The sequence below is a fragment of the Pantoea sp. Ft-CA_14 genome (assembly GCF_024520875.1).
Lineage (GTDB): Bacteria > Pseudomonadota > Gammaproteobacteria > Enterobacterales > Enterobacteriaceae > Pantoea > Pantoea agglomerans.
In genome coordinates, this window is sequence record NZ_JALNPM010000017.1 from 1 (window position 1) to 114,512 (window position 114,512).

A 114,512-nucleotide genomic window follows, 5' to 3' on the forward strand; every position below is an offset into this window, starting at 1 on the left:
TCAGAAGTGAAACGCCGTAGCGCCGATGGTAGTGTGGGGTCTCCCCATGCGAGAGTAGGGAACTGCCAGGCATCAAACAAGTGAAGAAGCCCCGCACGAAAGTGCGGGGCTTTTTTACGTCTGCAGATCGTGAAAAACTGCATCACAACATCCATTTCAGCGTTTCTCAAGCCAGTCAGCAATGAAGTCTGCAACGCTGTCCGGACGATTTATATCCAGAACTGGCACGTTCAGCGTTAATTTCTGGTCGCTGGCGACAGCGATTACCTGCTCATCAAGCAGTTCCTCGATCCCACCCTTGATCCCGGCCCGCCATAAAACAATTTTAGGTACGGGTTCATCTTTGAAGCCTTCGACCAGCACGACCTCAAGCGTAGCGTGATCCATGCGGCTGAGCAGATAAGGCAGATTAATCGACTGCTTTTCCGGCGTCTCACACATCAATGCCCATCGCTCTGAACTGGCCACTATCACCTGACTGGCACCCGCTTTTCTGAGCAGATAGCTATCTTTGCCTGGCGTATCCACATCCATCTGATGATGGGTATGTTTAATCAATCCTGCGCGGATACCTTTAGCGCCGAGAGTCGGTATCACCTGCTGCAATAGCGTCGTTTTACCGGTTCCACTCCAGCCCACAATAGCAAGTATAGGTAATGACATATCAGCCTCTGTCGTTCAGGTCATCAGGCGTATTGATATTGCGGAAGGCAGCCTCATCATCATCCATCCGGACAGCATGACCACCGTGGTCGCGCAGAAAATGCATAAGACGTCGTTCTCCAGCCTGAAGATAGTCATAAAGAGGTGCAGCCATCTCCCGATGAATCAGCGCCAGCGTCGGGTGATCGCGCGACTGTGAACGTACCCAGACTGCCGGCGCCTCTTCGCGTTGATGGAGCAGTTTTTCGACGAAGTTGAGAGGTATTGCAGGCGTATCGCAGGAGCAAAAAGCGGCCCATTCACCGTCGATGGCGAGCAACCCACTGTAGATACCGGCCAGCGGACCGGGATAATCATCAAAAACATCCTGAATAACCCGACATCCGCTTAACTGATAGCGATCAATATTACGATTCGCATTAATCATGACAATGTCGACTTGTGGCCTGAGCCGTTCAAGGACATGCTGATAAAGCGGCCTGCCATCCAGCTGTACTAACCCTTTGTCCTGACCACCCATACGGCGGCCCTGACCACCGGCCAGAATGATGCCGGTTAATATTGTCATGACTGTGCCCTCGCTGATGACGCACTGTGAAAGGAGAAATCTGAATGAAATGCCATCGTTTAAACGAGTTAATCGCGTTGCTGCAACCCGCCTGGCAAAAAGAGCCTGATCTTAATCTGGTCACATTTTTGCAGAAACTGGCTCAGGAATCTGGTTTCCGTGGCCCGTTAAGTGAATTAACCGATGATGTATTAATTTACCATCTCAAGATGCGTGACTCAGCCAGCGATGATGAGATACCAGGCCTGAAAAAAGATTATGAAGTTGATTTCAAAACAGCACTGCTCCGCGCACGGGGTGTCATTAAACAGGACGAGTAGTGTTATCCTTGGCTGCTATTTGCAAGGGCAACTACAGGTAACATGATGAGCGACGCTGCTTTTAACTTCCAGACATTGAATCCCGACGTGTTGCTTGATGCGCTCTGGGAAACAGGAATTCGCGTCGAATCGGGTCTGACAGCCCTGAACAGCTACGAGAACAGGGTTTATCAATTCAGCGACGACGAAAAACGCCGCTATGTTGCGAAGTTTTATCGCCCACAGCGCTGGCGTGCCGAACAGATTGCTGAAGAACATCAGTACGCACTTGATCTGCTGGCTGACGAAGTGCCCATCGCGGCGCCACTGCGGTTAAAGGGTGAGACACTGCATAGTCACGCTGGCTTCTTCTTTGCCGTATTCCCCAGCCTGGGCGGACGACAATATGAGACAGACAACGAAGATCAGATGGAGTGGGTAGGCCGCTTCCTGGGCCGCATTCATCAGACCGGGCGTAAAGCGCTGTTCAGGCATCGGCCTGCCATCGGTCTGGATGAATATCTGCATGAACCCCGGCAGGTGCTGGAGCACTCTCTGTTAGTGCCTGCATCGCTTAAAGTCGCACTGCTACAGGCTATCGATAAGCTGGGAAACACGCTGCAACAACAGTGGCACACCACGTGGCAGCCGCTACGATTACATGGCGACTGCCATCCGGGTAATATCCTGTGGCGTGACGGACCGCTGTTTGTCGATCTGGATGATGCCCGTAATGGCCCGGCCGTGCAGGATCTCTGGATGCTGATCAGCGGCGATCGTCAGGAACAGCGTATTCAATGGGATATACTGCTGGAGGCGTACAGTGAGTTCAGTGATTTTGATATTAATGAATTGTCACTGATTGAACCTTTACGCGCCATGCGCATGGTTTATTATCTGGCCTGGGTTGTCCGACGCTGGCAGGATCCCGCTTTTCCGCGCGCTTTCCCCTGGATGACAGATGAAGATTTCTGGCGCAGGCAAATTTCACTCTTTACCGAGCAGGAGAAGCTGTTGCAGGAACCTCCTCTGCAGCTGACACCGCAATATTAATGACGTAGTCAGGAGAATTTTTCACGATGAAAAAAATTTGGTTTGCACTGATGGGTTTAGTGCTGGCATTCAGCGCATCTGCTGCCCAGTTCACTGAAGGTAAACAATATGTGAGTCTGCCTAAACCTGTGGCCGGCGAACCTCAGGTGATGGAGTTCTTCTCCTTCTTCTGCCCGCACTGCTATCAGTTTGAACGTATTTATCACGTCAATGACGCGGTGAAAAAGAATCTGCCTGCTGACACTAAGATGGTGAAATACCACGTCGATTTTCTCGGTGGAGAGCTGGGGCCGGTCGTGACCCATGCCTGGGCTGTCGCGATGGCGCTGGGCGTTGAAGATAAAGTGACAGCACCGATCTTCGATGGCATTCAGAAAACGCAGACCATCACCGATCCTGCCAGTCTGAAAGAGACCTTTGTCAAAGCGGCCGGTATCTCTGCGGCGGACTATGATGCAGCCTGGAACAGCTTCGCCGTAAAAGCGCTGGTTGCGCAGCAGCAAAAAGCCGCTGCTGATGTTGATCTGCGTGGTGTGCCTGCTATTTTCGTGAATGGCAAATACATGGTTAACAACGGCGGTCTTGATACCAGCTCTATGGATAATTTCGTCGCAGACTATGCGAACGTGGTTAAATTCCTGGTAAGCCAGAAGTAATCAGCCTCACACCCCCGTTGAACGCCAGCTCTGCTGGCGTTTTTTTTATGCCTTTGAACAACGGGCCAATTTTTGTCCATCTCCAGGGCATAAATTTAATATCCACACAAGGGATCGCGCTATTAAAAATAGCGATCGGGTCACGGAAATTAAATAAGCCAATGAAATTTATGGTTTTTATTCAAGTGTCGATTATTTATTTTCCTGAAAAACAGCGCGTTATAATTTTTACGCACAAAGTTATCCACAGAACGATCGTTGCGATCCTGTCCCCAAAAGCGTGAAAAACTCCAGACGTGGCACGCCTTAGTTCACCATTTCTGCCTGGTTGTGGCATCCTTATAGCCCAACTCATAGCAACGAAGACTACACAGACTTATGGCGCAAATAGCAGAAAATCCCCTGATTCTGGTCGATGGCTCATCCTATCTTTATCGCGCGTATCACGCGTTTCCGCCGCTGACCAACAGTGCAGGTGAACCCACTGGCGCCATGTACGGCGTGCTCAACATGCTGAAAAGCCTGCTGGCGCAATACAATCCGAGTCACGTTGCTGTGGTGTTCGATGCCAAAGGCAAAACCTTCAGGGACGAGCTGTTTGAGCATTACAAATCTCACCGTCCCCCGATGCCTGACGAGCTCCGTGCACAAATTGAGCCACTGCATGAGATGGTGCGGGCGATGGGGCTGCCGTTGCTGGCTGTGAGCGGCGTCGAGGCTGATGATGTCATCGGTACGCTGGCGCTGGAAGCGGAGAAAAAGGGTCTCTCAGTGCTGATCAGCACTGGCGACAAAGATATGGCGCAGCTGGTCACGCCCGCCATCACGCTGATTAACACCATGAGCAACACCATTCTGGGACCAGAAGAGGTTGAGCAGAAATATGGTGTTCCACCCGCATTGATCATCGACTTCCTTGCCATGATGGGTGATAGCTCCGACAACATTCCTGGCGTGCCAGGCGTCGGTGAGAAAACGGCACAGGCGTTGCTGCAGGGGCTGGGCAGCATGCAGACGATCTATGACAATCTGGACAAAGTGGCCGATCTCGGCTTTCGTGGTGCCAAAACCATGGCGACCAAACTTGAGCAGAATCGTGATGTGGCGTTTCTCTCTTATCAGCTGGCGACCATTAAGACAGACGTTGAGCTGGCGCTGCCCTGTGAAGAGCTCACAGTCACTGAACCCGATACAGAGGCATTGCAGGCCCTGTTCAGTCGTTACGAGTTCAAACGCTGGCTGAGTGACCTGCAGGACGGTAAATGGCTGCAGGGTAAAAAGAGCACTACGCAGGCGCAAAAAGCGCAGGCCGATGAACCGGCCCTGGTGGCTGAAACCAGCAGCGTGTTACCGACCGAGGGTTATGTCACCATTCTGGATCAGGATCTCTTTGATAGCTGGCTGGAGAAGCTGAAAAACAGCGAAGTCTTTGCGTTTGATCTGGAGACCGACGCGCTGGATACCCTGAGCGCTAATATCGTCGGCATCAGCTTCGCGGTGGCGCCCGGTGAAGCCGCCTATCTGCCGGTTGCCCATGACTATCTTGATGCGCCTGATCAACTGGATCGCGCCACCGTTCTGGCACAGCTCAAGCCCTTGCTGGAAGATGAGAGCGCCTGGAAAGTTGGCCAGAACTTGAAATACGATCGCGGCGTGCTGAAAAACTACGACATTGAACTGGCCGGTATCAAATTCGACACCATGCTTGAGTCCTATATCCTCAACAGCGTGGTGGGCAAACATGACATGGATAGCCTGGCCGCTCGCTGGCTTAACCATAAAACCGTGACCTTCCAGGAGATCGCCGGTAAAGGCAAAAATCAGCTGACGTTCAATCAAATCGCATTAGAGCAGGCATCCCATTACGCTGCAGAAGATGCAGATGTGACCCTGCAGCTGCATCTGAAGATGTGGCCAGAGCTGGAGAAAGAAGCGGGTCCGAAAAAAGTCTTCGAACAGATTGAGATGCCGTTACTGACGGTGATTTCGCGCATAGAGCGCAACGGTGTGCTGATCGATCAGTCTATTCTGGCGCAGCATTCGAAAGAGCTGACGGCCCGACTGGCTGAGCTTGAGTTGAAAGCGCATGAGCTGGCGGGGGAACCCTTCAACCTCTCATCCACCAAGCAGCTTCAGGTGATCCTGTTTGAAAAACAGGGCATCAAGCCCACAAAGAAAACACCAGGCGGCGCGCCGTCAACCAGCGAAGAGGTGTTAGCCGAGCTGGCACTTGATTATCCGTTACCCAAAGTGATTCTGGAGCATCGCGGCTTATCCAAACTTAAGTCTACTTACACGGATAAATTACCGCTGATGATTAATCCGATCAGTGGCAGGGTACATACCTCTTATCATCAGGCCGTCACCGCAACCGGACGTTTATCCTCTGCCGATCCGAATCTGCAAAACATTCCGGTGCGTAATGATGAAGGACGCCGAATCCGTCAGGCATTTGTAGCGGCCAAAGGCCATCGCATTGTGGCGGCAGACTATTCACAAATCGAACTGCGTATCATGGCGCATCTCTCTCAGGACAAAGGATTACTGGACGCTTTTGCCCAGGGCGAAGATATCCACCGCGCGACGGCATCCGAAGTGTTTGGCGTGGCGCTGGATAAGGTCAGCGGCGAACAGCGTCGCAGCGCCAAAGCGATCAACTTTGGTCTGATTTATGGCATGAGCGCCTTTGGCCTGTCGCGTCAGCTGAATATCGGTGCGGGTGAAGCGAAAAAGTATATGGATCTCTACTTTGAACGCTATCCGGGCGTCCTGCGCTATATGGAGAACACACGCCAGCTGGCGGCGAGTAAAGGCTATGTCGAAACGCTGGAAGGCCGTCGGCTGTGGCTGCCCGATATTAAATCCGGTAACGCCATTCGCCGGAAAGCCGCTGAACGTGCCGCGATCAATGCGCCGATGCAGGGAACGGCAGCGGATATCATTAAGCGGGCAATGATTGCCGTGGATAACTGGCTGGAACAGCAAAACGACAATGCCGTCAGAATGATCATGCAGGTTCACGATGAACTGGTGTTCGAAGTCAAAGCCGAGGCGGTTGAAGAGGCGAGCCAGAAAATCCGTGCGCTGATGGAAGGTAGCGTGCAGCTCGACGTACCTTTACTGGTTGAGGTCGGTGTGGGTGACAACTGGGATGAAGCCCACTGATTCGATGCGTGTGGTCGGTTCTGAAGAACAGAATCGGCCCTGAATCAGGTATAAGAAAATCGTTTAGTTGACCGGTTTAGCGTGGTCAACGCTGGCACTGAGAGAAAGCGCTTTTCTAACTGCTTATCGCCTAAACACTTTTTTCGTCATTAAACTACATCGCAACGCTATTTTTGTGACGTGCATGGTAAAAAAAGTCCTGTTTCATGTAAGTAAGCAACAAAAAAGCCTTTGTCACCCACAGAAAATCAGGTAAAGTTCGTCGCGTAGGGTACAGAGGTAAGATGTTCTATCTTTCAGACCTTTTACTTCACGTAATCGGATTTGGCTGAATTTAGCCGCCCCAGTCATTCTGTGACTGGGGCGTTTTTTATTGGGCTTTTTGTACCGTCAACATCACCGGCACAAGGTTGCCACTCACTCTTCCGTGTCCTGATCTTCAACCGCAGGTTCAAGCGTATTAAACCAGCTGTCCAGCTTCTGACGAACCTTATCCACGCCGATTTTCTTCAGCGATGAGAAGAGCTCTACCTGCACATCACCAACAAATTCGAGTGCGGCTTCACGCACGACATTGAGCTGCGCTTTACGGGCACCTGAGGCCAGTTTGTCTGCTTTAGTGAGAAGCAACAGCACCGGAATGCCACTTTCCACTGACCACTGAATCATCTGCCGGTCGAGATCTTTCAGCGGATGACGGATATCCATCAGGATAACCAGTCCTTTCAGCGCCTGACGTTTTTGCAGGTATTCACCTAACGCGCGCTGCCACTTCAGCTTCATCTCTTCCGGAACTTCGGCATAACCGTAACCGGGCAGGTCGACCAGACGCTTACCTTCTTTCACTTCAAACAGGTTAATCAGCTGCGTACGTCCCGGCGTTTTACTGGTACGCGCCAGACCCTTCTGATTGGTTAACGTATTCAGCGCACTCGATTTTCCCGCGTTCGAGCGGCCAGCGAAAGCCACCTCAATTCCGGTATCGGCAGGCAGATGGCGGATATCCGGCGCGCTCATGACAAAGTGGGTAACGTGGTAATTCAATTCAGACAAGGTGACACTCCAGAAAACGCATTAAGGCAATGCGGGCGATTATACGCGTTATGACGCGAAAGTGCTCAATCGCATCTCGGTAACAAACTTTGTAAGAGATTTGCCATTCACGGTGCGGGTTATTTCGCTTTTTACTTTAATTACTAAAAATAAAAAAATATGTAATTCAAACTCTTATCTTAAAACGTTCTTTTTTTGAACTAACTATTTTTGACACTGACTTGAGGCTTTTACCAGTTGGTCTACATTAGTGTGCAGTGCACGGCAGCACACATCAGGATGATGCGCTCAGGGATACCAGGAGGGTTATGAGCGATGGAATGGAACAGGGTCAGGGATGCGGCCAGACAGGGATAAGGAATAGCTCAGGAGTTGAGCAGGCGCGGGATTAACCGGGATGTTACGAGCCGAAAAGGATTTAAAACATGATTCCTTCTTATGAAGGTATGAAATAAGGCGACAGCTTGAGCTGTCGCCTTTTTTCTTTGTCTACTTTCTGCTAGATTTCGCCGCAATTCTATACTGAATAAAAAAAGCCGGGACCGAATACTATGAAGCAACCTGCACGAGCTGCTAACGGCAAACCTGCCGTCAAAGCCAAACGCAAATCGCGTGACGATATCAACCATGAAGCACGCGATCGCAAACGTGATAAAAAGCATCGCGGACATGCATCTGGCAGCCGTGCTAATCCGGCGGCGTCCGAAAACAATGGCGGACGTCAGGCGGACAGCGTCAAAGATCCGCGCATCGGGAGTAAAAAACCGGTGGCCCTGATCGCTGAAGGAAAAACCGCCGCCGTTAAACCAAAGAAAAGCGCAGAAAAACCGGCAGCAGAGAAGAAAGTGCGTCTGACACCAGAAGAAGAGCTGGCGAAGCTGGAAAATGACGAACGTCTGGATGCGCTGCTGGATCGGCTGGAAAATGGCGAAACGCTGTCGGCTGAAGATCAGGGCTGGCTGGATGCCTCGCTGGATCGTATCGATGAACTGATGGAGCAGTTAGGCATTGTGATGGATGATGCCGAAGATGAGCAGGCTGAAGAAGATATGTACCGTCTGCTGAAAGGCAACTAAGCAAATTTGATCGGCATGCGTTACCCGCATGCCGCGCTTAACAGGTAAACGACAATGTTTTGGCCTGGATCAATTTTCGCGCTGCTGGCGACATGTTATCTGCTGTGGTTATTGTTTAAACTACGACGCCTGTCGCGTCTGAAGCAACGTTTACGTCGGGTCTCATCCCGCTCACCTTTTATCTCCTCTTCTTCGCGACCTTCTCTCAGACGACGTCACCGGAAGGAGTGAGCATGCCATCGCAGCAGATTGAGTGGGATCAGGCGTTAATTGAAAAGTACAATTATGCCGGCCCGCGTTACACCTCCTATCCCACTGCGCTGGAGTTCAGCGAGCAGTACGCGGAAAACGACTTCCAGCGTGCCGTGGCGCGTTACCCCGATCGTCCGCTGTCGCTCTATGTCCATATTCCCTTCTGCCATCGTCTCTGCTACTTCTGCGGCTGCAATAAGATAGTGACGCGTCAGCGTCACAAAGCGGACCGCTATCTGGATGTGCTTGAGCAGGAGATTATTCAGCGTGCGCCGCTGTTTCGTCAGCGTCAGGTCACGCAGCTTCACTGGGGCGGCGGCACGCCAACCTTCCTCGACAATGCGCAGATTTCCCGGCTGGTGGGTTTACTGAAGCAGCATTTCAGTGTGGCCGATGATGCCGAAATGTCGATCGAAGTGGATCCCCGGGAAATTGAGCAGGATGTGATTGATCACCTGCGATCGCTGGGATTCAACCGGCTGAGCATGGGGGTGCAGGACTTCAACAAATCGGTGCAGGAGCGGGTTAACCGGGTACAGGATGAAGAGATGATTTTCGGGCTGATGGCGCGTGCCCGTGAACAGGGGTTCAGCTCGACCAGCATTGACCTGATCTATGGTTTACCCCTGCAGACGCCCGCCAGCTTCGCCTGGACGCTGGAGCGGGTACTGGCGCTGAGCCCGGATCGTCTTAGCGTCTTTAACTATGCGCATTTGCCGGCGATGTTCGCGGCACAGCGTAAAATCAAAGAGGGTGAACTGCCATCGGCTCAGCAAAAGCTGGATATTTTACAGCAGACCATCGCAACCCTGACTCAGCAGGGCTACCAGTTCATTGGAATGGATCACTTTGCGAAGCCGCAGGATGAACTGTCTATCGCGCAGCGCAAAGGCCAGCTGCATCGCAATTTCCAGGGATACACGACGCAGGGCGACAGCGATTTGCTGGGGCTTGGCGTCTCTGCCATCAGCATGATTGGCGACAGTTATGCGCAGAACCAGAAAGACCTTAATACCTGGTACAATTGTGTGGAACAGCAGGGAAATGGCCTGTGGCGTGGCATCGCCTTAACCGACGATGATTGCCTGCGTCGGGACGTGATAAAAACGCTGATTTGCAACTTCTCGCTGAATTTTGCCGCGACAGAAGCGCAATGGGGCATTCGCTTCAGCGACTATTTTGCTGAGGACCTGGCGCTGCTGAAACCGTTGATAACCGATGGGCTGGTGGAACAAACCGCTACGGGGCTGGAGGTGACGGGAATTGGCCGGTTACTGATCCGCAATATCTGCATGTGCTTTGATCGCTATCTGCGTCAGAAAGCGCGTCAGCAGCAGTTCTCCCGCGTTATCTGAAGAAACGGGCTGGCAGACTTCACCAGCCCGTACTGAACCGCTTATTCCATGCCCAGCTCTTTGAGCTTGCGCGTCAGCGTGTTTCGTCCCCAGCCCAGCAAACGTGCCGCTTCCTGTTTGTGGCCCTGCGTATGACGCAGCGCAGTAGTGAGCAGCGTGCGCTCCATCTCTGGCTGGGCTTCTGACAGCAGATTCTGATGACCGGAACGCAGAGCGCGATCGGCCCACTGTGCCAGCAGCGTTGCCCAGCTGTCAGGCAGCGACTGTACCGGATTCTCCGGCGTACTGGATTCAAACAGTTCTCCGGGCAGGTCCTGAATCAGGACTTCCTGACCCGCAGCCATCACGGTCAGCCAGCGACAGGTGTTCTCCAGCTGACGCACGTTACCTGACCAGTGCAGTCGGGTTAACGCTGTCTCGGTTTCCGGATGCAGAATCTTCGCTTCCACACCCAGCTCACGCGCCGCCACCTGCAGGAAATAACGCGCCAGACGCGGGATATCCTCACGACGCTCACGCAGCGGTGGCAGATGCACACGAATCACGTTCAGGCGGTGAAACAGATCCTCACGGAACTTGCCTTCCTGTACGCGTAATTCCAGATTCTGGTGGGTCGCCGCGATAATACGCACATCCACTTTGACCGGCGCATAGCCACCAACGCGATAGAACTGGCCATCGGCCAGCACGCGCAGCAGACGGGTCTGCACATCCAGCGGCATATCACCGATCTCATCCAGAAACAGCGTGCCGCCATCCGCCTGCTCAAAACGGCCCTGACGGATCTGGTTCGCCCCGGTAAAGGCGCCTTTTTCGTGACCAAACAGTTCTGATTCAATTAAATCTTTGGGGATCGCCGCCATGTTGAGCGCGATAAAGGGCGCTTTGGTGCGCGGGCTATGGCGATGCAGCGCATGGGCCACCAGCTCTTTACCGGTACCGGACTCGCCGTTGATCAGCACACTGATCGACGAGCGCGATAATCGTCCGATGATGCGGAACACATCCTGCATCGCGGGCGCTTCACCGATGATATCGGTGGTGGGTCCGCTGACCGGCTGATTACGTGGCTGCTGCTGCTCCTGATAGTGGCTGATAGCACGCTCGACCAGCGCAACCGCTTCATCGATATCGAACGGCTTAGGCAGGTAATCAAAGGCACCCTGCTGATAGGCGCTGACGGCAGCGTCCAGATCTGAATGCGCCGTCATTATGATGACCGGAAGCATCGGATGACGCTGTTTAATCTGTTTCAGCAGCGCCAGGCCATCCATACCGGGCATGCGAATGTCTGACAGTAAAACGTCCGGGGTCTTGGTTGAGAGGGCATCCAGCACCTCGCTTGCGCTGTCAAAAGTCGCACAGCTCAAACCGGCTCCAGTGAGCGCGCGTTCAAGCACCCAGCGGATGGAGCTATCGTCATCGACGATCCAGACTATCCCTCGTTGCATAGAAACCTCACTGGCGAATAGGCAGGTAAACCGAGAATTCGGTGTGTCCCGGCCAACTGTTAAATTCTATTTTTCCTGAATGTTGATCAATCAGGCTACGGGCGATGGAGAGGCCTAAACCGGTACCGCCTTCGCGTCCGCTGACCATCGGATAAAACAGCGTATCCTGCAGCTGGGCCGGAATGCCGGGGCCATCATCTTCAATATCAATACGTGCCACCAGGCGATAACGCGTGCCGTGCAGCGTCAGCTGGAAAGCCGTGCGGGTGCGGATAATAATGGTGCCGCCATCGTCGCCCAGCGCCTGAAGCGCATTGCGCACCACGTTAAGCAGCACCTGTTCAATCTGATCGGGATCGTGCGGCAGTTCCGGCAGGCTGGGATCATAATCCCGTACCAGCGAGACATTCTCCGGCAGCTCCATCGACACCAGATTAACCACCCGTTCGGCCACCTGATGAATGCTCTGCGTGATGTGCATGCCCGGCTGCTGCGGCCCCAGCAGACGATCAACCAGATTCCGCAACCGGTCGGCCTGTTCAATAATCACTTTGGTATATTCATTCAGCGAGGGATCGGGCAGGGCGCGGGATAAAAGCTGTGCCGCGCCGCGCAATCCTCCCAGCGGATTTTTAATCTCATGGGCCAGGCCGCGAACCAGATCGCGAGCGGCCACCTGCTGGGCGTGCTGTAACTGCTCCTGACTGAGACGACGCTGATTATCCATCGGCGCCATTTCCATCAGGATTAAGCCATCGGGTAACCGCTGGGCGGTCAGCGACATAATGTGCGCGCGACCATCTACCACCAGCGTGACCTCACTGTCAGTAAATCCCTGGCCAGCCTCAAGACTCTCGCGCATCACCTCGATATTCAGCGAAAAGTAGCCGGTTAATTCCGGTAACGGCGTGCCGAACAATTTGCGTGAGCTTTGCGCCAGTAATTGCTGCGCCGCCGGGTTGGCGTAATGAATAACCAGATCGTTATCCACCAACAAAATACTGTTGATTAACGCGTTGAGAATCTGCCCTGCATCGGGCAGAGAGCCAGTTGCCATACAACGTTCCTCTGCACTAAAGAGGTGCATTTTAGTCTTTAAGCCGAAAAGAGGGCGAATGAACGGTGAATTCGCGGAGAAAAAAGCCCATCCGAAGATGGGCTAAAAGTTTCCACGGCAACAAAAAACGTCTGACCAGTTAAACGCTGTAGTAGAGCTCGAACTCAACCGGGTGTGGCGTCATGCGAACGCGATCCATCTCTGCTTTACGCAGTTCGATGTAAGCATCGATCGATTCGTCAGTGAATACTCCGCCGCGGGTCAGGAACTCGCGGTCTTCGTTCAGTGCATTCAGCGCTTCTTCCAGAGAGCCTGCAACTTTTGGAATCTCAGCTTCTTCTTCCGGTGGCAGGTCATACAGGTTCTTGTCCATCGCATCGCCAGGATGGATTTTGTTGATGATGCCATCCAGGCCAGCCATCAGCAGTGCGGTGAACGCCAGGTATGGGTTAGCCGCTGGATCCGGGAAGCGCGCTTCGATACGACGCGCTTTCGGGCTGGCAACAACCGGGATACGGATTGAGGCTGAACGGTTACGGGCAGAGTAAGCCAGCATAACCGGTGCTTCGTAACCCGGGACCAGACGCTTGTAAGAGTTGGTGGTCGGGTTCGCCAGGGCGTTGATCGCTTTAGCGTGCTTGATGATACCGCCGATGTAGAACAGCGCCATTTCAGACAGGCCGCCGTACTTATCGCCGGCAAACAGGTTCTGGCCACCTTTGGAGAGTGACATATGGCAGTGCATGCCTGAACCGTTGTCGCCAAACATAGGCTTCGGCATAAAGGTCGCGGTTTTGCCGTAAGCGTGCGCAACGTTGTGAACCACATATTTGTAAATCTGAATTTCGTCCGCTTTTTTGGTCATGGTATTGAAGCGGGTTGCCACTTCGTTCTGACCCGCGGTCGCCACTTCGTGGTGATGCGCTTCAACAACCAGGCCCATCTGCTCCATGGTCAGACACATGGCAGAACGGATGTCCTGTGATGAGTCAACCGGTGGAACCGGGAAGTAGCCGCCTTTCAGACCTGGACGGTGACCTTTGTTACCGCCTTCGTACTCTTTACCGGTGTTCCATGCCGCTTCGATATCGTCGATAGCAACGTGTGAACCGGACGTCGATGAGCCGAAACGGATGTCATCGAACAGGAAGAATTCTGGTTCTGGTCCAAACAGTACGGTATCAGCGATGCCGGAAGAGCGCAGGAAATCTTCAGCGCGCTTAGCGATAGAGCGTGGATCGCGGTCGTAGCCCTGCATGGTGCCTGGCTCGAGGATGTCACAACGGATGATCAGCGTAGAATCTTCGAAGAAAGGATCCATGACCGCCGTGGTGGCGTCAGGCATCAGCACCATGTCTGATTCGTTAATGCCTTTCCAGCCGCCGATAGACGAACCATCGAACATTTTGCCTTCTTCGAAGAAGTCAGCGTTAACCTGGTGAGCAGGGATCGTAACGTGCTGTTCTTTACCTTTGGTATCGGTAAAACGCAGGTCAACAAACTTAACTTCATGCTCGTTCATCATCGAGAGAACGTGTTCAGCGGACATACTCAACTCTCCTGGAAATGGTCTTTCATTATCTACATGGCGAGGAAACGTCGTTTCCGGAATACGTTGCGGGAAAACAACTCCCTGACCAACCTCTTCCGGCACGCTCTTCAACCGACATCTGTCTGGCGTTTACGCTTGATTTAGATAAAGCGAATTCTGTGCCAACTTTTTTGATGATGCTTAAATCGCCTTGTGGTGCACCTTTTTGTCATAAAGCGGCTGCACCACGATCGTTTTATTGCACCACTGTGGTGCTTAATGGTTATCTGGTGGCACTATTTTGGTGCATCAGACCAACTTAGTGCATTTTCTGCACCGGTAACAGGGCAAATTGGCCTCCATGCAATAAACTTTCAGTGAAAAGTGTGATCGTGTTCAGTCTTCCGCTTAATCAGTGTACAATAACGCGCTATTTCTAATGCCTGAGGCAAAGCTGTGATCGAAAATTTGCGTAACATCGCCATCATCGCGCACGTTGACCATGGAAAGACCACCCTGGTTGACAAACTGCTGCAACAATCCGGTACTTTTGATGCCCGTACCGAAGCAACAGAGCGCGTGATGGACTCCAATGATTTGGAGAAAGAGCGTGGGATTACCATCCTCGCAAAAAACACCGCCATTAAGTGGAATGACTACCGTATCAACATCGTTGATACCCCGGGACACGCCGACTTCGGTGGTGAAGTTGAGCGCGTCATGTCCATGGTGGACTCGGTGCTGCTGGTTGTAGATGCGATGGATGGCCCTATGCCGCAAACCCGCTTCGTGACCAAAAAAGCGTTCGCGCATGGTCTGAAGCCGATTGTGGTTATCAACAAAGTAGACCGCCCTGGTGCGCGTCCGGATTGGGTTGTTGATCAGGTCTTTGACCTGTTCGTTAACCTGGATGCTACTGATGAGCAGCTCGACTTCCCTATCATTTTCGCCTCTGCGCTGAATGGTATTGCTGGTCTTGAGCACACCGACATGGCTGACGATATGACCCCGCTGTATCAGGCGATCGTCGACCACGTTGCGCCTCCGCAGGTTGAGGCTGACGCCCCACTGCAGATGCAAATCTCTCAGCTGGACTACAACAACTACCTGGGCGTGATCGGCATCGGCCGTATCAAGCGCGGTAAAGTTAAGCCTAACCAGCAAGTCACTATCATCGATAGCGAAGGCAAAACCCGTAACGGTAAAGTCGGTAAAGTCCTGACTCACCTGGGTCTTGAGCGTATCGACAGCGACCTGGCAGAAGCGGGCGATATCATTGCTATCACCGGTCTGGGCGAGCTGAACATCTCTGACACCATCTGTGATCCACAGAACGTGCAGGCGCTGCCAGCACTGAGCGTTGATGAGCCAACAGTTACCATGTTCTTTAACGTCAACACCTCACCGTTCTGCGGTAAAGAAGGTAAGTACGTGACTTCACGTCAGATCCTTGAGCGTCTGAACAAAGAACTGGTTCACAACGTGGCACTGCGCGTTGAAGAAACTGAAGATGCTGACGCGTTCCGCGTATCAGGTCGTGGTGAGCTTCACCTGTCAGTTCTGATCGAAAACATGCGTCGTGAAGGTTTCGAACTGGCGGTATCCCGTCCGAAAGTTATCTTCCGCGAAATCGATGGCCGTAAACAGGAGCCATTCGAGAACGTTACGCTGGATATCGAAGAGAACAACCAGGGTTCAGTCATGCAAGCCATGGGTGAGCGTAAGGGCGATCTGAAAAACATGGATCCGGATGGCAAAGGCCGCGTACGTCTCGACTACGTGATCCCAAGCCGTGGCCTGATCGGCTTCCGTAACGAATTCATGACCATGACTTCCGGTACCGGTCTGCTCTACTCTACCTTCAGCCACTACGATGACATTCGTGCGGGCGAAGTGGGCCAGCGTCAGAACGGCGTACTGATCTCCAACGGTCAGGGTAAAGCAGTTGCGTTTGCACTGTTCAGCCTGCAGGACCGCGGTAAGCTGTTCCTGGGTCACGGTGCAGAAGTCTATGAAGGCCAGATCATCGGTATTCACAGCCGTTCTAACGACCTGACAGTTAACTGCCTGACCGGTAAGAAACTGACCAACATGCGTGCTTCAGGTACTGATGAAGCCACGACGCTGGTTCCGCCAATCAAGATGACCCTTGAGCAGGCGATCGAGTTCATCGATGATGACGAACTGGTAGAAGTTACACCACAGTCAGTGCGTATCCGTAAACGTCACCTGACTGAAAACGACCGTAAACGTGCATCACGTGGTCCTAAAGACGCATAATTGCGCTTTTAGCTGATAAAGAGCCCCGCCTGCGGGGCTTTTTTTTTGCCTGAAATTCCTGCCTCTTCAGCCGGGCCAGCGATTATTTGTGGGATATGTCGCGCTTTTTAGCTGCCCGCTGCCGTTTACGCTTTTCTCTCCGCGAGTGCCTGTTCAGCCTGCCCTTTTGCCGCTAGAGTGAATACTCCAGGGAACAGAAGGAGACACACCATGCTGTATATCTTTGATTTGGGCAATGTGATTATCGATATCGACTTTAACCGCGTGCTGGGTGTCTGGAGTGACCTTAGTCGTGTGCCGCTGGCCTCGCTGCAAAGCCATTTCCAGATGGATGAGGCGTTTGAACAACACGAACGTGGCGAGATCAGCGATGAAGATTTCGCGCTGGCGCTGTGTGAAAAGCTGGAAATCGCGCTGAGCTATGAACAGTTTGCCGCTGGCTGGCAGGCGGTATTCGTTGACGTGCGTCCGGAAATCCTGGCGCTGATGAACCGGCTGCGGCTGGAGGGCCATCGGGTGGTGATCCTCTCTAACACCAACAAACTGCATTGCGAATTCTGGCCAACACAGTATCCGGACGTGCAGCAGGCAGCCGACAAGCTCTATCTCTCCCAGGAGCTGGGCATGCGTAAACCGGAAGCCCGGATTTATCAGCATGTGCTGGACGCAGAAGGTGTGGCTGCCGATCAGGCGGTATTTTTTGACGATAATCCACAAAACATTGAGGCGGCCCGCGCCCTGGGTATTGAAAGTGTACTGGTTACTGACAGTAAAACGGTACCCAACTGGTTTGCAGGTCAACAGTAATTCATGATGTCACGTAAATTTCGTCCCGGGCTGCATGCATTCTGGTTGTGGCTCAAACTGTTGTGGAAACGCATTGATGAGGATGGCATGACGACCCAGGCCGGTAATCTGGCTTATGTCTCATTGCTGGCGCTGGTGCCGCTGATTGCGGTGGTGTTTGCCCTGTTTGCGGCGTTTCCGGTCTTTTCAGATATCAGCGTGCAGTTGAAGCACTTTGTCTTTACCAATCTGATGCCCGCTGCAGGCAACACGCTGCAACGCTATCTTGAGCAGTTTGTGGCTAACGTAAACCGGATGACGGCGGTCGGAGCGGTCGGCCTGATCGTTACCGCCTTACTGCTAATGCATTCCGTCGATACCGCGTTAAACACCATCTGGCGCAGCAACAAGAAGCGGCCGATGGTCTATTCCTTTGCGGTCTACTGGATGATCCTGACACTTGGCCCGTTACTGGCCGGTGCCAGTCTGGCGATCAGCTCCTATCTGCTGTCGCTGCGCTGGATTAACGCGACAGGCGTCACCAGCCTGGTCGATCAGATGCTGCGTATTTTCCCGCTCCTGCTGTCGTGGCTCGCCTTCTGGTTGCTCTACAGCATCGTTCCTACCCAGCGAGTGCCGCCGCGCGATGCGCTGATTGGCGCGCTGGTTGCCGGTGCGCTGTTTGAGCTGGGCAAAAAGGGCTTTGCGCTCTATGTTACTATGTTCCCCTCTTATCAGCTGATCTACGGCGTACTGGCCGTGATCCCCATTCTGTTTCTCTGGGTCTACTGGACCTGGTGTATTGTGTTGTTAGGCGCTGAAATCACCGTTGCGTTAGCCGACTATCGGCAGTTAAAGCAGCAACACAAAGAGGAGCAACGCGAGGAAACATGATTGCATTGATTCAACGCGTACAGCGCGCCAGCGTCAGCGTCAATCAGGAAGTGGTCGGTGAAATCGGTGCCGGTTTACTGGTTTTGCTGGGCGTGGAAAAGGGCGATGACAACGCGCGTGCGGAACGTCTCGCAGAACGCGTATTGGGCTATCGCATCTTTAGTGATGAGCAGGGCAAAATGAACCTGAGTGTTCGCCAGGCGGGCGGAAGCGTGCTGGTGGTGTCACAGTTTACGCTGGCCGCAGATACCCAAAAAGGGATGCGTCCCTCCTTTTCGGGTGGCGCCGAGCCCGCTGAAGCCGAGCGGCTGTATGAATATTTCAGCGACTGCTGTCGCAAGCAGGGCATCACCACGGCTAATGGCCGTTTTGCTGCGGATATGCAGGTCTCGCTGGTGAATGATGGTCCTGTGACGTTCTGGTTACAGGTGTGAGAGCGTCAGCTGAGCGGCAGGGAACTGGCCACACATCCGAGCGGGAGAAACATTACATGTATCACCTTCGCGTGCCACAGACGGCGGAAGAGCTGGATATCTATTATCAGTTCCGCTGGGAGATGTTGCGTAAACCTCTGCGTCAGCCGCAGGGGTCGGAACGTGACGCCTGGGATGCGCTGGCGCATCATCAGATGGTGGTTGATGAGCAGGGAAATCCGGTCGCCATCGGCCGTCTCTATATTAATGCCGACAATGAGGCCGCTATCCGCTTCATGGCCGTTCATCCTTCGGTTCAGGGCAAGGGACTGGGTACTCTGGTGGCGATGACGCTGGAATCCGTGGCGCGTCAGGAAGGGGCTAAGCGGGTAACCTGCAGCGCCCGCGAAGATGCTGTCGCTTTCTTCGCTAAACTCGGCTACATCAATCAGGGCGAGATTACCGCGCCGCAGACGACGCCGGTGCGTCACTTTTTGATGATCAAACCGGTCGTCACGCTTGACGATATCCTGCATCGCGCCGACTGGTGCGGTCAGCTGCAACAGGCCTGGTATGATCATATCCCGCTCAGCGAAAAGATGGGCGTCCGTATTCTGCAGTTTACCGGGCAAAAATTTATCACCACCATGCCGGAAGCGGGCAACCAGAATCCACACCAGACGCTGTTCGCTGGCAGCCTGTTTTCGCTGGCAACGCTGACCGGCTGGGGGTTGATCTGGTTGCTGCTGCGCGAGCGTCATCTGGGTGGCACCATTATTCTGGCGGATGCGCACATTCGCTATAGCCACCCCATCAGCGGACGGCCTGGCGCGATTGCCGATCTGGGCTCATTAAGCGGCGATCTCGACCGCCTGGCGCGCGGACGTAAAGCGCGTGTGCAGCTCGAAGTTGAGCTGTTTGGCAATGATGAGTGTGGCGCTGTGTTTGAAGGGGTCTATATCGTCCTGCCCGCCGATCCTGATGGGCCACTGGAAGAGGGGGGGTCCGGCGCGCGTATCAACTAATCATCAGGGCCGCTTCAGCGGCCCTGATCTGTTGTTAACGTACCTCGCCAGCCTGCATGGTCTGCTGCAGTTGCTGACTGTCGGTTGTCACCGACAAACTGCCATTAACCGTCGGGCGCAGCGGCTGATTTGCGGTTAATGCACCGTTCAGCTGCAGCTGCATATTACTGTCACCGGTTAACGGCAACGCGGGCCATCCCCAGTTCTGCAACACATTCACCGGTACAGCACGACCTGTCAGTTGCAGCGTCAGCGGACGGGCTGGCTGCTGGCCTACGGTGGCCGTCCCTTCGAGCAGACCCTTATTACTGAACGCACTCAGCTCCGTAACCTGAATCTGCTGCTGGTCAGCGCTCAGCGCAATCGACGGATGACGCAGGTCGGTGCGATTAAAGGTTGATTCTGCCGCGTTCAGGCTGAGCTTACCCGACCAGATCCCCCACTGGTGCTGCTGCGCCAGCAGCAGGTTTTCACCGGATCCATCCAGTGAGGTCAGCTGGAAGGGAAAAGCCGGATTGATGTCGATAATCAGGTTTCGGTTAGAGGTGAAGCGCGTCACCTCTACGCTATCCAGCCACGCGGGCAGTGTCGCCTGCCAGCGATCGCGCCAGTCCTGCGGCAGAGTGTATTCCAGTCCCGCCACCGCCAGGTTTTTCAGTGTCAGGCGTTTATCGCTACGCGACCAGTCACCGTCAGCCCGAATTACCCCATTTGCCCAGCGTGAACTGAACTGCGTCAGCGCCACGCCCTGCGGTGAGAAGTCCAGGTTAACGATGGGGTCATTTAGTTCGAATCCACCGTTGATAAAATTGCTGGCATTCAGCGCCAGCGAACCATCGTTACTCTGCCAGTCATCACCCTGCCAGTTAACGTTTCTCAGCGTCAGATCCAGATCCGTTACCGCCCAGTCAGGCCCCTGCAGGCGGGCATCGGTCATGTCGAGCCGCGTAATGGCGATCGAGGGGACAACCTGCAGGCTATGCAGGAAATCTTTCAGGCTACTGGTGGTCTGCAGACGGATGTCGTTCAGTCGCAGCTGATTAATTTTCCAGTTGCCCTGGGCATCGCGCTCACCGTTGCCGGTCATAGAGCCACGCGCCAGGTCGGCACCAATATTGTCAAAGCGCATCCGACCCTGGGCAACACTGCCCTGGATCAGTACGTTTTCACCCGGCACATTATTCAGCTTCATGCTGCCTGCGCTCATCTGGAAGCGGGCATCGCGACCCAGCATATCAAGGGCAGTGGGTTTCCACGGCAAAATGCCGCCATTAACCTGCTGAGCAAACAGCGGTAACGCGCTGTTGGGGCTGTCGATACGCATATTGTTGAGTTGCAGGCGATCGGCCTGAATCGGTAGCGCGCTGCCTGGCGCCAGATTGGCCAGATTCACTTCTCCGTCGCGCAGCTCAAGGCTGCTGAAATGCAGCGGATCGCTGAACTGAATCAGTGCCAGACCGAGATCGACCCGTTTCGCCACCAGAACTGCAGGCTGTCCATCGTGACCAAAGCTGAAGTCATCCAGAATGATGTGAGAGGGAGAGGAGAAATTGTGTTCAATTTTACTCAGGGAGAGATGCCATTCGGTTTTGTCACTCACCCAACGGCTAAACCAGCCTGCACCCCACTGTGTCTGCAACAGAACATAGATCACGACCAGGGTGAAAAGCAGCAGCAAAAGTAAGGTGAGGAAAAACTTTCCAATAAATTTCATAGCATCCTTCCCGAGTTAAATCCGGTGAGAGGTTGTTATGCCTGAATTACCGTTACAGCTCAACAGCCTGGATGTAAATCCGAATAATTAGCAGGCAGGCCGAAGCCTGCCCCTGGCCTTACTTCTCTGGCGGAAAAATCAGGTTGAGTACGATAGCGGTAATGCCGCCCGCCGCAATACCGGAAGAGAGCAGGGTTTTGAGCCAGTCAGGCGCAAACTGCAGGATCAGCGGCTGCTGGGAAACGCCCAGGCCCACCGCCAGCGACAGCGCAATAATCATGATGGCGCGGCGGTTAAGCGGCTCGCGTGACACAATGCGGACACCCGAAGCGGCGATAGTGCCGAACATCACAATGGTGGCGCCGCCGAGTACCGGTTCAGGGATCATCTGCACCAGTCCGCTGACCGCCGGGAACAGCCCCAGCACAATCAGCATCAGCGCGACAACAAAGCCGACGTAGCGGCTGGCAACACCGGTTAACTGGATGACGCCATTGTTCTGACCGAAGCAGGAGTTCGGGAAAGTATTAAACAGCGCGGAGACAAAGGAGTTGAGGCCATTCGCCAGCACGCCGCCTTTCAGGCGTTTCATATAGAGGGGACCGCTGACCGGCTGCTCTGACACATCCGAGGTGGCGGTGATATCGCCGATAGTCTCCAGAGAGGTCACCATAAACACCAGCATCAGCGGGATGAGCAGATTCCAGTCGAAGCCCAGCCCGTAATAGAGCGGGGTCGGCACCACGATTAGCGGCTGATCGGTGGGGATGCCGGCGGCAGGCAGCATGCCCATCGCCCAGGCCAGCAGATAGCCTACCGCCATGGCAATGACCAGGGAGGCAACGCGCAGGTAGGGGTTCTTCTGCCGGTTAAGTAGCACGATCACCAGCAGCACAGCCCCTGCCAGCATCAGATTTTTCGGCGCACCAAAAGTATGATCGTTAATCGCGCTGAAACCGCCGCCAATGGAGGTCAGCCCCACCTGAATCAGCGACAGGCCGATAATCATCACCACGATACCGGACACCAGCGGCGTAATGATCCGGCGCGCCAGGTGCAATACGCGTGACAGCACCATTTCGGTACAGGAGGCGATCATCAGCGTACCAAACAGCGCCGCCATCATGGTGGGCACGTCAGCGCCGCCATTTTTTAGCGCCATGCCGCCCATAATCAAGGGCGTAACGAAGTTGAAGCTGGTGCCCTGAATCGACAGCAGGCCCGAACCCACCGGCCCCCATGTTTTGATTTGCAGCAGTGATGCCACACCCGATGCAAACAGCGACATGCTGATCACGTGCCGGGTATCCTCTGCGGGCAGCCCTAACGCCTGACAAATCAGAATCGCGGGGGTAATGACCGCGACAAACATCGCCAGCAGATGCTGACCGGCGGCAAACAGCGTTTGCGGCAGAGGAGGACGATCTTCAAGACGATAAATCAGTTCGCTTTGCGTGGCGGAAGGCTGTTCTGGCTGCGGATTAGTGGACATCTTCTGTTCTTCCCAAAAAATAATGTGGCGATTGTAATCATCCGCAGGCTAAAAGCAATCGTTTGCCCGGCAGGGATAAAAAAGCCGAATCAGATGGGGATCATTCAGACGTTGGTATAACGGGTGTTCTCTGGCAGCCAGCGTTCAATCAATGCGCTGGCCTGCTCGGGATAGTGCTGGTGGATGTGGCGCGCCACACGCTGAACTTCGGGCACCATCGCCGCATCGCGCAGCAGGTCGGCCACTTTAAATTCGGCATTGCCGGTCTGACGCGTGCCCAGCAGTTCACCCGGCCCGCGAATCTCCAGATCGAACTGGGCAATGACGAAGCCGTCATTGCTGTCGCGTAGCACCTGTAAACGCTTCTGCGCCGTCTTGCTCAGCGGCGCTTTGTAGAGCAGTACACAGTGTGATGCCACGGCACCACGGCCCACACGGCCCCGCAGCTGATGCAGCTGTGCCAGCCCTAACCGCTCCGGGTTTTCGATGATCATCAGGCTGGCATTCGGCACGTCCACGCCAACCTCAATCACGGTCGTCGCCACCAGCAACTGCAGTTCATTCGCTTTAAACGCCTGCATCACCGCCTGTTTTTCCGCAGGCTTCATACGGCCATGCACCAGCCCGATGTTTAAGTCGGGCAGCGCCGTTTTCAGGGATTCCCAGCTGGCTTCTGCCGCCTGTGCTTCCAGCAATTCTGACTCTTCAATCAGGGTGCAGACCCAGTAGGCCTGACGCCCTTCGCGGCAGGCATGCTCAACCCGCGCCACAATCTCATCACGTCGGGTATCGGGGATAGCCACGGTGGTCACCGGTGTACGTCCCGGCGGCAGCTCATCAATGGTTGAGGTATCGAGATCGGCATAAGCGGTCATCGCCAGGGTGCGCGGAATTGGTGTGGCGGTCATGATCAGCTGATGCGGATGGAAGCCCTGCTCCTCACCTTTCTCCCACAGCGCCAGTCGCTGGTGGACGCCGAACCGGTGCTGCTCATCAATAATGACCAGTGCCAGACCGTTGAACTGCACCTGCTCCTGAAACAGGGCATGTGTGCCCACCACCATCGCCACCTGACCGCTGGCTATCGCTTCCTGCTGTGCCTGGCGGGCTTTGCCTTTCTGTTTTCCTGCCAGCCAGCCCACTTCAATGCCCAGCGGCGCAAACCACTGGCGGAAGTTACTGGCGTGCTGTTCAGCCAACAGTTCGGTCGGCGCCATCAGGGCAACCTGCTTACCATGTGCGATAACGTTCAGCGCAGAGAGGGCGGCGACCAGTGTCTTACCCGAGCCGACGTCACCCTGCACCAGCCGCATCATCGGAAAGTCATTTGCCAGATCTTTCTCTATCTCCGCCACCACGCGTTTCTGAGCATTGGTCGGTGAAAAGGGCAGCGCTGCCAGCAGCTGGTCGCTAAGGTTGTGCCGGGGAAGCATAGGTAAAGCGTAATAGCGCTGAGCACCGGCGCGTACCGCCAGCATGCTGAGGTTGTGTGCCAGCAGCTCTTCCAGAATCAATCTGCGTTGTGCCGGATGACGACCACTCTCCAGCTCGCTGAGTTTTAGATCGGGTGGTGGACGATGCAGCGTGCGGAGCGCATCTGGCAGGCTGATTAAACCGCCGCTCAGTTCCTGCGGCAGCAGCTCGGCAATCGGGCAGCTCTCCAGCAGCGTCAGTGCCTGATCGGTGAGATTACGCAGCGTGGCCTGCCGGATACCTTCGGTGGTGGGATAAACCGGCGTTAAGGTCTCTTCCAGCGTCACATTGCTCTGTTCGCCCTGGATCCGGTATTCGGGATGGATAATCTCAGCGCCACGCTGACCGCGTTTAATTTCACCATACGCGGTGACGCGCCGGCCCGGCGACAGGTTGTTCTTCATCCCGGCATTGAAATTAAAGAAGCGCATCGTCAGTACGCCGCTGCCATCGCTAATCTGGCACACCATCATCCGGCGGCGACCAAAGGTGATATCTGTGTGCAGCACTTCGCCTTCTACTGTGGCCCAGATACCGGGCAGCAGATCATCAATGGCATAGAGTTGGGTACGATCTTCGTAGCGTAGCGGGAGATGAAGCAGGAGATCCTGAATGGTATGCAGGTCAATTTTGGCCAGCTTTGCCGCCTGGCTGGCACCGACGCCGGTCAGGGTACTGAGCGGTATGGCATCCAGCAGACGGCCTTTCATCTTCTTTTACCGGTCGATTGCATGGTTGCCCACCAGCTGGGATCGGCGTCGACTTCGCCCTGCGCATTGATGCGCGGATAGGGTAAACCTTTCTGTTTTGCGACCCGCGCCAGTACCGGGAATCCGCCTTCGAACAACAGACGTTGCTGCTCATCTTCGTCCAGCAGGCTGTAGTCGCGCAGGTACAGACCCGCGTTCTGCCGCTGCCGCTGTGCTTCATACAGGATCAGCGCGCAGGCGACCGAGACATTCAGCGACTGCACCATGCCCACCATCGGAATCACAATCTGCCGATCGGCCAGCGCCAGCGCTTCTTCGGTGATGCCGGTTTTTTCCTGGCCCATCAGGATGCAGGTCGGAAGGGTATAATCGATCTCACGGAAATCCACGGCATCGGCAGAGAGATGGGTCGCTAAAACCTGCATCTTCTGTTGTTTGAGCTTTTTTACAGCATCGCCGATGGTGGGATGGGTGACCACTTTAACCCAGCTGTTGCTTCCGGCAGATGCGGAAGCCTGAGTGCGCATCCGCTGGCTCGGCCAGACGGCGTGCACTTCGTGGATGCCGACGGCGTCCGCCGTGCGGATCACTGCGGAAACATTGTGCGGCTTATGCACCTGCTCCATACAGACCGTGAGATCGTGCTGGCGCAGTGCCAGCATCGCCTGAATCCGGGCAAATCGTTGATCGTTCATGCCTAATTACGGTTACGATGGACTTTGATCACATCCGGCATCACGCGAATTTTACGCATGATATTCGCCAGATGTACGCGATCACGTGCGGTCAGGCGGATAAAGGCGCTGTAAACGCGGCCATCACGCTCTTCGGTATTCAGGCTTTGAATATTGGAACCGGCCGTGTTGATTGCCGCCGTCAGGTTAGCCAGTGCGCCCTGATGGTTAAACATGTCGACTTTGATTTCCGCCACGAACTCCTGCTCGGTGACTTTATCCCACTCGACCGGCATGAATTTTTCAGGCTCTTTCTGGTAGCCGCGAATATTCCGACAGGATTCATGATGCACCACCAGCCCTTTGCCGGGACTGACATGGGCAACAATCGGGTCACCGGGAATCGGACGGCAGCATTTGGCGAAGGTAATCAACACGCCATCTGCACCTTTGATCGGCAGTTTACCGCGCTTGCTGTTGCTGCTGATGGCGTTGCTGTCAGCCTGCAACAGGTTCTTCGCCACCACCACGCTCATCGCATTGCCCAGACCGATTTCTGCCAGCAGATCGTCAAGCGAGGTCAGCTTCATACGATCCAGCTCCTGCCTGATATTCTCAGGCGGGATCTCAGCCAGTTTACGGCTGCCGCCCAGCGCATGGCTGAGCAGGCGGCGACCCAGATTGACGGAGTCTTCGCGCTTGAGGTTTTTCAGCAGCTGACGAATTTTTGCGCGGGCTTTGGAGCTGACGACAAAGTTGAGCCAGGCGGCGTTAGGACGGGCGCCTGGCGCGGTGATGATTTCAATCGTCTGACCGCTGGTCAGGGTTTGCGACAGCGGATAAGGCTGGCGGTCAACGCGTGCGCCAACGCAGGCATGGCCGATATCGGTGTGGACCGCATAAGCGAAATCCACCGGCGTCGCACCGGTTGGCAGCTCAACAATGCGGCCTTCAGGTGTAAAGACGTAGATCTCATCGGGAAAGAGATCGGACTTCACGCTTTCAATAAATTCAAACGAACTGCCCGCACTCTGTTGCAGCTCCAGCAGGCTTTGCAGCCAGCGCTGAGCGCGAATCTGTGCGGTGGTGCCACTTTCGCCCGCCTGTTTATAAGCCCAGTGCGCAGCGACCCCCATTTCCGCCATCTGATCCATATCCTCGGTGCGAATCTGTACTTCGACCGGCACGCCATGCGGACCAATCATTGAGGTATGGAGCGATTGATAGCCGTTCGCTTTGGGGATGGCGATATAATCTTTGACGCGGCCCGGACGCGGTTTATACAAACTGTGCATCTGGCCCAGAACGCGATAGCAGGTATCCAGATCTTTCACGATGACGCGAAAGGCATAGATATCCATGATCGAGTGAAAACGCTGCTCTTTCAGCGTCATTTTGCGGTAAATCGAGTAAAGATGCTTTTCACGCCCGCTGACGCGGCAGGGAATGCCCGCTTCCTGCAAACGGCCGTCGATCTCAGAAAGAATCTTCTGGATCATCTCTTTACGATTACCGCGCGCGGCTTTCACCACCTCTTTAATGACCCGATAACGGTTCGGATAGAGGGCCTCAAAACCGAGCTCTTCCAGCTCTGTTTTAAGATGATGAATACCCAGGCGGTGCGCCAGCGGACTGTAAATTTCTAACGTTTCCAGCGCGATACGGCGACGTTTGTCCGGGCGTAATGCGCCGAGAGTGCGCATATTGTGGGTGCGGTCAGCCAGCTTGATGAGAATGACGCGGATATCCTGCACCATCGCCATAATCATCTTGCGGAAGTTCTCTGCCTGCGCTTCTTTCTTGTCGCGGAATTTCAGCTTATCCAGCTTGGAAACGCCTTCGACCAGTTCCGCCACGCTTTTACCGAACAGTTGTTCCATGTCCTGGTAAGTGGCAGGCGTATCTTCGATCACGTCATGCAGCAGCGCGGCCATGAGAGTTTCATGGTCGAGCTTCATTTCCGCCAGAATACAGGCCACGGCAACCGGGTGGGTGATATAAGGCTCACCGCTGGAGCGTGTCTGTCCCTCGTGGGCATCACGTGCGACAAGGTAGGCTTGCTGGAGGCGCTTGATCTGCTCCTCTGGCAAGTATTTTTCAATCAGTTGATTGAGACTTTCAAACAGATACAAGGGCGACCTGCAGGTGGCTGTTAACGACGACCTTCAGCGATAGCGGTAACGGCCTGTAACTCAGCGGCTTCCTGCTCTTGCTGTTCCTGACGATCACGCACATCTAAAATCTGATTGGTGACCAAACCTTCTTCGATTTCGCGCAGGGCGATAACGGTAGGTTTATCGTTCTCTTCCGGAACCAATGGATCTTTGCCGCCTACCTGCATCTGACGTGCACGACGTGCAGCGACCAACACCAGGTCAAAACGATTACCAACTTTTTCTACTGCGTCCTGAACGGTTACGCGTGCCATAGGTGTGCTACTCCACAGATGAAGAAATGACTGCGCATCATACTGAAACTGTATTCAGACTGCCAACAGTTTGCTGATTAAAGCATCGTGACGCGCCTTCTGACGCGCCATACGCAGACGTTCTGCGCGAATAATGGTTTTCAGATCGGACAGCGCCAGATCGAAATCATCATTCACAATTAAATAGTCATACTCGGCGTAGTGGCTCATTTCCGCTACCGCCTGAGCCATGCGACGCGTGATCACCTCTTCGCTGTCCTGGCCACGACCGCGCAGACGGCGATCGAGCTCTTCTTTCGAAGGCGGTAAAACAAAGATGCTGCGTGCGCCAGGCATTTTGGTGCGAATTTGCTGCGCACCCTGCCAGTCGATGTCGAGAAACACGTCAACGCCGGTTGCCAGCACCTGCTCAATAGCATGGCGCGAGGTACCGTAATAGTTGTCGAAAACTTTGGCATGTTCGAGGAAAGCTTCTTCCGCGATCATCTGCTCAAATTCATGCTTCTCAACAAAAAAGTAATGTTCGCCATGGGTTTCACCCGGACGCATACCGCGCGTCGTGTGCGAAACAGAGACCTGCGTATCATACAACGGCTGGGTCTTTAACAGCGCCTGAATCAGGCTGGATTTACCTGCGCCGCTGGGAGCAGAAACAATATAGAGCGTGCCTTGAGCCATGGTTTTCTTGAATTGATTAAAAGCGGAGTCGATTTCCTGCACAGTATACACAGCTTCCCGCCGCCACGCAGCGTTTGCGCAGCGGCAACACCCAACTTTTGCGCATCTTCGCGCAAATCTCTGTCGGACGACTGTAATTATCCCCTGATTGCGACGGCATTCCTTCCATAGCTGAACATCACCTCTGGCTGACGCTGAAGCACTGGTATTGAATGCTGCAAAACGTCAGGAGAGAGATCATGAAAGGATTCGGCTGGCCGCTGTTTGCGGCTGCTCTGTGGATCGTCCTATGGCCTGCGCATAGCGCCCTTTGTCCGGTCTGGACTCCCACCCGGGCGACAGAAGAGATCCGTCGTCTGCAACAGCAGCTGCAGCACTGGGATGATGCTTACTATCGTCAGGGGCAGAGTCCGGTGGCTGATGCAGATTATGACAGTCTGCAGCAGCGACTGAATCACTGGCAACACTGCTTTAACCCTCCGCAGCCCGCTTACGCACCGCAACTGCCGGGTGAGGGTGAGCACCTGCATCCGGTCGCCCACACGGGCGTAAAAAAGATGCGCGACAAGCTGGCCCTGGCTTACTGGATGCAGGGGCGGCACGATCTCTGGGTGCAGCCGAAAGTGGATGGCATTGCCGTTTCCCTGGTTTATCGCCACGGCAGACTGGTTTCACTGTTGAGTCGTGGTGATGGATTACGCGGTGAAGAGTGGCTGGCTAAAGCCGCCTGGATCCCTGCGATTCCGCTGCAGATCGAGACCGGACTTGAAGAGGTTGTGCTACAGGGTGAGCTGTTTCTGTCGATGACCGGTCATCAGCAGGCGGTTGATGGCGGCAGGAATGCGCGCTCACAGGTCGCTGGCGCCATGATGAACAAGCAGCGGGTTCCTCTGCTGGATTCGCTCGATATTTTTATCTGGGCCTGGCCAGATGGCCCCGCCACGATGACGGAACGCCTTCAGCAACTCAGCCGCTGGGGACTGGGCGTTGCCGCAAAATGGAGCCACAGCGTTAAAGACGAAGAGGAGGTTGCAGCGTGGCGGGAGCGCTGGTTTCATGCTGAGCTGCCCTTTGTCACTGACGGTGTCGTCGTTCATCAGAGCCTGCGACCTGCGGGCAAAAACTGGCTGCCTGGAGAGGGAACATGGGCCGTTGCCTGGAAATATCAGCCTCCGGAAGTCAGCGCTGAAGTGCTCTCCGTCGATTTTCCAGTCGGCCGAACCGGAAAGATAGCCGCGGTACTTAATCTGCAGCCGGTACAGCTGGATGATAAGACGGTCAGGCGGGTCAATGTTGGATCGCTGCGTCGCTGGCAGGAGAGCGATATCGTGGCGGGAGATGTCATCACACTGAGTCTGGCAGGCCAGGGCATTCCCCGGCTGGAGCGGGTGATCTGGCGCGTGGCAGAGCGGCACTATCCTCAGCCTCCCGACGCGTCGCGCTACACGCCGCTGAGTTGTTACACCTTCAGCGCTGAATGCCAGAAGCAGCTACTGGCAAAATTACGCTGGCTCAGTCAGAAAACGGTGCTGAATATTCCTGGCGTTGAGCGCAGCACCTGGCTGCACTTACTGGAAACCGGCAGTATGACGCACCTGTTCGGCTGGCTGACGTTAACACCGGAACAGATCGCCGCCGCAACGGGCCTCTCTCGGGAGCGGGCGGGTCAGCTCTGGCACCGTTTTAATCTCACCCGTCAGCAGCCGCTTCGTCGCTGGGTGGATGCCTTAGGTGTTTCACTGCCGCGGAAGGCCCTCAATGCGCTGCCCGATCAGCAGTGGGAGAGCTTAACGCAGCGGGATGTCAGGGACTGGCAAGCTTTACCGGGTGTCGGGGCGGCGCTGGCAAAGCGCCTGGTTACGCAGTTCCATGATGCCCGCCTGCAGACGCTGATCGCTTTTCTGAGACAGCAGGGAATTCCCGCATCCTCAATGCTCGGGATGGGGATAGTTGAAAATCGGCAAACCAAGACGGAAGCGCAGCGCCAGTAAACGGGCGAAGAATCCGAACAGCAGGGTAATGATAATCACCGCTTCATGCGCCAGTGTGGTTTTCAGCAGCAGGATATACATCCAGCCAGAGGCGAAAGCGATACCGGCGTAGAGTTCCTTCTGAAACACCAGCGGAATGCGATTACAGAACATGTCACGCAGTACGCCGCCAAAGACGCCGGTAATGACCGCACTTATCGCGGCAATAATCATGGCGTGTCCTGAATCGAGCGCAACCTGCGCGCCGATAATAGAAAAGACCACCAGTCCTAACGCATCGAGCACCAGAAACACTTTGCGCAGATGCGTCATCAGGGGTGCCAGGAAAGTGGTCACTACCGCCGCCGCTGCAACAATCATGATGTATTCGGGATGTTTCACCCAGCCCAGCGGATAGTGACCCAGCAGGATGTCGCGCACCGAACCGCCACCAATGGCGGTCACGGACGCGATAATGATGACACCGAACAGATCCATTTTGCGACGCCCCGCCGCCAGCGCACCCGTCATGGCTTCAGCAGTAATACCAATAATGTAGAGAACGGTCAGTAACATAGCAGACTCCAGTAAGACGGCGGCAAGACTACGGTATTGCTTGAGAGACGGCGCCGAAGATTTTCTGGCGATCGGCGTCCGGGATGAGCGCAGTTTATACCAGCCAGCGCTGGCGTCATCATAGAAAGACTTTTTTGCGAAGGGACTGCGGCAGGTGATTGAAAAAGTTGAGAGGAAACAACGTACAGAGGGTTTGCGCGTTCCGGTGTGGGGTTTTCCCACTCAGGGCGGGCGGTGAACTGACGACGATCGCCAGATAGCCGCTGGTCGAAAACCATTTATACAGGAGATAAAAAAGGGCTGGATGCTGCGGGAAAAGAATCGATCAGGTAAATATTGCGACAGACTAAATAAAAAGAAAAGGCGTGCTGGTTAACAGCACGCCAACGCATCGTTTCGGATGCTCAGAGCCCACCATACAGACTTATTTTATTATTTGTTTCTTGCACGAATTTTAGAAAATGCATTCAGGCTAAAACGGTATTCCGGCTGGAACCATGAACGACCGTAGTAGCAGTAAATCAGCATACGAATGGATGCCATCGCCAGGTAACCCCAGATCGCACACAATACTGAAGGGGTCAGCCAGACGGTAAATAAGGTGACGGCAAGTCCGGCTAATACCGAGGAGGTTTCAGCAAAAGCGATACGGGTATATTGTTTTTCGCGCTGTAATATCGCACGGTAATGCTGACCCTGTGGGATGATAATAAACACCACTGAGACCATCTGCAGCATTAATGCCAGTTCAGGCTGATCAAAAAGGCTGGTCAGCAGATGGCTGCCAGTAAATAACAGACCAAACACCGCGACCCCCATCAACATATTACCCCAGTAGATCGTGGAGAGGTCATTAATAGAGAGAATCGAGCGGCGGATCAGCGTATTTGAGAAGCCCCGATCGGCCAGAGTATCGATAGCCAGTAAAGCTATCACGGCGATCGCCAGCAGATTGAGCTCATTCGCCTGCAGAATCTGCGCCAGCAACGAGAGTTGTAATACGCCGATGCCAATAATTTTGATTGAAGAGAGCAGAGACCATTTTGCGCCATTCAGACTGCTTTCACGTATTGCCATAATATACTCGTTAGAGTCCATCGACTCTGTGAGAATTAAATAGTTGTGTAACGGCAAGGAGAGGTTGCTGTAACACCGTTAGTTAGTGCAATTTTTCCGGCCGAAGTCCTGAAAACGCTTTACAGGCTTGCCATGTTATTATGGGTTCAATCAAATGATGCCTGGATAAAAAAGATATCCCTGGTAAAATTTCTGTTTCGTGTCATGGCGGAATTCCCTGCAGCGAATAAGAATTCCGCCAGATCACGAATAAATCCTGTTGTAGTTTTATATTCTCCTGCCAGCATCCTTGCGGCAATCTCAACGCATTCTTTTTTTGATAACAAAGGATACGTTGAGCGGTCCATGACTTTTTTCCTGCTTTATCATTATGGGTATTGCTGTGTGTGGAATGATTTATACATTGTTTTATTTAATTTAACACCATAAGAAAAGTCTGATTACGCGACCGCAGAAATAAATGGTTTCACTTTATGCATGATAAATATTAAATCCCCAGCAGATTGCTAATAAACGATTGTTAATGATTAATGTATGGGTCAGTCAGAAATTGTTTGTGCGGCAAACCAGGAGGCCCGAAATCAGAGGGGGTCGCCTGCCTTTCAGAGGATTTTGCCAGGATTTTTCCTGGCATCGATGCTTAAGCAGGGTTGGTGATAAATGCGTAAGGATGATGAGTAATCAGATAAGCGCTTTATGCTTTATCGTCGAAAGTTTTTCTATTTTTTTTCATTAGCGGCCAGTGATAAATGCAGAGAAAAAGGCGCGCTAAGTCATTGATTTATTGCGTAAGAAGCTGGTTGAGTTTCTCAAGATCGTTGCTAACCCATTCAATATCCTGCTTAAATTTCTCATCTGAAGTAAATGGCTGGCGATAAACCGTTACCATCACCTCGGCGCCCTGTTCGTTTGCTATCACGCGCATCGGTACGTAGATCTCCTTTCCTGAGCCGCTATCAATCCAGTGATCCATTACCCCAAACGGATTATGTGGCGAGAACCGGATCTTCACATTGCCCTGGGGGCCTTTAGCACGCCAGCGATTGCCATCGGGTTCTAACGCGCTGTGCGTCAGCCCGGAAGCCCACTTTGGGAAAAATTCTGGCTTCCAGATGGTTTCATAAAGATCTAACCAGTGACGTGGAATCGTCAGGCTCAGAGTGCGAGAGGAGAGCATGTAACCTCCAGTGAATAAGCTAAAAAAGCATTAAAGCATGAGGCCAGGCTTGTTAAAACGTTGTAACAGCAGAAGTGTGGTGTTGAAAGGGTTTCGTACAAATGGCAGACAACGGATGATGCTGTCTGCCACTGACTTAGATGAAATTGCCGCGCGCAGAAACCACATGATCCTCGCTTTGGCCGTTAGCGTGCCGCAGAACAAAGCCGTCCGACTGCGCCATCACGGCACAACTGTGATTAGGGAAGATACGCAGCAGCGTGCCGACTTCAGGGCGGCGATCCTGATAAAGCAGAAAACCGTGCTCCTCAGATAATTTTGTCATTTCATAAGTCTGACCCGCTTCGTCGGCTGCCACACCAAAGCCGCTGGCATTGGTGCCGTGTGGCCCTTTATCCGAACTCAGCATTTTTGACCCGGCATCCACAATCGCGAAATGATCGTTCACCGCCACGACACGGGTAATGACGCTCATTGCCAGCTGATCGACGTGACTTAATCCGAGACGGCAGGCGGTAAGGTCCAGTAGTGCATAGTTTCCGGGCCGGATTTCATTCATGCAGGGTGCAATGTCTGCTGCCAGCGCCGTAGGCGTTGAACCCACAGAGAGAGGGCAGTCGGTAAAACCAGCCGCCTGCAGTTTTGCCTGTACTCGCTGCATCAATGCCGTTTCCTGCCGGGCGACATCCGCAATGGCCGCGGCATTCCCGGCACCATAAGCGTGGCCGGCATGTGACACTAATCCGGCAAAGCGTAACCCTTTGTCCTGCAGCGCCTGAGCAATCAGCACCGCTTCATCTGTATCAGGATTGACACCTATCCGATGTAATCCAACATCAACCTTAATCGCTACCGCCAGGTCGCATTCCGGTTGCTGCTGGCAGGCATCAGCAATAGCCGCCACGCCCTGCAGCCTGTCCGCAATCAGGGTGAGCTTTGCCTGATGAAGCACGGCGTGGCGCAGCAATTCAGCCACGCTTTGCGGTTGCACAATCGGGTAGGCTAATAGCAGATCACGAACACCGCCCTGAATAAAGCTGATGCCTTCGCTGGGCTTAGAGACGGTAACACCCTGGGCACCGGACGCGATCTGACGCTGCGCAATCCAGACGCTTTTATGCGTTTTGATATGCGGTCGCAACGCGACGCCTGCCGCGCTGGCTTTTCGCTGCATATGCTGCAGGTTCTGCTCCAGGCGCTCTGCATCCACTTCAATATAGGGCGTAAGGCGATCATCAATCAGCGGACGCTGCCACTGCTGTGTATCGTTGATATCCATAAGATTGTCCGGCATTGACGAGGTAAGAGGATTCATCATTCCTTAATTATCTCTTTGATACCAGCCTGCCGGACGCAGACCGGCGTGCTGAACAGCAGAAGCTGCAGGGGTAGCTATAACGGCAGAGGCAGTATGAGAGCACAGCAAACGAGGATGAGAGAGTGGACGTAAAGCAGATGTCGTTCAGCAGATTAAAACAACAAAGCAGGCACGAGGCCTGCTTTATCAGTTAACTCAGACGTAGAGCGACTTTTCACCCGGTGGCCGGGTTTTGAAGCGACGATGCAGCCAAAGGTACTGTTCGGGTGCGCGAAGGATCTGATTTTCGATCACTTTGTTCATATAAGCTGCAGCAGCAGCCTCGTCCGTATGAGGATAATTTTCCAGCATCGGTTCGATGATCAAATGGTAACCATCATTTCCTGGATTACGAATCAGCATAATCGGCACCATCGCTGGCTTCGCCAGACGCGACAGAACAAAAGTCCCGTTGGTCGTGGCGGCTTTTTCCACCGCAAACAGCGGCGCAAAGGTGCTGCCTTTAGGGCCGTAATCCTGGTCAGGCGCAAACCAGACCGATTCACCCTGTTTCAGGGCATTAACCATACCGCGTAGATCACGACGGTCGATCATCGCTTTATTTGAGCGCATCCGGCCTTTGGTCTGCACATACTCCATCGCCTGGTTATTGTGTGGGCGATACATCGCCATCATTGGCTGACAGAGTCCGCTGATGCGGCCGCCCAGCTCCAGTGACATGAAATGCACACCAATCAGCATCACGCCTCGCTTTTCTTTCTGCGCGGCATGCAGGTTTTCCATTCCCGACACTTTAAACAGACGTCTTACCGCACGGTCAGACCAGAACCAGGCAATACCGGTTTCAGCCAGCGCCATCCCAAGCGACGCGAAATTGCCGGCAATCATATGTTCTGTTTTTTCTTCGCTGATGCCCGGAAAGCAGAGTTCGATGTTACGACGGGTAATACGCTCGCGGCGCTGCAGGAAATGGCGAGAGATTTTGCCGGCACCGGCACCGAGACGGATAAGAACAGGATAGGGGAGCTGGACCAGTAGCCAGAGTACGCCAAGGCCAAACCAGGTAAACCAATAACGCGGATGCAGCAGCGAACTGCTAAATTTTCCGGTGTTTTTCATTAACAACCTTCATGGGATAGAGGGATGCATCGCACAAAGAGCACTTCCATGAGTCTTAAGGCGGTACAGCTGTACTGATTTCGACCAACATTTTATCAAAAAGTGCCTTCAAAGAAAGGGAAACTCCGGCATCTACAGGATTGACCTGTTTCATGGAGAAGCGTTAATACCGGCTATAAAAGTACATTAACCCGATAAAATTATTATTTTTCAACTGCTTAATCTAATCCTGAAAGCAGCTTTAATTGTAAGCGAGGCCGTTTCAGGAACAGTCTGGAAATGATTATTTATTTATCTTTACCTGATTCTGATGCTGGCCGCGCTGAAAAAGCGATCAATTCGCGGAAGGAGCTAACTCTTTAAGTGCTGACAGCGCCTGAGAGGGGAACAAAGCGCTACTGCGAGCGCTTTGTTGAGTGGAAATTACTCGATATTCTGAATCTGCTCGCGCATCTGCTCAATCAGCACCTTCAGTTCAATAGCTGACGTAGTGATTTCGGCGTTGATCGACTTCGAAGCCAGCGTATTCGACTCACGATTGAACTCCTGCATCATAAAATCGAGACGGCGGCCAACTGCTTCTTTCTTTTTCAGGATGTTGTAAGTCTCTTTAACGTGCGCATCCAGACGATCCAGCTCTTCAGAAACGTCAACACGCTGCGCCATCATCACCAGTTCCTGCTCAAGGCGATTGTTTTCCAGCTGGACTTCAGCATCTTCCAGTTTGGCGACCAGCCGCTCACGCTGCCATTTGATCACCTCAGGCATCTGCGCGCGCACTTTGCTGACTTCCTGCGAGACGCCTTCCAGACGCTGCTCAATCATCGCTTTCAGGGCGGTACCTTCGCTTTCGCGTGCCGCAATAAAGTCATCAAGCGCACCATCCAGTGCCTGCAACAACTGGGTGTTGATGGCATCCAGATCCTGTTCCTGCGCAGACATCACACCTGGCCAGCGCAGAATATCCAGCGGATTAATCGCGCCTTCGTCGCTCTGCATTTTTACCCAGTTGGCAGCCTGCACCAGCTGTTTCGCCAGCGTTTCGTTGAGCATCAGTTCGCCCTGTGCGCTGGGATCGGCATCATAACGGAGGTTGCACTCAATTTTACCGCGCGTCAGACGCTGGCGAATGCGCTCGCGGATAACCGGCTCCAGCCCACGAAACTGTTCCGGCAGGCGGATGTAGGTTTCCAGATAACGCTGGTTCACGGAACGCAGCTCCCAGGCGGCGCTGCCCCATTCGCCTTTGGCTTCGCTGCGGGCATAAGCGGTCATACTGCGGATCATAAGCGGTACTCATTTGCGGAAAGATGGGTGAAGTATAGCGAGGCGAGCCACGGCATAACAGGCATAAGCGTCGCACAGGAAAATAACGAACCATTTCCGCTTTCAGCGACAGCCACTTATGATGACCATTGACCCTTTGTGAGGATGACTGATCTATGTCTCGCGTTATTGCCCTTCCTGTTGTGATGGCTCTGCTGCTGGCAGGTTGCCAGGCACGCCACTCGCCGCCCACTAAACCGCAACCTATCTGTGCGGGTGGCGACATGATGATGCAGACCACGTTGTGGTTTGGACTGAGCAAGCCTGATGGCGGCAGGGTGAGTTCACTCGACTGGATGAACTTCGTGGATAATGAGGTCACGCCACGGTTTAAAGCGGGCCTGTCGGTCTATGATGCCAAAGGGCAATGGCTGGGCGAGAACGGTCAGCTGGCACGGGAGAACAGTAAGGCGTTGATGCTGATTCACGGGATCGACCCCGCCACCAACGTTGATATTGAGGCGTTACGTAGCCTCTATAAAAAACGGTTTGGTCAGGAGTCGGTTATGCGGGTGGATGCACCCGTCTGCGTCGGATTCTAAGGCGAAAGCGGGCGGCAGAATTGCCGCCCGTTGAATAATCAGATAAACAGACCGGCAAAGGCTGCGGAGAGCAGACTGACCAGCGTGGAGCCATAGACCAGCTTCCAGCCAAAACGGGAAACCACATTTCCCTGTTTCTCATTCAGGCCTTTTATTGCGCCCGCCACAATGCCGATAGAGGCAAAGTTAGCGAACGAGACCAGGAACACCGACAGAATACCCAGTCCACGCGCACTCATGCCTGCCGCGACTTTCTGCAGTTCAATCATCGCCACAAACTCATTCGCCACCAGTTTGGTTGCCATGATGCTGGCCGCCTGCAGGGCATCGGCTTTGGGAATGCCAATCAGCCAGGCCAGAGGATAGAACAGGTAGCCGAGCAGTTGCTGGAAGCTGTAGCCGAACACCGCCGCAAACAGCGCGTTGACGGCAGCAATCAGGGCAATAAAGCCAATCAGCATGGCCAGAATAATCATCGCGACTTTGAAGCCTGCCAGGATGTACTCACCCAGCATCTCAAAGAAGCTCTGCTCTTCATGCAGTTTATCCAGCGCGATAGGCTGCTCATCCTGGCTTTTCATCGGGTTGATGATCGACAGGATAATAAAGGTGCTGAACATGTTAAGCAGCAGTGCCGCAACCACATATTTCGGTTCGATCATCGACATATAAGCACCGACAATCGACAGCGAAACGGTAGACATCGCGGTCGCTGCCATGGTGTAGAGCCGGCGCGGCGGGATATCACCCAGAATCCCTTTATAAGCGATGAAGTTTTCCGACTGCCCAAGAATCAGCGTGCTGACGGCGTTGAACGACTCCAGCTTGCCCATGCCGTTAATCTTCGACAGCAGCGTCCCGAAAATACGGATCAGCAGCGGCAGGATGCGCCAGTGCTGCAATATGCCGATCAGTGCCGAAATAAAGACAATCGGGCAGAGCACGCCAAGGAAGATAAATGCCAGCCCCTGTTTGCTCATTCCGCCAAACACGAACTCCGTGCCCTGTGCGGCAAAACCCAGCAGCGTCTCAAAGAAACTGGCGAACGAGCCGACCAGCGCCAGACCCCCGGCAGAGTGAAGGAAGAACCAACCCAGCGCGGCTTCCACCACAATCAGTTGAATAATAAAGCGCAGGCGAATCTGTTTACGGTCATGACTGACCAGCAGCGCAAGGGCGAAGATCACCACCAGCGCCAGCAGGAAATGAAGAATGGCGGCCATATGTCTTTTTTATCAGAGAGAAAGGAACGCGCATTTAGCCACAGCTGGCGGGGAATTTCATCTGATGCCTGCGTCAGACCAGCGTAAGAGACAGCGGACAAGGAAGTCCGTATAATGCGCAGCCAATCATTAGCAAGCCGGAGAATACCCATGCGTCCAGCAGGCCGTAGCGCACAACAGGTGCGTCCAGTCACATTGACCCGCAATTACACCAAACACGCAGAGGGTTCCGTTCTGGTGGAATTCGGCGAAACGAAAGTGCTTTGCACTGCCTCGGTAGACGAAGGGGTTCCGCGTTTCCTCAAAGGCCAGGGCCAGGGTTGGGTAACGGCCGAATATGGCATGCTGCCGCGTTCGACCCACAGCCGTATGGCGCGTGAAGCCGCAAAAGGCAAGCAGGGCGGACGTACGCTGGAGATTCAGCGTCTGATCGCCCGTTCACTGCGCGCCGCGGTTGATCTTAAAGCGCTGGGTGAATTTACTATTACGCTCGACTGTGACGTGATCCAGGCCGATGGCGGCACTCGCACCGCATCAATCACCGGAGCCTGCGTGGCGCTGGCTGATGCGCTGAACAAGCTGGTGGCGAGCGGCAAACTGAAAGCGAACCCGATGAAGGGCATGGTCGCGGCGATTTCAGTGGGCATCGTCAAAGGCGAAGCGCTGTGCGATCTGGAGTATGTTGAAGACTCAGCCGCAGAAACCGACATGAACGTCGTGATGCTGGAAGATGGCCGCATGATCGAGGTGCAGGGCACTGCCGAAGGCGAACCGTTCAGCCATGAAGAGTTGCTGACGCTACTGGCGCTGGCACGCGGCGGAATTGAGGAATTAATTCAGGCGCAGAAAGCAGCGCTGGAAAATTGATGTAACAGGCGACCTCAGAGTCGCCTTTTCTTTATTTGAGGAGTGAGAAATGAAAGCCTGGCAGCGTCAGTTTATTGAATTTGCCCTGAACAAGCAGGTGCTGAAGTTCGGTGAGTTCACTTTGAAGTCCGGGCGTAAAAGCCCCTATTTCTTTAATGCTGGTCTGTTTAACAGCGGACGGGATTTAGCGCTGCTGGGACGCTTCTACGCGCAGGCGCTGGTGGATGGCGCTGTTGATTTTGATCTGCTGTTCGGCCCGGCCTATAAAGGCATTCCGATTGCCACCACCACGGCGGTGGCGCTGGCGGATCATCATGACCGCGATGTGCCTTACTGCTTTAACCGTAAAGAAGCGAAAGATCACGGCGAAGGTGGCCTGCTGGTTGGCAGTCCGCTGCAGGGCAAAGTGATGCTGGTGGACGATGTGATCACCGCAGGCACCGCGATTCGTGAGTCGATGGATATTATCGGTGCGCACAACGCCACTCTGGCAGGCGTGCTGGTCTCGCTTGATCGTCAGGAGCGTGGACGCGGAGAAATGTCGGCGATTCAGGAAGTGGAACGTGATTACGGCTGCAAAGTGACCGCGATTATAACGCTGGCAGACCTGATTGCCTGGCTGGAAGAGAAGCCTGAGATGGCCGATCATCTGGCCCAGGTACGTGCCTATCAGAAAGCGTACGGGATTTAACAGAGGCGGGCGCAATGCCCGCCTTCTTTTACGCTTTACGCCAGCTGGGCAGCAATCAGCGGCCAGCGAGCCTCAAAGTCTGCGGTAGGACTGAAACGAAATTCAGAACGAACATACCGTGACAGTAAACCCTCACAGAAAGCCAGCAACTGACTTGCCAGCAGCGCCTCATCAGCCTGAAAGGCTTCGCCCTCGCGCATTTTCCGTTCCCGCATCACCTGTCGCAGCTGCACTTCAATCCGCTCAAACAGCTGATTGATGCGTCCCTGCAGTCGGTCCTGCTCAAACATCAATGCATGGCCGGTCAGAATGCGCGTCAGTCCCGGATTACGCTCACCAAATCCCAGAATCAGTTGCACGATCAGACGCAGACGCGTCATGGTCTCTTTTTCATCCTTGAGGATCAGATTGATGCGGGTAATCAGACTGTCTTCGATAAACTCAATCAGGCTATCGAACATTCGTGTTTTACTCGGGAAGTGACGATACAGCGCCGCTTCGGAAACGCCCACCGTGGCTGCCAGTTTGGCTGTAGTAATGCGCTGACTGCCATCACCCGACTCCAGCATCTGCGCCAGCGCCTGCAAAATCTCTTCGCGACGATTCCGCTTCGCGACTTTTTTTTCTGCCATGACCTTAAAGACCCCTGAAATTCACCTAAAAACAGGCAACACCTACGCATCTGCCACAGGAACGCGTCCTGTGGCGATGAGGAAAAAATAACGGGCGTAAGTGAAAGTCGGTAATGCGGGTTACTGGCGACCGGAGTGGCCGAAGCCGCCTTCGCCGCGCAGGCTGGCGTCGAAATCTTCGACCAGGTTAAATTCCGCCTGCACCACCGGTACAAAGACCAGTTGTGCCATGCGATCGCCGGGTTGCAGCGAGAAGCTTTCCTGGCCGCGATTCCAGACCGAGACCATCAGCTGTCCCTGATAGTCGGAGTCAATCAGCCCCACCAGGTTGCCCAGCACGATGCCATGTTTATGGCCAAGGCCTGAGCGCGGCAGGATCACAGCGGCCAGGTCGGGATCGGCAATATGAATCGCCAGGCCGGTCGGAACCAGCGTTGTGGTGCCTGGTGCGATGTCGAGAACATCATCAATGCAGGCGCGTAAATCTAACCCAGCGGAACCTGAAGTCGCGTAGGTCGGCAGTGGAAACTCTTTGCCGACGCGCGGATCCAGGATTTTAACGTCTATTTTTTTCATCATAACGGCTGACAATCTCGTCTATTAATTGTTGGCCAAGGAGAGACTTATCGCTGAGCGGTAAGCGTTTTTCTCCATCCTGCCAAAAAAGGTGAAGAGCATTGGTGTCGCTATTAAACCCCTGTCCGGCTTTAGCGACGTCGTTAGCGCAGATCAGATCCAGATTCTTGCGCACCCGTTTTTGCCGGGCGTATTCTTCCACATTCTGTGTTTCAGCAGCAAATCCAACGACGAATGGCCGGTTTTCCTGAAGTGCAGCGACGCCGGCAACAATATCGGGATTCTTTACCAGGTTCAGCGTGACGTTATCATCGCCGCCCTGTTTCTTGATTTTATCGGCCGCAATATCGGCTGCCCGGTAGTCTGCCACGGCTGCGCTTGCAATGAAAATATGTTGTTTATCTATCTCACTCATGACGGCGGCCTGCATCTCCAGCGCGCTGGTCACATCAATTCGCCGCACACCCGCTGGCGCAGACAGGGTGACCGGGCCGCTGACCAGCGTGACCTGTGCACCGCGTCTGGCGGCGGCGTCGGCAATAGCAAAGCCCATTTTGCCGGAGCTGTGGTTAGTGATGTAGCGCACCGGGTCCAGCGCCTCACGGGTAGGGCCGGCGGTAATCATAATGTTGAGATGTTGCAGATCGTTGACGGGCGAGGCCCACTGCACCGCATGGTCAACAATCACCAGCGGGTCGAGCATCCGGCCCGGCCCGACATCGCCGCAAGCCTGGCTGCCGCTGTCCGGTCCCCAAATCAGCACGCCACGCGCCTGCAGGCTCTGCAGATTATGCTGGGTCACCGCCGCACGATACATCTGCTGATTCATAGCGGGCACCACTGCCACGGGTGAGGCCGTCGCTAACACGGCGGTCGTCACCAGATCGTTTGCCATACCGGCAGTAATACGGGCAATCAGGTCAGCAGTGGCCGGTGCCAGCACAATAAGGTCGGCCCATTTTGCCAGTTCAATATGACCCATCGCCGCCTCCGCTGCCGGATCAAGCAGATCGTCAAATACCGGATAGCCGGAGACAGCCTGCAGGCTGAGCGGAGTAATAAATGCTTTCGCACCCTCTGTCATCATCACGCGGACATCAGCACCGCGATCGCGCAGGCGGCGCACCAGCTCAGGTGCTTTATAAGCAGCAATACCGCCGCTCACGCCAAGAAGAATTTTTTTGCCGGCTAATCCCATCATGATGTTGGCCTCACTAAGCTCTCTGCCGCTCGCGGCGGCGAATGCACGGACTTTATCACAAAAGCGCGGATGCGCCTTTTCACTGACTGCGTTTGCGAGCCGTCTCGTAGATTGCAGCTTCACTGATAGCTGCACTCTTCATGATGGGCCATGCTGAGGCTCATCTCAGGGAGAGCGGACATGAAAATAAAGGGACCACGGGAAAAACTCCGGAAGCTGGGTGCGCATGCCCTCAGCGATACCGAACTACTGGCCATTTTTCTCCGTACCGGATCGCCTGGACAGAACGTCCTGGAGCTGGCCGGACAGATGCTGGACGGTTTTGGCTCGCTTTATCAGCTCATGACGTCAGACAAAGCGGCATTCGGTGAAATCAAAGGGGTCGGCGATGCCAAGCTGGCACAGCTTCATGCGATTGCCGAACTGGCGAAGCGTTTTTTCGCCAGTAAGCTGGCCCGCGAAAGCGCAATGGAAAATCCACAAATCACGCGCCAGTATCTGCAAAGTCTGTTAGCCCATCAGGAGCGTGAGATCTTTATGGCACTGTTTCTGGATAATCAGCATCGGGTGCTGCGGGCACAAAATATGTTCTCTGGTTCCATTAACAGCGTGGAAGTTCACCCCCGCGAGATCGTCCGGGAAGCGCTGAAGCTCAATGCTGCCGCTCTGATACTGGCGCATAATCACCCGTCGGGCATGGCGGAGCCGAGCCGTGCAGACCGTGAAGTGACCCATAAAGTCAGCGAAGCCTGCCAGCTACTCGACATCCGTCTGCTCGATCATCTGGTGATTGGTCATGGCGAATATGTCTCCTTTGCCGAGCGGGGATGGCTCTGACAGGGGGAAATTTCACGCCAGGTGGCGGCTTTTTGCCCGATCATTCGGGATCTTTATCTGTTCGGGACTTGAGCACTTGGGCTGAGCGGCGTATACTACGCCACCTTTGAGAATCTCGGGTTTGGCGGTTAGGCCAGCTTAGCGGGTTCCATGGAATTCGCCTGGCGGGCTGCAAGCCTGACGAGGCGGCCCAAACCTAATTTTTAAAGCTCGAGCTGATTTGATTTTTGGAGATATTGACATGTCACGAGTCTGCCAGGTAACTGGAAAGCGTCCGGTGACGGGTAACAACCGTTCCCACGCAATGAACGCGACGAAACGCCGTTTCCTTCCGAACCTGCACTCACACCGTTTTTGGGTTGAGAGCGAGAAGCGCTTCGTTACTCTGCGTGTATCTGTTAAAGGTATGCGTATTATTGATAAAAAGGGCATTGATACGGTGTTAGCCGATATGCGTGCCCGTGGTGAGAAGTACTAAGGTACTAAGGAACTGAATCATGGCTAAAGGTATTCGTGAGAAGATCAAGCTGGTTTCCTCTGCTGGTACAGGTCACTTCTATACCACCACGAAGAACAAACGTACTAAACCAGAGAAGCTGGAACTGAAAAAGTTCGATCCGGTTGTACGTCAGCATGTGCTCTACAAAGAAGCTAAAATTAAGTAATTTTAGTGTTCTGCTAAAAACCCGGCTCCGGCCGGGTTTTTTGTTTGTGTAAAACGCTGAGGAGAGGGTATGCCAGAGTTGCCAGAGGTTGAAACCAGCCGTCGCGGTATCGAACCGCATTTGGTCGGTGAAACCATCCTTCACGCCGTGGTGCGTAATTCACGTTTGCGCTGGCCTGTTTCGCAGGAGATCCTGGCGCTAAGCGATCAGCCGGTGCTCAGTGTGCAGCGCCGGGCGAAATATCTGCTGCTGGAGCTGCCGCATGGCTGGATCATTATCCACCTTGGCATGTCCGGTAGCCTGCGCGTGCTGTCAGAAGAGCTGCCAGCGGCGAAGCATGACCATGTTGATCTGGTCATGAGCAACGGTAAAGTGCTGCGCTACACCGACCCGCGCCGTTTTGGTGCCTGGCTCTGGAGTAGCGATCTGGCGGGCAGCAGCGTGCTGACACATCTCGGGCCGGAGCCGCTTAGCGAGGAGTTTGACGGCACTTACCTGTTTGAGAAGTCACGCGGCAAGCGGACGCTCATCAAGCAGTGGCTTATGGATAACAAAGTGGTGGTGGGCGTGGGCAACATTTACGCCAGCGAGTCACTGTTTACCGCCGGGATCATTCCCGATCGTGCTGCCGGCAGTCTGTCGCAGGCCGAAGCGGAACTGCTGGTCAATACCATCAAAGCGGTGCTGTTACGCTCCATTGAGCAGGGCGGAACCACACTGCGTGACTTCTTACAGAGCGACGGTAAACCCGGCTATTTTGCACAGCAGTTACAGGTTTATGGGCGGGCAGGCGAACCCTGCCGGGCATGCGGTACGCCGATTGTCAGCGGCAGACACGGGCAGCGCAGCACCTACTGGTGCCCGAACTGCCAGCATTAAGCCAGTTTAGCCAGCAATGCCTGATGCACCGGCGCGGGCAGGAAGGCGGTAACATCGCCGCCGTGACGCGCCACCTCTTTGACCAGCGAAGATGAGATAAACGAGAAGCCTTCAGACGGCATCAGGAAAACACTCTCCAGCGTTGGCAGCAGGTGACGATTCATCTGGGCTAGCTGCATTTCATATTCAAAGTCTGACACCGCACGCAAGCCACGAACCAGCACATTTGCCTGCTGGTCACGGGCGAAATTCGCCATCAGGTCGCTGAATCCGACCACCTCAACGTTGGGCAGATGGGCTATCACTTCACCGGCCAGCGCCACGCGCTCATCCAGGCTGAACATTGGTTTTTTGCTGGGGCTGGCGGCAACGGCAAGAATGACCTGATCAAACATCTGCGCTGCCCGCGTCACGATGTCGAGATGGCCGAGCGTCACAGGATCGAACGTTCCGGGATAGATGGCTTTCGTGATCATACTCGCCCTTTTGCCGAAGCATGATTCAGCGCCCAGAGGGCTGAATATTTATTGAAGGTATATTGCGCATTGACCACCGCCAGAATCCAGCCCTGCTTTCCGTCGAGAAAACCGGCACGCAGCAGCAGGTTTTTCATAAACGCGCCCAGCGTATGGCTGAACAGAGAAAACAGGCTGCAACGCTTACCGCGCCGATGGCGTTCCGTAGCCCAGGCTTCGGCATAAGCCAGCTGCTTGCGCTGAAAGGCGATTAAATCGCGGCAGGTCAGATGCTGCAGATCGCCGGGTAATGCCACCACCGGCGCGCCGTCACTTTGCAGTGATTCATGCACCAGATTGTCATTGTAGCGGAAGGTGCGTGGGTAGAGTCGCATGACGCGGTCAGGATACCAGCCGCTATGGCGCATAAAGCGGCCGAGAAACAGATTACTGCGGCCCAGGCTATAAACCGTACGGCTGGGTGGCGCGACCAGCACCTGCTCAATCGCGGCGCGCAGTTCAGGTGTCACGCGTTCATCCGCATCGATCATCAGAATCATGTCGCCGGTGGCATAGTGCTGCGCGCGCTGGCGCTGGATACCATAGCCCTGCCAGTCATCATTGAGGTAGACCTTCGCCCCAGCCTGCGTGGCGATCTCGACACTGTTGTCATGGCTGCCTGAGTCCAGCACGATAATTTCATCGGCCCAACTGACCGAGGCCAGGCATTCAGGCAGCAGTTCCGCTTCGTTTTTGGCGATCATCACCACGGAAAGACGTTGGCGTGCTGACATTAGTGGGCCCGTGGTGGCAGATGCGGTTCGAGTAACTGTAGCAGACGCTGTAGCGCACCCTGATTCTGGTGCAGCACGTCTACCGCATGACGTCCGTAATAACGGCGGTAATCATCATCCTGTAACAGGTTGGTGACCTCTTTTTCCAGCGAAATCACGTCGGTGACGGTGATCAGCCCCTGGCCTTCCTGCAACTTGCTGCAGATATCTTTGAAGTTCCAGATATGGGGTCCCATCAGAACCGGAAGCGCATGGGCAGCAGGCTCCAGCGGGTTGTGTCCACCCCGTTCAACCAGGCTGCCGCCGACAAAGGCCAGATCGGCAATGCCGTATAGCAGCATCAGTTCGCCCATTGAATCTCCGATGACCACCTGCGTTGAGCCAGACGGGATCTCGCCGCTGCTGCGCAGGATAAAACTGAAGCCGCGTTCCTGCGTCAGTTCACGGGCATCGTTAAAACGCTCGGGATGGCGGGGCACCAGAATCAGCAGCAGATCCGGGAAGGTCTGCAGCAGGCGGCGATGGGCATCCAGCACAATGGCCTCTTCACCTTCGTGCGTGCTGGTGGCGATCCACACCGGACGGCGCGGCGCCCACTGACGACGCAGCGTCACCGCTCTGGCGGCCAGTTCTGGCGTCACGGAAATATCAAACTTCAGGCTGCCGGTAATCGTTAGTTGAGAACGTTTCAGGCCCAGGCTCAGGAAGCGGTCGCCATCTTCCGCATTCTGCGCCGCGATAAGCGTGATGCTCTGCAACAGCCGGCGCATGAATTTACCCAGCTTGCGGTAGCCTTTGGCCGATCGGGCCGAGAGGCGGGCATTGGCGATCACCAGCGGAATATTACGCTGGTGCAGAATGCGGATAATATTCGGCCATAGCTCGGTTTCCATGATGATCACCAGGCGTGGGTTGACCGTATCCAGAAAACGATTAATCGAACCCGGCAGATCATAAGGCAGATAGACGTGATGCACATCTTTGCCAAATGCAGATTGCGCGCGTTCAGAGCCGGTAGGCGTCATGGTGGTGACGGTAATCGGCAGGGTCGGGTAACGATGACGCAGAGCGCGCACCAGCGGGATCGCAGCCAGGGTTTCACCCACAGAGACCGAGTGCAGCACAATGCCGTCGGGCTTAACTTTGCCGATACAATAGCCATAGCGTTCTGCCCAGCGTTTGCGATAGGCAGGCGCTTTACGACCGCGCAGCCACAGGCGCAGCCAAATCAGTGGCTGAATTAAGTAGAGCAATGCGGTGTAAAAGGTCGTCATAGTTACCGTTACAGCAAATTCGCGTCTAAAAGCAGATTAAAATCAGATGGCGGCATGTTATCAGAAACCCCGCATGCACTCATCCCACATTGTCAGTTGCTGCTCAGGACCTGCTGATAAAGCGAAGTCAGCGCCTGCGCCAGCCGTTGTGGACCATAAGGTTCAATTTTGCGCCGCGCCGCGTCACCCATTCGTGAATCGACGGAAAGCGCCGGTAATGCATTAACAGCCTGATTTAACCCGTTGATATCCAACGCATCACAGACGAAGCCTTCCTGACCAGCGGTAATAAATTCTGCGCCACCGCAGCCAGTACTGGTAATCACCGGTAAGCCGCAGGCCATCGCCTCCAGTACCACATTAGGAAAAGGATCGTAGAGGGTGGGCAGCAGCAGGCCATCAGCCGCGTGATAGAACGGCTGCACATCCTGCTGTACGCCGACAAAGCGCAGGCGGTCCAGACAGTTAAGCTGATTTGCCAGCTGCTGATACCGCTGCAGTTGCTTATCCTGACCCACCACAATCAGATAACGGTCGCTGGCAGCTAGCGCCTGTATCGCCGCTTTCAACCCCTTGCGTTCAAAGCCGGAGCCGACATAAATCAGTACGGTGGCCGCATCGGGCAGCGCCAGCTGCTGACGGGTGGCGCGACGTGCAGCTTCCGTGGCGGGCTGGAAACGGCTGGCATCGATAGCATTATGAATAACGTGGATTTTTCCGGCGTCGAGCGAGAAACAGCGCAGGATATCGCGCTTTACCATCTCAGAATTACAGATCACCGCTTTCAGCGTCGGAGAGTTAAACATCTCCGCTTCCGCCTGCAGGACATAGCGATGATAAGGGCTGAGCACAGCACTCAGTCGTTGCCACGATGAGACGATGCGGGCGCGCTGTTCCAGCCAGACGCGATGAACACCATCACCCGCGCGAAAAATATCACAGCCCGCGATGCGCTCGTGGCTTTGCACAATATCGAACTTTTCGCGCTCCCAGCAGGCGCGTGCTGCACGGGCAAAACCGCGCTCACGGGATACCCGGCCCAGCTTTGCAGGATTACAGATATGCAGATGCCAGTCAGGATTGGGTGTGCCCTGCCAGCTGCGGGTAATGATGTTGAGATCGAGCTGCTCGCTGCCCAGCGCTTCCAGCGCGCGCGAGATAAAACGCTCGGCACCGCCATCCGGACGATATTTCTGCCGGACAATCGCCAGCCGTAACTTACTCATTCAGATAGCTCCTCGCTGCCGCGACCACATCCTTCACCGGAATGGCCGACAGATAACGCTGGTCTGTTTTGGTGTCGATGGAATCGGGTGAGGGCAGCGGGCCATAATCCCCCGCCCAGATGACATGATTATTGTCGCCCCATGGCCGCCAGTGCTGCAGCTTGGTCGGGCCAAACAGCGCAATACAGGGCGTTTCAAGTGCGGCGGCCATGTGCATTGGTGCAGAGTCGACACCAATAAACAGCCGGGCATGATCGATAAGCGCCGCCAGCTGCGGCAGAGTAAACTGACCGGCCAGCGAAACCACATCCGGCGACGCACACAGTGCCCGAATGCGGTTGATCATTGCCAGCTCCTGTTTGTCCGGCCCGGCGGTCAGCACCACTTTGCGGCCCGGCTGCGCCAGCTGATCGAGCGTGGCAGCAACGCTCTCCTCTTCCCAGCATTTAAAGCCCCAGCGTGAGGTCGGCTGCACCACAATATAGGGCGCGGTTACCTGGTGTTCTGCCAGTCGGGTCAGCACAATTTGCTGGTCAGCGTCGCTGTAGTGCATTGAGACACGTGCGCCGTCGCTGCTGATGCCGAGGGGTGCCAGCGCCGACATATTCTGCTCAACGGTATGCAGCTTGCTGTGATTGTGTGTGGAGACCAGCTGATTGTGACACCATCGCCACAGGACGTTATCACGTTTTTTATAGGCAAAACCGATGCGAACGGGTGCCGCAGAGAGCCGCGTAATCAGGGCAGCCCGCCACTGATCGGCCAGATTAATCACCAGATCATAATGGGCGGCACGTATGGCGCGAATTAATGCACGCTCATGGCCCAGCTTGCGCAAGGTGCCCTCCTGCTTCCATTTACGATCGATGACGTGCAAATGGCGGATAGCCGGATGCGCTTCCAGCATCGGACGCGTCTCCTGATAGAGCAACACGTCGATGCTGGCCTGCGGATAACGCTCATGAAGCGCATTGATGGCGGGCGTTGTGAGCAGCATGTCACCATGATGGCGCAGCTTAATCAGTAATATATTTTTTGGAGAGATGTTTGCTGGAGTCAGGCTGGCCATAAACAAGAGTTCTCAGAATTCAGTGAACCGATTGTAGGGCAAACCCTTTTTAGGATAAAGCCAGCCTCAAAGGTTATTTATCACGCCAGCGATAGAGCCGGGCCAGCCACAACAGCAACTGATACCACTGCTTAATTCCCCGGGCGTTGCGTAACATGCGCAGGTGTGTCCGGGTGGCGAACAGCTCGGCAATGATTGCCTGGCGTGCGCGGGCGTCAGGCTCACGTCTTACACTGTGGCAAACGCTGAGCGCTTCATGGGTCACCTGATAGTGAAACGACGGGTAGATCTTCACGCGGTCACGATAGCGGTCATTGAGCTCTTCCAGCAGTCGCGCAATCTTCATGTAGTGACGCTGATACTCTACGTTGCGCTCGCCGGTACGTTTGCGATTGCTGATTGAGGCGTCGTGCATATAGTAGCGATAGAGTACCGCTTCGGTATAACGCACGCGTTTTGCCAGCAGCATAAACTCGGTGGTCCAGGGAATATCCTGATGATGCAGGCCGGGTTCAAACTGCAACTGATGCTGCTCAATCAGTTCCCGGCGATAGATGCCCAGCCAGACCACATGCATATAACGATGGGTTTTCAGTGCGGTATTCAGCCAGTCGGCACCGCTCAGTACCGGCGTGCTGCGCAGGCGATCCAGCGGAATCAGCGGCTTTACCCGCTGGCTGTGTTTGAAAAACCACTCGGCGTTGCACTGTGCCGCATCCAGATTATCTGCCTCCGCCAGCGTCACCAGCGTCTGATACATATCGGGTTGCATGGTGTCATCCGCATCAGGGAAGGTGACATATTTCCCGCGGGCAATCGCCAGCCCGGCGTTACGGGCGCGCGAGACGCCGCCATTTTCCTGATGAATCACACGAATGTAAGAATGCTGCTGTGCATACTGATCGGCGCGCTCGCCTGAGCCATCGGTTGAACCGTCATCGACGATAATGATCTCAAGCAGAGTCAGCGTCTGCGCCAGCAGTGACTGCATGAACTCATCAAACATGCTGCCCGCATTGTACATCGGGGTAATGATACTCAGCAGAGGAGAAGTACTCATGACAATATCTGCACCAGCATTGTATTCACTGCGAAAGGGCGTTGCCTCGTCATAAATCATTTCCAAATCAGCAGAGTGAAATCAGGGAGTTCACAATTATAAAACGATGTTGCATCCCTGCTTTACTAAAAACCACGCCCGACAACAATAATGCGCTATATGCGCTTTTTTTACGCAATGTGGCCGTGCAGGTAAACAGATTATTATGCCGGCTTGCTGTCAGCGTCGTTATTACAGAGGTCGTGGCAAATAGCCGGCGGGATAAATGACGGGAAAGTCAGGCGCTGAAATAACAGCGCCCGCATCAATCTGATAAACCTGAGTGTGTTATTGCTCACTCTGCTTAAAAAACTTGAGACTGACATACTTCATCATCCAGTTCAGGCTTTCAGCATACTGTTTCTGATGCCATTTTACGCGGGCGAATCGCTTCATCTCTTTATAATGCTTTGGCGTATCAAGCGGTTGTGAAGCCCAGGGTGAGCGCTGGTAATAGCTGTAGTAGCGGTGGGAAAGATCGCTGCCAGCCCATGCATGCCAGGGTTTGCATTTACCGGTGTAGTGAATCATCACCGTCTCTTCTGGCACGCCCGTGTGATCCCATACTTTATTGGCGATGATGTCATAAATGTGGTTATAGCGGTCTGGCAGGATCAGGACCTCATCCTCCAGCACGATATTCAGCGCATCCTGATCGGGAAAACCAAACTCTGCGCCCCGCGTTACCAGCACGTCGGTAATGCGCGCGGTGGTCTGCCTTTCGAGCCAGCGTGGAATATTAATCAGCATAAAACCGGAGTTGAAATAGTGGTGATGCTTCAGCCCCAGCCTTGCGCACTGGTTATGTCGCGCTCGCGGTGTGTCATTACAGGCCGCCAGCGTGTAATCAGTGATATCCAGCGTGAACAGGGGAGAGTAGTCGCCCACCACCAGGGTGTCAGCATCAATATAGATCACCCGATCGCTGTAGCTCGCCACGGTTTCCGGGATCAGGAAACGGTAGTGGATACTTTTGGGATAGCGTCCGACCGCAGGCAGCTGATCAACCCAGGCACGGTTAAAGATATGCAGCGTGATCGCCAGACGATGGCCCGTGGCCAGTGAACGCAGTTTTTCCACATCCTCTTCGCAAAGCGAGTCTGAAAAAACATGGGCGTGGAAAGCGGTATCAGGATGATGGCTGAGAAGTGAAAACAACGTAATGCCCAGGCCACGCGCGTAGGCGTAGTTGATGCCAAACGCAACATGAACCGGATTATCATCCGTGTCAGCAAGCGTGTTAACCAGCAGCTGACTTTGCTGAACGGCCTCAGCAAGAGGGGTAATTGCCATTACGCTTCACTATTCCAGATTATGAGTAATAAACGTTTGTATTCTAGTCAGTTTATCGTGATCCAGCCCGAATAATTTTTCAGCAGGCTGATCAAACTGAAAACGGGTGGCAAAAACGAACGTCGACGCAGCAATATTATCCGGTCCGATAAACAAAACGTTATTGACCGGACGCTGTTCCCGGACTTCACACGGGCCATAAAGCATGATCACCGGTATCTGCTGCGCATCCGCAATATAAGCATTGCCAGAGTCAGAGGAGATGTAGAAATCCATCTGTGCAATGGCCCACGGAACCTCTTCCAGTTTTAGCTCACCAATCAGACTGACGATATTGTCTTTCGGGCCGGTCAGGCTCAGTAACTCATCCAGCCACGGCTGCTCAGCCGGTGGGCCAAACACATAAAAGGTGCAGGGCAGGTCAGCCAGTGACGCCATCAGCTGCTGCCAGATGCTGGCAGGAATGGTTTTAGCCCGATTTCCGGCAGAAATACTGATGCCAATTTTAATACCGCTGCGCGGATTAAGCAGCGCGGCGGGCGGCGCAGGCGGCTGCCAGAGCGGTGAGGTCGCATGCTTAGGGAAATCGGTGTTGCGGTAGTCACGATTAATCAGCTTCAGGTAGCTGTCGAGCGTTAAATCCGTTTTGGTGTGGTCGACAATACCGCTGGCGCTGCGATAGAAGGTCTTATGGTAGGACTTACGCACATAGGTGCGCAGAAACTGCTTGTTCGGTGCGTTGCAGAGCGCGGCGAAAAACAGGTTCACGCTGTTTGGCTGCACCAGATAGACGTTGTCATAGCGGTTCATCAGAGTGAACGCGAGCTTCAGTTTGGCAAAAAAGCTGCGCTTCGCCTCTTCAATCAGGAAATAGCGGCTGACCGTGTCATCGTGACGCGCCAGCGGCTCCACCGCTTTGCTGATCAGCAACTCAGACTGACCCAGTGCGCGCAGCATCGGGGTGATATTAATAAAATCACCAATCTTCGCCGTCTGGATGATCAGGCTGCGTCCGGTTGGCCGGTAAAACAGCCGCATTATGGCCCGGAAAGGCAGCAACAGCAGGTAGATCAGCACATAGTTCATGGCATGTTTTCCGTAATAACGGCCTGCAGTTTCTCTGCCACCGTGTCAGCAGTCAGCTCTGCCAGGTTATGATTCGGGGCGCTCAGTGCCTGTTGGTTCTGCCCGTAACCGCCAATCAATCCAGGATCGGTCGGACCATACAGCGTGAGGTTAGGGCGATCCAGTGCCGCCGTCAGATGGCTCAATCCGGTATCCACTGAGACCACCGCCCGTGCGCCCGCCAGCTGTTGTGCTATCGCTTCCAGCGTCAGCTTAGGCAGCACATCGACATGCTCAAATCCTTCTGCAAGGCGCTGCGCACGCTGATGCTCATGTTCAGCACCCCAGGGCAATTTCACCCGCAACCCGCTGGGCTGCATCTGCTCAATCAGCTCTCGCCAGTGTGATTCCGGCCAGTGCTTGTTGTCACGCGTTGTGGCATGCAGAAAGACCAGGTAATGATGTGCGTCAGCGGGCAGATGATGCAGGAAGTGTCCGGCAATCGCGTAGTCACCCTGACTTTGCGGCTTTTCATAGCCCAGGCTTTTGGCGAACAGTTCGCGCGTCCGCTCAACCGCGTGCTGTCGCTTACTGACCTCATGGCGGATGTCATACCACCAGCTGGCGAACGGCTCACGCGCGCTACGGCTGTCCTGCCCATGTTTCACCCCTTTCGATAAGCGGGTGACCAGCGCGGCACTTTTGATCAGGCCCTGTGCATCAATCACGATATCGTACTCACGTGACTGTAACGCGCGCTTAAACAGCACGCGCTCTTCACGCTGCTGACTGCCAAACCAGTGTTTGCGCCAGCGGCGAATCGCAACCGGTAACACCTTATCTACTGCGGGATGCCAGCCAGGGATCTGTGCGAAATTCTCTTCCACTACCCAGTCGAAACGGATGCCGGGAATGGCATGAATTGCATCGGTCAGTGCCGGGAGCGAATGCAGCACATCGCCCATTGACGAAGTTTTAACAATCAGGACGTGCATGGCACCTCCTGTGGCGCGAGCAGTTCGCTCAGCGTCTGATGTACACGTTCAGGCTGAATATCGATCAGGCTCTGGTGATAGCCCTGTTCGGCATCGCCTTTGCGCACTTTATGATAGCCGGTAATCAGGCGAATAATTCGCGCCTGCTTTGCCAGCGGCGGCGTAAAGTCAGGGCTGCTTGGTCCATAGAGCGCCACCAGTGGACGATCCAGCGCCGCGGCGATATGCATCAGGCCGGAGTCGTTGCTGACCACGGCACGGCATTGCGCCAGCAAAATCACCGCCTGTTCCAGCTGAGTTTCACCCGCCAGATTACGGCAGTGGCCGCGAGCCTCTTCGGGCAGCGTCGCGATAATCTCTTCGCCGGTCGGGCGATCTTTGGCGGAGCCAAACAGCACGATCTGAAAGCCTTCAGCAATCAACTGGCGGGCCAGCGTGGCGTAGTGATAGTGCGGCCAGCGTTTGGCCGGACCAAATTCAGCGCCCGGACAAAAACCGATGACCGGACGGGTCGCGGCGAGCTGAAACTGTGCGGCCGTTTCAATTTTTTCCTGCTCTTCAACCTGCAGTTTTGGCCACAACAGCGGCTGTGGCAGCTGCGCCGCCGAAGCAACAGGTGTGTCGTAGCCCAGCGCAACGTAGCGCTCAACCATCAGCGGAAACGCGGCTTTATCCAGCACCCGCAAATCATTCAGCAGGCCATAGCGCATTTCACCGCGCCAGCCGACGCGGCGTTTTATTCCGGCAAAGAAGGGGACCAGCGCCGACTTGAAGGAGTTAGGCAGCACATAAGCACGGTCGTAGTGACTGGCGCGCAGCACTTTGCCCAACCGGCGACGCTCACCGATTTCCAGTGCGCCATGCCCAAGCGGCATCGCCAGCGCCTGATTCACCTCCGGCATGCGTGACAACAACGGACGGCACCATGCAGGTGCCATCACGTCAATCACCGCATCGGGATGTTCGGCCTTGAGGGTGCGATAGAGACTTTGCGACATCATCATATCGCCGACCCACGACGGGCCGATTACCAGAATTTTCATCGCCGGAGCAGCTTCCTTTATGCGTTACGGTTCAGCCAGACCATATAGTCAGCGACGCCCTGCGCCACCGTTTTAAATGGCTTGTCGTAGCCGGCCGCACGCAGCTTAGTGAGATCGGCCTGAGTATAGGCCTGGTACCGTCCTTTGAGTTTTTCCGGGAACGGGATGTACTCGATCTGACCTTTCTGGTGGAACTTCAGTACTGCGTCAGCCACTTCCTGGAAGGACTCGGCGCGGCCTGTGCCACAGTTGTAAATCCCGGAGACGCCATTTTCCCAGCACCACAGGTTCACTTCCGCAACATCATCAACGTGGATGAAATCACGTTTAAAGCCGTCGCTGCCTTCAAACAGTTTTGGATTTTCATCGTTGCTGATCTGCGTGTTCAGATGGAAGGCAACGCTTGCCATGCTGCCCTTGTGGCCTTCACGCGGTCCATAGACGTTGAAATAGCGGAAGCCGCATACCGGCGAGTTCGCTTCCGGCAGCATCTGACGGACGTAATGGTCGAACAGCATCTTGGAGTAGCCATAAACATTAAGCGGCTGCTCATACTGACGCTCTTCAATGAAATTCTCGTTGCGTCCGCCGTAGGTCGCTGCGGAAGAAGCGTAGAGGAACGGGATCTCGCGCTCAAGACAGAAGTGCAGCAGCTCTTTGGAGTACTGATAGTTGTTCTCCATCATGTACTTGCCATCCCACTCGGTGGTGGAGGAGCAGGCGCCCTGATGGAACACCGCTTCGATCGGGCCTAAATCATCGCCCGCCATCACGCTCATCAGGAACTCTTCTTTGTCCATGTAATCGACGATATCCAGGTCGACTAAATTGGCAAACTTGGTGCCATCCTTCAGATTATCCACCACCAGAATGTCGGTGTGACCGCGATCGTTCAGCGCTTTGACGATGTTGCTGCCAATCATTCCTGCGCCGCCAGTTACGATAATCATGTTGTTACCTTCAACGTTGTGGGGTGAAACAGGAGGTTTCACACACGAATACCTCACATCATAACATTTCATCAGGGTGCAGACAGCCAGATGACTCTGTAACGCTTTGTGCGTACATCCTTGCGGCGTGAACTATGCTGCAAAAATGACATTCTGTTGGGCGATTTATCGTGAAGAAGCGGCCTGTTCAGTAAGATATGCCAGATTTTTGCCATCTGAGGAGAGCAATGATGCCTGCGCAATTTTATCAACAACTTCGTCAGCAACTTGATGATGCACGTCAGGAAGGACTGTTTAAACAGGAGCGGATCATCACCTCTGCCCAGCAGACGGAGATCGTGGTTGGCGGCGCTCCGGCGGTGATTAACTTCTGTGCCAATAACTACTTAGGTTTAGCGAACCATCCGGCGCTGATTCAGGCGGCGAAAGAGGGGATGGATTCGCATGGTTTTGGTATGGCGTCGGTGCGCTTTATTTGCGGCACGCAGGATAGTCATAAGCAGCTGGAAAAGCGGCTGGCAGACTTTCTCGGCATGGAGGATGCCATTCTTTACTCCTCCTGTTTCGATGCCAATGGCGGCCTGTTTGAAACCCTGCTTGATGCGCAGGATGCCGTCATCTCTGATGCGCTGAACCACGCTTCCATTATCGATGGCGTCCGGCTGTGCAAAGCGCAGCGTTACCGCTATGCCAATAACGATATGGCGCAGCTGCGCGCCTGCTTGCAGGAAGCGCGCGCTAAAGGCGCGCGTCATATTCTGATCGCCACCGATGGGGTCTTCTCAATGGATGGGGTAATTGCGAATCTGCCCGCTATCTGCGATCTGGCCGACGAGTTCTCTGCGCTGGTGATGGTGGATGATTCCCATGCGGTGGGCTTTGTCGGGAACGCCGGACGCGGAACCCATGAATATTGCGATGTGATGGGCCGGGTCGACATCATTACCGGCACGCTGGGTAAAGCGCTGGGTGGCGCCTCCGGTGGCTACACCGCAGCAAAAGCAGAAGTGGTGGAGTGGCTGCGCCAGCGTTCCCGTCCCTATCTGTTCTCTAACTCGCTGGCCCCGGCCATTGTTGCCGCCTCGCTGCGGGTGCTGGATCTGCTCAGCGAAGGCGACGGGCTGCGTCAGCGTCTGTGGGACAACGCCCGTTACTTCCGGGAGCAGATGACGGCGGCGGGCTTTACGCTGGCGGGAGCCGATCACGCCATTATCCCGGTGATGCTGGGTGAAGCCAGCGTCGCCCAGGAGTTCGCCCGCCTGCTGCAACAGGAAGGCATCTACGTTACCGGCTTCTTCTATCCGGTGGTGCCAAAAGGTCAGGCACGCATTCGCACCCAAATCTCTGCGGCGCATACCCAGCAACAGCTGGAACGTGCGGTGGCGGCCTTTACCCGTATCGGCAAACAACTGGGCGTTATCGCCTGAGGAGTCCGTCATGAAAGCACTCGCCAAACTGAAGAAGGAAACGGGCATCTGGATGGTGACCGATGCGCCAGTTCCGGAGCCGGGCCACAACGATTTGCTGATTAAGATTCGCAAAACCGCTATCTGCGGTACCGATGTCCATATCTACAACTGGGATGACTGGTCGCGCAAAACCATTCCGGTACCGATGATTGTCGGTCATGAATATGTGGGGGAAGTGGTTGCGATAGGACAGGAAGTGAAAGGCTTTACGATTGGCGATCGGGTCTCGGGCGAGGGGCATATCACCTGCGGACATTGCCGTAATTGCCGTGCCGGGCGAACGCATTTATGCCGTAACACAATGGGTGTAGGCGTTAACCGGCAGGGCTGTTTTGCAGAGTATCTGGTTATCCCGGCCTTCAATGCGTTCAAAATTCCTGACAACATTTCCGATGAGCTGGCGGCAATCTTTGATCCATTTGGCAACGCCGTGCATACCGCGCTATCGTTCGATCTGGTGGGTGAGGATGTACTGATCTCCGGCGCGGGTCCTATCGGCATCATGGCCGCCGCGGTCTGTCGCCATGTCGGCGCACGTAACGTGGTGATCACGGACATCAATGAGTATCGTCTGTCACTGGCGCGCAAAATGGGCGTCACGCGCGCGGTCAATGTGGCGAATGAGGATCTGCGAGACGTGATGCACTCGCTGGGCATGACAGAAGGATTCGATGTCGGGCTGGAGATGTCTGGTGCACCGCCTGCCTTCCGTTCATTGCTGGAGGTAATGAATCACGGAGGGCGGATTGCACTGCTGGGCATCCCGCCGGGTGAAATGGCGATCGACTGGAACCAGGTGATCTTCAAAGGGCTTTTTATCAAGGGCATTTATGGCCGGGAGATGTTTGAAACCTGGTATAAAATGGCGGCGCTGATCCAGTCCGGGCTTGATTTAACGCCGGTTATTACCCATCGCTATGGAATCGACGATTTCCAGCAGGGCTTTGATGAGATGCGTTCTGGACGCTCGGGAAAGGTGATACTGAGCTGGGATTAAAACAACGGCCGCCAGGGCGGCCGCATGATTAGCTTTGTTTTTTCTCTTCATCGGTCAGGTAGCGCACTTTGCGCGTGTAGTCCTGGCCTTTAAAGTTCAGCGGCTGTTGCGGATCGGCGAGGTATTTTTGCCATTCCGACAGCGGAAAGCCGCCATGTGCGCCTACCACTTCAGGCGGGATCACCGCCGACTGACCGCCAATTTTCTTTGAGACCGGCCAGTTAGCCCATTCGCCCAGATTGACGGTTTTAATATCCAGCATGTCCAGCAACACCGCGAGCGGCAGCTGGTCAGTAGGCGGCTGGCTGTCGTTCATTAAATTCCAGGTATCATTAAACAGCGTCAGCCACAGCGGCGAAATGCGCTGCCAGACCTCACGGGTGGCCGCCAGGTAAGCCCCATTCACGTGATCCACCAGCCAGGGCCGGATACTGTGCGGGTAGTAGGCGGGAATCGCCTCTTCCGGGGCATCAGCCAGCTTGGCAATCATTTTCCCCTGACGAAAACTGGAATAGAGATGGCCGGGCTTCATCATAATCTCGGGCATCTTAAGCAGATTGAGGTCGGAATCGATCATCAGAATGCCGTCGCCTTTTGCCTGTAAGGGCGCCTGCAATTTAATCAAACGACTGCGATAGATCTGCTTGTAGCGATAGCTCTCTTCCCGATGCGGGACATCCAGCGTCGCCACGCGGGTTTTTACTGGCAGGCTGCCAAAGGCGTGAGCCGGCTGATCGCTGACAATTACGATCTCTTCAGCCTCTGTCGCAAAGCGTGCCGCAAAATCGGCACTGAGCAGGGCTTCTTCAATAAAGTCCGCGCCGGTGCAGGGGATCACGACAGAAGTGACCGGTACAGTGCCCTGAACCTCTTTTTGCGAATAAGGCAGGTTATGACTCGCCCTGATATGGCGATAACGGGGATTTAAAAAATTAAGCATGAGGTTTCTTTTCCACGACGCTTTGCAAAATATTCTCGACGCCGCTGATATAAGTTTCAATAGCGTACTGTTCACGTACGCGTTTCGCTGCCGCATTGATCAGGCGTTGACGTAAATCCGCATCCTGCCACAGCGCGGTCAGATGCTGGGTCAGTTGCACCACGTTGCCATAATCAAACAGCAGCCCGGTTTCGTCATGACTGATCAATTCGGCAGTGCCGACCACGCGGGATCCCACTACGGCGGTATTCACCAGCATCGCCTCCAGCACAACCCTTGGTAAGCCCTCACTGCGTGAGGCAAGAATAAACGCATCAAAGGCGGTGAGGTAATCCAGCGCGTTGTTCTGAAAGCCTGTAAAGACCACATGCTGCTGGATGTTCTCTGCGGTAGCGAGTTGCAGCAGATGCTGAAGTTCCGGACCCGCTCCGACCACCACCATCTTCCAGTCGGCATCGGGATTAGCACGTTTAAAACGGCCCAGTGCCTGCAGAATATGGTGATTAGATTTACGCAATATCAGCGAGCCGATCGTGCCAAACACAAAAGTCGAAGGGGAGAGTTTAAAGCGCTGGCGTACTTCAAGGCGGTCGGGCAGAGGCTGGTGGATGTCGATAGCGTTATTGACGGTAAAACAGCGTTCCGCATCAACCCCGTGGCTGCGCAGGGTGTTATTCACGCCCTGCGACACGGCAATGATCGCCTGGCAATCCTGATTGACCATGCTGACCAGCCGCGGTTCCAGAACCGGATCGATACGGCAGTGTTGCACTACCGCAACATCCAGGCTGCGCGCCGCCAGATAACCTTCCACATTGGTGCTGGGCTGGTTATTCATATAGAGCGTGTCAAACTTCCCCAGCTGCAGCAGTGAATTGATTTTGCTGGCGTTGGGCATAATGCGCCAGTGTGTATCAATTTCATCGATAGCGCGCTTCTTGAGCTTTTTATTGAAAAACAGCAGTGCCCGCGCGACTTCTTTAACAAACTTTGCCCAGCGTGGTTGCGTGATTTGCGGAATAAAAAAGACCGGGATAGCCAGCGCATTCAGCGTGGCCTCAATGGTTTCGTCGTTGCCACGGCTGTAGTTGTGATAGAAGCAGCAGGTGATATCAAACTTTTGACGATCGATACGCTTCAACAGCTCCAGCATACTGTTGGTGCCGCCGCCCCACTCTCTGCCGTTATCCAGCAGCAGGATTTTTTGTTTAATAATCGTCATCCCTATCACTGTTCCTGCACAGCCTGTTATTGCCCGACCCAGGATTATAGTAATTTCTGCGTATAAATGAACGCTAAGCTGAACACTTAGCATTCATAGCAAATTCAGAACAGATTTTTTAGCGTGTTAAACAGCGGGCTGTTATTCACACTTTCCGCTATTACCGTTAAGGCTCGGGTGGCAGGAACCGGCGCCAGCGGCTGTTTCGGCTTACACAGGTCTGCAGGCTGGAAGCGCGGTGTCACCGGTTTTGCCGGCGACACAGGCGGCCGTGAGCCGCTGTGCAGTGATTCGTTCAGCAGCTGACTGGGACGAACCAGCGTAACGTCGGCTGGCAATGTGGGTAACATCTGCTGCAGCACCCGCACGGTGTTAGGGTGGGGATGACCAATGGCAATGGCGTAACCGTCGCGCTGCGCCAGTTTCACCGCCCGACTGAACTGCTGGCGGATGGCATTAATATCCTGGCTGTCATCCAGAAATACCCGGCGTTTTAATACCCTGACCTGGGTGCCCTGTGCGGCAGGAACAGCCTGACTGTTAGCGATGGTCATGCTATCCAGAAAGTAGAGATTGTAGTGGTTCAGCGCCTGCATCACTTTCTGCATGCCGGGCAGGCTGGAGGTCATCCTGCTGCCCATATGGTTGTTCAGACCTACGGCATAAGGCACGTTGTTAACCGCATTGCGCATGATGCGGGTAACTTCTTCGCTGCTCATCTCCGGCGTTAAGGTATCTTTTTCCAGCGGCTGCTTGCTCAGCGGCGCCATGGGCAGATGGATCAACACTTCGTGACCACTCTGGTGCGCTTTGGTGGCCATTTCACGGGCATGTGGCGCGTTGGGCAAAACCGCCACTGAAATGGCCTGCGGCATCTGCAGGACCTTGTTCTCTTCGGCAGGGCGATAGCCTACGTCATCGATGACAATGGCCAGTTTGCCCGCCTGCGCAGCGTAGCTCAACAGCAGGGTGCTCAACAGAACGGGGATTTTTCGAAGTTGCAGCAAAACCTATTTTCCTAACCACGGGAGTGGATTGACGGCCTGTCCCTGACGTCGGATTTCAAAATAGAGCGACGGAGTACCGCGGCCACCACTGGTGCCCACCAGTGCGATAGGCTGTCCTGCCTTCACCTGCGTACCCACGCTCACCAGCGCACTTTGGTTGTAGCCATACAGGCTCATATCGCCTTTACCATGTTCCAGCACGACCACCAGGCCGTAGCCCTGTAACCAGTCGGCCATCAGCACGCGGCCATCGGCGATAGCTTTCACCTCGGTACCTTCGCGCGCATCAATCACCAGTCCTTTCCAGCGCAGTTCACCCTGCAGCTGTTCACCAAAACGATGTTCAATGCGTCCGCGTACCGGCCACAAGGCCTGCCCGCCCGCGCGACCAAGTCCACCGGTGCGCGCCACCAGTTCGCGTTCGCTCTGGGTCGGCTGATAGCTGGAGCCTTTGGCTTTCGCCTGCGCCTGACGCTGACGCACTTTTTCCGCCTCACGCGCTTCACGGGCGGCGCGCTCGCGCGCCTCGCGTTCCGCACGGGCGATCTTATCCTGCAGACGGCTTTCGTTCTGACGCATCTCGACCAGATCGGCCTGATCTTTTTCCAGCGCGCTTTCCAGTGTCGTCAGGGTTTTTTTCCGCGCTTCGCTCGCCTGTTGCAGCTTCTGCTGCTGGCCCTGCTGCTGCGCTAATAAGCCTTTCTGCTGCTGTTGCTTCTGCTCCAGCGTGGCGCGTTGCTGAGCCAAATCCTGACGCGTCTGTTGCAGCGATTCGATACTTTTCTGGCGCGCCGCATTCAGATAGCCGAAATAGGCCAGAATACGCTCGCTGCGCTGACTCTCTTCACCGCCCATCAACAGCTGTACACCGTTGTGCTTACCCTGACGAAACGCCGCATCAAGCTGCTCTGAAAGCAGGTTTTCCTGTTGGGTTTGCTGTTTTTCAAGGCGGGCGATGGAGGTGGCAAGCTGTTTGATTTCGTCATTCAGGGCGTTGAGGCTATTGCGGGTGTCACGCAACTGACGGCTCGCCTGAGCGATGATTTTTTCCTGGCTCTGCAACTGATCCAGTAATTTGCTGCGCTGCAACTTTTGCGCTTTAACGCTTTTCTCTTTTTCAGCGATGTTTTGCTGAATAGATTGCAGCTGAGATTTGCTGTCTTCTGCACTAACGGCGGCGGCAGGCAATAACAGTGCCCCCGCACAAAGCAGGCTAAGGGAGAGGCTGGACAAGTGTGTGAACAACGGCAGGTTATCGCCGTTGGGACGGGTCCTTGTGTGCGAAACGGTTGTTTTTCCCTTCATAGGCCAATGATTATTCCACGATGAACCGCCGCTTACCAGTGCTCCCCACTGGCATTTGCTTTTCCAGTTATGTCCACTTTCACAATGACATGGATTAAGCCTTACGCCATTTTTGCTATTCAGCCACTTTTTTTGGAAAATGAAGCACAAATCGATACTCTGGCCGCATAGCATCTGTACATGCGAAGTGGCGCAGGTATACTCAGAACCCTTGTTTTAGCTTATTAGCCCGGTCTGGAGTCGTTACCCCTCATGCAAGAAATTATGCAGTTTGCAAGCAATCACCCCATCCTGAGTCTGGCATGGGTCGTTTTACTCGTTCTGGTGATTGTGACTACCGTTAAAGGAATGTTCTCTAAGGTAAAAACGATCAGTCGCGGTGAAGCAACCCGCCTGATTAACAAAGAGGACGCGGTAGTTGTAGACGTGCGTTCGCGCGACGATTTCCGCAGAGGCCATATTTCAGGTGCGCTGAATGTCGCAGCCGCTGAGATTAAAAAAGGCAACATCGACGAACTGGCAAAGCATAAAGCGCAGCCCATAATTGTGGTGTGTGCAACCGGACAAAGCGCGGGTGATTCTGCTGCGCATCTCAGCGCGGCCGGCTTTGAGCGGGTTTCAGTGCTGAAAGATGGTATCAGTGGCTGGAGCGGCGAAAATCTGCCGTTAGTTCGCGGCAAATAATCTTACAGAGGTGCTGATCATGGCAAATGTTGAAGTGTATACCAAGGCGACCTGTCCTTACTGCCATCGGGCGAAGGCGCTGTTAACGCAAAAAGGCGTATCGTTTCAGGAGATCCCCATTGATGGAGACATGGCGAAACGCGAAGAGATGATCAAGCGTAGCGGCCGCACCACCGTGCCTCAGATTTTTATTGATGCGCAGCACATTGGTGGCTGCGACGACTTATTCGCACTCGATAATCGCGAAGGTTTAGATCCCTTACTGCAGGCGTAATTTTACGCCGGACAATCTCATACATAGGATTTGGTCACATGTCAGAACATAACACCAACGAAATGCAATTCCAGATTCAGCGCGTATTCACCAAAGACATCTCTTTTGAAGCGCCAAATGCACCGCAGGTTTTCCAGAAAGAGTGGGAACCGGACGTTAAACTGGATCTGGACACTGCATCTTCTCAGCTGGCTGACGAAGTTTACGAAGTGGTACTTCGTGTGACTGTAACCGCCACCGTGGGCGAAGAGACCGCTTTCCTGTGTGAAGTTCAGCAGGCCGGTATTTTCACCATCAGCGGTATTGAAGGAACGCAGATGGCACACTGCCTGGGCGCATACTGCCCGAACATCCTGTTCCCGTACGCACGCGAATGCATTACCAGCCTGGTATCACGTGGTACCTTCCCGCAGCTGAACCTGGCACCGGTTAACTTTGATGCGCTGTTCATGAACTACCTGCAGCAGCAGCAAGGTGAAGAAGGTGCTGAACCACATCAGGATGCCTGATGACAACTCACGCTTCGATTAGCGTCATCGGTGCCGGTTCATACGGCACCGCTTTGGCGATTACGCTGGCCCGCAACGGCCATCCGGTGCTGTTGTGGGGACATAACCCGGCGCATCTGGCGCAGCTTCAGAGTGACCGTTGCAACACCGCTTTCCTGCCTGATGTCCCGTTCCCCGACCATCTTTCTCTTGAACCTGATCTGACCAAAGCTATTGCTGCCAGCCGCGATTTATTGATCGTGGTGCCGAGTCATGTGTTTGGCGAGGTGCTGCAGCAGATCAAGCCTCATCTGCGGTCAGACTCGCGTATTGTCTGGGCGACCAAAGGGCTGGAAAAAGAGACCGGACGTCTGCTGCAGGATGTGGCGCGGGAAATTGTCGGCGATGACATTCCGCTGGCTGTAATCTCCGGACCGACCTTTGCGAAAGAGCTGGCAGCCGGATTACCGACGGCTATCGCGCTGGCCGCAACGGATGCGCAGTTTGCTGAGGATCTGCAGCAGAAGCTGCACTGCGGTAAGAGCTTCCGCGTTTATAACAACCCTGACTTCATCGGCGTACAGCTGGGCGGCGCGGTAAAAAACGTGATTGCTATCGGTGCCGGGATCTCTGACGGGATTGGTTTTGGCGCGAATGCGCGTACCGCACTGATCACCCGCGGTCTGGCTGAAATGAGCCGGCTGGGCGCCGCGCTGGGTGCCGATCCCACCACCTTTATGGGGATGGCGGGTCTGGGCGATCTGGTGCTGACCTGTACCGATAATCAGTCGCGTAACCGTCGTTTTGGCATGATGCTGGGCCAGGGCGAGGATGTAGATAGCGCGCAACGCATTATCGGACAAGTTGTAGAAGGCTACAGAAATACCAAAGAAGTCAAAGCATTGGCTGCCCGTTTTGGTGTGGAAATGCCGATCACCGAGCAGATTTATCAGGTGCTGTATTGCGAAAAACCGGCGAGAGATGCAGCATTGAGTCTGCTGGGACGAACAAGGAAGGACGAAAACAGCACTGGCTAACGCAGGACGCGTAGCATCATCACCTGCAGCGCCCATTCAGGCGCTTTTTTTATCGGGAGAAAACAGCAATGTCGTCTGATGAGTTAGAACTGGTCTGGAATAATATCAAAGCAGAAGCGCGCGCCCTGGCTGATTGTGAGCCGATGCTGGCCAGCTTCTTCCACGCGACATTGCTCAAGCATGAAAATCTCGGTAGCGCACTGAGTTATATGCTGGCCAACAAGCTGGCTAACCCGATTATGCCCGCCATCGCCATTCGTGAAATCGTTGAAGAAGCCTACCGTGAAGATCCGTCGATGATTATGTCAGCGGCGTACGATATTCAGGCGGTGCGCCAGCGTGACCCGGCAGTCGATAAATACTCCACGCCGCTGCTCTACCTCAAAGGTTTTCACGCCTTACAGGCCTACCGCATTGGCCACTGGCTGTGGAATGAAGGCCGGCGCGCGCTGGCGGTTTATCTGCAGAATGAAATCTCCGTCTCCTTTGCCGTCGATATTCATCCCGCCGCCAACATCGGCCACGGCATCATGCTCGACCATGCCACAGGCATTGTGATTGGTGAAACCGCCGTGGTTGAGAATGATGTCTCGATCCTGCAATCGGTTACGCTGGGCGGAACCGGCAAAACCAGCGGCGATCGTCACCCGAAAATCCGTGAAGGGGTGATGATTGGTGCCGGTGCGAAAGTCCTGGGCAATATTGAAGTTGGCAAGGGAGCCAAAATCGGTGCCGGTTCCGTGGTGTTACAGCCCGTGCCGCCGCACACCACTGCAGCAGGCGTACCCGCGCGAATCGTTGGTAAGCCAGGCAGTGAAAAGCCGTCGATGGATATGGATCAGCACTTTAATGGCAGCCTGGCGGGTTTTCAGTTTGGCGACGGCATCTAGTCTTTAATCAGCGCGCCCGCATAATCAAGCTGGCGCCACGCTTCATAGACCACCACCGATACGGCGTTCGACAAATTCATACTGCGGCTTTCCGCTTTCATCGGGATACGGATTTTCTGCTGAGCCGGTAACGCCGCTAAGATCTCAGCCGGAAGTCCACGGCTCTCCGGGCCAAACAGCAGATAATCGCCAGCCTGATACGCTACGGCACTGTGTGCGGGCGTACCTTTGGTCGTCAGCGCAAACAGACGCTCAGGCGACTCTGAGGCGATAAACGCCTGATAGTCGGCGTGGAATTTAATGGCAGTAAATTCGTGGTAATCCAGCCCGGCGCGGCGTAAACGCTTGTCATCCCAGGCAAAACCAAGCGGCTGAATCAGATGAAGCTGAAAGCCAGTATTGGCACACAGGCGGATGATATTGCCGGTATTCGGCGGAATTTCTGGTTCAAACAAGACAATGTTAAGCATAAGGCCCCCGATGACAGGGGCCGAAGCATAACAAATTATTGACGAGCGGAGGAGTAGAGCGGCAACCAGAGGGTCAGACGCAGGCCGCCCAATGGGCTGTCATCCGCTTTAACCCAGCCGCGATGTTGCTGCACTGCCGTTTCAACAATCGCCAGGCCAAGACCGGTGCCGCCTGATTCGCGATCGCGTGCTTCATCGGTACGGTAGAAAGGCCGGAAAATCTGTTCACGATCTTCCGGACTCACGCCTGGACCATCGTCATCAACGTGTACCGTGATGCCGGAAATATCGACGGAGAAGCTGACGCTGATATGGGTGTGTGAATAGCGCAGCGCATTGCGTACGATATTTTCCAGCGCACTCTCCAGCGCATGGGGGTTACCATAAAGCGGCCACGGGCCAGGCGGATAGGGGATATCCATCTTCTTGCCCATCTGCTCCGCTTCGAAGCGGGCATCTTCCAGCACCCCATTCCACAACTGATTCGCCTTCATCGCTTCGCTGACCAGCGCATTTTTATGCTGGGTGCGCGACAGCACCAGCAGATCGTTAATCATGCCATCAAGACGCTGTGCTTCCATCTCAATGCGGCCCAGCTCTTTGCCTTCACCCTGGCGCCGACGCAGCAGCGCGGTAGCCAGTTGCAAGCGGGTGAGCGGGGTACGAAGCTCATGGCTGATATCTGATAACAGACGTTGCTGACCGGTCATCATCCGCTCCAGCGCACTGACCATCTGGTTAAAGCTGGAACCCGCCGCCAGAAACTCCTGTGGGCCCGATTCCAGTTCCGGATGCTGACGCAGGTTTCCGCTTGCGACTTCGTCGGCAGCATATTTCAGCTTACGTGCCGGACGTGCCAGGCTCCAGGCCAGCCAGAGCAGCAGCGGGGAGCTGATGAGCATGGTGACGATAAGCAGTAACAGGGGACGGTCAAACAGCAGATTCACGAAATCGAGCTGGGAACTGTTGGCGGGACGAATCATGTAAAGCTGGTAGTTATCTTCGCCATCCCGAACGGCGAAAGGCCCTACCAGCTCAACACGACCATATTTCTTCTTCTGCGGATGATCGGCATTGTCAGACTGGCCGATAAAATTGCGGATAACCTGCATTTCGTTATGTTGCGCGCCGATCACCCGACCTTCACTGGTGACTAACAGCAGCCGCTGACCCGGCGGTGCCCACTTTTCCACTGCCCGAAACAGACGACGCCACCACATCAGATCGTTAGGGGGATCCTGTGACAGCTCTGCTTCGACGTGTTGCTCAATCATGATGCCCTGCCGCTGTTCACTCTCCAGCAGCGAGGTCATCTGTCGTGAATCGAGCTTGGGCACCATTAGCACCAGCATCAACACCAGCGCCAGCGTCAACCAGAAGATGGCGAAGATACGGGTGGTCAGACTTCCAATCATGATGCCGAAACCATCAGATAGCCGCGGCCACGTAAGGTTTTGAACCAGGGATGGCCGTCACGGCGTTCAGGCAGCTTGCGACGCAGATTGGAGATATGCATATCAATAGCGCGGTCAAAAGGCGTCAGGCGTTTGCCCAGCACTTCCTGACTCAGGTGCTCACGCGACACCACCTGGCCCAGATGCTGCGCAAGCAGATAGAGCAGGGTGAACTCCGTGCCGGTCAAATCCAGCGTCACATCATCAAAACTGGCCTCCTGACGGCCGGGATTGAGACGCAGGCAGTCCACTTCCAGCGTAGGCGAGCTATTGTCGTGTTGCTGCTGCTGTTCACTCCAGTTTGAGCGCCGCAGAATAGCGCGGATACGCGCCACCAGTTCACGATCGTTAAACGGCTTAGGCAGATAGTCATCTGCGCCCAGTTCGAGGCCCAGTACGCGATCCAGCTCGCTGCCGCGCGCCGTTAGCATGATGACGGGGGTTTGATGTTGCTGACGCAGTTCTTTCAGGGTGTCGATACCGTTTTTCTTCGGCATCATGACATCCAGTAAAAGCAGATCAATTGAGTTATCGAGCAGGTTCAGCGCTTGTTCACCATCGCTGGCTACCACCACTTCAAACCCTTCCATTTCTAACAGTTCTTTTAAAAGCGAAGTTAATTCGCGATCGTCATCTACCAACAGGATTTTATTCATTTTTGTAGCCCTCCGCAGGCAAAATACCGTGTTCCTGGCGCACCTATCCATCGCTTTACGTAGTTTTACACCCCCTGACGGATGTTTGCAGCTGTCGCCGTACACTGGCTCTCGTTGAATCGCAAAACGGAACGAACTGGAGTACACGATGCGCAAATTAACCGCCGTCGTCCTTGCCTCAGCGATGGCTCTGAGTGTCGCCAGCGCAGGTGCTAAAGATGCGACGACGATTGACGAGATGCATCATGGCGGATTGCCGACAGGCAGTATGACGCAAAATCCGCAAAGCCACATGTTCGATGGCATCGAGCTGACTGAAGAGCAACGTCAGCAGATGCGTGACCTGATGCAACAGGCCCGACATGAGCGCCCGGTTGTCCATATTGACGATATCGCAGCACTACATGAGTTAGTGACTGCAGACCAGTTTAACGAAGCGGCCATCCGCGAGAAGGCGGAAGTGATCGCCAGAGTTCAGGTTGAACAGCAGGTCGAGATGGCGCGCGTACAGAATCAAATGTTCCAGCTGCTAACGCCAGCCCAGCAGTCGGCGTTACAGCAGAATTACCAGCGGCGACTTAATGAGCTGCGACAGTTTTCGAATTTGCAGTCAGCGTCATCGCTGCAGGCAGTGAGTAGTACCAGCAGTAACCAGTAACATAGTATCCCTGTTTTCCTTGCCATAGACACATCCCTGTCTTCCCCCGCCATGATGGTGGGGGTTTTTTTTATCTTTTTTTCACTTTTTTTATTTTGACTGGAATCATCACCCCGCAATAAAACCCTTGTTTGATTAGCGCTTGTTGAGCTTTTATGGGTAAGTCTCACCGATTCCTTACTATTCAGGTCATGACTTAAATTTAAGCCTACCGGTAAGGGTTTTACCGCCTGTTAAATATTATAACTCACTGAAAGTGAATGAATTACAGGCAGGCATAGAAAGATTTAATTATATTTTTCAATGAGATAAATCCCCCGCGTTACGCTTGCCGGTTCAGGCGCACCCTCTACACTTAATCCTGTCACTGCAGGGAAGTTAAGTGTCTTTGCGAAGTCTCAGGGAGCAGCAACCACATTATGTAGTCCTGAATGAATCTATTAACGGAGTAAGTTATGGCAGAGCATCGTGGTGGTTCAGGTAATTTCGCAGATAATCCGCAAAAAGCGTCTGAAGCCGGTAAGAAAGGCGGCCAGAGTAGCGGCGGCGGAAATTTCAAAAACGATCGTGAAAAAGCATCAGAAGCCGGGAAAAAAGGCGGCAAAAAGTAGTCGCCGGCCCTTTCTCAGCCCGGACCTGGGCCTGAATGTGGCCTGGTACTGATGTGTATGACACTTTGCCCCGACCTCCCACAGAGGCCGGGGCTTGTTTTTTTGTACCTGTCGCGCCTTCCCAAAAAAGCCTGATCCGTTGATCGACCCGCTAAGCAGTGCCCGCTTCCCGATGTTAAACTTGAGCCATTCATTCATTTTGATGCGCATCATCACTGATGCCGCACAGGGAACCTGGCATGCAACCCTCTTATGGCCGACTGGTAAAGCGTGCTGCGCTCGGCGCGACCATTCTTGCGTCTGTGCTGTTGTTCGTGAAAATTTTTGCCTGGTGGTACACCGGTTCGGTGAGTTTACTGGCCTCTCTGGTGGATTCACTGGTGGATATCGCCGCCTCGCTGACCAATCTGCTGGTGGTGCGTTATGCACTGCAGCCTGCTGACGAAGATCATACTTTCGGGCACGGCAAAGCGGAGTCGCTGGCAGCGCTGGCGCAAAGTATGTTTATTTCCGGGTCGGCGCTGTTTCTGTTTCTGACCGGCCTGCAGCATCTGGCGACGCCCAATGAGTTGCGGGCGCCCGGCGTCGGTATTGTAGTGACCGTGGTGGCGCTGAGTTCAACGCTGGTGCTGGTGGCCTTTCAGCGCTGGGTGGTTCGTAAAACCCGCAGCCAGGCGATCCGGGCTGACATGCTGCACTATCAGTCCGACGTCATCATGAATGGCGCTATTTTGGTTGCGCTGGTGCTGAGCAGCTATGGCTTTGCCCGGGCGGATGCCCTGTTTGCGCTGGGCATTGGTATTTTTATTCTCTACAGCGCACTGCGTATGGGCTACGAGGCGGTTCAGTCATTGCTGGATCGCGCGTTACCGGAAGAGGAACGGCAGCAAATCCTGACGCTTGCGACAAACTGGCCGCAGGTGCAGGGCGTTCACGATCTGCGAACCCGTCAGTCCGGGCCGACCAAATTTATTCAGCTGCATCTGGAACTGGAAGATCAGCTGCCACTGGTGCAGGCGCATCGGGTAGCCGATCAGGTTGAGAAGGCGTTACGCAAAGAATTTCCCGGCTCAGACGTAATTATCCATCAGGATCCCTGTTCTGTGGTACCGTTCGAGAGAGAGGATTCTTTAGGTTTTTAACTTAAATGAATCAAATCGATACGGCAGGGATGACGTAACGCTAACATTGCTGCAAAAAATAGTGAAAAGTTGTCTGACCTGAATCAATTCAGCAGCAAGCCTTTGATATACTATCTGCCATCACGTGTCGCGCGAGTCGTAAAATGAGCTTCAGCAGCGATCGACAGGCAGGATTAACCCTTAGTTTTGAACAATCCAGAGGTTGTCATGATCAAAAAAATTGGTGTATTAACCAGCGGCGGTGACGCCCCAGGCATGAACGCAGCTATTCGTGGCGTGGTGCGTTCCGCGCTGAGTGAAGGACTGGAAGTTTTTGGGATCTATGACGGTTACCTGGGATTGTACGAAGATCGCATGATCAATCTTGATCGCTACAGCGTTTCCGACATGATTAACCGCGGCGGCACTTTCCTGGGCTCAGCACGCTTCCCTGAATTCCGTAATGAAGATGTGCGTCAGGTTGCCATTGAGAACATGAAAAAGCGCGGCATTGATGCGCTGGTTGTTATTGGTGGTGACGGTTCCTACATGGGGGCTAAGCGCCTGACTGAAATGGGCTTCCCGTGCATTGGTCTGCCAGGCACCATCGATAACGACGTTGCCGGAACGGATTACACTATCGGTTATTTCACTGCACTGGAAACCGTGGTTGAAGCGATTGACCGCCTGCGTGATACCTCTTCATCGCATCAGCGTATTTCGATTGTGGAAGTGATGGGTCGCTACTGTGGCGATCTGACACTGGCGGCCGCCATTGCGGGTGGCTGTGAGTTCATCGTACTGCCTGAGTTCCCGTATACTCGTGAAGAGCTGGTAGCGGAAATCAAAGCGGGCATCGCCAAAGGTAAAAAGCACGCTATCGTGGCGATTACCGAGCACATCTGCGATATCGACGATCTGGCGCGTTTCATCGAAACAGAAACCAAGCGTGAAACCCGTTCTACCGTTCTGGGCCACATTCAGCGTGGCGGTGCACCTTGTGCGTATGACCGTATTCTGGCCTCACGCATGGGGGCCTACTCCATTGAACTGCTGATGCAGGGTTACGGCGGCCGTTGCGTGGGTATTCAGAACGAGAAGATGGTGCATCACGACATCGTCGACGCCATTGAAAATATGAAGCGTCCGTTCAAACGCGACTGGCTCGACACCGCGAAAAAACTCTATTAATTCCTCTTCGGGGTGTGCGACCTGGCGCGCCCCGGCATCCCGCCTCTATATTCCCCATGGTTATAACAGCTTATTTTTAATTCTTTTAGCTCTGTATTGGTTTATGTCACGCTTAGCCCATAACGACATTGGGAGAGTGCGTAATGAACAAGTGGAGTATCGGCGTTACCCTGTTGCTGGCCTCAACCAGCGTTCTGGCGAAAGACATTCAGCTGTTAAACGTTTCCTACGATCCAACGCGTGAGCTGTACGAACAGTACAACAAAGCGTTCAGTGCGCACTACAAACAGGAAACCGGCGATAATGTCGTGGTCCGTCAGTCGCATGGCGGTTCCGGTAAGCAGGCGACCTCCGTGATTAACGGCATTCGGGCGGATGTGGTCACACTGGCGTTGCAATCGGATGTTGATGCCATTGCAGAACGCGGTCGTATTGATAAAAACTGGATTCAGCGTCTGCCGGACAACTCTGCGCCCTACACCTCGACCATTGTCTTCCTGGTTCGTAAAGATAATCCTAAAGGCATCCATGACTGGAGCGACCTGACGAAGCCAGGCGTATCTGTTATTACCCCTAACCCGAAAACGTCCGGCGGCGCACGCTGGAACTATCTGGCGGCCTGGGGCTGGGCGCTGGATCATAACAACGGCGATCAGGCTAAAGCGCTGGCTTACGTCAGAGCGCTGTTTAAAAACGTTGAAGTGCAGGATTCCGGCGCACGCGGCGCAACCAACACCTTCGTTGAGCGCGGGATTGGTGATGTGCTGATCGCCTGGGAAAATGAAGCCTATCTGGCGGTTAACAAGCTGGGCAAAGACAAGTTCGAGATTGTCACTCCGAGCGAATCGATTCTGGCGGAACCGACCGTGTCGGTGGTCGATAAAGTGGTAGATGAAAAGGGGACGCGTAAGGTCGCCGACGCTTATCTGAAATACCTCTACTCGCCAGAAGGCCAGACTATCGCTGCACAGAACTACTACCGTCCGCGTGATGCTGAAGTCGCGAAGAAATTCGCCAGCACCTTTGCGCCAGTGAAGCTGTTTACCATTCAGGACAAGTTTGGTGGCTGGACACAGGCTCAGAAAGCCCACTTCGCCGATGGCGGCAGCTATGACCAGGTCATGAAACCGTAATGCGCTGCGGTCAGCGCATCCCTGCGCTGACCGCTTATCCTCCACAACCACGCCTTTTCTCCTTCTCCGCCCAGCCGCTGGGTTATCTGCCAGAATTCCCCGTGACATTTTTTTCTCGCCAGGCGAGGATGCAGGCTGCTAAGCCATTCAGGAAGCGTTGTTATGCCGACACATCGTCGTGCAACCCGCCTGGTTGCGGTTCTGCTGGTACTGGTCATTTCGGGGATGCTGGCTGCCGCACTGCATTTCAAAAAGAACAGTGATGCGTTGTGGCAGATCGTCAGCGAGAAATGTCTGCCTCACCAGCAGAGTGGTGGAGAACCTGCGCCCTGTCAGCGCGTCGATCAGCGGCATCGCTATGCCATGCTGAAAGATATGCACGGGCCGTTGCAGTATCTGCTGCTCCCGCTCGACAGGATCACCGGCATCGAAAGCCCGCGGTTACTGCAATCCGCTACGCCCAACTACTTTGCCCTTGCCTGGGATGAGCGGACTCTGCTTGCGCAGCGACGCGGCTCACCTATTGACGATCGGGTCCTGTCACTGGCTATCAATTCACAGTATGGCCGCACGCAGAATCAGCTCCATATTCATATCTCCTGCCTGCGACCCGATGTGCGTCAGCAGCTTGATCAGCTGACGCCGCAGCTTAGCGGGCGGTGGCAGAGCATCACGCTGCGTAAGCACCGCTACTGGCTGCGTGCATTGACCCCGGACGAGCTGACCCGGCAGAGTGCGTTTATCCGACTGGCCGATGAGCGGCCAGAGGCACGCAGTGAGATGGGGAAATATGGGCTGGCACTGGCTGAATTAAGTGATGGACGACTGGTGCTGATGGCGATAGAGCGAAACTGGCTGCTGCTGAACAGCGGTTCGGCGGAGGAGGTACAGGATCACGCCTGTCAGCTGATAGCGCCCATAAAAAAGGCGGCTTAAGCCGCCTTTAATCGGTACGTTTACTGCTTAGGCGCTTTTTGCAGCCGCAGCAGCTTTAACGATCACAGCGAAAGCGTCCGCTTTCAGTGAGGCACCGCCAACCAGCGCGCCATCGATGTCAGGCTGGGTGAAGAGCTCAGCCGCATTTTTATCGTTAACTGAGCCGCCGTACTGGATGATGACCTGTTCTGCGATAGCCGCATCTTTCTTCGCGATATGGTCACGAATGAATTTGTGAACGGCCTGAGCCTGAGCAGGGGTGGCAGATTTGCCGGTACCGATGGCCCAGACTGGCTCATAAGCGATGACCGCATCTTTAAACGCTTCGGCGCCCTGACTTTCCAGAACGGCATCCAGCTGACGAGCGCAGACTTCTTCGGTTTTACCCGCTTCGTTTTCCGCTTCGGTTTCACCAATGCACAGCACCGGTACCAGGCCCACTGACTTCAGCACTGCGTATTTCTTCGCGATGAATTCGTCGCTCTCTTTGTGGTAAGTGCGGCGCTCTGAGTGACCGATAATGATATATTTCGCGCCGATATCTTTCAGCATCTCTGCGGAAACTTCACCGGTAAACGCACCAGACAGGTTAACGTCTACGTTCTGCGCACCCAGTGCGATGTGGCTACCGGAGATGGCGTGTTTTGCCTGCTCGAGATAGAGAGCTGGCGGTGCAATGGCGACGCCACAACCCTCAACGCCAGACAGTTCCTTGCGCAGACCGGCGATCAGTTCAGCTGTGATCTGCTTGCTGCCATTCAACTTCCAGTTACCCATAACCAGTGGATGTCGCATTCTATCCTCCGCATAAAGCGATACATGAAAAATCGCTGCCAGCTGGCAGCGTTGTCTGCCAGACAGTATAGAGATCAAATGTAGCGATGGCTTTGCTTTTCGTCATTTTCGGCCTCATCATCAGGGGCTGGCGAGCGCCAGTTTGACCGGCTCAATGGCGAAGGTCAGCCCCTTGTCGCCGTTGTCAGCCACCACAAAACGCAACGCGCCCTCGACCTGCGCAAAGTAGGGTAAATCCTTACCTTGCTTCAGCAAACCCTCCAGCTTTTTACGTCCCTCATCGGCGCTCAGTCCCGGTACAAAGAAGCGCAACATGGCGGTCATGTAGGCCAGCGCTTTTTGCTGTGAGGCGTTCTGATCCGGACCTGGCAACGGTAGCCAGGTAATCTGCAGCGTCTTAATTTTGCCGGTACCGGGCTCCAGCGCGGTAGACGCATAGAGAGTTTCATTGATTTTGCTGGCGGCGCGCGTCAGGGTGCTTTTGTCACCCCGATTATCAATGGCGCGATATTCCGGCAGCATCAGCGCCCCGTTGGCCTGATTATACTTTTCGCGGAACTGGCCGATAGTCATATCAAAGGTGGGGGCGCCCGCCAGCAGATAGGGGGCGGTGGGCAACGCATCGGCCCGATCCTGCGGTGGCGGATCGGCGGCAAAGACCGGAACCGTCAGCGCAAACGATAACAGCAGTGCGCCAGGCAAATTCTTCATTTTGTCGATCCTAACCCGTAAACTCAGGCGCAAATTAAAACGGTTTTTATCCGCGAGGTCAAAACCGCAGCGGTTCTCTTCTCTCTGGATGATAATGCATGACGTTACAACAATGGTGTTTTTCCTGGCGCGGCCGGCTGGGACGACGTGATTTCTGGATCTGGCAGGCGGTCTGGTTGCTGACAACAACCCTGTTATTCGCGTTAGCGGCTAACGACTGGCTTGATACTCAGATGGCGGCCTTTGGCGTGGTCTGCCTGCTGTGGCCCGCCAGCGCGGTTATCGTTAAACGGTTGCACGATCGTAATCGCCGCGGCTACTGGGGATTTCTGGTGATTGTTGCCTGGCTGCTGGTGGCAGGGAACTGGAGCATGCTGGACGGCATATTGCCCTGGCTGTTGGGTCGCGCCATTCCGTTTGTGTTACTGGCTGGCCTGCTGCTCGATCTCGGTCTCTTTCGCGGTACCCCCGGCGCTAACCGGTTTGGTACCGCGACTCAGCCGGTGAGATACCGGCAAACGGCTCACCAGTAATGTTCGCTGGTGATATGGCCCGGCTTACGCTTCAGGTGCTTGCGCATCTCGCGCGTCTCTTTCAGTAATTGCTGAGTGTCACGCACCATCTGCGGGTTGCCGCACAGCATCACATGGCTGCTGTCGGCATCCAGGCTTAACCCGGTGGCGCGCTCCAGCTCACCGTTTTCGATCAACGCCGGGACCCGGCCAGTCAGCGAACCGGCGATCTCTTCGCGACTCACCACCGTCTGGATGTGCAGCTTGCCTTGATAATGTTGTTGCAGCTGCTGCATCAGCGGCAAAAAGCTCAGGTCGGCCGCATAGCGTGCAGCATGGACCAGCACGATGTTTTCAAAGCGATCCAGCCCTTCGCCCTGCTGTAGCATCGACAGGTAGGGGCCAATAGCGGTGCCGGTTGCCAGCATCCATAAGGTTTTGCATTCAGGGACCTCATCCAGCACAAAGAATCCTGCCGCTTCTTTGGTGACCATCACCTGATCGCCAGGCTGAAGTGCCTGCAGATGCGGACTCAGTTTGCCCTCTGGCACGGTGACCAGGTAAAACTCCAGCAGATCATCTTTCGGCGCATTGACGTAAGAGTAAGCGCGCTGTACCCGCTCACCGTCGATTTCCAGTGCCAGCTTGGCAAATTGCCCGGCGATAAAGGGATCGATGGGCGCTTTTACCCGGAGACTGAACAGCGCATCCGTCCAGTTTTTCACTTCCTTTACTTCAGCATTGACCCACTCAGCCATAATCACTCCCTGGTTGTTGATTATTCAGGCAGGTCACTATTTTCGCGGCTGCCCGGTGAGATTGCCAGCCTGCGCCGGGGCAAAGGCTCTAATCGACAAACTGTTACTTTGTCTTTACAGGCTGGCCCATAAACTTGACAGGCGCAAGCCGGGACCTTTTCGCTTACCTCTCGCTTTGTCATCTAATCCTGATATTTTGCCCGCCATAACAAGATAACTGGCGGGTGAACCGCTGTTTTAACCTCCTTTCACAGAAAGAAATTTTGCATAATCATGATGACTAAACTCGAAAATCGCCCGCTGCTGGTGATGCTCATTGTGCTGGTGGCAGTAGGGCAGATGGCACAGACTATCTACGTCCCGGCGATGTCGGTGATGGCGGATGCTCTGAATGTGCGGGATGGCGCGCTGCAGCGTGTGATGGCGGCCTATCTGATGACCTATGGCGGATCCCAGCTGATCTATGGCCCGCTGTCAGACAGCATCGGTCGTCGTCCGGTGATCCTGGCGGGCATGATGATCTTTATGATCGGCGCAATTACGGCACTGATGGCGACGTCGCTCGATATGCTGGTGTTCGGCAGCGCTGTTCAGGGACTGGGCACCGGCGTAGCTGGCGTGATGGCCCGCACCATGCCGCGCGATCTCTACGAGGGGCACGCACTGCGGCGCGCTAACAGCCTGCTTAATATGGGCATTCTGGTCAGCCCGCTGCTGGCGCCAGTAATTGGTGCACTGCTGACTCAGCTCTTTGGCTGGCACGCCTGCTTTGCCTTTCTGCTGCTGCTCTGTCTGGCGGTAACCGTCTCAATGGCACGCTGGCTACCGGAGACCCGACCGCAGAGCGCGGAAGTGACCCCTTTCTTTAAACGCTACGCCCGCCTGCTCAGCGACGCGAATTTCGTTCGCTACATTGTGCTGCTGATTGGCGCGCTGGCCGGGATTGCGGTATTTGAGTCGAGCTGTGGCGTTCTGCTGGGCGGCGTGCTCGGCCTGCACAGCCTGACCGTCAGCATCCTGTTCATCCTGCCGATTCCGGCAGCGTTTTTTGGTGCCTGGTTTGCCGGTCGCGAGCAGGGTTCATGGCACAGTCTGATGTGGTGGGGCGTAAATAGCTGCCTGCTGGCGGGCATCCTGATGTGGATCCCGGCATGGTTCGGCGTGATGAATATCTGGACGCTGCTGGTCCCGGCTGCGCTGTTCTTCTTTGGGGCTGGCATGCTGTTCCCGCTGGCGACTTCAGGCGCGATGGAGCCTTATGCCTGGCTGGCGGGTAGCGCGGGCGCGCTGATTGGCGGGATGCAGAATCTGGGATCGGGCCTGGTGGCGTGGCTGTCAGCCATGATGCCGCAGCGCGATCAGTTCAGCCTTGGCATGCTGATGTTCTTCACGGCGCTGGTGATGCTGCTCTGCTGGTTGCCGCTCTCACGTCAGCCGGAGCGCGGCAACCAGCCGGTTACAGGATAAAGGGATGGAGCGCCGGATCTTTACGGTCGAGATAGTGAATCGACTGAATACGGCGGATGGTGCGTGATTTACCGCGAATCAGCAGGGTCTCGCTGGTGGCGATATTGCCCTGACGCGTAATGCCTTTCAGTAGTTCGCCACTGGTAATGCCGGTGGCGGCAAACACCACGTTGTCATTGCGTGCCATCTCATTCAGCATCAGCTTTTTGCCCGCTTCAATCCCCATCTCTGCGCAGCGCTGCAGCTCCAGCTCACCCAGCAGACGGTTTTCCGCGCTGTCGCCTTTCACGTGGTGACGCGCCAGTAACCGGCCCTGCATATCCCCATCCAGCGCGCGGATCACCGCCGCCGAGACCACGCCTTCCGGTGCGCCGCCGATGCCATACATCACATCGACTTCGCTGTCCGGCATGCAGGTCAGAATGGAGGCGGCGACATCGCCATCCGGGAAGGTAAACACCCGCACGCCCAGCTGCTGCAACTGGCTGATTACCGCGTCATGACGTGGCTTTGCCAGAATCGATACGGTTAGCTGTGATAGCGGCTTATTCATCGCGATGGCGATGTTACGCAGGTTGGTCTCCAGCGGCAGGTCGAGATCGATCTCTCCACGCGCTGCGGGGCCAACAATCAGCTTCTCCATGTACATGTCGGGTGCGTGCAGAAAGCTGCCCTTATCGCCTACAGCCATCACCGCCAGCGCATTAGCCTGGCCAAGCGCCGTCATGCGGGTGCCTTCAATCGGATCGACCGCAATGTCGACCGCATCGCCGCGGCCGGTACCGACTTTTTCACCGATATAGAGCATCGGAGCTTCGTCGATTTCGCCTTCACCGATCACAATCTGACCGTCGATTTCAATGGAGTTCAGGACATGACGCATGGCATGGACAGCCGCGCCGTCAGCCGCATTTTTGTCGCCGCGTCCTAACCAGTGATAGCCTGCCAGGGCGGCAGCTTCGGTTACGCGGGAAAATTCAATGGCAAGTTCTCGTTTCATGGCATCTACCTGACAAAAAACAGGCAGGCAGTGTAACACAGCGGGGGAGTGGAGCGGGGAAAAGGCCCGCGACAGCAACGGTCGCGGGCATTGATATTACTCTTGTTCTTCCCACGCCTGGGCGCGGGCTACAGCTTTTTTCCAGCCAGCATAACGGAAGTTACGCTCGGTGGTTTCCAGGCTTGGACGGAATTCACGCTCAATAACTGCTTTAGAGCGGACTTCATCCAGATCCTGCCAGAAGCCGACGGCCAGACCTGCCAGATAAGCAGAACCCAGCGCGGTGACTTCACGCACTTCCGGACGCTCAACACGGGTGCCGAGGATGTCTGACTGGAACTGCATCAGGAAGTTGTTGGAAACCGCGCCACCATCCACACGCAGCGCCTGCAGGCGGGTGTTGGCATCGTTCTGCATCGCTTCCAGCACGTCGCGCGTCTGATAAGCGATAGACTCCAGCGTCGCACGGATGATGTGGTTAGCATTAGCACCACGGGTCAGGCCGAAGATAGCACCACGGGCATACGGGTCCCAGTAAGGAGCGCCCAGGCCGGTGAAAGCAGGCACCATGTAAACGCCGTTGGTGTCTTTCACTTTCATCGCAAAGTATTCAGAGTCAGCAGCTTCACTGATCAGCTTCATCTCATCGCGCAGCCACTGAATAGAGGCGCCACCGATAAACACAGCCCCTTCCAGTGCATAGTTCACTTCACCGCGCGGGCCACAGGCGATAGTGGTCAGCAGGCCGTGCGTTGAAGTTACCGCTTCAGTACCGGTGTTCATCAGCATAAAGCAGCCGGTGCCGTAGGTGTTTTTCGCCATGCCAGGCTGAACACAGAGCTGGCCATACAGCGCAGCCTGCTGGTCACCGGCAATACCGGCGATTGGAATACGTGTACCGCCTTTACCGCCGATGTTGGTCTGACCATAGACTTCAGAAGAGGACTTCACTTCTGGCAGCATTTCACGCGGGATATCCAGGATATCCAGCATACGCTGATCCCACTCCAGCTTATGGATGTTAAACATCATGGTACGGGAGGCGTTGGTATAGTCGGTGATATGCACGCGGCCCTGGGTCATTTTCCAGACCAGCCAGGTATCGACGGTACCAAACAGCAGCTCGCCACGTTTTGCTCGCTCACGTGAGCCTTCAACGTGATCCAGGATCCACTTCACTTTGGTTCCGGAGAAGTAAGGGTTAATCACCAGACCGGTGGTGTGCTGGATATACTCTTCCAGACCCTCTTTCTTCAGTTTGTGACAGTAGTCGGCGGTGCGGGGATCCTGCCAGACGATGGCGTTGTAGATCGGCTTGCCGGTCTCTTTTTCCCAGACGATAGCGGTTTCGCGCTGGTTGGTGATACCGATTGCCGCAATCTCATCAGAGCGGATGTCGGCATGGGCCAGCACTTCAACCAGCGTTGAGCTTTGTGAAGCCCAGATATCCATTGGATCATGTTCAACCCAGCCCGCTTTCGGGTAGATCTGGGTGAATTCGCGCTGCGATACCGCGACGATATTAGAGTCGTGGTCGAGAATGACGGCGCGGGAGCTGGTTGTGCCCTGATCGAGCGCGACAATATATTTTTTATCTGTGGTAGTCATAAATTCTGTCCTGATGATAAAAGGTGAAACTTACGCTTTACGCTGCTGAGCGCGTGCAACCGGTTTGTCTGCTGGAACGCTTGCAGGTTCCTGGGCGGTACCTGGCAGGTAGCGACCAATCAGTGTGCGATAACCTACTGCACCCAGGCAGGCACCGACCAGCGGGCCAAAAATCGGCACGAGGAAGTAAGGGATGTCACGACCACCGGTAAAGGCAACGTTACCCCAGCCTGCCAGCCATGCGAAGATCTTCGGTCCGAAATCACGAGCCGGGTTAAGGGCGAAGCCGGTCAGAGGACCCATTGAGCCACCGATAACCGCAACCAGCAGGCCAATCAGCAGTGGAGCCAGTGGGCCACGTGGAATGCCGTTGCCGTCATCCGTCAGACCCATAATGACCGCCATTAATACTGCAGTGATGACCATCTCAACCAGGAAGGCCTGGCCGACACCGATATGTGGATTAGGGTAGGTTGAGAAGATGCCTGCCAGGTCGAGACTTTCAACCGTGCCGCGCACCATCTGGTGGCTCTGCTCATAATCAAAAAACAGGCTGTAGTAGAGACCGTATACCAGCGCCGCGGCACAAAAGGCACCGGCAATCTGCGATACGATATAAGGCAGAACTTTACGTCCTTCAAAATTAGCAAACAGGCAGAGTGCAACGGTGATTGCCGGGTTCAGGTGCGCGCCCGAAATGCCTGCGGTAAGGTAGGCGGCCATGGAAACGCCAAGACCCCAGATGATGCAGATTTCCCACTGACCGAAGGCGGCACCGGCGAGTTTCAGTGCAGCCACACAGCCTGCGCCAAAGAAAATAATCAAGCCTGTCCCCAGAAATTCGGCAATACACTGACCTTTGAGCGTGTTAGTTGTCTGACTCATAATAGTGGTTCCTGAAGCGAGGTTAAATTTTATCAGTTTTTGTTCTCATTCCATGAGGCACCCAGCTTTAATGTAGGGCTGGTGTGAATTTATCGTTAACGAACATAAACGAGAAATAGCGAAATCGTTTTTTGTGTACTGCGTCATAAAAATGCGCGTTTTCGCGTATTCTGGCTTTCCTTAGCCAATATTCGCGCCTGATGACGGGGATAACGCACCCGTACCAGAAAGCCGTCGCAGTCAGCGCAGCGTAAATTCAGGGATTGGCTGAAAAGTGTTACAGACTACGCCCGCAGCGGCCGCGTTGCTGGACTTGCGGGGTGAGGCTACATACAATCGGGACAACGTTGCTGGCTTAAGCTGGCATCATCAACGCCTTGCAGGAATTTAGGAGAGGTCAGAAAGATGTCATTTGAAGTGTTTGAGAAACTGGAAGCGAAAGTACAGCAGGCGATTGATACCATCACCCTGTTGCAGATGGAAATCGAAGAGCTGAAAGAGCAGAACAACTCACTGCGTAACGATGCGCAACAAGTCGCGGGCAACCACGATGCGCTGATGCGTGAAAATCAGCACCTGAAAGAAGAGCAACACGTGTGGCAGGAACGTCTGCGTGCATTGCTGGGAAAAATGGAAGAGGTTTGAAGCCTCAGCTGATGTGAAAAACGGGTGCTCAGGCACCCGTTTTCATGTCTGGCCTATTCGAGGTCCAGCGCATCCTCTGACAGAATGATACCGGTGTTGTCTGCATAGAGATGGTCGCCGGAGAAGAAGGTGACGCCGCCGAAATTAACGCGCACATCGCTTTCGCCAATCCCTTCACCCGCAGCGCCTGCCGGAATCGCGGCAATCGCCTGAATGCCAATCTCCAGCTCTTCCAGCTCATCAACCTGGCGTACCGAACCGTAAATCACCAGACCTTCCCACTCGTTGGTTGCCGCCAGACGTGCCAGCTGCGCATCCACCAGTGCACGGCGCACTGAGCCGCCGCCATCAATCACCAGTACCCGACCCCGGCCATTCTCTTCCAGCAGATCGTAAAGTAAGCCATTGTCTTCAAAGCATTTCACTGTGGTAATCTGACCACCGAATGAAGTGCGCCCACCAAAATTTGAAAAAAGCGGTTCAACAACATTCACTTCTTCATGGTAGATATCGCAGAGTTCAGATGTATCGTATTTCATAAGGGTTTCGTCTGTTTGCCACAGGAAGGGTAAGTATATCGCTATATGCAGATTGTTGGCAAAATCATCAGTATGAAAAAAGCATCGTTCGATCAAGAACATGCATAAAAAAGCCCAGCCGGGTGGGCTGGGCTTCTGAAAAGCGCTGAATCAGTGGATCAGAGAATGAAGCGGCTAAGGTCTTCGTCAGCCACCAGTTCATCCAGATGTTTACCGACATAGTCAGCATTGATGGTAACGGATTCACCATGACGATCGCTGGCGTCATACGAAATATCTTCCATCAGACGCTCCAGCACAGTATGCAGACGGCGCGCACCGATGTTTTCGGTGGTTTCGTTGACCTGCCATGCGGCTTCAGCGATCCGGCGAATACCCTCTTCGGTAAACTCAATGTTCACGCCCTCGGTATTCATCAGGGCTTTGTACTGCACGGTAATCGAGGCATTCGGCTCGGTCAGGATGCGCTGGAAATCGTTCACGGTCAGCGCCTGCAGCTCAACACGGATGGGCAGACGACCCTGCAGTTCCGGGATTAGATCGGAAGGGCTGGCAACCTGGAACGCGCCTGAGGCGATAAACAGAATGTGGTCCGTTTTCACCATACCATGCTTGGTGGAGACGGTGCAGCCTTCCACCAGCGGCAGCAGGTCGCGCTGAACGCCTTCGCGTGAGACATCCGGGCCGCCGGCATTCTGGCCGCCGCGCTTACAGATTTTGTCGATCTCATCGATAAACACGATACCGTGCTGCTCAACGGCATCAATCGCGTCCTGCTTAAGCTCTTCCGGGTTAACCAGTTTGGCCGCTTCTTCTTCGATCAGCAGCTTCATCGCTTCTTTGATCTTCAGCTTGCGGGCTTTCTGCTTCTGGCCGCCGAGATTCTGGAACATTGACTGCAGCTGGCTGGTCATCTCTTCCATGCCTGGAGGGGCCATGATTTCGACGCCAGGGCTGCTGGCGGCCAGGTCGATCTCAATCTCTTTATCGTCCAGCTGGCCTTCGCGCAGCTTCTTGCGGAACGACTGGCGTGCTGCAGAGGGTTCAGCGCTCTGCTCTGACTGGCCCCAGTTGTTTTTTGCTGGTGGAATCAGCACATCAAGAATGCGCTCTTCCGCCATCTCTTCGGCACGATATTTGTTCTTTTCAATCGCCTGACTGCGCACCATCTTAATGGCCGAATCGGTCAGGTCACGAATGATAGAGTCAACTTCCTTACCGACATAACCGACTTCGGTAAATTTGGTCGCCTCTACTTTGATAAACGGCGCATTGGCCAGCTTAGCCAGACGACGCGCGATCTCGGTTTTACCGACACCGGTCGGACCGATCATCAGGATATTTTTAGGGGTCACTTCATGGCGCAGCTCTTCGTCGAGCTGCATGCGGCGCCAGCGGTTACGCAGTGCAATAGCCACGGCGCGCTTAGCGCTCTCCTGGCCGATGATAAAGCGGTTCAGTTCGCTGACGATTTCGCGAGGAGTCATCTCAGACATATTTATACCCTTACGACTTAGACGTTAATTCTTCGAAATTAACGTTGTGGTTAGTGTAGATGCAGATATCACCCGCGATATTCAGCGACTTTTCGACGATGTCGCGCGCGCCCATCTCGGTATTCTCCAGCAGCGCACGTGCCGCTGCCTGGGCGAAAGGCCCACCGGAGCCGATGGCGATCAGATCGTTTTCAGGCTGGATGACGTCACCGTTACCGCTGATGATCAGTGAAGCTGATTCATCTGCGACGGCCAGTAAGGCTTCAAGGCGACGCAGCATACGGTCAGTACGCCAGTCTTTAGCCAGTTCCACAGCAGCTTTCACCAGATGGCCCTGATGCATTTCCAGTTTACGTTCGAAAAGTTCAAACAGGGTGAAGGCGTCTGCGGTGCCGCCAGCAAATCCGGCAATCACTTTATCGTTGTATAAACGACGCACTTTTTTAACGTTGCCTTTCATCACGGTATTGCCGAGCGTAGCCTGGCCATCACCGCCAATCACTACCTGGCCGTTGCGTCGTACACTTACTATTGTTGTCACGGGCAGACCCCTTGTTGCAGTCGGAAAAGGACTCCGCGCACCGGGCGCGGAGTATCATGCAACAGATATGGGGCGGGTTTGACGGGTTTCAACCCCCGACGGAGAGCGGAATACAGCTGGAGTGTCCGGAACTGCGCAGGCGCTTCAGGGTGCTGTCAGCGGAGGCGCGGTCTTTATAAGGACCGATAACCACACGATTCCAGCCGCCACCGGTGGTAATACGGCTTTCAAATCCTTCAAAGGCTAAGCCAGCGCGCACCGATTCAGCCTGGTCAGTGCCCTTAAACGAACCACACTGCACCATCCAGCGCTGCGAAGAGGCTTTCTCCGCCGGTTTCGCTTTCGCGGTCTCCTGCGGTTTTGGCTGCACTTCCGGTTCACGCGTAACAGGTGCTGGCTGCGTCTGGCGCTGTACGTTTTGCTGCTGCTGCTGCTGCTGCTGCTGCTGCTGCTGCTGACGTTGCTGTTGTTGTAATTGCTGCTGTTGCTGGCGCTGTTGTTGTTGCTGCAACTGCTGCTGGCGTTGCTGTTGCTGCTGAGCCTGCAACTGCTGACGTTGCTGCTGAACCTGTTGCTGCTGCTGTTGTTGCTGAACCTGCTGCTGCTGACGTTGCAGTTGTTGCAACTGCTGCTGATGCTGCAGTGTCTGCTGACGTTGCGCCGGCGTCTGTTCGTTCCACGGCACTTCGTTGAGCTGCGTCGGCTGCTGACGCATATCCGCCTGCATCTGCTCCAGCAACTGGCGCTGCTCGTCGGTCAGCTGTGTCTGCGACTTCACTTCGCCACCCGAAGAGGGTTCGATAGGTGTCGGCACAGTGACCTGACGGTTTTCCAGCTCTTTAATATATTTCCAGCGCTCTTCGGGCTTCGGCGGCAGGCCATTGCCGTTGGCTTTATGATCCGTAATGACCGGCACGTCCTCTTTTTTGTGATGCGCCAGGAACCATAAACCACCGGCAAAGGTCACCAACACTGCGACCGCCAGTACAATCATCAATTTAGATGTTCCCGAACCGCCTTTGCTCTTCTTGCCACGGCTGGGGCTTTTTTTGCGACGCGTCCCTGTTGAACGCCCGCGGCCTACGTAATCTTTTTGTGCCACTCTCGTTCTTATACCCTTCAAAAATAGTGCCAGATGGGCGAAATGATGATTTTTACGCGCCCGGCAAGGAGTCCGCCATGTTACTTAAGGGTCGGAACTTTGACCAGCAGTGTTCGCCTTAAGAATCTACTGAAAAAATCAGACAAATACGCTTATTTTTCACGCTTTTTTACTCGCGCCGTGCTGCCACGAATGGTTAAACCGGCATCCAGCAGCCGCGATCCGCTGATGACCCGTTTGCCATTTAACTCATCCAGCAGCAGAAGCATCGCTTCCCGGCCTATCTGGTAACGTGGCTGCGTGACCGTGGTCAGCGGCGGCTCGCAGTAACGTGATAGCTCAATGTCATCGAATCCGACCACAGAGAGGTCCTCCGGTATCCGCAGTCCGCAGCGCCGGGCCTGATTCATCGCCCCAAGTGCCATAATATCGCTGTGGCAGAAGAGCGCGCGCGGCGGTTGCGGCAGGGTCATCAGCTGATTCATGGCGGCAACGCCCGCTTCAAATGTGAAGTCACCGCGCACAATATAGGTGGGATCGACCGTCAGCCCGCTGCGACGCATCGCCTGGACATACCCCTGCAAACGATACTGGCAGAGCGGCATCTCTTCCGGCCCGGCGATACAGGCGATATGTGTGTGACCCAACTGCAGTAAATGATTTACCGCTTCAAATGCGGCGGTCAGGTTATCGATGTGGACAGTGGGCAGTGACATTTCCGGCGCAAACTCATTCGCCATTACCATAGGCGGCAAGTTGCGTTGCTCATCAATGCTGGCATCAAAAGGCAACTTTGAGCCGAGCAGCACCATGCCATCGATCTGTCGCGTCACCATCAGGTTGAGAAAAGTTCTCTCCTGCTGATTCTGATGCGCGCAGTCACCAATCAGCACCAGATAGCCCTCTTCGGCTGCCGTAACTTCAACGCCTCGGATGATTTCACTAAAGAAGGGATCGCAGATGTCAGGGACAATGACCAGGATGGTACGCGTCTCATTACGACGGGCGTTGCGCGTGGGGCCATGTGCCGCGTAGCCGACGGCGGCAACCGCCTGCTCGACTTTCTGGCGGGTGGCCGCAGAAACCTTCTCCGGATTCATCAGCGCACGCGATACGGTGGCGGTTGAGACGCCCGCATGTTCCGCAACATCTTTCATCGTGGCGGCGGGCGGTTGTTGATTCTGCTCCAACACATGCTCCTGACGCGTTATGGCGCGTTCAATTCTGTTTCTGCCTGACCTGAAGGCAAACCGGGCAACATTGTTAACGATTGCCCGGCTGGTTGTTACTTAATTTGCATAAAAATTGTGACTTATGCGACATTTTTCGATCTGGCTCGCAGTGTCAGCTTAAATCAGCTCTCGGTAGGGTCGATATCCAGCGTCCATTTCACTTTGCGCGCCGCGGGCAGTGTTGAAACCAACGGCAACGAACTGCTCAGCAACTGTTGCAGACGCTGCCGGGAAGGATGCTGCAGCAGCAGTTGCCAGCGCCAGCGTCCACTGCGTTTTGGCTGCAGTGCAGGCAACGGACCCATAAACCACATCGCCTTATCGTTCAGCGGGCTTGCCTCCAGCAAATTACGGAGTTGTTGCAGGAATTCCGCTGCCTGCTGGTTATCCATATCTTCAGCGCGGAACAGCGCATGGCGGCTCCAGGGCGGCAGATGGACTGCCTGTCGCTCCAGCAATGCCTGCTGGGCGAACGCCGAATAGCCCTGGTGCAACAGCGTCTGCAGCAGCGGATGTTCCGGATGGTGAGTCTGCAGCAACACCTCGCCCTGTTTGCCGGCACGGCCAGCACGACCGGCGACCTGGGTGTAGAGCTGAGCAAAGCGTTCCGCCGCACGAAAATCGGCTGAGAACAGCGCACCATCGACATCCAGCAGCGACACCAGCGTAACATCGGGGAAGTGGTGGCCTTTGGCCAGCATCTGGGTGCCAACCAGAATTCGTGCGCCGCCGCGATGAACGTCAGCCAGATGCTGCTCCAGCGCACCTTTGCGGCTGGTGGTATCACGATCGATTCGCGATACCGGCACGCCAGGGAAAAGTGTGCCGAGCTGCTGCTCCAGTTGCTCAGTCCCGACGCCTACCGGTAGCAAATGGGTTGAACCACACTGCGGGCATTGGTTAGGCAGCGGACGCTGGCTGTCGCAATGGTGGCAGCGTAGCTGGCGATGGTGCTGATGCAGCGTGTAGTAGCGGTCACAGCGGGTACACTCAGCAATCCAGCCGCAATCATGACAGAGCAGGGCGGGCGAAAAGCCGCGGCGGTTAAGAAACAACAGCACCTGATTATCGGCCTGCAGATGCTGGCGCATTTTACCAATCAGGCCCGGTGCCAGACCGCCGATCAGCTGCACACCTTTTAAGTCGATAAGCTGTTGCAGTGCCGGTCTGGCATTGCCGGCGCGTTTTGTCAGGTCGAGCTGGCGATACTTGCCGCTGCGGACATTGTGCAGTGTCTCCAGAGCGGGGGTCGCCGATCCCATAACAATCGGGATATCCTCTTCATGTGCGCGGAAGACGGCCAGATCGCGCGCCTGATAGCGCCAGCCTTCCTGCTGTTTATAGGAGCTGTCATGCTCTTCATCGATAATAATTACGCCAGGACGGGCCAGTGGCGTAAACAGCGCCGATCGGGTGCCAATCACAATCGCCGTTTCGCCGCGCCGCGCACGTAACCAGACCGCCAGCCGCTCACTGTCATTTAATGCGGAGTGCAGCACATCAATGGGCGCATCAAAACGTTCGCGAAAACGGGCGATAGTTTGCGGGGTCAGGCCAATCTCCGGTACCAGCACCAGCGCCTGTTTACCGCGTGCCAGCACATTTTCCAGCACGCTGAGGTAAACCTCGGTTTTGCCTGAACCCGTGATGCCCGCCAGCAGCCAGGCTGCATAATGTTCATCATCTGCCCGAATCGCACCCACGGCCATCGCCTGATCGGTATTCAGCCGCAGACGTTCGCCTTTTACGGCATAAGTGGTACGCCAGTCGTGCATCTGCGGCTGATGCTCATGCAGTTCGCATAACCCTTTGGCGCGCAGCGCCTGCAGCGTCGCATCCGTGAGGTCATGTTCACTGACCTGATGACGATAGAGCGGTTGCTGCCGCAGTGCAGCCAGCGCCTGCTGCTGTTTCGGTGCCCGCTTTAAACTTTCCGGCGCAGTCGCCCGACCCTGCTCGGTGATTTCCCAGCGCCATAAGGGATTGTCCTGCGCCGCTTTGCCCTGACGCAGCAGTACCGGAATAGCGTGACTCAGTACCTCTCCCTGTGGCGAATGATAGTAGCTGGCGGCCCAGTTAAGGATGCGCCACAGCGACGCTGGATAGAGGGATTCACTATCCAGTACCTCGATCACGCGCTTGAGTTGTGCTTCCGGCAGATCGCTGCTCTCACGAAAGGCGACCACAATCCCGATCATCCTGCGATTGCCAAAGGGCACACTCACGCGACCACCAATGACCGGCTGCGCGCCCTGTGGCGGCAGATAATCAAACAGGCGGGGCAAGGGGACGGGCAGGGCGACCTGGACTACGGGCATAACTCTCTCTTTCCGGCTCAATGATCGGGGAAGCTAGTGTACACGCTGACCCTGATGGCGGGTATCTCAGCAGATATTTGCAGCAATCGAAACTTACCTGTATAATATGCCGCCTTCGGTGAGAAATATCTGGCCGGAGTACACCCTATAATGTTCAATCGCGTGTGGTGCTGTGCAGGTTAAAGCCTGGCACGGAGAGCGACACGGCCTTCAATGAGGTTTCCCATGAAACAAGGTATTCACCCGAAATACGAAGCAGTTACTATCAAATGTACCTGCGGCAACGAGATCCACACCCGTTCAACACTGACTCACGAACTGAACCTGGACGTTTGTGGCAAATGCCACCCGTTCTATACCGGTAAGCAGCGTGAAGTGGCAACTGGTGGCCGTGTTGACCGCTTTAACAAGCGTTTCAGCGTGCCAGGCGCTAAAAAATAAGATTAAAAGGCACCTGAACCTGCGGGTTCGGCGGCAAGAAAAAACCCAGCTTCGGCTGGGTTTTTTTATGGCTGAAAGATCAATACTCCCAGGTATCCGGATCGACACCCATCTGGCGCATGATTGCTTTTGCTTCTTCCGGAATCTCATCACTACGCTCTTTGCGCAGGTCGACGTCATCCGGCAGCGGTTGGCCCGTAAAGGCATGTAAAAAGGCTTCGCAAAGCAGCTCGCTGTTGGTGGCGTGACGCAGGTTGTTCACCTGACGACGGGTACGCTCATCCGTTAAAATCTTCAGCACGCTCAATGGGATTGATACTGTGATCTTCTTGACCTGCTCGCTCTTCTTACCGTGCTCAGCGTACGGGCTGATATATTCGCCGTTCCATTCAGCCATGGGTTACCTTAATTAATAAACGTTAAATGTTAGGAAATCAGCGGATTATGCCTGATTTTTTCCTGCCTGACCCCTGATATGGCGGGTTTTCTTCGCTCACTGCCTCTGTCTGACAGAGGGGAACGCCAGGCGATGACGCATAATTTTAGCGGTTATTGCGGTTTTGCTCAATCTATACGCAAAGACATTTAGATGTCCAGATGTATTGACGTCTAATTAGAGGGTGATATCCTGTGGCCTACATTTTATTCACTCTTCAGGAACAATTCGCTCATGACGCGTAAACCGGCAACCATCGCAGTGCGCAGCGGTTTGAATGATGACGAGCAATATGGCTGCGTTGTCCCGCCAATCCACCTCTCTACCACCTATAACTTCCTGGATTTCAATGAGCCTCGTGCGCATGACTACTCCCGTCGTGGCAACCCCACTCGTGATGTCGTACAGCGTACGCTGGCAGAACTGGAAGGGGGAGCGGGCGCGGTATTAACCAATACCGGGATGTCGGCGATTCACCTGGTCACGACGGTGTTTCTGAAGCCTGGCGATCTCCTGGTCGCGCCACATGACTGTTATGGCGGTAGCTATCGGCTGTTTGACAGCCTGAGCAAGCGCGGCGCCTATCGGGTGAAATTTGTCGATCAGGGTGATCCGGTAGCGCTGCAGGCCGCTCTGGATGAAAACCCAAAACTGGTGCTGATTGAAAGCCCCAGCAATCCGCTGCTGCGCGTGGTAGATATCAGCGCGATTTGCGCCGCTGCGCGTGCTGCGGGTGCCATCAGCGTGGTGGACAACACCTTTATGAGTCCGGCGCTGCAGAATCCTCTGGCGCTGGGTGCGGACCTGGTGATCCACTCCTGTACCAAATACCTCAATGGCCACTCCGATGTCGTGGCGGGCGCGGTCATCGCCAAAGATCCGCAACTCGCTACCGACCTGGCCTGGTGGGCAAATAACATTGGTGTGACCGGTGCAGCGTTTGACAGTTATCTGCTGCTGCGCGGGATTCGTACGCTTTCACCGCGGATTGCAGCCGCACAACGCAACGCACTCGCGATTGTAGAGTATCTGAAGCAGCAGAAACTGGTGAAAAAGTTGTATCATCCTTCGCTGCCGGAAAACGCCGGACACGAACATGCCGTACGTCAGCAGCGCGGCTTTGGCGCGATGCTGAGTTTCGAGGTCGACGGTGATGAGGCGCTGCTGCGTCGCTTCCTGAAAGCACTGCAGCTATTTACGCTGGCGGAATCGCTGGGCGGAGTAGAGAGTCTGATCTCCCATACCGCCACCATGACGCACGCGGGGATGTCGGCAGAAGCACGCGCGGCAGCGGGCATTTCCGATACGCTGCTGCGGGTTTCTGTCGGTATTGAAGATCACGAAGATTTAATTGCCGATCTGGATAATGCATTCCGGGTCGCAGCCGAGGGTTAAGCATGACGATTTCAGCAGGCGCGGGAACGCCGAACATCAGGCAGTTGCATAAGTTTGGCGGCAGCAGCCTGGCCGATGCGCGCTGCTATCAGCGCGTTGCCGGTATTATGGCGGACTACAGCCAGCCGGGCGACCTGATGGTGGTCTCTGCGGCAGGCTCAACCACCAACCAGCTGATTAGCTGGCTGAAGCTGAGCCAGAGCGATCGGCTCTCTGCGCATCAGGTGCAACAGGCCTTACGGCGCTACCAGAGCGAACTGATCAGTGCGCTGCTGCCTGCTGAGGTCGCAGAACCTTTAATCACCGCGTTTATCCGCGACCTGGAAAAGCTGGCCGCACTGCTGGATGCGCCGATTACCGATGCGGTCTATGCCGAAGTGGTCGGTCATGGTGAAGTCTGGTCGGCACGCCTGATGTCAGCGGTACTGAGCCAGCGTGACCTTCAGGCCTGCTGGCTGGATGCGCGTGAGTTTCTGCGCGCTGAACGTGCCGCACAACCGCAGGTAGATGAAGGGAAGTCCTGGCCACTGCTACAGACTCTACTGGCGCAGCATCCGCACAAGCGCATCGTGGTGACCGGATTTATCAGCCGCAACGACGCCGGTGAAACCGTCCTGCTTGGCCGTAACGGTTCCGACTATTCTGCCACGCAGATTGGCGCACTGGCGGGTGTCGGGCGGGTGACCATCTGGAGCGATGTGGCGGGTGTCTACAGTGCCGATCCCCGCAAAGTCTCTGATGCCTGTCTGCTGCCGCTGTTAAGGCTGGATGAAGCCAGCGAGCTGGCGCGCCTGGCGGCACCGGTTCTCCATACCCGTACTCTGCAGCCGGTTTCAGGCAGCGATATCGACCTGCAACTGCGCTGCAGTTATCAGCCGGAGCAGGGCTCAACCCGCATTGAGCGCGTGCTGGCCTCCGGGACGGGCGCGCGTATCGTCACCAGCCATGATGATGTTTGCCTGATTGAGATTCAGCTGCCAGAGCAGCATGACTTCGCCATCCTGCACAAAGAGATCGACCTGTTGCTGAAGCGCGCGCAGCTGCGTCCGCTGGCGTTTGGCGTTCATCCCGATCGTCAATTGCTGCAGCTCTGTTACACCGCCGAAGTGGTAAACAGCGCCTTTACGCTGCTACAGGATGCCGGTTTACCGGGCCATCTGCAGCTGCGCGACGGCCTGGCGCTGGTGGCGCTGGTTGGCGCAGGCGTTACCCGCAATCCGCTGCATACCCATCGCTTCTGGCAGCAGTTAAAGGATCAGCCAATTGAGTTCATCTGGCAGTCAGAAGAGCACATCAGCGTGGTCGCAGTGCTGCGCGTCGGCCCGACTCAGCATCTGATTCAGGGATTGCATCAGTCGCTGTTCCGGGCAGAAAAGCGCATCGGTCTGATGCTGTTTGGCAAAGGCAATATTGGTTCACGCTGGCTGGAGCTGTTTGCCCGCGATCAGGAAACGCTGTCAGCGCGTACCGGCTTTGAATTTGTGCTGGCGGGCGTCGCGGACAGCCGTCGCAGCCTGCTGAGCTATGACGGGCTGGAAGCCAGCCGGGCACTCGCCTTCTTTGATGATGAAGCGGTAGAGCGCGATGAAGAGTCGCTGTTCCTGTGGATGCGTGCTCACCCGTTTGATGACCTGGTGGTGCTGGATGTCACTGCCAGCACACCGCTGGCGCAGCAGTATCTCGACTTCGCCAGTCACGGTTTTCACGTTATCAGCGCCAATAAGGTCGCGGGAGCGTCTGACAGTCAGACCTGGCGCCAGATCCGCGATGCCTTTACCAAAACCGGGCGTCACTGGCTCTATAACGCCACCGTTGGCGCAGGTTTGCCGATCAACTACACGGTGCGCGATCTGCGCGACAGCGGGGATACCATCCTGGCGATCAGCGGGATCTTCTCCGGCACGCTGTCGTGGCTGTTCCTGCAGTTTGATGGCACGGTGCCCTTTACCGAGCTGGTGGATCAGGCCTGGCAGCAGGGTTTAACCGAGCCCGACCCGCGCGCCGATCTCTCGGGTCAGGATGTGATGCGCAAGCTGGTTATCCTGGCGCGTGAGGCAGGCTACAACATCGAGCCGGATCAGGTGCGGGTGGAATCGCTGGTGCCCAGTAACTGTCAGCAGGGATCTGTCGACCACTTCTTTGAAAATGGCGAAGAGCTGAATGAGCAGATGCTGCAGCGGCTCGAAGCGGCGCAGGAGATGGACCTGGTGCTGCGTTACGTTGCCCGGTTTGATGCTAACGGCAAGGCGCGCGTGGGTGTTGAAGCGGTGCGTCCGGAACATCCGCTGGCCTCACTGCTGCCGTGCGACAACGTCTTTGCGATTGAGAGCCGCTGGTACCGCGATAATCCGCTGGTGATCCGCGGACCGGGCGCAGGCCGGGATGTCACCGCAGGCGCTATCCAGTCAGATATTAATCGCCTCGCACAACTGCTGTAACTCCTCCTCCTCAGGCGCTTCGGCGCCTGTTTTCAATGTGTTATCGCTCCCCTGTTGAATCGCCTTCATGTTGATTGAAAATTGATCACGACTGTTGACCATTTTTAAGTTGACGGCACAGTCAGATTACGTCATTTTGAACATCTGGACGTCTAAACGTGTAGATGTTCACAGGCCGATTGTTAATCGATGAGGGTGCAGGATGAGTTTCTTTCATGCCAATCAGCGCGAAGCGCTAAACCAGAGCCTGGCTGAGCTGAACGGGCAAATTAATGTTTCATTTGAGTTCTTTCCGCCTCGTACCAGCGACATGGAAGAGACCCTGTGGACCTCTATCGATCGCCTGAGCAGTCTGAAACCGAAATTCGTTTCTGTGACCTACGGTGCGAACTCAGGTGAACGCGATCGCACCCACAGCATTATCAAAGGCATTAAAGATCGCACCGGTCTGGAAGCCGCACCCCATCTGACCTGTGTCGATGCCACGCGCGATGAACTGCGGACCATCGCTCAGGATTACTGGAACAACGGCATCCGTCACATTGTGGCGCTGCGCGGCGATCTGCCTCCTGGCAGCGGTAAGCCAGAAATGTATGGCAGCGATCTGGTTTCGCTGCTGAAAGAGGTGGGTGATTTTGATATTTCGGTTGCGGCCTATCCGGAAGTCCATCCCGAAGCGAAAAGCGCCCAGGCCGATCTGATTAACCTGAAGCGAAAAATCGATGCAGGTGCCAACCGGGCCATTACTCAGTTTTTCTTCGACGTTGAAAGTTATCTGCGTTTCCGCGATCGCTGTGTCGCGACCGGTATTGACGTGGAAATTGTGCCGGGCATTCTGCCGGTCTCTAACTTTAAACAGCTGCAACGCTTTGCCACGCTAACCAATGTGCGCGTGCCGGGCTGGATGAGCGCGATGTTTGCCGGTCTGGATGATGATCCGGAAACGCGGAAAATGGTGGGAGCCAATATCGCGATGGATATGGTGAAAATCCTGTCACGCGAAGGGGTGAAGGATTTCCATTTCTACACGCTTAACCGTGCCGAAATGAGTTACGCCATTTGTCACACCCTGGGCGTGCGTCCTGCTGCTGCTGCGGCTTAACCGCTCTGCTTCAGCCAATAAAAAAGTCGGGAGAGTCCCGACTTTTTCTGTTTTTACTGCACCACCGTTAACCGGTATTGCGCATGCCTGCCGCGACACCAGCAATGGTCACCATCAGCGCCTGCTCAACGCGGGCATCCGGTTCATCGCCATTCGCTTCCCGCGCGCGCGAACGATGCAGCAGTTCGGCCTGGAGTACGTTGAGCGGATCGGTATAGACGTTACGCAGTGCAATTGACTCGGCAATCCACGGCTGATCGGCCATCAGGTGTGAGTCATTGGCAATGGTCAGTACCGCTTTGATATCCGCATCAAGCTGATCGCGCAGCTGTTTGCCCAGCGGCCAGAGTGATTTCTCGACCAGACGCTGATCGTAATATTCCGCCAGCCATAGGTCCGCTTTTGAGAATACCATCTCCAGCATACCCAGACGGGTAGAGAAGAATGGCCAGTCGCGGCACATCGCTTCCAGCTGATCCTGATGACCGGCGGCCATCGCCTGTTGCAGGGCCGCACCGGCACCCAGCCACGCAGGCAGCATCAGACGGTTCTGCGTCCAGGCGAAAATCCATGGAATCGCACGCAGCGACTCTACGCCGCCGGTAGGTCGGCGCTTGGCGGGACGTGAGCCCAGCGGTAATTTACCCAGCTCCTGCTCCGGCGTCGCTGAGCGGAAATAGGGGACGAAGTCAGCATTTTCACGCACATAACCGCGATACATCGCACAGGAGTCGGCGGAGAGCTGATCCATAATGTCGCGCCATTCGCGTTTTGGCTCCGGCGGCGGCATCAGGTTCGCTTCCAGAATTGCGCCGGTGTAGAGCGACAGGCTGGCGATGGTGACAGCGGGTAAACCATATTTAAAGCGGATCATCTCGCCCTGTTCGGTCACGCGCAGACCGCCGCGCAGGCTGCCTGGTGGTTGCGACAGCAGCGCTGCATGGGCGGGTGCGCCGCCACGGCCAATGCTGCCGCCGCGTCCGTGGAACAGCGTCAGTGAAATCCCGGCCTTCTCACAGGTTTTAATCAGGGCATCCTGTGCCTGATATTGCGCCCAGCTGGCGGCCATCACACCGGCATCTTTCGCCGAGTCAGAATAGCCAATCATCACCATCTGTTTGCCCTGAATTAAGCCGCGATACCAGTCGATGCTCAGCAGCTGGCTCATCACGTCATTGGCGTTATTCAGGTCATCAAGCGTTTCAAACAGCGGTGCAACCGGCATGGCATAGCCGATGCCTGCTTCTTTCAGCAGCAGATGCACGGCCAGCACGTCAGAAGGGGTTTTCGCCATGGAAATAACATAGGCGGCGATAGAACCCTGTGGCGCTTCAGCCGCGACGCGACAAGTCTCCAGCACTTCACGCGTTTCATCGCTGGGTTCCCAGCTGCGAGGCAGCAGCGGACGCTTGGAGTTCAGTTCACGGATCAGGAAGGCCTGCTTGTCCGCTTCGGACCAGCTTTCATAATCGCCGAGGCCCAGATAGCGGGTCACTTCAGCAATCGCTTCGGTGTGACGGGTACTCTCCTGACGCAGATCGATACGCACCAGCGGCACGCCGAAACATTTCACGCGGCGCAGCGTATCAAGCAACTGACCGTTGGCAATAATGCCCATGCCGCACTTTTGCAGTGACTGATAGATGGTAAACAGCGGATCCCACAGCTGATCGTTGGAGACCAGCAGATCGGCCGGGCGCGGCAGACGTTCACCTTTCAGGCGGCGTTCCAGAAATGACTGGGTAGTCATTAACTGGCTGCGCAGGCGTTTCAGGATCATACGATAAGGTTCAAGTGCTTCCGGATCGCCGCTGAGTTCCCGGATCTCTTCAGTGCACTCTGACATCGACAACTCAGAGATCAGTACGCCGATATCGCGCAGGAACAGGTCAGTGGCTTTCCAGCGACTCAGCTGCATAACGTGGCGGGTAATCGCCGCCGTAACGTTAGGGTTACCGTCGCGGTCGCCACCCATCCATGAGGTGAACTGAACCGGCACGAAATCGACCGGCAGCTTAATGCCGAACGCCTCTTCTACCTGCTCGTTCAGCTCACGCAGGAAAGCGGGTACGCCTTCCCACAGGCTGTTTTCCACCACGGCAAAGCCCCATTTGGCTTCGTCGATAGGGGTCGGACGATATTTGCGGATCTCATCGGTGTGCCACGCCTGTGCCACCAGCTGACGCAGACGGCGCATAATCTGGTTGCGTTCGTAGTCGGAGACGTCGCTGTGATCGAGCTGTTTCAGGCAGCTGTTAACTTCGACCAGCTTGTGAATCAGCGTACGGCGGGTGATTTCAGTCGGGTGAGCCGTCAGCACCAGTTCCAGCGACAGCGACTCAATGGCCGCAAGGATGTCGCTTTCGCTGATATCTTTCTGCTGCTTCAGGGTATCAAAGGTCTTTTTCAGCAGTTCGGGATGGTTCTCACCCTCGCCACTTTGCGAGATGGTCTGATACTGCTCAGCCACGTTGGTGAGGTTCAGAAACTGGCTAAAAGCGCGTGCAACCGGCAGAAGCTCCTCGTTGGAGAGGTTCTGCAGCGTATTGAGCAGTTCTTTACGATGAGTGTCATTTCCTGCACGGGATGACTTGGAGAGCTTACGGATGGTTTCCACCTGGTCGAGGATGTTCTCTCCCAGTGCATCCTTAATCGTATCCCCGAGCAGTTTGCCGAGCATACTGACATTACTTCGCATTGCGGAATATTGTTCGTTCATTGGACCCTGACACCCTTATCGTCTTGAAAAACTTCTACACCCGACCTTTCAGGCAGCAGAAAAATCAGCAACGCCATGTTCCCCCTAATCTACAGGGAACCGGCTCCGTTGCCGCCTGTCCACATTCTGAAACGCTCTGGATAATCACCCGGTGGGCATAACATCGTCTTTTATCTAGCCACGTAATGTTGCGTTCGTCAAATGCGTTAAAGTGCGCTGAAGGTGTGGCTAAATAACGGAAATTCGTAGAATTTATCGGGAACAAAGCGGGATAAGTTATTCTTATTGCTAAATCCCGCAGAATGAAGGGGCATTTTACTGTTAATGCAGTGAAATGCCCCATTTGCTGTTAATCAGTGGCAAAAATGCTGCACAACCTGACTGATAAGCGCCCTTGTCGGCTTAATAAATGCAGTATCAATAAATTCGTCTGGCTGATGTGCCTGCTCAATCGACCCCGGACCCAGTACCAGCGTCGGGCAGAGCTGCTGAATAAAAGGCGCTTCGGTGCAGTAGTTCACCACCTCAGTGGGTATACCCAGCAATTTCTCGACCACACTAACCAGTTCATGATCTGCCGGACACTCGTAGCCAGGAATCGGCGGATGCAACTCGGCAACCGTGACACGGCCCGGCCAGCGCGCACTGACCGGTACCAGCGCCTCGTTCAGTAGCCCATCGAGATCGTTCAGCGACAGACCCGGCAGCGGACGGATATCCATATGCAGTTCACAGCAGGCGCAGATACGGTTAGCGGCGTCACCGCCATGAATATGGCCGAAATTCATGGTGGGATAGGGGATGGCAAAGCCGTCATGGTGATAACGCTCCTGCAGCGTATTGCGCAGTTGCATCAGATGGGTGATCGACTCATGCATCAGTTCAATGGCGTTAACGCCACGTGCGGGATCGCTGGAGTGGCCCGATTTTCCCTCGATACGGATCACATTCGACAGGTGACCTTTGTGCGCACGCACCGGTTTAAGTGAGGTTGGTTCACCGATGATGGCGCAGTCGGGACGCAGCTGCGTCGACTCAGAAAAATATTTGGCGCCAGCCATGGTGGTCTCTTCATCGGCCGTAGCGAGGATATAGAGCGGCTTGCTCAGCGTGCTGACATCCACATCGCGCAGCGTATCGAGAATAAAGGCGAAGAAGCCTTTCATGTCTGCCGTGCCCAGGCCATAGAGCTTGTTGTCGTGCTCGGTCAGGGTAAAAGGATCGCGTGTCCAGCGGCCATCGTCAAAAGGAACGGTATCGGTATGACCTGCTAGCAGCAGGCCGCCCGCACCGCTTCCGGTACGCGCCAGCATATTAAATTTATTGCGGGTGCCGGGCACTGGCTGTACTTCAACGCTGAAGCCGAGGTCGCGGAACCAGCCGGCCAGCAAATTGATTAAAGTTTCATTACTCTGATCCAGTGCGGCATCGGTTGCGCTAATCGACGGTGTGGCGATTAACTGGCGGTACAGTTCAATAAAAGGCGGTAATTTTGTCTTCACTGTTGGCGGTCCTTGGGTTAGGATGTATCCATATTCATGCAGTAATAGTGAATAAAAATACATTAACGTCCTCTGCAAGGGAACCTTAAATCACTGCAGATGACAGGGCGGGTAACGGGACAAGGCCGCGACCCGGAACGTGCGACTGTAAAAAGGGTTACAGCCTGATGTTGAATACGCTGATCGTTGGTGCCAGTGGTTATGCTGGTACAGAGCTTGCCACCTTCCTGAATCGCCATCCACATATCAACATAACCGCTTTGGCGGTTTCGGCGCAAAGCCCTGATGCCGGCAAGCGCCTCTCCGATCTCCATCCGCAGCTGAAAGGTGTGGTGGATTTGCCGCTGCAGCCGCTGAGCAGCGCGGCCGAGTGGGCAGACAAGGTGGATGTGGTGTTCCTGGCGACGGCCCACGAAGTCAGCCACGATCTGGCGCCGGAATTTCTCAAGGCTGGCTGTGTGGTGTTCGACCTGTCGGGTGCGTTCCGCGTGAATGACGCTGATTTTTATACCCGCTTTTATGGCTTCACCCATCAGCATGGCGACTGGCTGGACAAAGCCGTTTACGGCCTTGCCGAATATCAGCATGAGAAAATCCAGCAGGCGCAGCTGGTGGCTGTGCCAGGTTGCTATCCGACCGCTGCGCAGCTGGCGCTGAAGCCCCTTGTGGATGCCGGACTGTTAAACGAGGCGCAGTGGCCGGTAATCAACGCCACCAGCGGCGTGAGCGGTGCCGGACGTAAAGCCAATGCCGGCACCAGCTTCTGCGAAGTGAGCCTGCAGCCTTACGGCCTGTTCAATCATCGTCATCACCCGGAAATCGTCGCGCACCTTGGTACGCCGGTGATCTTCACTCCGCATCTGGGTAACTTCCCGCGCGGTATCCTGGCGACGATTACCTGCCGTCTGAAAGCAGGTGTCAGCCGTGAAGATATCGCCGCAGTTTTCCATCGCGCCTATGACAACAAGCCACTGGTGCGGCTCTACGAGCAGGGCGTACCGGCGCTGAAAGCCGTTGTGGGTCTGCCTTACTGCGATATCGGTTTTGAAGTGCAGGGCGAGCATCTGATTGTCGTGGCAGCCGAAGATAATCTGCTGAAAGGCGCGGCATCGCAGGCGGTACAGTGCCTGAACATCCGGTTCGGCTTCCCTGAAACGCAGTCACTGATTTAACGGACAAATATACCATGACCAATCCATTGATTATCAAGCTGGGCGGTGTGTTGTTAGACAGCGAAGAAGCGCTGGCCCGCCTGTTTGAAGCGCTGCTGACCTACCGCAGCGCCCATCAGCGTCCGCTGATTATTGTCCACGGCGGCGGTTGCCTGGTGGATGAACTGATGAAAAAGCTGGCGCTGCCGGTGAAGAAGAAAAATGGCCTGCGTGTCACGCCAGCCGATCAGATCGACATTATTACCGGTGCGCTGGCGGGAACCGCGAATAAAACGCTGTTGGCCTGGGCAAAAAAATCGGGCATTAACGCGGTAGGCCTCTGCCTGGGCGATGCGGGCATCGTGAATGTCACACCGTTTGATGAAGAACTCGGCCACGTTGGCCACGCAATGCCGGGCGATCCGGCATTACTGAACACCCTGCTGGCGGCCGGTTATATGCCGGTGGTGAGCTCAATTGGTATAACTGACAGCGGCGACCTGATGAACGTCAACGCTGACCAGGCGGCGACCGCACTGGCCTCGACGCTGGGCGCTGATCTGGTCCTGTTGTCAGACGTCAGTGGTATTCTCGACGGCAAAGGTCAGCGCATCGAAGAGATGACCGCCGACAAAGCTGAGCAGCTGATTACCCAGGGCATTATTACCGACGGCATGATTGTGAAAGTGCACGCTGCGCTTGATGCAGCGCGTACCCTGGGCCGCCCGGTGGATATTGCCAGCTGGCGTCACGCTGAGCGGCTGCCTGACCTGTTTAACGGCGTGTCGATTGGCACCCGGATTCTCGCTTAACGACTCTGATTCAAGGATTACGAAATGCAAACGCAAAACATCAAAAAAATCGTTCTGGCTTACTCCGGTGGTCTTGATACTTCGGCCATCATTCCATGGCTGAAAGAGAACTACGGCGGCTGTGAAGTCGTCGCTTTTGTCGCAGATATCGGTCAGGAGCGCGGCGATCTGGAAGGTGTAGAGAAGAAAGCCCTGCAGTCCGGCGCATCTGAATGCCACGTGGTTGACCTGCGTGAAGAGTTCATCAGCGACTATGTCTATCCGGTGCTGCAGACTGGCGCCCTCTATGAAGGCACTTATCTGCTGGGCACTTCAATGGCGCGTCCTATCATCGCTAAAGCACAGGTTGAGCTGGCGCTGAAAGTGGGTGCGGATGCGCTGTGTCACGGCGCTACCGGTAAAGGGAATGACCAGGTGCGTTTCGAAACCACCTACACCGCGCTGGCACCGCAGCTGAAAGTGGTGGCACCGTGGCGTGAATGGAACCTGCGTTCACGTGAAGCGCTGCTGGACTACCTGAAAGAGCGCAACATTCCGACCACCGCGTCACTGGAGAAAATCTACAGCCGCGACGAAAACGCCTGGCACATCTCCACCGAAGGTGGCGTGCTGGAAAGCCCGGCCAATGCACCGAATAAAGATTGCTGGGTCTGGACTGTCGATCCGCTTGAAGCGCCTGACCAGCCTGAAGAAGTGACCGTAACCGTTGAAAAAGGTCGGGTCGTGGCGGTTAACGGCGAAAAACTGAGTCCGTTCCAGTGCCTGGAAAAACTTAACGTGCTGGGCGCAAAACATGGCGTCGGCCGTATTGATATCGTTGAAAACCGTCTGGTAGGGATTAAATCGCGCGGCTGCTACGAAACCCCTGGCGGCACCATCATGGTCAATGCGCTGCGTGCGGTTGAGCAGCTGGTGCTGGATCGCGATAGCTTCAAATGGCGTGAGCAGCTCGGCCACGAGATGTCCTATGTGGTTTATGACGGTCGCTGGTTCGCCCCGCTGCGTAAGTCGATTCAGGCCGCTGCCGAATCGCTGGCGGAAGAGGTTAACGGTGAAGTGGTGCTGCAGCTCTACAAAGGCCAGGCGACAGCCACCCAGAAGCGTTCCGCGAACAGCCTCTACTCGGAAGAGTTCGCCACCTTCGGTGAAGATGAAGTGTACGATCACCGTCATGCGGGCGGCTTTATCCGTCTGTTCTCGCTCTCTTCGCGTATCCGCGCCCTGAACGAGCAGAAGAAGTAATTTTCAGGCGAGGTGCGCCTCGCCTCACAGTTTCATTTCAGGGGCGGCATTTATGCCGCCCCTTGTTTAACGATTCAGAGGAGTTTTCACATGGCACTTTGGGGTGGACGGTTTACTCAGGCAGCGGATCAACGTTTTAAACAGTTCAATGACTCGCTGCGCTTCGATTACCGCCTGGCAGAGCAGGACATCATTGGCTCTGTTGCCTGGTCCAAAGCGCTGGTGACGGTAAATGTCCTGACTCAGGATGAGCAGCAGCAGCTGGAAGCGGCCCTGAATACGTTACTGGATGAAGTCCGTGAGGATCCTGAGCAGATTCTGCAGAGCGACGCCGAAGATATCCACAGCTGGGTTGAAGGCCAGCTGATCGACAAGGTGGGCGCGCTGGGCAAAAAACTGCACACCGGACGTAGCCGTAACGATCAGGTCGCGACCGATCTCAAGCTGTGGTGCAAGGTGCAGATTGAGGCGCTGCTGGGTGCCACCCGTGATCTGCAGCAGGCGCTGGTGGTCACCGCTGAAGCCAATCAGGATGCGGTGATGCCGGGCTACACGCATCTGCAGCGTGCGCAGCCGGTGACGTTTGCGCACTGGTGCCTGGCCTACGTTGAAATGCTGGCGCGTGACGAGAGCCGTCTGCAGGATACGCTGAAGCGGCTCGATGTCAGCCCGCTGGGCTGTGGCGCACTGGCCGGTACCGCGTATGAGATCGATCGTCAGCAGCTGGCAGGCTGGCTGGGCTTTGCTTCTGCCACGCGCAACAGTCTGGATACCGTATCAGACCGCGATCACGTGCTGGAGCTGCTTTCTGACGCTGCCATCGGCATGGTGCATCTGTCGCGCTTCGCCGAAGATATGATCTTCTTCAATACCGGTGAAGCGGGCTTTATCGAACTGTCAGATAAAGTGACCTCCGGCTCATCGCTGATGCCGCAGAAGAAAAACCCGGATGCGCTGGAGCTGATTCGCGGCAAGTGTGGCCGGGTGCAGGGCGCGCTGACCGGCATGATGATGACGCTGAAAGGTCTGCCGCTGGCCTACAACAAAGATATGCAGGAAGACAAAGAGGGGGTGTTTGACGCGCTCGACACCTGGCTCGACTGTCTGCATATGTCAGTTCTGGTGCTGGATGGCCTGCAGGTTAAACGCCCGCGCTGCCAGGAAGCGGCTGAACAGGGTTACGCAAACTCCACTGAACTGGCTGACTATCTGGTCGCCAAAGGCGTGCCGTTCCGTGAAGCACACCATATCGTCGGGGAAGTAGTGGTTGCCGCCATCGGGCAGGGTGTGGCGCTGGAAGCGCTGTCGCTGGCACAGCTGCAGCAGTTCAGTGCGGTGATTGGCGAGGATGTCTATCCCATTCTGGCGCTGCAATCCTGTCTGGATAAGCGTAATGCGCAGGGCGGCGTCTCGCCACAGCAGGTTGCGCGTGCCATCGGTGACGCAAAGCAGCGTCTGGCGTAATTAACAGGTAAAAAAAAGCGGGCACATTAAATGCCCGCCAACCTCTAGCTTCAGAATTACTCATTTTTATAGGCACATCATCAAAGCGCCTGCTCTCCCGGCCGACGCTCAGATTCTCTTACGCTGACAGCAAATATTGCTGCAGATCCTCACTGCCGCCAATGTGACGACCTCCCATGAAGATCTGCGGTACCGTCGCCCGGCCTGAAACGGCGCGCAGACTCACGGTTGTTGCATCCTGTCCCAGCACGATCTCTTCGTACTGAATACCATGATCCATCAGCATCTGTTTTGCCTGGGTGCAGAAGGTGCAGCCAGGTTTAGTGAAGATTGAAACCGACTCCTGAGCTTTACACTCGGGCGCCAGATAGCGCAGCATGGTGTCGGCATCAGAGACCTCAAATGGGTCGCCCGGCTTGTTTGGCTCAACAAACATTTTCTCTACCACGCCGTTACGCACCAGCATCGAGTAGCGCCATGAACGTGGGCCAAAGCCGAGATCGGCTTTCTCAACCAGCATCTCCATGCCGCGGGTAAACTCGCCGTTGCCATCAGGGATAAAGGTAATGTTGTCTGCGCGCTGTTCTGCTTTCCAGGCGTTCATCACAAACGTGTCATTCACCGAGACGCACAGAATGCTGTCCACACCCTGCTGGGCAAACAGACCCGCTAATTCGTTGTAACGCGGCAGATGGCTGGAGGAGCAGGTCGGTGTGAATGCGCCCGGCAGTGAAAAAACGATGACCGTTTTGTCTTTAAACAGCGCTTCAGTGGTGACATCGACCCAGCGATCGCCCTGACGTGTGTGAAAAGTCACTGACGGAATAGCTTTACCTTCCTGACTTGCAAACATTTTTTTCTCCTGACATACCGCGTTCCATTTGATGTGCGCATTATTCCCAACCACCCTTGATAGGGCCAATCGTTCATTGCTATTCTATCTATCGCCACGGGCTATCGTGGCTTGGAGGGTAATAATGAATATTCGTGATCTTGAATATCTGGTTTCGCTTGCTGAACACCGTCATTTCCGCCGTGCCGCGGATGCGTGTCATGTCAGTCAGCCGACGTTAAGCGGGCAGATCCGTAAGCTGGAAGATGAGCTGGGTGTGATGCTGCTGGAGCGTACCAGCCGTAAAGTGCTGTTCACCCAGGCAGGTTTGCTGCTGGTGGATCAGGCGCGTACGGTGCTGCGTGAAGTGAAAGTGCTGAAAGAGATGGCCAGTCAGCAAGGGGAAGCGATGTCAGGTCCGCTGCATATCGGCCTCATTCCGACCACCGCGCCCTACTTATTGCCACAGATTATCCCGACGCTGCACCAGACATTCCCGAAACTGGAGATGTATCTGCACGAAGCGCAGACGCAGCAACTTCTGGCACAGCTCGATAGCGGCAAGCTGGACTGCGCGATTATCGCGCTGGTCAAAGAGAGTCAGGCCTTTATCGAAGTGCCGTTGTTTGATGAGCCGATGAAGCTGGCAGTCTATGCCGATCATCCCTGGTGCGATCGCGACCGGGTACCTATGTCCGATCTGGCAGGCGAGAAGCTGCTGATGCTGGAAGATGGGCACTGTCTGCGTGACCAGGCGATGGGGTTCTGCTTTGAGGCGGGCGCCGATGAAGATACCCATTTTCGCGCGACCAGTCTTGAGACGCTGCGCAATATGGTGGCGGCAGGCAGCGGGATTACGCTGCTACCGGCGCTGGCAGTCCCACCGGAGCGTATCCGCGACGGCGTCTGCTATCTCACCTGCTACAAACCGGTGCCACAGCGTACAATTGCGCTGGTCTATCGTCCGGGTTCACCTCTGCGCAGCCGTTATGAACAGCTGGCAGAGGCGATTAAAACCCACATGCAGCACTATTTCGACGCTGCGTTAAAACAGGCGGTTTAAGCCGTTTAACGCTGCAACGCGATAGGCTTCGGCCATGGTCGGATAGTTAAAGGTGGTATTCACGAAGTACTCAATCGTGTTGCCACCGTTTTTCTGCTCCATGATCGCCTGACCGATGTGAATAATCTCGGCGGCACGTTCACCAAAGCAGTGAATTCCCAGAATCTCTTTGGTTTCCCGATGGAACAGAATCTTCAGGCTGCCAACGTTCATGCCAACGATCTGCGCTCGCGCCAGATGTTTGAACTGCGCGCGGCCCACTTCGTAAGGCACCTTCATTGCCGTCAGCTGCTGCTCGGTTTTACCCACGGAGCTGATTTCCGGAATGGTGTAAATCCCGGTTGGGATATCTTCAATCAGGTGCGCTGACGCTTCCCCTTTGATAATCGCCTGAGCGGCAATACGGCCCTGATCGTAGGCGGCTGAGGCCAGGCTTGGATAGCCAATCACGTCTCCGACGGCATAAATGTGCGGCTGAGCCGTCTGATACATGCTGTTCACTTTCAGCAGGCCACGACCATCCGCTTCCAGGCCCACATTTTCCAGCGACAGCGAATCGGTGTTGCCGGTACGGCCGTTGGCGTAAAGCAGACAGTCGGCTTTCACTTTCTTACCCGACTTCAGATGCATGATGACGCCATCTTCCACCCCTTCGATCTTCTCAAACTCTTCGTTGTGACGAATTACCACGCCGCTGTTCCAGAAGTGGTAAGAGAGAGAGTCAGACATCTCCTGATCAAGAAACGCCAGCAGGCGATCGCGGGTGTTAATCAGGTCAACTTTGACGTTCAGGCCACGGAAAATCGACGCATATTCACAGCCAATCACGCCCGCGCCATAAATAATGACGTGGCCTGGTTCGTGGTGCAGATTGAGAATAGAGTCGGAGTCATAAACGCGTGGATGGGTAAAGTCGACATTGTCAGGATGGTAAGGTCGTGAACCACAGGCGATAACAAACTTCTCTGCCGTCAGCGTCTCACGCGTGCCATCCGGTTGCTCAATCTCAATGGTGTTGGCATCAACAAAATGCGCATCGCCCTGATAAAGTTCACAACGGTTACGCTCGTAGAAGCCCTGACGCATGGCTGTCTGCTGGCTGATCACGTTTTCAGTGTGATTGAGAATGTCGGCAAAAGAGGAGCGAAGCAGTCGGGTATGATCGCTGTAGAGCGGATTTTGGTTGAATTCAATAATGCGACTGACGGCGTGGCGAAGGGCTTTAGAAGGGATGGTGCCCCAGTGCGTACAACCGCCGCCGATGTTGTGGTAGCGTTCGATCACGGCGATGCGCGCTCCCTGTTTTACCAGCCCCATCGCCGCCCCTTCACCGCCGGGCCCTGAGCCAATCACAATGGCATCGTAATCGTAAGACTTTTGCATACCGATACGTCCTATTATTTATACATTTTTACAACGAGATTCTAACATCTCGTCGCGCACTTCTGAATTCTATCAGCGATTTTCACCACATTTTGACAAAGAGTGAGGTTCACAGGCGGTGACAAAGATTGCCAATCTGTACGCTGAAAATTTTGTTATAGTGCCTGCTTAACACCGCTAAAGGCAGAGAGAATGGGCGTCAGAGCGCAACAAAAAGAACGTACACGACGTACACTGATTGAAGCCGCCTTCAGTCAGCTCAGCGCCGAGCGCAGTTTTGCCAGTCTGAGTTTGCGGGAGGTTGCCCGTGAAGCAGGGATTGCACCTACCTCCTTTTATCGTCATTTCAAGGATGTTGATGAGCTTGGCCTGACGATGGTAGATGAAAGCGGGCTGATGTTGCGACAGCTGATGCGCCAGGCGCGCCAGCGTATTGCCAAAGGCGGCAGCATCATTAAAACGTCGGTGTCGACCTTTATGGAGTTTATCGGCAACAATCCCAACGCTTTCCGCCTGTTACTGCGTGAACGTTCCGGCACCTCTGCCGCTTTTCGTGCCGCCGTGGCGCGTGAAATTCAGCACTTTATCGCTGAACTGGCCGATTATCTTGAGGTCGAAAATCGCATGCCGCGCAGTTTTACCGAAGCGCAGGCTGAAGCGATGGTGACCATTGTTTTCAGCGCCGGTGCAGAAGCACTGGATGTTGATGCTGAGCAGCGACGTAAGCTTGAGGATCGGCTGGTGTTACAGCTGCGTATGATCGCCAAAGGCGCTTATTACTGGTACCGCCGGGAGCAAGAGCGACTGGCGGCCACCCTGGAAAAACCCGAAGAGCAATGAGTAAGGATCAGTCCATGACCCACCCAGGTACTCGCGATAAAAGCACACTGGTACTGGCTTTTATTACCGGCTTAGCAATTAACGGCTCGTTTTCTGTGCTGTTCAGCGCCTTTGTTCCATTTTCGATTTTTCCGCTGATTGCGCTGGGTCTGGCGGCCTGGTGTCTGCATCAGCGCTACCTCAACACCAATATGCCGGACGGTATGCCAGGACTGGCAGCGGCGTTTTTCCTGTTGGGGATTCTGGTTTATAGCGCGCTGGTGCGGGCAGAATACCCGGATATTGGCTCCAACTTCGTTCCCACCGTTCTGATGGTAGCGCTGGTGTTCTGGATTGCGACGCGTTTTAAGCGCAAGCGTAATCAGTAGTGATAAAAGAAAACGGGAACCTCAGGGTTCCCGTTTTTGTTTACGCTTTACGTGTCAGCAGGACACCGCATTCCATATGGTGGGTATAGGGGAACTGATCAAACAGCGCCAGCCGCGTCACATCGTGCGTTTCCGCCAGCGTCTGCAGATTGTTGCTGAGGGTCTGCGGATTGCAGGAGATATAAAGGATGCGCGGATACGCCTGCACCATTTTCACCGTCTCTTCATCCAGTCCGCTGCGCGGCGGATCGACAAAAATCGTCTCGCATTCGTAGCTGGTCAGGTCAATCCCTTCCAGACGATTAAAGCTGCGCACGCCATTCATCGCCTGGGTAAACTCTTCCGCCGCCATACGAATGATCTGCACGTTATCAATCTGGTTCACGGCAATATTGTATTGTGCTGACGCAACAGAGGGCTTGGCGATCTCAGTCGCCAGAACGCGGCGGAAATTGCGTGCCAGCGCCAGCGAGAAGTTGCCATTACCGCAGTAGAGTTCCAGCAGGTCGCCCTGTGAATCCTGCGTCACATCCAGCGCCCACTCCAGCATCTGAATATTCATCGCTGCATTAGGCTGGGTAAAACTGTTTTCGACCTGACGATAGATAATCTCGCGACCCGCTACCGGCAGACACTCATCAACATAGTCGCGATCCAGGCAGATTTTGGTCTTGGTGGCGCGACCAATCAGCTGCACATCCAGCCCTTCCGCGCGAAGCTGGTCACGCAGCGCCGCGGCTGCCTGCTGCCACTCATCATCCAGTTTGCGGTGATAGAGCAGCGAAATCACAATCTGATTGCTCAGGGTCGACAGATAGTCGATCTGGAACAGTTTATGACGCAGGGTACGGTTATCACGGATCGCGGCGATCATCTTTGGCATCAGCTGATTGATCAGCTGGCTGGCCGCCGGGAACTGATCAACACGGATCCGCTCGCGTGTCTGCTGATCAAAGATGATGTGATAGATATCATCGCCGTCGTGCCACAGGCGGAATTCGGCGCGCATCCGATAGTGGCTGACCGGTGAACGGAACACCTCCACGTCGGGCGCAGCAAACGGTGTCATCATCGTCTCTAAACGACTGACTTTTTCCGCCAGCTGTGCGTCATAGTCTTCAATGGGGAGATGTTCGGGTGTCATGAGCAATCCTGATTAATAGCTTACCAGCGGGCGATTGTAGGCATTCACTTGCTGATGTCCAGTCCCGCAGCGAGAAGATGTTTGGCAGTCTGGACTTCCGTATCTCCACTCCGTAGACTGCAGACGCCGGCCTCAAGCCCGAGTTAATAGGGAATCCAGTGTGAATCTGGAGCTGACGCGCAGCGGTAAGGAATGTCGTGATGAGTGCAATTGCAGACACTGTCCTGTGGGATGGGAAGTCATCATCACTTATGGTTCCCAGCCCGAAGACCTGCCGGTGTAACGTCGCTACTCGTACAATCATCGCGTGCTATTGATTGTCGGCCTGCGGCATCCTGCTTCGTCTTATGGATGCGATAAAAATGACAAAAAAAACTGCTTCGCTGTTCGCTCTGAGCGCAACGGCGATTTCTCTCTGGGCGCAATACGGTTTTGCTCAGGGGAATGATGATACGCAAATAGTCACCGCCAACCGTTTTGCTGAACCTGTTTCAGGTGTGCTGGCACCCACCACCGTCGTCACACGTGATGAGATTGATCGCTGGCAGGCCAAAAGCCTGACGGATGTGATGCGCCGCCTGCCGGGTGTCGATGTCGCGCAAAGTGGCGGGTTAGGGCAGCAGAGTTCGCTGTTTATTCGGGGCACCGAATCGAGACATGTACTGATCCTGATTGATGGTATCCGGCTTAATCAGGCGGGTATCACCGGTTCGTCTGACCTCAGCCAGATCCCGCTGTCACTGGTGCAGCGCATCGAATATATTCGCGGTGCGCGTTCTGCAGTCTACGGTTCCGATGCGATTGGCGGCGTGGTGAATATCATTACGGGCCGATCGCAACCCGGCACCACGCTGACGGCGGGCGTCGGGTCCAACGGCTATCAATCCTACGACGGCTCAACCCAGCAGATGCTGGGCGATGCGACAAAGCTCACTCTGGCAGGCAACTACACCTATACCAAAGGGTATGACGTGGTGGCGGGTTATCCCAATGACTATGGCCCGGCGCAGCACGATCGCGACGGCTTCATGAGCAAAACCCTGTATGGCAACCTTGAGCATCAGTTCAGCGATGAACTCAGTGGTTTTGTGCGCGGCTACGGGTTTGATAACCGCACCGCCTACGACGGTTCATACACCTACGATAATAATTTCAATATTATCGGGCTGGCGGATACCCGCCAGCTCTACAGCCAGACCTGGGACACCGGGTTACGCTTCAATCGTGACTTCTACTCTACCCAGCTCATCGCCAGTTATGGCCATACCAAAGACATCAACTACGATCCGCGCAATGGTCGCTACGGTACCGCGTCCACCTTTGATGATGTCACCCAGTACAATCTGCAGTGGGGCAACACCGTGCAGGTGGGGCAGGGGGCGATCAGCGCGGGTGTCGACTGGCAGAAAGAGACGACCGAGCCGGGCACGAACTATTTGTCAGATAGTTATGAGCAGCGTAATACCGGTCTCTACCTGACCGGCCAGCAGCAGTTTGGCAGCGTCACCCTTGAAGGTGCGGTACGCGGTGACGACAACAATCAGTTTGGCTGGCATAACACCTGGCAGACGGCGGCCTCATGGGAGTTTATCTCCGGCTACCGTGCGTTCGCCTCTTATGGCACCGCTTTTAAAGCGCCCAATCTGTCGCAGGTTTACAGCCCGTTTTATGGCAACCGTGACCTCGATCCTGAAAAAAGTAAGCAGTGGGAAGGCGGCTTTGAAGGGCTGAGCGGACCGGTGAACTGGCGTGTTTCGGGCTATCGCAACGACATCGATAATCTGATTGATGCTGATCCGGCAACTTTCCGTTACTACAACATTAAGCAGGCCCGCATTAAAGGCGTTGAAGCGACCGCAGGATTCGACACCGGGCCGCTGGCGCATCAGCTCTCTTATGATTATGTCGACGCACGGGATGGCAGCACCGATCAGCCGCTCGTACGCCGGGCTAAGCAGCAGGTGAAATACCAGCTCGACTGGACGCTGTATGAGTTTGACTGGTCAGTCACCTACCATTATCTGGGTGACCGTTATGATACGGACTTTAACAGCTCTCCCAGCCGTCGTGTGAAGTTAGGTGGCGTCAGCCTGTGGGATCTCGCCGTCTCATATCCTGTCACTTCACAACTCACGGTTCGTGGTAGAATTGCCAACCTGTTCGATAAAGATTACGAGACAGTGTATGGCTATCAGACACCAGGACGAGAGTATTACCTCAGCGGCAGCTACAACTTCTGATTTGCGTCCCACCGTGCTGGTGTTTGATTCCGGCGTCGGTGGGCTTTCTGTCTATGATGAGGTCCGTCAGCTGTTGCCGGATCTTCATTATCTCTACGCCTTCGATAACGCTGGCTTCCCTTACGGTGAGAAAAGCGAGACTTTCATTGTGGATCGGGTGGTCGCTATCGTTGAGGCCATTACCCGCAGCTATCCTCTCTCGTTAGTCATCATCGCCTGTAATACGGCCAGCACCGTTTCATTGCCCGCTTTACGTGAACGTTTTGCCTTTCCTGTCGTGGGGGTGGTTCCGGCGATTAAACCGGCCGCGCGCCTGACGCGAAATGGCGTAGTGGGCTTGCTGGCGACGCGTGCCACGGTGCGCCGTCCTTATACCCATGAGCTGGTGTCGCAGTTTGCCGGTTCCTGCAAGATAGAGATGCTGGGATCAGCGGAGCTGGTTGAACTGGCAGAAGCGAAGCTCCATGGTGCGGAGGTGGCTCTGGATGAGGTGCGCCGTATTGTTCAGCCGTGGCTGCGGATGGCGGAACCACCGGACACGGTCGTTTTAGGCTGTACGCACTTTCCTTTACTACGCGAAGAGTTGCAGCAGGTGTTACCGGAAGGAACGCGTCTGATTGATTCCGGTGCGGCAATTGCACGACGCACAGCCTGGCTGCTGGAGCATGAAGCACCTGAAGTACATTCATCGCAGCAGAACGTTGCATTTTGTACGGAGCTGGATGGCGAAGCGGTACAATTATCACCCGTTTTACAGCGTTATGGCTTCCCGTTGCTGGAAAAACTGGCGCTTTAGCGGCTTTTAGCTGAAAAAATCAGCACTCGGAATTTTATTTGAAATTAGCACTTGTCACCCTCCGAGAACTCCCTATAATGCGCCTCCACTGACACGGCACAACGGCTTACGAAGCGCCGGGTTGAGTAGGTTCGAAATCATACGAACCAGTGAGTTAAGCGAAAATAAATGCTTGACTGACAATGCGGAAAGCGTAATATACGCAGCCCGCGCCGCAGTAAATCGCGGCATGCTCTTTAACAATTTATCAGACAATCTGTGTGGGCACTCGCAGGATTGATATCAGCGTCTCCGGACGTAAAAAAAT

General features: G+C 54.9%; 108 protein-coding genes and 1 riboswitch. Of the genes, 48 read left to right on the plus strand and 60 right to left on the minus strand.

The window, feature by feature from the left end; genetic code table 11:
* Positions 1-156 precede the first annotated feature (156 nt).
* Complete coding sequence (gene mobB, locus NR195_RS20405; protein ID WP_033786512.1) at positions 157-663, minus strand: molybdopterin-guanine dinucleotide biosynthesis protein MobB; 507 nt, start codon at positions 661-663, stop codon at positions 157-159.
* Position 664: 1 nt separating this feature from the next.
* A complete protein-coding gene (mobA, locus tag NR195_RS20410; RefSeq protein WP_122457449.1) occupies positions 665-1,231 on the minus strand; it encodes a molybdenum cofactor guanylyltransferase MobA in 567 nt (188 codons plus the stop codon).
* 44 nt (positions 1,232-1,275) lie between these two features.
* On the opposite strand from mobA, the gene NR195_RS20415 reads away from it, so the two are divergent.
* The 4 genes from NR195_RS20415 (at position 1,276) to polA (ending at position 6,404) form a co-directional block, all read left to right on the plus strand.
* Entirely contained in the window at positions 1,276-1,551 is a 276-nt protein-coding gene (locus NR195_RS20415) for a YihD family protein (protein WP_003850728.1), read from the plus strand.
* 45 nt (positions 1,552-1,596) lie between these two features.
* Positions 1,597-2,583, plus strand: a complete 987-nt coding sequence (locus tag NR195_RS20420; RefSeq protein WP_010258460.1) for a serine/threonine protein kinase — start codon at positions 1,597-1,599, stop codon at positions 2,581-2,583.
* Between the two features lie 26 nt (positions 2,584-2,609).
* Positions 2,610-3,239: a thiol:disulfide interchange protein DsbA gene (dsbA, locus tag NR195_RS20425; protein WP_010258458.1), complete on the plus strand. Its 630-nt coding sequence runs from the start codon at positions 2,610-2,612 to the stop codon at positions 3,237-3,239.
* A 378-nt stretch (positions 3,240-3,617) separates the two neighbouring features.
* On the plus strand, positions 3,618-6,404 hold the full coding sequence (gene polA, locus NR195_RS20430; RefSeq protein ID WP_250328035.1) for a DNA polymerase I: 2,787 nt from the start codon (positions 3,618-3,620) through the stop codon (positions 6,402-6,404).
* Between the two features lie 417 nt (positions 6,405-6,821).
* Here the strand turns inward: polA and yihA are convergent, their stop codons facing one another.
* Positions 6,822-7,457 (minus strand): ribosome biogenesis GTP-binding protein YihA/YsxC, encoded by a 636-nt coding sequence (gene yihA / locus NR195_RS20435; protein WP_115758604.1) that lies wholly within the window; start codon positions 7,455-7,457, stop codon positions 6,822-6,824.
* 551 nt (positions 7,458-8,008) lie between these two features.
* Here yihA and yihI point away from each other — a divergent pair.
* Positions 8,009-8,533: a Der GTPase-activating protein YihI gene (gene yihI, locus NR195_RS20440; protein WP_010258445.1), complete on the plus strand. Its 525-nt coding sequence runs from the start codon at positions 8,009-8,011 to the stop codon at positions 8,531-8,533.
* Positions 8,534-8,766: 233 nt separating this feature from the next.
* Positions 8,767-10,140: an oxygen-independent coproporphyrinogen III oxidase gene (gene hemN, locus NR195_RS20445; RefSeq protein WP_256844860.1), complete on the plus strand. Its 1,374-nt coding sequence runs from the start codon at positions 8,767-8,769 to the stop codon at positions 10,138-10,140.
* A 41-nt stretch (positions 10,141-10,181) separates the two neighbouring features.
* On the opposite strand, the gene glnG is transcribed toward hemN, so the two are convergent.
* From glnG to glnA, 3 genes are all read right to left on the minus strand, one after another.
* Positions 10,182-11,591, minus strand: coding sequence for a nitrogen regulation protein NR(I) (gene glnG / locus NR195_RS20450; RefSeq protein WP_010258440.1), 1,410 nt, complete (start codon positions 11,589-11,591; stop codon positions 10,182-10,184).
* Between the two features lie 7 nt (positions 11,592-11,598).
* Positions 11,599-12,648 carry a nitrogen regulation protein NR(II) gene (gene glnL, locus NR195_RS20455; RefSeq protein WP_008926971.1) on the minus strand — a complete coding sequence of 350 codons (1,050 nt, stop codon included), beginning with the start codon at positions 12,646-12,648 and terminating at the stop codon, positions 11,599-11,601.
* A 139-nt stretch (positions 12,649-12,787) separates the two neighbouring features.
* Entirely contained in the window at positions 12,788-14,197 is a 1,410-nt protein-coding gene (gene glnA / locus NR195_RS20460) for a glutamate--ammonia ligase (protein ID WP_010258434.1), read from the minus strand.
* Between the two features lie 438 nt (positions 14,198-14,635).
* On the opposite strand from glnA, the gene typA reads away from it, so the two are divergent.
* The 5 genes from typA (at position 14,636) to fabY (ending at position 19,577) form a co-directional block, all read left to right on the plus strand.
* On the plus strand, positions 14,636-16,459 hold the full coding sequence (gene typA / locus NR195_RS20465; protein ID WP_010258429.1) for a ribosome-dependent GTPase TypA: 1,824 nt from the start codon (positions 14,636-14,638) through the stop codon (positions 16,457-16,459).
* Between the two features lie 210 nt (positions 16,460-16,669).
* Positions 16,670-17,266 carry a glucose-1-phosphatase gene (gene yihX, locus NR195_RS20470; protein ID WP_010258428.1) on the plus strand — a complete coding sequence of 199 codons (597 nt, stop codon included), beginning with the start codon at positions 16,670-16,672 and terminating at the stop codon, positions 17,264-17,266.
* A 3-nt stretch (positions 17,267-17,269) separates the two neighbouring features.
* On the plus strand, positions 17,270-18,139 hold the full coding sequence (locus tag NR195_RS20475) for a virulence factor BrkB family protein (RefSeq protein WP_010672108.1): 870 nt from the start codon (positions 17,270-17,272) through the stop codon (positions 18,137-18,139).
* Positions 18,136-18,573, plus strand: a complete 438-nt coding sequence (gene dtd, locus NR195_RS20480; protein WP_033759277.1) for a D-aminoacyl-tRNA deacylase — start codon at positions 18,136-18,138, stop codon at positions 18,571-18,573. The genes NR195_RS20475 and dtd overlap by 4 nt, the downstream gene beginning before the upstream one ends.
* A 56-nt stretch (positions 18,574-18,629) precedes the next feature.
* Entirely contained in the window at positions 18,630-19,577 is a 948-nt protein-coding gene (gene fabY, locus NR195_RS20485) for a fatty acid biosynthesis protein FabY (RefSeq protein WP_010258423.1), read from the plus strand.
* 34 nt (positions 19,578-19,611) lie between these two features.
* On the opposite strand, the gene NR195_RS20490 is transcribed toward fabY, so the two are convergent.
* The 7 genes from NR195_RS20490 to gmk all read right to left on the minus strand — a co-directional run bounded on the left by NR195_RS20490 (position 19,612) and on the right by gmk (position 28,746).
* The gene (locus NR195_RS20490) at positions 19,612-21,291 is read right to left on the minus strand and encodes an AsmA family protein (protein ID WP_256844861.1); all 1,680 of its coding nucleotides are present in this window, start codon (positions 21,289-21,291) and stop codon (positions 19,612-19,614) included.
* A 118-nt stretch (positions 21,292-21,409) separates the two neighbouring features.
* A complete protein-coding gene (locus tag NR195_RS20495) occupies positions 21,410-22,783 on the minus strand; it encodes an NCS2 family protein (RefSeq protein WP_033786501.1) in 1,374 nt (457 codons plus the stop codon).
* 104 nt (positions 22,784-22,887) lie between these two features.
* On the minus strand, positions 22,888-24,966 hold the full coding sequence (gene recG, locus NR195_RS20500; protein WP_010258417.1) for an ATP-dependent DNA helicase RecG: 2,079 nt from the start codon (positions 24,964-24,966) through the stop codon (positions 22,888-22,890).
* Positions 24,963-25,661, minus strand: coding sequence for a tRNA (guanosine(18)-2'-O)-methyltransferase TrmH (gene trmH, locus NR195_RS20505; RefSeq protein WP_010258414.1), 699 nt, complete (start codon positions 25,659-25,661; stop codon positions 24,963-24,965). The genes recG and trmH overlap by 4 nt, the downstream gene beginning before the upstream one ends.
* A gap of 2 nt (positions 25,662-25,663) precedes the next feature.
* A complete protein-coding gene (gene spoT / locus NR195_RS20510) occupies positions 25,664-27,772 on the minus strand; it encodes a bifunctional GTP diphosphokinase/guanosine-3',5'-bis pyrophosphate 3'-pyrophosphohydrolase (protein WP_010258411.1) in 2,109 nt (702 codons plus the stop codon).
* 20 nt (positions 27,773-27,792) lie between these two features.
* Complete coding sequence (rpoZ, locus tag NR195_RS20515; RefSeq protein ID WP_003851346.1) at positions 27,793-28,068, minus strand: DNA-directed RNA polymerase subunit omega; 276 nt, start codon at positions 28,066-28,068, stop codon at positions 27,793-27,795.
* A 54-nt stretch (positions 28,069-28,122) separates the two neighbouring features.
* Positions 28,123-28,746 carry a guanylate kinase gene (gene gmk / locus NR195_RS20520; RefSeq protein WP_010258405.1) on the minus strand — a complete coding sequence of 208 codons (624 nt, stop codon included), beginning with the start codon at positions 28,744-28,746 and terminating at the stop codon, positions 28,123-28,125.
* Positions 28,747-28,985: 239 nt separating this feature from the next.
* Here gmk and ligB point away from each other — a divergent pair, with 239 nt between their 5' ends.
* Positions 28,986-30,737 (plus strand): NAD-dependent DNA ligase LigB, encoded by a 1,752-nt coding sequence (gene ligB, locus NR195_RS20525; protein WP_256844862.1) that lies wholly within the window; start codon positions 28,986-28,988, stop codon positions 30,735-30,737.
* Here ligB and NR195_RS20530 read toward each other — a convergent pair.
* The 7 genes from NR195_RS20530 to NR195_RS20560 form a co-directional block, all read right to left on the minus strand.
* Positions 30,675-31,292 (minus strand): trimeric intracellular cation channel family protein, encoded by a 618-nt coding sequence (locus NR195_RS20530; protein ID WP_010258398.1) that lies wholly within the window; start codon positions 31,290-31,292, stop codon positions 30,675-30,677. The genes ligB and NR195_RS20530 overlap by 63 nt on opposite strands.
* A 432-nt stretch (positions 31,293-31,724) precedes the next feature.
* Complete coding sequence (locus NR195_RS20535; RefSeq protein ID WP_010258395.1) at positions 31,725-32,369, minus strand: oligosaccharide flippase family protein; 645 nt, start codon at positions 32,367-32,369, stop codon at positions 31,725-31,727.
* Positions 32,370-32,515: 146 nt separating this feature from the next.
* Positions 32,516-32,716 carry a hypothetical protein gene (locus NR195_RS20540; protein WP_256844863.1) on the minus strand — a complete coding sequence of 67 codons (201 nt, stop codon included), beginning with the start codon at positions 32,714-32,716 and terminating at the stop codon, positions 32,516-32,518.
* Positions 32,717-33,150: 434 nt separating this feature from the next.
* Positions 33,151-33,546: a hypothetical protein gene (locus NR195_RS20545; protein WP_010258391.1), complete on the minus strand. Its 396-nt coding sequence runs from the start codon at positions 33,544-33,546 to the stop codon at positions 33,151-33,153.
* Positions 33,547-33,682: 136 nt separating this feature from the next.
* Positions 33,683-34,825 (minus strand): alanine racemase, encoded by a 1,143-nt coding sequence (locus tag NR195_RS20550; protein WP_256844878.1) that lies wholly within the window; start codon positions 34,823-34,825, stop codon positions 33,683-33,685.
* 234 nt (positions 34,826-35,059) lie between these two features.
* On the minus strand, positions 35,060-35,983 hold the full coding sequence (lpxP, locus tag NR195_RS20555) for a kdo(2)-lipid IV(A) palmitoleoyltransferase (protein WP_060681358.1): 924 nt from the start codon (positions 35,981-35,983) through the stop codon (positions 35,060-35,062).
* Positions 35,984-36,406: 423 nt separating this feature from the next.
* The gene (locus tag NR195_RS20560) at positions 36,407-37,270 is read right to left on the minus strand and encodes a YicC/YloC family endoribonuclease (protein WP_010258384.1); all 864 of its coding nucleotides are present in this window, start codon (positions 37,268-37,270) and stop codon (positions 36,407-36,409) included.
* 155 nt (positions 37,271-37,425) lie between these two features.
* Between NR195_RS20560 and NR195_RS20565 the strand changes: the two genes are divergently transcribed.
* Complete coding sequence (locus NR195_RS20565) at positions 37,426-37,851, plus strand: DUF3574 domain-containing protein (RefSeq protein ID WP_010672099.1); 426 nt, start codon at positions 37,426-37,428, stop codon at positions 37,849-37,851.
* Positions 37,852-37,889: 38 nt separating this feature from the next.
* On the opposite strand, the gene NR195_RS20570 is transcribed toward NR195_RS20565, so the two are convergent.
* On the minus strand, positions 37,890-39,074 hold the full coding sequence (locus NR195_RS20570) for a NupC/NupG family nucleoside CNT transporter (RefSeq protein WP_256844864.1): 1,185 nt from the start codon (positions 39,072-39,074) through the stop codon (positions 37,890-37,892).
* Positions 39,075-39,224: 150 nt separating this feature from the next.
* On the opposite strand from NR195_RS20570, the gene rph reads away from it, so the two are divergent.
* Both rph and pyrE read left to right on the plus strand, forming a co-directional pair.
* Positions 39,225-39,941 carry a ribonuclease PH gene (rph, locus tag NR195_RS20575; RefSeq protein WP_010258378.1) on the plus strand — a complete coding sequence of 239 codons (717 nt, stop codon included), beginning with the start codon at positions 39,225-39,227 and terminating at the stop codon, positions 39,939-39,941.
* A gap of 49 nt (positions 39,942-39,990) precedes the next feature.
* Positions 39,991-40,632 (plus strand): orotate phosphoribosyltransferase, encoded by a 642-nt coding sequence (pyrE, locus tag NR195_RS20580; RefSeq protein WP_031591887.1) that lies wholly within the window; start codon positions 39,991-39,993, stop codon positions 40,630-40,632.
* A gap of 35 nt (positions 40,633-40,667) precedes the next feature.
* On the opposite strand, the gene slmA is transcribed toward pyrE, so the two are convergent.
* The 3 genes from slmA to coaBC form a co-directional block, all read right to left on the minus strand.
* On the minus strand, positions 40,668-41,264 hold the full coding sequence (gene slmA, locus NR195_RS20585) for a nucleoid occlusion factor SlmA (protein ID WP_010258372.1): 597 nt from the start codon (positions 41,262-41,264) through the stop codon (positions 40,668-40,670).
* Positions 41,265-41,384: 120 nt separating this feature from the next.
* Entirely contained in the window at positions 41,385-41,843 is a 459-nt protein-coding gene (gene dut / locus NR195_RS20590; RefSeq protein ID WP_022624903.1) for a dUTP diphosphatase, read from the minus strand.
* Positions 41,821-43,041, minus strand: a complete 1,221-nt coding sequence (gene coaBC / locus NR195_RS20595) for a bifunctional phosphopantothenoylcysteine decarboxylase/phosphopantothenate--cysteine ligase CoaBC (RefSeq protein ID WP_031591883.1) — start codon at positions 43,039-43,041, stop codon at positions 41,821-41,823. Before coaBC ends, dut begins: the two co-directional genes overlap by 23 nt.
* A 180-nt stretch (positions 43,042-43,221) precedes the next feature.
* Between coaBC and radC the strand changes: the two genes are divergently transcribed.
* From radC to mutM, 4 genes are all read left to right on the plus strand, one after another.
* Positions 43,222-43,878: a DNA repair protein RadC gene (radC, locus tag NR195_RS20600; protein WP_010258361.1), complete on the plus strand. Its 657-nt coding sequence runs from the start codon at positions 43,222-43,224 to the stop codon at positions 43,876-43,878.
* Positions 43,879-44,119: 241 nt separating this feature from the next.
* Positions 44,120-44,356 carry a 50S ribosomal protein L28 gene (gene rpmB / locus NR195_RS20605; RefSeq protein ID WP_006121249.1) on the plus strand — a complete coding sequence of 79 codons (237 nt, stop codon included), beginning with the start codon at positions 44,120-44,122 and terminating at the stop codon, positions 44,354-44,356.
* 19 nt (positions 44,357-44,375) lie between these two features.
* Positions 44,376-44,543, plus strand: a complete 168-nt coding sequence (gene rpmG / locus NR195_RS20610; protein WP_003024094.1) for a 50S ribosomal protein L33 — start codon at positions 44,376-44,378, stop codon at positions 44,541-44,543.
* Between the two features lie 69 nt (positions 44,544-44,612).
* Positions 44,613-45,422 (plus strand): bifunctional DNA-formamidopyrimidine glycosylase/DNA-(apurinic or apyrimidinic site) lyase, encoded by an 810-nt coding sequence (gene mutM, locus NR195_RS20615; RefSeq protein WP_256844865.1) that lies wholly within the window; start codon positions 44,613-44,615, stop codon positions 45,420-45,422.
* Here the strand turns inward: mutM and coaD are convergent.
* The 11 genes from coaD to rfaD form a co-directional block, all read right to left on the minus strand.
* Complete coding sequence (coaD, locus tag NR195_RS20620) at positions 45,419-45,898, minus strand: pantetheine-phosphate adenylyltransferase (protein ID WP_010258279.1); 480 nt, start codon at positions 45,896-45,898, stop codon at positions 45,419-45,421. The genes mutM and coaD overlap by 4 nt on opposite strands.
* Positions 45,895-46,671, minus strand: a complete 777-nt coding sequence (locus NR195_RS20625; protein ID WP_256844866.1) for a glycosyltransferase family 2 protein — start codon at positions 46,669-46,671, stop codon at positions 45,895-45,897. Before NR195_RS20625 ends, coaD begins: the two co-directional genes overlap by 4 nt.
* Positions 46,671-47,945, minus strand: a complete 1,275-nt coding sequence (gene waaA, locus NR195_RS20630) for a lipid IV(A) 3-deoxy-D-manno-octulosonic acid transferase (protein WP_010672092.1) — start codon at positions 47,943-47,945, stop codon at positions 46,671-46,673. Before waaA ends, NR195_RS20625 begins: the two co-directional genes overlap by 1 nt.
* 92 nt (positions 47,946-48,037) lie before the next feature.
* Positions 48,038-49,171: a glycosyltransferase family 4 protein gene (locus NR195_RS20635; RefSeq protein ID WP_010258274.1), complete on the minus strand. Its 1,134-nt coding sequence runs from the start codon at positions 49,169-49,171 to the stop codon at positions 48,038-48,040.
* Positions 49,164-50,240, minus strand: a complete 1,077-nt coding sequence (gene rfaQ, locus NR195_RS20640; RefSeq protein WP_187506091.1) for a putative lipopolysaccharide heptosyltransferase III — start codon at positions 50,238-50,240, stop codon at positions 49,164-49,166. The genes NR195_RS20635 and rfaQ overlap by 8 nt, the downstream gene beginning before the upstream one ends.
* Before the next feature lie 73 nt (positions 50,241-50,313).
* A complete protein-coding gene (locus NR195_RS20645) occupies positions 50,314-51,300 on the minus strand; it encodes a glycosyltransferase (protein ID WP_242462069.1) in 987 nt (328 codons plus the stop codon).
* Between the two features lie 327 nt (positions 51,301-51,627).
* Positions 51,628-52,632 (minus strand): glycosyltransferase family 8 protein, encoded by a 1,005-nt coding sequence (locus tag NR195_RS20650; RefSeq protein WP_256844867.1) that lies wholly within the window; start codon positions 52,630-52,632, stop codon positions 51,628-51,630.
* Between the two features lie 9 nt (positions 52,633-52,641).
* Positions 52,642-53,718: a glycosyltransferase family 9 protein gene (locus NR195_RS20655; protein ID WP_187506088.1), complete on the minus strand. Its 1,077-nt coding sequence runs from the start codon at positions 53,716-53,718 to the stop codon at positions 52,642-52,644.
* A complete protein-coding gene (gene rfaC / locus NR195_RS20660) occupies positions 53,715-54,692 on the minus strand; it encodes a lipopolysaccharide heptosyltransferase RfaC (RefSeq protein ID WP_187506087.1) in 978 nt (325 codons plus the stop codon). The genes NR195_RS20655 and rfaC overlap by 4 nt, the downstream gene beginning before the upstream one ends.
* A complete protein-coding gene (rfaF, locus tag NR195_RS20665; protein WP_187506086.1) occupies positions 54,680-55,735 on the minus strand; it encodes an ADP-heptose--LPS heptosyltransferase RfaF in 1,056 nt (351 codons plus the stop codon). The genes rfaC and rfaF overlap by 13 nt, the downstream gene beginning before the upstream one ends.
* Positions 55,736-55,752: 17 nt before the next feature.
* Positions 55,753-56,685, minus strand: a complete 933-nt coding sequence (gene rfaD / locus NR195_RS20670) for an ADP-glyceromanno-heptose 6-epimerase (RefSeq protein WP_010258257.1) — start codon at positions 56,683-56,685, stop codon at positions 55,753-55,755.
* 230 nt (positions 56,686-56,915) lie between these two features.
* On the opposite strand from rfaD, the gene NR195_RS20675 reads away from it, so the two are divergent.
* Positions 56,916-58,112: a glycine C-acetyltransferase gene (locus tag NR195_RS20675; RefSeq protein WP_187506113.1), complete on the plus strand. Its 1,197-nt coding sequence runs from the start codon at positions 56,916-56,918 to the stop codon at positions 58,110-58,112.
* 10 nt (positions 58,113-58,122) lie between these two features.
* Entirely contained in the window at positions 58,123-59,151 is a 1,029-nt protein-coding gene (tdh, locus tag NR195_RS20680; protein ID WP_010258251.1) for an L-threonine 3-dehydrogenase, read from the plus strand.
* Positions 59,152-59,179: 28 nt separating this feature from the next.
* Here tdh and NR195_RS20685 read toward each other — a convergent pair whose 3' ends face one another.
* The 4 genes from NR195_RS20685 to envC all read right to left on the minus strand — a co-directional run bounded on the left by NR195_RS20685 (position 59,180) and on the right by envC (position 63,625).
* Entirely contained in the window at positions 59,180-60,091 is a 912-nt protein-coding gene (locus NR195_RS20685) for a hypothetical protein (RefSeq protein ID WP_256844868.1), read from the minus strand.
* Positions 60,084-61,313, minus strand: a complete 1,230-nt coding sequence (locus tag NR195_RS20690) for a glycosyltransferase (protein WP_256844869.1) — start codon at positions 61,311-61,313, stop codon at positions 60,084-60,086. The genes NR195_RS20685 and NR195_RS20690 overlap by 8 nt, the downstream gene beginning before the upstream one ends.
* A 104-nt stretch (positions 61,314-61,417) precedes the next feature.
* The gene (locus NR195_RS20695; protein ID WP_256844870.1) at positions 61,418-62,320 is read right to left on the minus strand and encodes a divergent polysaccharide deacetylase family protein; all 903 of its coding nucleotides are present in this window, start codon (positions 62,318-62,320) and stop codon (positions 61,418-61,420) included.
* Positions 62,321-62,323: 3 nt separating this feature from the next.
* On the minus strand, positions 62,324-63,625 hold the full coding sequence (gene envC, locus NR195_RS20700; RefSeq protein WP_029519509.1) for a murein hydrolase activator EnvC: 1,302 nt from the start codon (positions 63,623-63,625) through the stop codon (positions 62,324-62,326).
* A 252-nt stretch (positions 63,626-63,877) separates the two neighbouring features.
* On the opposite strand from envC, the gene NR195_RS20705 reads away from it, so the two are divergent.
* The 5 genes from NR195_RS20705 to cysE all read left to right on the plus strand — a co-directional run bounded on the left by NR195_RS20705 (position 63,878) and on the right by cysE (position 66,998).
* Positions 63,878-64,309, plus strand: coding sequence for a rhodanese-like domain-containing protein (locus NR195_RS20705; RefSeq protein WP_010258234.1), 432 nt, complete (start codon positions 63,878-63,880; stop codon positions 64,307-64,309).
* Positions 64,310-64,328: 19 nt separating this feature from the next.
* Positions 64,329-64,583: a glutaredoxin 3 gene (gene grxC / locus NR195_RS20710; RefSeq protein ID WP_010258231.1), complete on the plus strand. Its 255-nt coding sequence runs from the start codon at positions 64,329-64,331 to the stop codon at positions 64,581-64,583.
* Between the two features lie 38 nt (positions 64,584-64,621).
* A complete protein-coding gene (secB, locus tag NR195_RS20715) occupies positions 64,622-65,092 on the plus strand; it encodes a protein-export chaperone SecB (RefSeq protein ID WP_010258229.1) in 471 nt (156 codons plus the stop codon).
* Positions 65,092-66,108, plus strand: coding sequence for an NAD(P)H-dependent glycerol-3-phosphate dehydrogenase (gene gpsA, locus NR195_RS20720; RefSeq protein ID WP_010258227.1), 1,017 nt, complete (start codon positions 65,092-65,094; stop codon positions 66,106-66,108). Before secB ends, gpsA begins: the two co-directional genes overlap by 1 nt.
* 68 nt (positions 66,109-66,176) lie before the next feature.
* Positions 66,177-66,998 (plus strand): serine O-acetyltransferase, encoded by an 822-nt coding sequence (gene cysE, locus NR195_RS20725; RefSeq protein ID WP_010258225.1) that lies wholly within the window; start codon positions 66,177-66,179, stop codon positions 66,996-66,998.
* Here cysE and trmL read toward each other — a convergent pair.
* Genes trmL through cpxR form a run of 3 tightly spaced genes read right to left on the minus strand, consistent with a single transcriptional unit; the run spans position 66,995 to position 69,578 of the window.
* A complete protein-coding gene (trmL, locus tag NR195_RS20730) occupies positions 66,995-67,468 on the minus strand; it encodes a tRNA (uridine(34)/cytosine(34)/5-carboxymethylaminomethyluridine(34)-2'-O)-methyltransferase TrmL (RefSeq protein WP_010258223.1) in 474 nt (157 codons plus the stop codon). The two genes, cysE and trmL, sit on opposite strands and share 4 nt — an antisense overlap.
* A 35-nt stretch (positions 67,469-67,503) precedes the next feature.
* Positions 67,504-68,883 carry an envelope stress sensor histidine kinase CpxA gene (gene cpxA, locus NR195_RS20735; protein WP_010258221.1) on the minus strand — a complete coding sequence of 460 codons (1,380 nt, stop codon included), beginning with the start codon at positions 68,881-68,883 and terminating at the stop codon, positions 67,504-67,506.
* A complete protein-coding gene (gene cpxR / locus NR195_RS20740; protein ID WP_009088062.1) occupies positions 68,880-69,578 on the minus strand; it encodes an envelope stress response regulator transcription factor CpxR in 699 nt (232 codons plus the stop codon). Before cpxR ends, cpxA begins: the two co-directional genes overlap by 4 nt.
* A 148-nt stretch (positions 69,579-69,726) precedes the next feature.
* Between cpxR and cpxP the strand changes: the two genes are divergently transcribed.
* The 6 genes from cpxP to NR195_RS20770 all read left to right on the plus strand — a co-directional run bounded on the left by cpxP (position 69,727) and on the right by NR195_RS20770 (position 75,228).
* Entirely contained in the window at positions 69,727-70,236 is a 510-nt protein-coding gene (cpxP, locus tag NR195_RS20745; RefSeq protein ID WP_010258214.1) for a cell-envelope stress modulator CpxP, read from the plus strand.
* Positions 70,237-70,691: 455 nt separating this feature from the next.
* The gene (locus NR195_RS20750) at positions 70,692-70,847 is read left to right on the plus strand and encodes a general stress protein (RefSeq protein ID WP_010258211.1); all 156 of its coding nucleotides are present in this window, start codon (positions 70,692-70,694) and stop codon (positions 70,845-70,847) included.
* A gap of 239 nt (positions 70,848-71,086) precedes the next feature.
* On the plus strand, positions 71,087-71,989 hold the full coding sequence (fieF, locus tag NR195_RS20755) for a CDF family cation-efflux transporter FieF (RefSeq protein ID WP_256844871.1): 903 nt from the start codon (positions 71,087-71,089) through the stop codon (positions 71,987-71,989).
* A 207-nt stretch (positions 71,990-72,196) separates the two neighbouring features.
* On the plus strand, positions 72,197-73,159 hold the full coding sequence (gene pfkA / locus NR195_RS20760; RefSeq protein WP_003851263.1) for a 6-phosphofructokinase: 963 nt from the start codon (positions 72,197-72,199) through the stop codon (positions 73,157-73,159).
* Between the two features lie 143 nt (positions 73,160-73,302).
* Complete coding sequence (locus tag NR195_RS20765; protein ID WP_010258203.1) at positions 73,303-74,292, plus strand: sulfate ABC transporter substrate-binding protein; 990 nt, start codon at positions 73,303-73,305, stop codon at positions 74,290-74,292.
* Positions 74,293-74,454: 162 nt separating this feature from the next.
* Positions 74,455-75,228: a CDP-diacylglycerol diphosphatase gene (locus tag NR195_RS20770; RefSeq protein ID WP_256844872.1), complete on the plus strand. Its 774-nt coding sequence runs from the start codon at positions 74,455-74,457 to the stop codon at positions 75,226-75,228.
* Positions 75,229-75,255: 27 nt separating this feature from the next.
* Here NR195_RS20770 and tpiA read toward each other — a convergent pair whose 3' ends face one another.
* The gene (tpiA, locus tag NR195_RS20775) at positions 75,256-76,023 is read right to left on the minus strand and encodes a triose-phosphate isomerase (RefSeq protein WP_033759211.1); all 768 of its coding nucleotides are present in this window, start codon (positions 76,021-76,023) and stop codon (positions 75,256-75,258) included.
* A 120-nt stretch (positions 76,024-76,143) separates the two neighbouring features.
* Entirely contained in the window at positions 76,144-76,734 is a 591-nt protein-coding gene (locus NR195_RS20780; RefSeq protein WP_033773144.1) for a DUF1454 family protein, read from the minus strand.
* A gap of 98 nt (positions 76,735-76,832) precedes the next feature.
* Between NR195_RS20780 and NR195_RS20785 the strand changes: the two genes are divergently transcribed.
* On the plus strand, positions 76,833-77,267 hold the full coding sequence (locus NR195_RS20785) for a DUF805 domain-containing protein (RefSeq protein ID WP_010258192.1): 435 nt from the start codon (positions 76,833-76,835) through the stop codon (positions 77,265-77,267).
* Here NR195_RS20785 and fpr read toward each other — a convergent pair.
* Complete coding sequence (gene fpr, locus NR195_RS20790) at positions 77,258-78,004, minus strand: ferredoxin--NADP(+) reductase (RefSeq protein WP_033773140.1); 747 nt, start codon at positions 78,002-78,004, stop codon at positions 77,258-77,260. The two genes, NR195_RS20785 and fpr, sit on opposite strands and share 10 nt — an antisense overlap.
* A 273-nt stretch (positions 78,005-78,277) precedes the next feature.
* Here fpr and emrD point away from each other — a divergent pair, with 273 nt between their 5' ends.
* Entirely contained in the window at positions 78,278-79,471 is a 1,194-nt protein-coding gene (emrD, locus tag NR195_RS20795; RefSeq protein ID WP_022624918.1) for a multidrug efflux MFS transporter EmrD, read from the plus strand.
* Here the strand turns inward: emrD and glpX are convergent.
* From glpX to NR195_RS20810, 3 genes are all read right to left on the minus strand, one after another.
* Positions 79,461-80,471 (minus strand): class II fructose-bisphosphatase, encoded by a 1,011-nt coding sequence (gene glpX / locus NR195_RS20800; protein ID WP_062759670.1) that lies wholly within the window; start codon positions 80,469-80,471, stop codon positions 79,461-79,463. The genes emrD and glpX overlap by 11 nt on opposite strands.
* A 96-nt stretch (positions 80,472-80,567) precedes the next feature.
* Positions 80,568-82,079 (minus strand): glycerol kinase GlpK, encoded by a 1,512-nt coding sequence (glpK, locus tag NR195_RS20805; RefSeq protein WP_010258184.1) that lies wholly within the window; start codon positions 82,077-82,079, stop codon positions 80,568-80,570.
* Positions 82,080-82,109: 30 nt separating this feature from the next.
* Positions 82,110-82,964 (minus strand): MIP/aquaporin family protein, encoded by an 855-nt coding sequence (locus NR195_RS20810; RefSeq protein WP_010258182.1) that lies wholly within the window; start codon positions 82,962-82,964, stop codon positions 82,110-82,112.
* A gap of 405 nt (positions 82,965-83,369) precedes the next feature.
* On the opposite strand from NR195_RS20810, the gene zapB reads away from it, so the two are divergent.
* A complete protein-coding gene (gene zapB / locus NR195_RS20815) occupies positions 83,370-83,609 on the plus strand; it encodes a cell division protein ZapB (protein WP_003851242.1) in 240 nt (79 codons plus the stop codon).
* A gap of 53 nt (positions 83,610-83,662) precedes the next feature.
* Here zapB and rraA read toward each other — a convergent pair whose 3' ends face one another.
* The 6 genes from rraA to priA form a co-directional block, all read right to left on the minus strand.
* A complete protein-coding gene (gene rraA / locus NR195_RS20820; protein ID WP_009088032.1) occupies positions 83,663-84,148 on the minus strand; it encodes a ribonuclease E activity regulator RraA in 486 nt (161 codons plus the stop codon).
* A gap of 158 nt (positions 84,149-84,306) precedes the next feature.
* Positions 84,307-85,644, minus strand: a complete 1,338-nt coding sequence (gene hslU / locus NR195_RS20825) for an HslU--HslV peptidase ATPase subunit (protein ID WP_256844873.1) — start codon at positions 85,642-85,644, stop codon at positions 84,307-84,309.
* A 10-nt stretch (positions 85,645-85,654) separates the two neighbouring features.
* Positions 85,655-86,185 (minus strand): ATP-dependent protease subunit HslV, encoded by a 531-nt coding sequence (gene hslV, locus NR195_RS20830; RefSeq protein ID WP_010258174.1) that lies wholly within the window; start codon positions 86,183-86,185, stop codon positions 85,655-85,657.
* An 88-nt stretch (positions 86,186-86,273) separates the two neighbouring features.
* Positions 86,274-87,287 (minus strand): cell division protein FtsN, encoded by a 1,014-nt coding sequence (gene ftsN / locus NR195_RS20835; protein WP_129063190.1) that lies wholly within the window; start codon positions 87,285-87,287, stop codon positions 86,274-86,276.
* Between the two features lie 152 nt (positions 87,288-87,439).
* The gene (cytR, locus tag NR195_RS20840) at positions 87,440-88,477 is read right to left on the minus strand and encodes a DNA-binding transcriptional regulator CytR (protein WP_256844874.1); all 1,038 of its coding nucleotides are present in this window, start codon (positions 88,475-88,477) and stop codon (positions 87,440-87,442) included.
* Positions 88,478-88,641: 164 nt separating this feature from the next.
* Entirely contained in the window at positions 88,642-90,837 is a 2,196-nt protein-coding gene (priA, locus tag NR195_RS20845; RefSeq protein ID WP_010258167.1) for a primosomal protein N', read from the minus strand.
* Between the two features lie 225 nt (positions 90,838-91,062).
* On the opposite strand from priA, the gene rpmE reads away from it, so the two are divergent.
* The gene (gene rpmE, locus NR195_RS20850; protein ID WP_003851227.1) at positions 91,063-91,278 is read left to right on the plus strand and encodes a 50S ribosomal protein L31; all 216 of its coding nucleotides are present in this window, start codon (positions 91,063-91,065) and stop codon (positions 91,276-91,278) included.
* A 79-nt stretch (positions 91,279-91,357) separates the two neighbouring features.
* On the opposite strand, the gene metJ is transcribed toward rpmE, so the two are convergent.
* A complete protein-coding gene (metJ, locus tag NR195_RS20855; protein ID WP_009088019.1) occupies positions 91,358-91,675 on the minus strand; it encodes a met regulon transcriptional regulator MetJ in 318 nt (105 codons plus the stop codon).
* Between the two features lie 273 nt (positions 91,676-91,948).
* Between metJ and metB the strand changes: the two genes are divergently transcribed.
* From metB to metF, 3 genes are all read left to right on the plus strand, one after another.
* Entirely contained in the window at positions 91,949-93,109 is a 1,161-nt protein-coding gene (metB, locus tag NR195_RS20860; RefSeq protein WP_022624922.1) for a cystathionine gamma-synthase, read from the plus strand.
* A 2-nt stretch (positions 93,110-93,111) separates the two neighbouring features.
* Positions 93,112-95,547 (plus strand): bifunctional aspartate kinase/homoserine dehydrogenase II, encoded by a 2,436-nt coding sequence (locus tag NR195_RS20865; protein WP_010672066.1) that lies wholly within the window; start codon positions 93,112-93,114, stop codon positions 95,545-95,547.
* Positions 95,548-95,749: 202 nt separating this feature from the next.
* Positions 95,750-96,649: a methylenetetrahydrofolate reductase gene (gene metF, locus NR195_RS20870; RefSeq protein WP_010258148.1), complete on the plus strand. Its 900-nt coding sequence runs from the start codon at positions 95,750-95,752 to the stop codon at positions 96,647-96,649.
* A 67-nt stretch (positions 96,650-96,716) separates the two neighbouring features.
* Here metF and ppc read toward each other — a convergent pair whose 3' ends face one another.
* Positions 96,717-99,368, minus strand: a complete 2,652-nt coding sequence (ppc, locus tag NR195_RS20875) for a phosphoenolpyruvate carboxylase (protein WP_022624923.1) — start codon at positions 99,366-99,368, stop codon at positions 96,717-96,719.
* A gap of 353 nt (positions 99,369-99,721) precedes the next feature.
* Positions 99,722-100,870 carry an acetylornithine deacetylase gene (gene argE, locus NR195_RS20880; RefSeq protein WP_256844875.1) on the minus strand — a complete coding sequence of 383 codons (1,149 nt, stop codon included), beginning with the start codon at positions 100,868-100,870 and terminating at the stop codon, positions 99,722-99,724.
* A gap of 167 nt (positions 100,871-101,037) precedes the next feature.
* Here argE and argC point away from each other — a divergent pair, with 167 nt between their 5' ends.
* The 4 genes from argC to argH all read left to right on the plus strand — a co-directional run bounded on the left by argC (position 101,038) and on the right by argH (position 105,539).
* Entirely contained in the window at positions 101,038-102,042 is a 1,005-nt protein-coding gene (argC, locus tag NR195_RS20885; protein WP_256844876.1) for an N-acetyl-gamma-glutamyl-phosphate reductase, read from the plus strand.
* Between the two features lie 14 nt (positions 102,043-102,056).
* Positions 102,057-102,833 (plus strand): acetylglutamate kinase, encoded by a 777-nt coding sequence (gene argB, locus NR195_RS20890; protein ID WP_010258140.1) that lies wholly within the window; start codon positions 102,057-102,059, stop codon positions 102,831-102,833.
* Positions 102,834-102,857: 24 nt separating this feature from the next.
* Positions 102,858-104,075 (plus strand): argininosuccinate synthase, encoded by a 1,218-nt coding sequence (locus tag NR195_RS20895; protein ID WP_022624925.1) that lies wholly within the window; start codon positions 102,858-102,860, stop codon positions 104,073-104,075.
* Between the two features lie 90 nt (positions 104,076-104,165).
* Positions 104,166-105,539: an argininosuccinate lyase gene (argH, locus tag NR195_RS20900; protein ID WP_010258136.1), complete on the plus strand. Its 1,374-nt coding sequence runs from the start codon at positions 104,166-104,168 to the stop codon at positions 105,537-105,539.
* Between the two features lie 118 nt (positions 105,540-105,657).
* Here argH and NR195_RS20905 read toward each other — a convergent pair whose 3' ends face one another.
* Entirely contained in the window at positions 105,658-106,392 is a 735-nt protein-coding gene (locus NR195_RS20905; RefSeq protein ID WP_010672060.1) for a glutathione peroxidase, read from the minus strand.
* A 124-nt stretch (positions 106,393-106,516) separates the two neighbouring features.
* On the opposite strand from NR195_RS20905, the gene oxyR reads away from it, so the two are divergent.
* Positions 106,517-107,434 carry a DNA-binding transcriptional regulator OxyR gene (gene oxyR, locus NR195_RS20910; RefSeq protein WP_010258132.1) on the plus strand — a complete coding sequence of 306 codons (918 nt, stop codon included), beginning with the start codon at positions 106,517-106,519 and terminating at the stop codon, positions 107,432-107,434.
* Here oxyR and sthA read toward each other — a convergent pair.
* Positions 107,417-108,817, minus strand: a complete 1,401-nt coding sequence (gene sthA, locus NR195_RS20915; protein ID WP_010258130.1) for a Si-specific NAD(P)(+) transhydrogenase — start codon at positions 108,815-108,817, stop codon at positions 107,417-107,419. The genes oxyR and sthA overlap by 18 nt on opposite strands.
* A gap of 192 nt (positions 108,818-109,009) precedes the next feature.
* Between sthA and fabR the strand changes: the two genes are divergently transcribed.
* On the plus strand, positions 109,010-109,657 hold the full coding sequence (fabR, locus tag NR195_RS20920; protein WP_010258128.1) for an HTH-type transcriptional repressor FabR: 648 nt from the start codon (positions 109,010-109,012) through the stop codon (positions 109,655-109,657).
* Between the two features lie 14 nt (positions 109,658-109,671).
* Complete coding sequence (locus NR195_RS20925; RefSeq protein WP_010258126.1) at positions 109,672-110,025, plus strand: YijD family membrane protein; 354 nt, start codon at positions 109,672-109,674, stop codon at positions 110,023-110,025.
* A gap of 40 nt (positions 110,026-110,065) precedes the next feature.
* On the opposite strand, the gene trmA is transcribed toward NR195_RS20925, so the two are convergent.
* Entirely contained in the window at positions 110,066-111,169 is a 1,104-nt protein-coding gene (gene trmA, locus NR195_RS20930) for a tRNA (uridine(54)-C5)-methyltransferase TrmA (protein WP_122889930.1), read from the minus strand.
* Between the two features lie 110 nt (positions 111,170-111,279).
* Positions 111,280-111,463, plus strand: a riboswitch (cobalamin riboswitch).
* Between the two features lie 68 nt (positions 111,464-111,531).
* Here trmA and btuB point away from each other — a divergent pair.
* Entirely contained in the window at positions 111,532-113,409 is a 1,878-nt protein-coding gene (btuB, locus tag NR195_RS20935; RefSeq protein ID WP_256844877.1) for a TonB-dependent vitamin B12 receptor BtuB, read from the plus strand.
* Positions 113,354-114,205, plus strand: a complete 852-nt coding sequence (murI, locus tag NR195_RS20940; RefSeq protein WP_089415169.1) for a glutamate racemase — start codon at positions 113,354-113,356, stop codon at positions 114,203-114,205. Before btuB ends, murI begins: the two co-directional genes overlap by 56 nt.
* Positions 114,206-114,512: the final 307 nt, after the last annotated feature.

Coding starts and splice junctions, on each gene's coding strand:
- NR195_RS20785 (WP_010258192.1), top strand. CDS start 76,833: ATGACGTTACAACAATGGTGTTTTTCCTGGCGCGGCCGGCTGGGACGA.
- NR195_RS20655 (WP_187506088.1), bottom strand. CDS start 53,718: ATGAACTATGTGCTGATCTACCTGCTGTTGCTGCCTTTCCGGGCCATA.
- cpxR (WP_009088062.1), bottom strand. CDS start 69,578: ATGAATAAAATCCTGTTGGTAGATGACGATCGCGAATTAACTTCGCTT.
- radC (WP_010258361.1), top strand. CDS start 43,222: ATGAAAATAAAGGGACCACGGGAAAAACTCCGGAAGCTGGGTGCGCAT.
- slmA (WP_010258372.1), bottom strand. CDS start 41,264: ATGGCAGAAAAAAAAGTCGCGAAGCGGAATCGTCGCGAAGAGATTTTG.
- fieF (WP_256844871.1), top strand. CDS start 71,087: ATGCAACCCTCTTATGGCCGACTGGTAAAGCGTGCTGCGCTCGGCGCG.
- NR195_RS20690 (WP_256844869.1), bottom strand. CDS start 61,313: ATGACGATTATTAAACAAAAAATCCTGCTGCTGGATAACGGCAGAGAG.
- rpmE (WP_003851227.1), top strand. CDS start 91,063: ATGAAACAAGGTATTCACCCGAAATACGAAGCAGTTACTATCAAATGT.
- waaA (WP_010672092.1), bottom strand. CDS start 47,945: ATGACGACCTTTTACACCGCATTGCTCTACTTAATTCAGCCACTGATT.
- rpoZ (WP_003851346.1), bottom strand. CDS start 28,068: ATGGCACGCGTAACCGTTCAGGACGCAGTAGAAAAAGTTGGTAATCGT.
- hemN (WP_256844860.1), top strand. CDS start 8,767: ATGCCATCGCAGCAGATTGAGTGGGATCAGGCGTTAATTGAAAAGTAC.
- mobA (WP_122457449.1), bottom strand. CDS start 1,231: ATGACAATATTAACCGGCATCATTCTGGCCGGTGGTCAGGGCCGCCGT.
- rfaF (WP_187506086.1), bottom strand. CDS start 55,735: ATGAAAATTCTGGTAATCGGCCCGTCGTGGGTCGGCGATATGATGATG.
- NR195_RS20770 (WP_256844872.1), top strand. CDS start 74,455: ATGCCGACACATCGTCGTGCAACCCGCCTGGTTGCGGTTCTGCTGGTA.
- NR195_RS20530 (WP_010258398.1), bottom strand. CDS start 31,292: ATGTTACTGACCGTTCTCTACATTATTGGTATTACTGCTGAAGCCATG.
- mobB (WP_033786512.1), bottom strand. CDS start 663: ATGTCATTACCTATACTTGCTATTGTGGGCTGGAGTGGAACCGGTAAA.
- argB (WP_010258140.1), top strand. CDS start 102,057: ATGACCAATCCATTGATTATCAAGCTGGGCGGTGTGTTGTTAGACAGC.
- NR195_RS20625 (WP_256844866.1), bottom strand. CDS start 46,671: ATGTCAGCACGCCAACGTCTTTCCGTGGTGATGATCGCCAAAAACGAA.
- rfaC (WP_187506087.1), bottom strand. CDS start 54,692: ATGCACGTCCTGATTGTTAAAACTTCGTCAATGGGCGATGTGCTGCAT.
- metF (WP_010258148.1), top strand. CDS start 95,750: ATGAGTTTCTTTCATGCCAATCAGCGCGAAGCGCTAAACCAGAGCCTG.
- coaD (WP_010258279.1), bottom strand. CDS start 45,898: ATGATCACGAAAGCCATCTATCCCGGAACGTTCGATCCTGTGACGCTC.
- NR195_RS20420 (WP_010258460.1), top strand. CDS start 1,597: ATGAGCGACGCTGCTTTTAACTTCCAGACATTGAATCCCGACGTGTTG.
- dtd (WP_033759277.1), top strand. CDS start 18,136: ATGATTGCATTGATTCAACGCGTACAGCGCGCCAGCGTCAGCGTCAAT.
- sthA (WP_010258130.1), bottom strand. CDS start 108,817: ATGCAAAAGTCTTACGATTACGATGCCATTGTGATTGGCTCAGGGCCC.
- argC (WP_256844876.1), top strand. CDS start 101,038: ATGTTGAATACGCTGATCGTTGGTGCCAGTGGTTATGCTGGTACAGAG.
- NR195_RS20925 (WP_010258126.1), top strand. CDS start 109,672: ATGACCCACCCAGGTACTCGCGATAAAAGCACACTGGTACTGGCTTTT.
- NR195_RS20750 (WP_010258211.1), top strand. CDS start 70,692: ATGGCAGAGCATCGTGGTGGTTCAGGTAATTTCGCAGATAATCCGCAA.
- NR195_RS20905 (WP_010672060.1), bottom strand. CDS start 106,392: ATGTTTGCAAGTCAGGAAGGTAAAGCTATTCCGTCAGTGACTTTTCAC.
- NR195_RS20560 (WP_010258384.1), bottom strand. CDS start 37,270: ATGATCCGCAGTATGACCGCTTATGCCCGCAGCGAAGCCAAAGGCGAA.
- NR195_RS20495 (WP_033786501.1), bottom strand. CDS start 22,783: ATGTCCACTAATCCGCAGCCAGAACAGCCTTCCGCCACGCAAAGCGAA.
- NR195_RS20650 (WP_256844867.1), bottom strand. CDS start 52,632: ATGGCAATTACCCCTCTTGCTGAGGCCGTTCAGCAAAGTCAGCTGCTG.
- btuB (WP_256844877.1), top strand. CDS start 111,532: ATGACAAAAAAAACTGCTTCGCTGTTCGCTCTGAGCGCAACGGCGATT.
- dsbA (WP_010258458.1), top strand. CDS start 2,610: ATGAAAAAAATTTGGTTTGCACTGATGGGTTTAGTGCTGGCATTCAGC.
- polA (WP_250328035.1), top strand. CDS start 3,618: ATGGCGCAAATAGCAGAAAATCCCCTGATTCTGGTCGATGGCTCATCC.
- NR195_RS20675 (WP_187506113.1), top strand. CDS start 56,916: ATGCCTGCGCAATTTTATCAACAACTTCGTCAGCAACTTGATGATGCA.
- rfaQ (WP_187506091.1), bottom strand. CDS start 50,240: ATGGCCAGCCTGACTCCAGCAAACATCTCTCCAAAAAATATATTACTG.
- tdh (WP_010258251.1), top strand. CDS start 58,123: ATGAAAGCACTCGCCAAACTGAAGAAGGAAACGGGCATCTGGATGGTG.
- yihI (WP_010258445.1), top strand. CDS start 8,009: ATGAAGCAACCTGCACGAGCTGCTAACGGCAAACCTGCCGTCAAAGCC.
- yihX (WP_010258428.1), top strand. CDS start 16,670: ATGCTGTATATCTTTGATTTGGGCAATGTGATTATCGATATCGACTTT.
- NR195_RS20780 (WP_033773144.1), bottom strand. CDS start 76,734: ATGAAGAATTTGCCTGGCGCACTGCTGTTATCGTTTGCGCTGACGGTT.
- dut (WP_022624903.1), bottom strand. CDS start 41,843: ATGATGAAAAAAATAGACGTTAAAATCCTGGATCCGCGCGTCGGCAAA.
- gpsA (WP_010258227.1), top strand. CDS start 65,092: ATGACAACTCACGCTTCGATTAGCGTCATCGGTGCCGGTTCATACGGC.
- NR195_RS20535 (WP_010258395.1), bottom strand. CDS start 32,369: ATGGCAATACGTGAAAGCAGTCTGAATGGCGCAAAATGGTCTCTGCTC.
- NR195_RS20490 (WP_256844861.1), bottom strand. CDS start 21,291: ATGAAATTTATTGGAAAGTTTTTCCTCACCTTACTTTTGCTGCTGCTT.
- emrD (WP_022624918.1), top strand. CDS start 78,278: ATGATGACTAAACTCGAAAATCGCCCGCTGCTGGTGATGCTCATTGTG.
- NR195_RS20545 (WP_010258391.1), bottom strand. CDS start 33,546: ATGCTCTCCTCTCGCACTCTGAGCCTGACGATTCCACGTCACTGGTTA.
- NR195_RS20635 (WP_010258274.1), bottom strand. CDS start 49,171: ATGAGTAAGTTACGGCTGGCGATTGTCCGGCAGAAATATCGTCCGGAT.
- lpxP (WP_060681358.1), bottom strand. CDS start 35,983: ATGAAAAACACCGGAAAATTTAGCAGTTCGCTGCTGCATCCGCGTTAT.
- glpK (WP_010258184.1), bottom strand. CDS start 82,079: ATGACTACCACAGATAAAAAATATATTGTCGCGCTCGATCAGGGCACA.
- recG (WP_010258417.1), bottom strand. CDS start 24,966: ATGAAAGGCCGTCTGCTGGATGCCATACCGCTCAGTACCCTGACCGGC.
- argH (WP_010258136.1), top strand. CDS start 104,166: ATGGCACTTTGGGGTGGACGGTTTACTCAGGCAGCGGATCAACGTTTT.
- glnG (WP_010258440.1), bottom strand. CDS start 11,591: ATGCAACGAGGGATAGTCTGGATCGTCGATGACGATAGCTCCATCCGC.
- secB (WP_010258229.1), top strand. CDS start 64,622: ATGTCAGAACATAACACCAACGAAATGCAATTCCAGATTCAGCGCGTA.
- ligB (WP_256844862.1), top strand. CDS start 28,986: ATGAAAGGATTCGGCTGGCCGCTGTTTGCGGCTGCTCTGTGGATCGTC.
- NR195_RS20415 (WP_003850728.1), top strand. CDS start 1,276: ATGAAATGCCATCGTTTAAACGAGTTAATCGCGTTGCTGCAACCCGCC.
- ppc (WP_022624923.1), bottom strand. CDS start 99,368: ATGAACGAACAATATTCCGCAATGCGAAGTAATGTCAGTATGCTCGGC.
- NR195_RS20705 (WP_010258234.1), top strand. CDS start 63,878: ATGCAAGAAATTATGCAGTTTGCAAGCAATCACCCCATCCTGAGTCTG.
- trmL (WP_010258223.1), bottom strand. CDS start 67,468: ATGCTTAACATTGTCTTGTTTGAACCAGAAATTCCGCCGAATACCGGC.
- NR195_RS20895 (WP_022624925.1), top strand. CDS start 102,858: ATGCAAACGCAAAACATCAAAAAAATCGTTCTGGCTTACTCCGGTGGT.
- rpmG (WP_003024094.1), top strand. CDS start 44,376: ATGGCTAAAGGTATTCGTGAGAAGATCAAGCTGGTTTCCTCTGCTGGT.
- envC (WP_029519509.1), bottom strand. CDS start 63,625: ATGAAGGGAAAAACAACCGTTTCGCACACAAGGACCCGTCCCAACGGC.
- cpxP (WP_010258214.1), top strand. CDS start 69,727: ATGCGCAAATTAACCGCCGTCGTCCTTGCCTCAGCGATGGCTCTGAGT.
- NR195_RS20765 (WP_010258203.1), top strand. CDS start 73,303: ATGAACAAGTGGAGTATCGGCGTTACCCTGTTGCTGGCCTCAACCAGC.
- coaBC (WP_031591883.1), bottom strand. CDS start 43,041: ATGATGGGATTAGCCGGCAAAAAAATTCTTCTTGGCGTGAGCGGCGGT.
- NR195_RS20565 (WP_010672099.1), top strand. CDS start 37,426: ATGTCTCGCGTTATTGCCCTTCCTGTTGTGATGGCTCTGCTGCTGGCA.
- glnL (WP_008926971.1), bottom strand. CDS start 12,648: ATGGCAACTGGCTCTCTGCCCGATGCAGGGCAGATTCTCAACGCGTTA.
- pyrE (WP_031591887.1), top strand. CDS start 39,991: ATGAAAGCCTGGCAGCGTCAGTTTATTGAATTTGCCCTGAACAAGCAG.
- rfaD (WP_010258257.1), bottom strand. CDS start 56,685: ATGATTATCGTAACTGGCGGCGCAGGAATGATTGGCAGCAACATCGTC.
- cpxA (WP_010258221.1), bottom strand. CDS start 68,883: ATGATTGGAAGTCTGACCACCCGTATCTTCGCCATCTTCTGGTTGACG.
- fpr (WP_033773140.1), bottom strand. CDS start 78,004: ATGGCTGAGTGGGTCAATGCTGAAGTAAAGGAAGTGAAAAACTGGACG.
- glnA (WP_010258434.1), bottom strand. CDS start 14,197: ATGTCCGCTGAACACGTTCTCTCGATGATGAACGAGCATGAAGTTAAG.
- metJ (WP_009088019.1), bottom strand. CDS start 91,675: ATGGCTGAATGGAACGGCGAATATATCAGCCCGTACGCTGAGCACGGT.
- zapB (WP_003851242.1), top strand. CDS start 83,370: ATGTCATTTGAAGTGTTTGAGAAACTGGAAGCGAAAGTACAGCAGGCG.
- rph (WP_010258378.1), top strand. CDS start 39,225: ATGCGTCCAGCAGGCCGTAGCGCACAACAGGTGCGTCCAGTCACATTG.
- grxC (WP_010258231.1), top strand. CDS start 64,329: ATGGCAAATGTTGAAGTGTATACCAAGGCGACCTGTCCTTACTGCCAT.
- cysE (WP_010258225.1), top strand. CDS start 66,177: ATGTCGTCTGATGAGTTAGAACTGGTCTGGAATAATATCAAAGCAGAA.
- metB (WP_022624922.1), top strand. CDS start 91,949: ATGACGCGTAAACCGGCAACCATCGCAGTGCGCAGCGGTTTGAATGAT.
- trmA (WP_122889930.1), bottom strand. CDS start 111,169: ATGACACCCGAACATCTCCCCATTGAAGACTATGACGCACAGCTGGCG.
- NR195_RS20865 (WP_010672066.1), top strand. CDS start 93,112: ATGACGATTTCAGCAGGCGCGGGAACGCCGAACATCAGGCAGTTGCAT.
- pfkA (WP_003851263.1), top strand. CDS start 72,197: ATGATCAAAAAAATTGGTGTATTAACCAGCGGCGGTGACGCCCCAGGC.
- rraA (WP_009088032.1), bottom strand. CDS start 84,148: ATGAAATACGATACATCTGAACTCTGCGATATCTACCATGAAGAAGTG.
- fabY (WP_010258423.1), top strand. CDS start 18,630: ATGTATCACCTTCGCGTGCCACAGACGGCGGAAGAGCTGGATATCTAT.
- NR195_RS20685 (WP_256844868.1), bottom strand. CDS start 60,091: ATGCTTAATTTTTTAAATCCCCGTTATCGCCATATCAGGGCGAGTCAT.
- NR195_RS20475 (WP_010672108.1), top strand. CDS start 17,270: ATGATGTCACGTAAATTTCGTCCCGGGCTGCATGCATTCTGGTTGTGG.
- rpmB (WP_006121249.1), top strand. CDS start 44,120: ATGTCACGAGTCTGCCAGGTAACTGGAAAGCGTCCGGTGACGGGTAAC.
- hslU (WP_256844873.1), bottom strand. CDS start 85,644: ATGTCTGAGATGACTCCTCGCGAAATCGTCAGCGAACTGAACCGCTTT.
- NR195_RS20810 (WP_010258182.1), bottom strand. CDS start 82,964: ATGAGTCAGACAACTAACACGCTCAAAGGTCAGTGTATTGCCGAATTT.
- mutM (WP_256844865.1), top strand. CDS start 44,613: ATGCCAGAGTTGCCAGAGGTTGAAACCAGCCGTCGCGGTATCGAACCG.
- glpX (WP_062759670.1), bottom strand. CDS start 80,471: ATGAAACGAGAACTTGCCATTGAATTTTCCCGCGTAACCGAAGCTGCC.
- fabR (WP_010258128.1), top strand. CDS start 109,010: ATGGGCGTCAGAGCGCAACAAAAAGAACGTACACGACGTACACTGATT.
- trmH (WP_010258414.1), bottom strand. CDS start 25,661: ATGAACGATCAACGATTTGCCCGGATTCAGGCGATGCTGGCACTGCGC.
- NR195_RS20570 (WP_256844864.1), bottom strand. CDS start 39,074: ATGGCCGCCATTCTTCATTTCCTGCTGGCGCTGGTGGTGATCTTCGCC.
- tpiA (WP_033759211.1), bottom strand. CDS start 76,023: ATGCGACATCCACTGGTTATGGGTAACTGGAAGTTGAATGGCAGCAAG.
- NR195_RS20540 (WP_256844863.1), bottom strand. CDS start 32,716: ATGGACCGCTCAACGTATCCTTTGTTATCAAAAAAAGAATGCGTTGAG.
- priA (WP_010258167.1), bottom strand. CDS start 90,837: ATGCCCGTAGTCCAGGTCGCCCTGCCCGTCCCCTTGCCCCGCCTGTTT.
- NR195_RS20550 (WP_256844878.1), bottom strand. CDS start 34,825: ATGGATATCAACGATACACAGCAGTGGCAGCGTCCGCTGATTGATGAT.
- gmk (WP_010258405.1), bottom strand. CDS start 28,746: ATGGCTCAAGGCACGCTCTATATTGTTTCTGCTCCCAGCGGCGCAGGT.
- murI (WP_089415169.1), top strand. CDS start 113,354: ATGGCTATCAGACACCAGGACGAGAGTATTACCTCAGCGGCAGCTACA.
- NR195_RS20645 (WP_242462069.1), bottom strand. CDS start 51,300: ATGAGTACTTCTCCTCTGCTGAGTATCATTACCCCGATGTACAATGCG.
- oxyR (WP_010258132.1), top strand. CDS start 106,517: ATGAATATTCGTGATCTTGAATATCTGGTTTCGCTTGCTGAACACCGT.